Annotated in this window: 100 protein-coding genes, 2 tRNA genes and 1 pseudogene (1 of these 103 running past the window's edge); 68 read left to right on the top strand and 35 right to left on the bottom strand. The window is 69.8% G+C overall.

What is annotated here, in order from left to right; all coding sequences use genetic code 11:
- Positions 1-547, bottom strand: the 5' portion of a protein-coding gene (locus tag ACIRON_RS19235; RefSeq protein WP_402994454.1) for a DNA glycosylase AlkZ-like family protein. The gene continues 545 nt to the left of window position 1, outside the view; 547 of the gene's 1,092 nt are visible here — the first part of the coding sequence; it begins with the start codon at positions 545-547; the stop codon falls past the left edge of the window.
- 152 nt (positions 548-699) lie between these two features.
- Between ACIRON_RS19235 and ACIRON_RS19230 the strand changes: the two genes are divergently transcribed.
- The 4 genes from ACIRON_RS19230 to yjfF all read left to right on the top strand — a co-directional run bounded on the left by ACIRON_RS19230 (position 700) and on the right by yjfF (position 5,464).
- Positions 700-1,677, top strand: a complete 978-nt coding sequence (locus ACIRON_RS19230) for an ABC transporter substrate-binding protein (protein WP_402994452.1) — start codon at positions 700-702, stop codon at positions 1,675-1,677.
- 151 nt (positions 1,678-1,828) lie between these two features.
- On the top strand, positions 1,829-3,412 hold the full coding sequence (locus ACIRON_RS19225) for a sugar ABC transporter ATP-binding protein (RefSeq protein ID WP_402994450.1): 1,584 nt from the start codon (positions 1,829-1,831) through the stop codon (positions 3,410-3,412).
- On the top strand, positions 3,405-4,466 hold the full coding sequence (locus ACIRON_RS19220) for an ABC transporter permease (RefSeq protein ID WP_402994448.1): 1,062 nt from the start codon (positions 3,405-3,407) through the stop codon (positions 4,464-4,466). The genes ACIRON_RS19225 and ACIRON_RS19220 overlap by 8 nt, the downstream gene beginning before the upstream one ends.
- Positions 4,463-5,464, top strand: a complete 1,002-nt coding sequence (gene yjfF, locus ACIRON_RS19215; protein ID WP_218131459.1) for a galactofuranose ABC transporter, permease protein YjfF — start codon at positions 4,463-4,465, stop codon at positions 5,462-5,464. Before ACIRON_RS19220 ends, yjfF begins: the two co-directional genes overlap by 4 nt.
- Before the next feature lie 640 nt (positions 5,465-6,104).
- Here the strand turns inward: yjfF and ACIRON_RS19210 are convergent.
- Positions 6,105-7,910, bottom strand: coding sequence for a hypothetical protein (locus ACIRON_RS19210; RefSeq protein WP_402994445.1), 1,806 nt, complete (start codon positions 7,908-7,910; stop codon positions 6,105-6,107).
- Positions 7,911-7,947: 37 nt separating this feature from the next.
- On the opposite strand from ACIRON_RS19210, the gene nudC reads away from it, so the two are divergent.
- The gene (gene nudC, locus ACIRON_RS19205) at positions 7,948-8,859 is read left to right on the top strand and encodes an NAD(+) diphosphatase (protein ID WP_402994443.1); all 912 of its coding nucleotides are present in this window, start codon (positions 7,948-7,950) and stop codon (positions 8,857-8,859) included.
- Between the two features lie 6 nt (positions 8,860-8,865).
- Here the strand turns inward: nudC and ACIRON_RS19200 are convergent, their stop codons facing one another.
- Positions 8,866-9,111: a mycoredoxin gene (locus ACIRON_RS19200; protein WP_402994441.1), complete on the bottom strand. Its 246-nt coding sequence runs from the start codon at positions 9,109-9,111 to the stop codon at positions 8,866-8,868.
- Positions 9,112-9,203: 92 nt separating this feature from the next.
- On the opposite strand from ACIRON_RS19200, the gene ACIRON_RS19195 reads away from it, so the two are divergent.
- From ACIRON_RS19195 to ACIRON_RS19180, 4 genes are all read left to right on the top strand, one after another.
- On the top strand, positions 9,204-11,255 hold the full coding sequence (locus ACIRON_RS19195; RefSeq protein ID WP_402994439.1) for an ATP-dependent DNA helicase UvrD2: 2,052 nt from the start codon (positions 9,204-9,206) through the stop codon (positions 11,253-11,255).
- A 138-nt stretch (positions 11,256-11,393) separates the two neighbouring features.
- Positions 11,394-11,636, top strand: a complete 243-nt coding sequence (locus tag ACIRON_RS19190; protein ID WP_378873461.1) for a hypothetical protein — start codon at positions 11,394-11,396, stop codon at positions 11,634-11,636.
- Positions 11,637-11,740: 104 nt separating this feature from the next.
- Complete coding sequence (locus ACIRON_RS19185; protein WP_091051210.1) at positions 11,741-12,040, top strand: WhiB family transcriptional regulator; 300 nt, start codon at positions 11,741-11,743, stop codon at positions 12,038-12,040.
- Between the two features lie 133 nt (positions 12,041-12,173).
- Positions 12,174-12,368: a hypothetical protein gene (locus tag ACIRON_RS19180; RefSeq protein WP_091051207.1), complete on the top strand. Its 195-nt coding sequence runs from the start codon at positions 12,174-12,176 to the stop codon at positions 12,366-12,368.
- 110 nt (positions 12,369-12,478) lie between these two features.
- Here ACIRON_RS19180 and ACIRON_RS19175 read toward each other — a convergent pair whose 3' ends face one another.
- Positions 12,479-14,122 (bottom strand): GMC oxidoreductase, encoded by a 1,644-nt coding sequence (locus ACIRON_RS19175; protein WP_402994436.1) that lies wholly within the window; start codon positions 14,120-14,122, stop codon positions 12,479-12,481.
- 113 nt (positions 14,123-14,235) lie between these two features.
- Here ACIRON_RS19175 and ACIRON_RS19170 point away from each other — a divergent pair, with 113 nt between their 5' ends.
- The 3 genes from ACIRON_RS19170 to ACIRON_RS19160 all read left to right on the top strand — a co-directional run bounded on the left by ACIRON_RS19170 (position 14,236) and on the right by ACIRON_RS19160 (position 16,059).
- Positions 14,236-15,336 (top strand): dihydrodipicolinate reductase, encoded by a 1,101-nt coding sequence (locus tag ACIRON_RS19170; protein WP_402994434.1) that lies wholly within the window; start codon positions 14,236-14,238, stop codon positions 15,334-15,336.
- A complete protein-coding gene (locus tag ACIRON_RS19165) occupies positions 15,333-15,815 on the top strand; it encodes a carboxymuconolactone decarboxylase family protein (RefSeq protein WP_402994432.1) in 483 nt (160 codons plus the stop codon). Before ACIRON_RS19170 ends, ACIRON_RS19165 begins: the two co-directional genes overlap by 4 nt.
- A gap of 79 nt (positions 15,816-15,894) precedes the next feature.
- Complete coding sequence (locus ACIRON_RS19160; protein WP_176884198.1) at positions 15,895-16,059, top strand: hypothetical protein; 165 nt, start codon at positions 15,895-15,897, stop codon at positions 16,057-16,059.
- 10 nt (positions 16,060-16,069) lie between these two features.
- Here the strand turns inward: ACIRON_RS19160 and argS are convergent, their stop codons facing one another.
- The 3 genes from argS to ACIRON_RS19145 all read right to left on the bottom strand — a co-directional run bounded on the left by argS (position 16,070) and on the right by ACIRON_RS19145 (position 19,101).
- Entirely contained in the window at positions 16,070-17,743 is a 1,674-nt protein-coding gene (gene argS / locus ACIRON_RS19155) for an arginine--tRNA ligase (RefSeq protein ID WP_402994692.1), read from the bottom strand.
- A gap of 158 nt (positions 17,744-17,901) precedes the next feature.
- Entirely contained in the window at positions 17,902-18,675 is a 774-nt protein-coding gene (locus ACIRON_RS19150) for a hypothetical protein (RefSeq protein ID WP_402994429.1), read from the bottom strand.
- A 267-nt stretch (positions 18,676-18,942) separates the two neighbouring features.
- On the bottom strand, positions 18,943-19,101 hold the full coding sequence (locus tag ACIRON_RS19145) for a DUF5679 domain-containing protein (RefSeq protein WP_091051197.1): 159 nt from the start codon (positions 19,099-19,101) through the stop codon (positions 18,943-18,945).
- Positions 19,102-19,655: 554 nt separating this feature from the next.
- Between ACIRON_RS19145 and ACIRON_RS19140 the strand changes: the two genes are divergently transcribed.
- On the top strand, positions 19,656-20,681 hold the full coding sequence (locus tag ACIRON_RS19140) for a PHP domain-containing protein (protein ID WP_402994427.1): 1,026 nt from the start codon (positions 19,656-19,658) through the stop codon (positions 20,679-20,681).
- Between the two features lie 11 nt (positions 20,682-20,692).
- Positions 20,693-21,262, top strand: coding sequence for a M48 family metallopeptidase (locus tag ACIRON_RS19135; RefSeq protein WP_402994425.1), 570 nt, complete (start codon positions 20,693-20,695; stop codon positions 21,260-21,262).
- Here the strand turns inward: ACIRON_RS19135 and ACIRON_RS19130 are convergent.
- Positions 21,259-22,155, bottom strand: coding sequence for an LLM class flavin-dependent oxidoreductase (locus ACIRON_RS19130; protein ID WP_402994423.1), 897 nt, complete (start codon positions 22,153-22,155; stop codon positions 21,259-21,261). The two genes, ACIRON_RS19135 and ACIRON_RS19130, sit on opposite strands and share 4 nt — an antisense overlap.
- The gene (locus ACIRON_RS19125; protein WP_402994421.1) at positions 22,152-23,978 is read right to left on the bottom strand and encodes an FAD-binding protein; all 1,827 of its coding nucleotides are present in this window, start codon (positions 23,976-23,978) and stop codon (positions 22,152-22,154) included. The genes ACIRON_RS19130 and ACIRON_RS19125 overlap by 4 nt, the downstream gene beginning before the upstream one ends.
- A gap of 86 nt (positions 23,979-24,064) precedes the next feature.
- On the opposite strand from ACIRON_RS19125, the gene ACIRON_RS19120 reads away from it, so the two are divergent.
- Positions 24,065-24,595: a MarR family winged helix-turn-helix transcriptional regulator gene (locus ACIRON_RS19120; RefSeq protein ID WP_402994419.1), complete on the top strand. Its 531-nt coding sequence runs from the start codon at positions 24,065-24,067 to the stop codon at positions 24,593-24,595.
- Here the strand turns inward: ACIRON_RS19120 and ACIRON_RS19115 are convergent.
- Positions 24,529-25,161 (bottom strand): dihydrofolate reductase family protein, encoded by a 633-nt coding sequence (locus ACIRON_RS19115; RefSeq protein WP_402994417.1) that lies wholly within the window; start codon positions 25,159-25,161, stop codon positions 24,529-24,531. The two genes, ACIRON_RS19120 and ACIRON_RS19115, sit on opposite strands and share 67 nt — an antisense overlap.
- 74 nt (positions 25,162-25,235) lie before the next feature.
- Between ACIRON_RS19115 and ACIRON_RS19110 the strand changes: the two genes are divergently transcribed.
- Positions 25,236-26,063, top strand: coding sequence for a helix-turn-helix domain-containing protein (locus ACIRON_RS19110; RefSeq protein WP_402994415.1), 828 nt, complete (start codon positions 25,236-25,238; stop codon positions 26,061-26,063).
- Here ACIRON_RS19110 and ACIRON_RS19105 read toward each other — a convergent pair.
- Both ACIRON_RS19105 and ACIRON_RS19100 read right to left on the bottom strand, forming a co-directional pair.
- Complete coding sequence (locus tag ACIRON_RS19105; RefSeq protein WP_402994413.1) at positions 26,060-26,599, bottom strand: NUDIX hydrolase; 540 nt, start codon at positions 26,597-26,599, stop codon at positions 26,060-26,062. The two genes, ACIRON_RS19110 and ACIRON_RS19105, sit on opposite strands and share 4 nt — an antisense overlap.
- Before the next feature lie 79 nt (positions 26,600-26,678).
- Complete coding sequence (locus tag ACIRON_RS19100; RefSeq protein ID WP_402994411.1) at positions 26,679-28,013, bottom strand: zinc-dependent metalloprotease; 1,335 nt, start codon at positions 28,011-28,013, stop codon at positions 26,679-26,681.
- 56 nt (positions 28,014-28,069) lie between these two features.
- On the opposite strand from ACIRON_RS19100, the gene ACIRON_RS19095 reads away from it, so the two are divergent.
- The 7 genes from ACIRON_RS19095 to ACIRON_RS19065 all read left to right on the top strand — a co-directional run bounded on the left by ACIRON_RS19095 (position 28,070) and on the right by ACIRON_RS19065 (position 33,696).
- Positions 28,070-28,507, top strand: a complete 438-nt coding sequence (locus ACIRON_RS19095; protein WP_402994409.1) for a molybdenum cofactor biosynthesis protein MoaE — start codon at positions 28,070-28,072, stop codon at positions 28,505-28,507.
- A gap of 35 nt (positions 28,508-28,542) precedes the next feature.
- Positions 28,543-28,779 (top strand): hypothetical protein, encoded by a 237-nt coding sequence (locus ACIRON_RS19090; protein ID WP_378724551.1) that lies wholly within the window; start codon positions 28,543-28,545, stop codon positions 28,777-28,779.
- A gap of 33 nt (positions 28,780-28,812) precedes the next feature.
- The gene (locus ACIRON_RS19085) at positions 28,813-29,859 is read left to right on the top strand and encodes a PDZ domain-containing protein (protein ID WP_402994406.1); all 1,047 of its coding nucleotides are present in this window, start codon (positions 28,813-28,815) and stop codon (positions 29,857-29,859) included.
- Positions 29,856-30,446 (top strand): PPA1309 family protein, encoded by a 591-nt coding sequence (locus tag ACIRON_RS19080; protein WP_402994404.1) that lies wholly within the window; start codon positions 29,856-29,858, stop codon positions 30,444-30,446. The genes ACIRON_RS19085 and ACIRON_RS19080 overlap by 4 nt, the downstream gene beginning before the upstream one ends.
- The gene (locus ACIRON_RS19075; protein WP_402994402.1) at positions 30,443-33,340 is read left to right on the top strand and encodes a UPF0182 family protein; all 2,898 of its coding nucleotides are present in this window, start codon (positions 30,443-30,445) and stop codon (positions 33,338-33,340) included. The genes ACIRON_RS19080 and ACIRON_RS19075 overlap by 4 nt, the downstream gene beginning before the upstream one ends.
- A gap of 54 nt (positions 33,341-33,394) precedes the next feature.
- A tRNA-Met gene (locus ACIRON_RS19070) sits at positions 33,395-33,468 on the top strand.
- 154 nt (positions 33,469-33,622) lie between these two features.
- Positions 33,623-33,696, top strand: a tRNA-Met gene (locus ACIRON_RS19065).
- Positions 33,697-33,846: 150 nt separating this feature from the next.
- Here the strand turns inward: ACIRON_RS19065 and ACIRON_RS19060 are convergent.
- The 7 genes and pseudogenes from ACIRON_RS19060 to ACIRON_RS19030 form a co-directional block, all read right to left on the bottom strand.
- A complete protein-coding gene (locus tag ACIRON_RS19060) occupies positions 33,847-34,650 on the bottom strand; it encodes an MBL fold metallo-hydrolase (RefSeq protein ID WP_402994400.1) in 804 nt (267 codons plus the stop codon).
- A gap of 152 nt (positions 34,651-34,802) precedes the next feature.
- A pseudogene (locus ACIRON_RS19055) lies at positions 34,803-36,173 on the bottom strand (flavin monoamine oxidase family protein); the annotation flags it as partial.
- Positions 36,174-36,254: 81 nt separating this feature from the next.
- Entirely contained in the window at positions 36,255-37,901 is a 1,647-nt protein-coding gene (locus ACIRON_RS19050) for a long-chain fatty acid--CoA ligase (protein ID WP_402994398.1), read from the bottom strand.
- Complete coding sequence (locus ACIRON_RS19045) at positions 37,901-39,016, bottom strand: Zn-dependent alcohol dehydrogenase (protein ID WP_402994396.1); 1,116 nt, start codon at positions 39,014-39,016, stop codon at positions 37,901-37,903. Before ACIRON_RS19045 ends, ACIRON_RS19050 begins: the two co-directional genes overlap by 1 nt.
- Positions 39,013-40,380: an NAD-dependent succinate-semialdehyde dehydrogenase gene (locus ACIRON_RS19040; protein ID WP_402994394.1), complete on the bottom strand. Its 1,368-nt coding sequence runs from the start codon at positions 40,378-40,380 to the stop codon at positions 39,013-39,015. Before ACIRON_RS19040 ends, ACIRON_RS19045 begins: the two co-directional genes overlap by 4 nt.
- Before the next feature lie 64 nt (positions 40,381-40,444).
- Positions 40,445-41,803, bottom strand: a complete 1,359-nt coding sequence (locus ACIRON_RS19035; protein ID WP_402994392.1) for an NAD(P)/FAD-dependent oxidoreductase — start codon at positions 41,801-41,803, stop codon at positions 40,445-40,447.
- Positions 41,800-42,504, bottom strand: coding sequence for a hypothetical protein (locus tag ACIRON_RS19030; protein WP_402994390.1), 705 nt, complete (start codon positions 42,502-42,504; stop codon positions 41,800-41,802). Before ACIRON_RS19030 ends, ACIRON_RS19035 begins: the two co-directional genes overlap by 4 nt.
- Positions 42,505-42,752: 248 nt before the next feature.
- Between ACIRON_RS19030 and ACIRON_RS19025 the strand changes: the two genes are divergently transcribed.
- The 8 genes from ACIRON_RS19025 (at position 42,753) to ACIRON_RS18990 (ending at position 51,831) form a co-directional block, all read left to right on the top strand.
- Positions 42,753-44,282, top strand: a complete 1,530-nt coding sequence (locus tag ACIRON_RS19025) for a flavin-containing monooxygenase (RefSeq protein WP_402994388.1) — start codon at positions 42,753-42,755, stop codon at positions 44,280-44,282.
- On the top strand, positions 44,275-45,201 hold the full coding sequence (locus tag ACIRON_RS19020) for an alpha/beta fold hydrolase (protein WP_402994386.1): 927 nt from the start codon (positions 44,275-44,277) through the stop codon (positions 45,199-45,201). The genes ACIRON_RS19025 and ACIRON_RS19020 overlap by 8 nt, the downstream gene beginning before the upstream one ends.
- A complete protein-coding gene (locus ACIRON_RS19015) occupies positions 45,185-46,573 on the top strand; it encodes a flavin monoamine oxidase family protein (RefSeq protein WP_402994384.1) in 1,389 nt (462 codons plus the stop codon). The genes ACIRON_RS19020 and ACIRON_RS19015 overlap by 17 nt, the downstream gene beginning before the upstream one ends.
- A gap of 39 nt (positions 46,574-46,612) precedes the next feature.
- On the top strand, positions 46,613-47,848 hold the full coding sequence (locus ACIRON_RS19010) for a PucR family transcriptional regulator (RefSeq protein WP_402994382.1): 1,236 nt from the start codon (positions 46,613-46,615) through the stop codon (positions 47,846-47,848).
- Positions 47,849-48,003: 155 nt separating this feature from the next.
- A complete protein-coding gene (locus tag ACIRON_RS19005; protein WP_402994381.1) occupies positions 48,004-48,876 on the top strand; it encodes a phytanoyl-CoA dioxygenase family protein in 873 nt (290 codons plus the stop codon).
- Positions 48,877-48,899: 23 nt separating this feature from the next.
- The gene (locus tag ACIRON_RS19000) at positions 48,900-50,168 is read left to right on the top strand and encodes an aspartate aminotransferase family protein (protein WP_402994380.1); all 1,269 of its coding nucleotides are present in this window, start codon (positions 48,900-48,902) and stop codon (positions 50,166-50,168) included.
- Positions 50,165-51,190, top strand: coding sequence for a hypothetical protein (locus ACIRON_RS18995; RefSeq protein ID WP_402994379.1), 1,026 nt, complete (start codon positions 50,165-50,167; stop codon positions 51,188-51,190). The genes ACIRON_RS19000 and ACIRON_RS18995 overlap by 4 nt, the downstream gene beginning before the upstream one ends.
- A gap of 65 nt (positions 51,191-51,255) precedes the next feature.
- Positions 51,256-51,831 carry a TetR/AcrR family transcriptional regulator gene (locus ACIRON_RS18990; RefSeq protein ID WP_402994378.1) on the top strand — a complete coding sequence of 192 codons (576 nt, stop codon included), beginning with the start codon at positions 51,256-51,258 and terminating at the stop codon, positions 51,829-51,831.
- 53 nt (positions 51,832-51,884) lie between these two features.
- Here ACIRON_RS18990 and ACIRON_RS18985 read toward each other — a convergent pair whose 3' ends face one another.
- Positions 51,885-53,348, bottom strand: a complete 1,464-nt coding sequence (locus ACIRON_RS18985; protein ID WP_402994376.1) for an MFS transporter — start codon at positions 53,346-53,348, stop codon at positions 51,885-51,887.
- A gap of 205 nt (positions 53,349-53,553) precedes the next feature.
- Here ACIRON_RS18985 and ACIRON_RS18980 point away from each other — a divergent pair, with 205 nt between their 5' ends.
- The 12 genes from ACIRON_RS18980 to ACIRON_RS18925 all read left to right on the top strand — a co-directional run bounded on the left by ACIRON_RS18980 (position 53,554) and on the right by ACIRON_RS18925 (position 67,987).
- A complete protein-coding gene (locus ACIRON_RS18980; RefSeq protein WP_402994374.1) occupies positions 53,554-54,207 on the top strand; it encodes a hypothetical protein in 654 nt (217 codons plus the stop codon).
- Positions 54,204-56,057 carry a YhgE/Pip family protein gene (locus ACIRON_RS18975; RefSeq protein WP_402994372.1) on the top strand — a complete coding sequence of 618 codons (1,854 nt, stop codon included), beginning with the start codon at positions 54,204-54,206 and terminating at the stop codon, positions 56,055-56,057. Before ACIRON_RS18980 ends, ACIRON_RS18975 begins: the two co-directional genes overlap by 4 nt.
- Before the next feature lie 160 nt (positions 56,058-56,217).
- Positions 56,218-57,396 carry a mandelate racemase/muconate lactonizing enzyme family protein gene (locus ACIRON_RS18970; protein WP_402994370.1) on the top strand — a complete coding sequence of 393 codons (1,179 nt, stop codon included), beginning with the start codon at positions 56,218-56,220 and terminating at the stop codon, positions 57,394-57,396.
- A gap of 30 nt (positions 57,397-57,426) precedes the next feature.
- Positions 57,427-58,188 (top strand): SDR family NAD(P)-dependent oxidoreductase, encoded by a 762-nt coding sequence (locus ACIRON_RS18965; RefSeq protein ID WP_402994368.1) that lies wholly within the window; start codon positions 57,427-57,429, stop codon positions 58,186-58,188.
- Complete coding sequence (locus tag ACIRON_RS18960) at positions 58,185-59,324, top strand: aldose 1-epimerase family protein (RefSeq protein WP_402994366.1); 1,140 nt, start codon at positions 58,185-58,187, stop codon at positions 59,322-59,324. The genes ACIRON_RS18965 and ACIRON_RS18960 overlap by 4 nt, the downstream gene beginning before the upstream one ends.
- A gap of 30 nt (positions 59,325-59,354) precedes the next feature.
- The gene (locus tag ACIRON_RS18955) at positions 59,355-60,575 is read left to right on the top strand and encodes a CaiB/BaiF CoA transferase family protein (RefSeq protein WP_402994363.1); all 1,221 of its coding nucleotides are present in this window, start codon (positions 59,355-59,357) and stop codon (positions 60,573-60,575) included.
- The gene (locus ACIRON_RS18950; RefSeq protein WP_402994361.1) at positions 60,572-61,711 is read left to right on the top strand and encodes a hypothetical protein; all 1,140 of its coding nucleotides are present in this window, start codon (positions 60,572-60,574) and stop codon (positions 61,709-61,711) included. The genes ACIRON_RS18955 and ACIRON_RS18950 overlap by 4 nt, the downstream gene beginning before the upstream one ends.
- Positions 61,708-62,496 carry an enoyl-CoA hydratase/isomerase family protein gene (locus tag ACIRON_RS18945; protein WP_402994359.1) on the top strand — a complete coding sequence of 263 codons (789 nt, stop codon included), beginning with the start codon at positions 61,708-61,710 and terminating at the stop codon, positions 62,494-62,496. The genes ACIRON_RS18950 and ACIRON_RS18945 overlap by 4 nt, the downstream gene beginning before the upstream one ends.
- 14 nt (positions 62,497-62,510) lie before the next feature.
- Positions 62,511-63,710, top strand: coding sequence for a fumarylacetoacetate hydrolase family protein (locus ACIRON_RS18940; protein WP_402994357.1), 1,200 nt, complete (start codon positions 62,511-62,513; stop codon positions 63,708-63,710).
- Positions 63,707-65,209 carry an aldehyde dehydrogenase (NADP(+)) gene (locus ACIRON_RS18935; protein ID WP_402994355.1) on the top strand — a complete coding sequence of 501 codons (1,503 nt, stop codon included), beginning with the start codon at positions 63,707-63,709 and terminating at the stop codon, positions 65,207-65,209. The genes ACIRON_RS18940 and ACIRON_RS18935 overlap by 4 nt, the downstream gene beginning before the upstream one ends.
- Before the next feature lie 521 nt (positions 65,210-65,730).
- Entirely contained in the window at positions 65,731-66,900 is a 1,170-nt protein-coding gene (locus ACIRON_RS18930; RefSeq protein WP_402994353.1) for a CaiB/BaiF CoA transferase family protein, read from the top strand.
- Positions 66,901-66,976: 76 nt separating this feature from the next.
- Positions 66,977-67,987, top strand: coding sequence for a LacI family DNA-binding transcriptional regulator (locus tag ACIRON_RS18925; RefSeq protein ID WP_402994351.1), 1,011 nt, complete (start codon positions 66,977-66,979; stop codon positions 67,985-67,987).
- 4 nt (positions 67,988-67,991) lie between these two features.
- Here the strand turns inward: ACIRON_RS18925 and ACIRON_RS18920 are convergent, their stop codons facing one another.
- Positions 67,992-70,757 (bottom strand): glycosyl hydrolase family 95 catalytic domain-containing protein, encoded by a 2,766-nt coding sequence (locus tag ACIRON_RS18920; protein WP_402994349.1) that lies wholly within the window; start codon positions 70,755-70,757, stop codon positions 67,992-67,994.
- A 282-nt stretch (positions 70,758-71,039) separates the two neighbouring features.
- Here ACIRON_RS18920 and ACIRON_RS18915 point away from each other — a divergent pair, with 282 nt between their 5' ends.
- From ACIRON_RS18915 to ACIRON_RS18870, 10 genes are all read left to right on the top strand, one after another.
- Positions 71,040-72,374, top strand: a complete 1,335-nt coding sequence (locus tag ACIRON_RS18915; RefSeq protein ID WP_402994347.1) for an ABC transporter substrate-binding protein — start codon at positions 71,040-71,042, stop codon at positions 72,372-72,374.
- A gap of 104 nt (positions 72,375-72,478) precedes the next feature.
- Positions 72,479-73,450, top strand: coding sequence for a carbohydrate ABC transporter permease (locus tag ACIRON_RS18910; RefSeq protein ID WP_402994345.1), 972 nt, complete (start codon positions 72,479-72,481; stop codon positions 73,448-73,450).
- Positions 73,447-74,397, top strand: coding sequence for a carbohydrate ABC transporter permease (locus tag ACIRON_RS18905; RefSeq protein WP_402994343.1), 951 nt, complete (start codon positions 73,447-73,449; stop codon positions 74,395-74,397). The genes ACIRON_RS18910 and ACIRON_RS18905 overlap by 4 nt, the downstream gene beginning before the upstream one ends.
- Complete coding sequence (locus ACIRON_RS18900) at positions 74,397-75,497, top strand: Gfo/Idh/MocA family protein (protein ID WP_402994341.1); 1,101 nt, start codon at positions 74,397-74,399, stop codon at positions 75,495-75,497. Before ACIRON_RS18905 ends, ACIRON_RS18900 begins: the two co-directional genes overlap by 1 nt.
- Before the next feature lie 72 nt (positions 75,498-75,569).
- Entirely contained in the window at positions 75,570-76,718 is a 1,149-nt protein-coding gene (locus ACIRON_RS18895) for a CaiB/BaiF CoA transferase family protein (RefSeq protein WP_402994339.1), read from the top strand.
- Positions 76,715-77,884 carry an extracellular solute-binding protein gene (locus ACIRON_RS18890; RefSeq protein ID WP_402994337.1) on the top strand — a complete coding sequence of 390 codons (1,170 nt, stop codon included), beginning with the start codon at positions 76,715-76,717 and terminating at the stop codon, positions 77,882-77,884. Before ACIRON_RS18895 ends, ACIRON_RS18890 begins: the two co-directional genes overlap by 4 nt.
- Entirely contained in the window at positions 77,881-78,360 is a 480-nt protein-coding gene (locus ACIRON_RS18885) for a MaoC family dehydratase (RefSeq protein ID WP_402994335.1), read from the top strand. The genes ACIRON_RS18890 and ACIRON_RS18885 overlap by 4 nt, the downstream gene beginning before the upstream one ends.
- The gene (locus ACIRON_RS18880) at positions 78,357-79,670 is read left to right on the top strand and encodes an L-fuconate dehydratase (RefSeq protein WP_402994333.1); all 1,314 of its coding nucleotides are present in this window, start codon (positions 78,357-78,359) and stop codon (positions 79,668-79,670) included. Before ACIRON_RS18885 ends, ACIRON_RS18880 begins: the two co-directional genes overlap by 4 nt.
- Entirely contained in the window at positions 79,667-80,548 is an 882-nt protein-coding gene (locus tag ACIRON_RS18875; protein ID WP_402994331.1) for an amidohydrolase family protein, read from the top strand. The genes ACIRON_RS18880 and ACIRON_RS18875 overlap by 4 nt, the downstream gene beginning before the upstream one ends.
- A gap of 163 nt (positions 80,549-80,711) precedes the next feature.
- Positions 80,712-83,114 (top strand): glycosyl hydrolase family 95 catalytic domain-containing protein, encoded by a 2,403-nt coding sequence (locus ACIRON_RS18870; protein ID WP_402994329.1) that lies wholly within the window; start codon positions 80,712-80,714, stop codon positions 83,112-83,114.
- Positions 83,115-83,163: 49 nt separating this feature from the next.
- Here ACIRON_RS18870 and ACIRON_RS18865 read toward each other — a convergent pair whose 3' ends face one another.
- Genes ACIRON_RS18865 through ACIRON_RS18850 form a run of 4 tightly spaced genes read right to left on the bottom strand, consistent with a single transcriptional unit; the run spans position 83,164 to position 86,504 of the window.
- On the bottom strand, positions 83,164-84,144 hold the full coding sequence (locus tag ACIRON_RS18865; RefSeq protein WP_402994327.1) for a 2-hydroxyacid dehydrogenase: 981 nt from the start codon (positions 84,142-84,144) through the stop codon (positions 83,164-83,166).
- Positions 84,141-84,863, bottom strand: a complete 723-nt coding sequence (locus ACIRON_RS18860; RefSeq protein WP_402994325.1) for a FadR/GntR family transcriptional regulator — start codon at positions 84,861-84,863, stop codon at positions 84,141-84,143. Before ACIRON_RS18860 ends, ACIRON_RS18865 begins: the two co-directional genes overlap by 4 nt.
- Before the next feature lie 16 nt (positions 84,864-84,879).
- Positions 84,880-85,647 (bottom strand): SDR family NAD(P)-dependent oxidoreductase, encoded by a 768-nt coding sequence (locus ACIRON_RS18855; RefSeq protein ID WP_402994323.1) that lies wholly within the window; start codon positions 85,645-85,647, stop codon positions 84,880-84,882.
- Positions 85,644-86,504 carry a fumarylacetoacetate hydrolase family protein gene (locus ACIRON_RS18850; RefSeq protein ID WP_402994321.1) on the bottom strand — a complete coding sequence of 287 codons (861 nt, stop codon included), beginning with the start codon at positions 86,502-86,504 and terminating at the stop codon, positions 85,644-85,646. The genes ACIRON_RS18855 and ACIRON_RS18850 overlap by 4 nt, the downstream gene beginning before the upstream one ends.
- A 150-nt stretch (positions 86,505-86,654) precedes the next feature.
- On the opposite strand from ACIRON_RS18850, the gene ACIRON_RS18845 reads away from it, so the two are divergent.
- From ACIRON_RS18845 to ACIRON_RS18815, 7 genes are all read left to right on the top strand, one after another.
- Positions 86,655-87,605: an aldo/keto reductase gene (locus tag ACIRON_RS18845; protein WP_402994319.1), complete on the top strand. Its 951-nt coding sequence runs from the start codon at positions 86,655-86,657 to the stop codon at positions 87,603-87,605.
- Positions 87,596-88,351 (top strand): (Fe-S)-binding protein, encoded by a 756-nt coding sequence (locus tag ACIRON_RS18840; RefSeq protein ID WP_402994317.1) that lies wholly within the window; start codon positions 87,596-87,598, stop codon positions 88,349-88,351. Before ACIRON_RS18845 ends, ACIRON_RS18840 begins: the two co-directional genes overlap by 10 nt.
- Entirely contained in the window at positions 88,348-89,775 is a 1,428-nt protein-coding gene (locus ACIRON_RS18835) for a LutB/LldF family L-lactate oxidation iron-sulfur protein (protein ID WP_402994315.1), read from the top strand. Before ACIRON_RS18840 ends, ACIRON_RS18835 begins: the two co-directional genes overlap by 4 nt.
- Positions 89,772-90,377: a lactate utilization protein C gene (locus ACIRON_RS18830; RefSeq protein WP_402994313.1), complete on the top strand. Its 606-nt coding sequence runs from the start codon at positions 89,772-89,774 to the stop codon at positions 90,375-90,377. The genes ACIRON_RS18835 and ACIRON_RS18830 overlap by 4 nt, the downstream gene beginning before the upstream one ends.
- Before the next feature lie 29 nt (positions 90,378-90,406).
- Positions 90,407-90,730 (top strand): L-rhamnose mutarotase, encoded by a 324-nt coding sequence (locus tag ACIRON_RS18825; RefSeq protein WP_402994311.1) that lies wholly within the window; start codon positions 90,407-90,409, stop codon positions 90,728-90,730.
- Positions 90,723-91,595, top strand: coding sequence for an amidohydrolase family protein (locus ACIRON_RS18820; RefSeq protein ID WP_402994309.1), 873 nt, complete (start codon positions 90,723-90,725; stop codon positions 91,593-91,595). Before ACIRON_RS18825 ends, ACIRON_RS18820 begins: the two co-directional genes overlap by 8 nt.
- 97 nt (positions 91,596-91,692) lie before the next feature.
- Complete coding sequence (locus ACIRON_RS18815) at positions 91,693-94,356, top strand: right-handed parallel beta-helix repeat-containing protein (protein ID WP_402994307.1); 2,664 nt, start codon at positions 91,693-91,695, stop codon at positions 94,354-94,356.
- A gap of 4 nt (positions 94,357-94,360) precedes the next feature.
- Here the strand turns inward: ACIRON_RS18815 and ACIRON_RS18810 are convergent, their stop codons facing one another.
- Genes ACIRON_RS18810 through ACIRON_RS18800 form a run of 3 tightly spaced genes read right to left on the bottom strand, consistent with a single transcriptional unit; the run spans position 94,361 to position 97,557 of the window.
- The gene (locus tag ACIRON_RS18810; protein ID WP_402994305.1) at positions 94,361-95,110 is read right to left on the bottom strand and encodes a sugar phosphate isomerase/epimerase family protein; all 750 of its coding nucleotides are present in this window, start codon (positions 95,108-95,110) and stop codon (positions 94,361-94,363) included.
- Between the two features lie 2 nt (positions 95,111-95,112).
- A complete protein-coding gene (locus tag ACIRON_RS18805; protein WP_402994303.1) occupies positions 95,113-96,552 on the bottom strand; it encodes a hypothetical protein in 1,440 nt (479 codons plus the stop codon).
- Between the two features lie 18 nt (positions 96,553-96,570).
- The gene (locus ACIRON_RS18800; RefSeq protein WP_402994301.1) at positions 96,571-97,557 is read right to left on the bottom strand and encodes a hydroxyacid dehydrogenase; all 987 of its coding nucleotides are present in this window, start codon (positions 97,555-97,557) and stop codon (positions 96,571-96,573) included.
- Between the two features lie 216 nt (positions 97,558-97,773).
- Here ACIRON_RS18800 and ACIRON_RS18795 point away from each other — a divergent pair, with 216 nt between their 5' ends.
- Genes ACIRON_RS18795 through ACIRON_RS18785 form a run of 3 tightly spaced genes read left to right on the top strand, consistent with a single transcriptional unit; the run spans position 97,774 to position 100,919 of the window.
- Positions 97,774-99,033: an ABC transporter substrate-binding protein gene (locus tag ACIRON_RS18795; protein ID WP_402994299.1), complete on the top strand. Its 1,260-nt coding sequence runs from the start codon at positions 97,774-97,776 to the stop codon at positions 99,031-99,033.
- Between the two features lie 39 nt (positions 99,034-99,072).
- On the top strand, positions 99,073-100,050 hold the full coding sequence (locus ACIRON_RS18790; protein WP_402994297.1) for a carbohydrate ABC transporter permease: 978 nt from the start codon (positions 99,073-99,075) through the stop codon (positions 100,048-100,050).
- Complete coding sequence (locus ACIRON_RS18785; protein WP_402994295.1) at positions 100,047-100,919, top strand: carbohydrate ABC transporter permease; 873 nt, start codon at positions 100,047-100,049, stop codon at positions 100,917-100,919. Before ACIRON_RS18790 ends, ACIRON_RS18785 begins: the two co-directional genes overlap by 4 nt.
- Before the next feature lie 64 nt (positions 100,920-100,983).
- Here ACIRON_RS18785 and ACIRON_RS18780 read toward each other — a convergent pair whose 3' ends face one another.
- Entirely contained in the window at positions 100,984-101,748 is a 765-nt protein-coding gene (locus tag ACIRON_RS18780; protein WP_402994293.1) for a FadR/GntR family transcriptional regulator, read from the bottom strand.
- Positions 101,749-101,991: 243 nt separating this feature from the next.
- Here ACIRON_RS18780 and ACIRON_RS18775 point away from each other — a divergent pair, with 243 nt between their 5' ends.
- Complete coding sequence (locus tag ACIRON_RS18775) at positions 101,992-103,872, top strand: right-handed parallel beta-helix repeat-containing protein (protein WP_402994291.1); 1,881 nt, start codon at positions 101,992-101,994, stop codon at positions 103,870-103,872.
- A 47-nt stretch (positions 103,873-103,919) separates the two neighbouring features.
- On the opposite strand, the gene ACIRON_RS18770 is transcribed toward ACIRON_RS18775, so the two are convergent.
- Entirely contained in the window at positions 103,920-104,681 is a 762-nt protein-coding gene (locus ACIRON_RS18770; RefSeq protein WP_402994289.1) for a hypothetical protein, read from the bottom strand.
- 14 nt (positions 104,682-104,695) lie between these two features.
- Positions 104,696-105,022: a PepSY domain-containing protein gene (locus ACIRON_RS18765; RefSeq protein WP_402994287.1), complete on the bottom strand. Its 327-nt coding sequence runs from the start codon at positions 105,020-105,022 to the stop codon at positions 104,696-104,698.
- A 79-nt stretch (positions 105,023-105,101) separates the two neighbouring features.
- On the opposite strand from ACIRON_RS18765, the gene ACIRON_RS18760 reads away from it, so the two are divergent.
- The 3 genes from ACIRON_RS18760 to ACIRON_RS18750 all read left to right on the top strand — a co-directional run bounded on the left by ACIRON_RS18760 (position 105,102) and on the right by ACIRON_RS18750 (position 107,972).
- Positions 105,102-105,779: a response regulator transcription factor gene (locus ACIRON_RS18760; RefSeq protein ID WP_402994285.1), complete on the top strand. Its 678-nt coding sequence runs from the start codon at positions 105,102-105,104 to the stop codon at positions 105,777-105,779.
- The gene (locus tag ACIRON_RS18755; protein ID WP_402994283.1) at positions 105,776-107,125 is read left to right on the top strand and encodes an ATP-binding protein; all 1,350 of its coding nucleotides are present in this window, start codon (positions 105,776-105,778) and stop codon (positions 107,123-107,125) included. The genes ACIRON_RS18760 and ACIRON_RS18755 overlap by 4 nt, the downstream gene beginning before the upstream one ends.
- A gap of 76 nt (positions 107,126-107,201) precedes the next feature.
- Positions 107,202-107,972, top strand: coding sequence for an enoyl-CoA hydratase/isomerase family protein (locus ACIRON_RS18750; protein WP_402994279.1), 771 nt, complete (start codon positions 107,202-107,204; stop codon positions 107,970-107,972).
- Positions 107,973-107,988: 16 nt separating this feature from the next.
- Here the strand turns inward: ACIRON_RS18750 and ACIRON_RS18745 are convergent, their stop codons facing one another.
- Complete coding sequence (locus ACIRON_RS18745; RefSeq protein WP_402994277.1) at positions 107,989-108,573, bottom strand: hypothetical protein; 585 nt, start codon at positions 108,571-108,573, stop codon at positions 107,989-107,991.
- Positions 108,574-108,633: 60 nt separating this feature from the next.
- Between ACIRON_RS18745 and ACIRON_RS18740 the strand changes: the two genes are divergently transcribed.
- On the top strand, positions 108,634-109,083 hold the full coding sequence (locus tag ACIRON_RS18740) for a MarR family winged helix-turn-helix transcriptional regulator (protein WP_402994275.1): 450 nt from the start codon (positions 108,634-108,636) through the stop codon (positions 109,081-109,083).
- A 10-nt stretch (positions 109,084-109,093) separates the two neighbouring features.
- Here ACIRON_RS18740 and ACIRON_RS18735 read toward each other — a convergent pair whose 3' ends face one another.
- The 3 genes from ACIRON_RS18735 to ACIRON_RS18725 form a co-directional block, all read right to left on the bottom strand.
- Positions 109,094-111,319 (bottom strand): MBL fold metallo-hydrolase, encoded by a 2,226-nt coding sequence (locus tag ACIRON_RS18735; RefSeq protein WP_402994273.1) that lies wholly within the window; start codon positions 111,317-111,319, stop codon positions 109,094-109,096.
- A gap of 146 nt (positions 111,320-111,465) precedes the next feature.
- The gene (locus ACIRON_RS18730; RefSeq protein WP_402994271.1) at positions 111,466-112,071 is read right to left on the bottom strand and encodes a hypothetical protein; all 606 of its coding nucleotides are present in this window, start codon (positions 112,069-112,071) and stop codon (positions 111,466-111,468) included.
- Between the two features lie 77 nt (positions 112,072-112,148).
- Positions 112,149-113,423, bottom strand: a complete 1,275-nt coding sequence (locus tag ACIRON_RS18725; RefSeq protein WP_402994269.1) for a DUF222 domain-containing protein — start codon at positions 113,421-113,423, stop codon at positions 112,149-112,151.
- Positions 113,424-113,666: the final 243 nt, after the last annotated feature.

The raw sequence follows: 113,666 nt of genomic DNA, 5'->3' as shown, positions 1-113,666 counted from the left end.
GCTCGGCGATGTCCCAGGTGCGCAGCTTGCCGCGGCGGCCGGCGATGGCGACCTCGCCCATCCGGTTGAGCAGCTCGATCATCCGCAGCACGTTCTTGTCGTTGGTCCATCCGGTCGAGGCCCAGGGCACCTCGGCGGTGTCCTCGATCTCGCCGGCCACGAGCGGCCCGTCGGCTCGCAGGCGGTCCAGGATCTGCGTACGGAATCTCCTGTTGGCCTCCACCCATTCGACGGCCGTGGGGTGGATCCGGCCCGGAGCGAGGGCGAGGACCGTCTCGATCTCGTCCATGGGCACGATGAAGCTGGAGAATTCCACCAGCGAGCGCTCCTGCTCGAGGGCGAAGGTCAGATCCGAATGATCGTACGCATCCCCCAACCGCGACCACGCCACCAGATCCGCGCTCGGCGCGATCGCCCTGGTCGGGTCGATCTGCAGCAGCGTCAGCTGGTCGACGGTCTCCACCAGCGAGACGGGCCGACGCGCATCGAGGAGCTGGGCGCGGACGGCGATCCGGCGCGCCTGTTCCGGGGTCAGGGAGAGCGTCATGGTCGACACAGTATGGGGAGTTCCGGACGACCTGCTGCCGATTCGAACCGATCTTCCGATTCCGCTTGACCGCGTGAATGTTAGCGCTCACACTAGGGCGCATCGTGACGACGGTCACACTGGCCGCCGCAGTGAAAAACTGGAGGACGACAGTGAAGAAGACCCTCATCGCCCTGTGCACGCTCGCCGTCGGCGGGATGTCGCTCAGCGCGTGCGGTGGCAGCGAAGCTGCCGACGACGGCTCGATCACCATGGGCTTCGCCCAGGTCGGCGCCGAGAGCGGCTGGCGCACCGCGAACACCACATCGATCCAGGACTCGGCCGAGGAGGCCGGCATCGACCTGAAGTTCTCCGACGCGCAGCAGAAGCAGGAGAACCAGATCAAGTCGATCCGCTCCTACATCCAGCAGAAGGTGGATGTCATCGCGTTCAGCCCGGTCGTCGAGACCGGCTGGGACGCGGTGCTCCAGGAGGCCAAGCGCGCCAAGATCCCCGTCGTGCTGACCGACCGGGCCGTGGACACCGAGGACACCTCGCTCTACGTCACCTTCATCGGCTCCGACTTCGTCGAGGAGGGGGAGAAGGCAGGGCAGTGGCTGGTCGACAACGCCGACGCCTCCGATGTCGACAAGGACGGCGCGATCAACGTCGTCGAGCTCCAGGGCACCACCGGATCGGCGCCCGCGATCGACCGGAAGAAGGGGTTCGAGGACGTCATCTCCTCGGACTCCACGATCAAGATCACCGAGTCCCAGACCGGTGACTTCACCCGTGACGGCGGCAAGCAGGTCATGGAGGCCTTCTTGCAGTCCAACCCGAAGATCGACGTCGTCTACGCGCACAACGACGACATGGGCCTGGGCGCGATCGAGGCGATCAAGGCGGCCGGCAAGAAGCCCGGCACCGACATCAAGATCATCACCGTCGACGCGGTCAAGGACGGCATGACCGCGCTCGCCGCGGGCGAGATCAACTTCATCGTCGAGTGCAGCCCGCTGCTGGGGCCGCAGCTGATGGACGTCGCCGAGAAGGTCGTCGCCGGCGACGAGGTCCCCGACCGCATCGTCACCGAGGAGACCACCTTCACCCCGGAGCAGGCCGCCGAGGCGCTGCCCGACCGGAAGTACTGACGCCGTTGACCGAGGTCACTCGGTGAGGCGTCGCTTCCCTCGTGGAACTCCGTGAGGGAAGCGCGCATTCACCGAGTCACCCTTCGACAAGCTCAGGACATCGCCTCGGTGAGCATTCCGCCGCCCCCGACCCGCCAGGAGCCAGCACGACATGAGCCAGGCAGAAACGAAGCCACCCCGGCCGGTGGTGGAGATGCTCGACGTCTCCATCACGTTCGGGGCGGTCCGAGCGCTCGACGGCGTCTCGCTGCGACTCCTGCCGGGGGAGGTGCACGCGCTCATGGGGGAGAACGGGGCCGGGAAGTCGACGCTGATCAAGGCCCTGACCGGGGTCTACACGATCGACTCGGGACGGGTGGAGATCGCCGGCGTCGAGACCCGGTTCGCCACCCCGGCCGCGGCACAGCACGCCGGGATCAGCACGGTCTACCAGGAGGTCAACCTGGTCCCCAACCTCACCGTGGCCGAGAACATGCTCCTCGGCCGCGAGCCGCGCCGCCTCAACGGGATCGGCGCGATCGACCGCCGGGCGATGAACCGCCGCGCCGCCGCCTCGCTGCAGGGCCTCGGCATCGACATCGACCCCGGTTCGGAGCTCGGCAGCCACCCGATCGCCGTCCAGCAGCTCGTCGCGATCGCACGTGCCGTCGACACCGACGCCCGGGTGCTGATCCTCGACGAGCCGACCTCGAGCCTCGACGCCGACGAGGTGGCCAGGCTCTTCGAGGTGATGCGCAGGCTGCGTGACCAGGGCACCGCGATCGTCTTCGTCTCCCACTTCCTCGACCAGGTCTTCGAGATCTCCGACCGGATGACGATCCTGCGCAACGGCCGGGTGGTGGGCGAGCGGCAGGTCGCGGAGACCACCCAGCTGGAGCTGGTGCAGCTGATGATCGGCCGCGACCTCCAGGTCCTCGAACGACTCGACCATGCCGCGCACGAGGCGTCCGGGGAGGCGGCGACCGAGCAGCGCCTCCCGGTGCTGAGCGCGGTCGGGCTGGGCCGGAAGGGGAGCCTGGAGGCCACCGACCTCACCCTCTTTCCCGGGGAGGTCGTCGGCATCGCCGGCCTGCTCGGCTCGGGACGTACGGAGCTGGCCCGGCTGTTGTTCGGCGCCGACGCCCCGGACACCGGTGAACTCACGGTTCGCGGCTCGAGTCGCCGGAGGCTGCGCAGCCCCCGGCATGCGATCGACCGCAAGCTCGCCTTCTGCAGCGAGGACCGCAAGGCCGAGGGTGTCTTCGAGGAGCTCTCCGTGGCCGACAACATGCTGCTCGGCCTGCAGGCGAGCCGTGGCTGGCTGCGGCCGATCCCGACGGCCACCCGTTCGACGCTGGTCAAGGAGTTCATGACCGCTCTCGACGTACGACCGGCCGACCCGAGCCTGCCGATGCGGAGTCTGTCCGGTGGCAACCAGCAGAAGGTCCTGCTGGCGCGCTGGCTGATCACGGAGCCCGACGTACTCCTGCTCGACGAGCCCACCCGCGGCATCGACATCGGCGCCAAGACCCAGATCCAGCAGCTCGTCGCCGATCTGGCCGAGAAGGGGATGAGCGTGGTGTTCATCTCCGCCGAGCTCGAGGAGGTGCTCCGGCTGAGCCACCGGCTGGTGGTCCTCAAGGACCGCCGCAAGATCGCCGAGAGACCCAACCGTGGTGTCGACGTCAACGACGTGCTCGAGATCATCACCGGCGAACCCGGCGGTCTGGCCGAGAAGGAGCGAGCAGATGCCTGAGACCGTCGGAACCGTCAAGGCACTCGGCGCCCGCGCCATGGCCCATCGGCTCTTCTGGCCGCTGGCCGCGCTCGGTGCGCTGCTGGTGGTCAACCTGATCGCGACGCCGACGTTCTTCAACGTACGCATCCAGGACGGGCACCTCTTCGGCAGCCTGGTCGACATCGTCCGCAACGGCGCTCCGGTGCTGCTGGTCGCGATCGGGATGACGCTGGTCATCGCGACCCGCGGGATCGACCTCTCGGTGGGCGCGGTGGCGGCGATCGCGGGTGCGGTCGCCTGCGTCTACATCGTCAAGAGCCCTGCCGACGGCGCGGTGGGCACGGCCGTCGTCGCGATCACGATGGCGCTGGCCGTCTGTGTCGCGCTGGGGCTGTGGAACGGCTTCCTGGTCGCGGTGGTCGGCATCCAGCCGATCATCGCCACGCTGGTACTGATGGTCGCCGGCCGGGGGATCGCGATGCTGGTGACCGGTGGCCAGATCACCACCGTCAACAACGACGCCTTCGCCGCGCTGGCCTCCGGCCACCTGCTCACCCTCCCCGTCGCTGCCCTGATCGCGCTCGGTGTCTTCGCGGCCACCCAGATCGTCGTACGCCGCACAGCGCTCGGCCTGCTCATCGAGTCGGTCGGGATCAACCCGGAGGCGAGCCGGCTGGCCGGCGTACGCTCCCGCACGATCATCTGGACCGTCTACGTCTTCGCGGCGCTGTGCGCCGGGACCGCCGGCCTGATCATCGCCGCCAACACCCACTCGGTGAACGCCAACAGCCTCGGACTGTGGATCGAGCTGGACGCGATCCTCGCCGTCGTCATCGGAGGTACGTCGCTGGCCGGCGGTCGCTTCTCGCTGACCGGCACCCTGGTCGGGGCTCTGCTGATCGCCACGCTCACCCGGACCATCCCGAACATCGGCATCCCGGCCGAGGCCAACTATCTGTTCAAGGCGCTGGTGGTCGTGGTCGTGTGCCTGCTGCAGTCGCCGAAGGCGCGAGCGGTGCTGCAACGGCGCAGCGACCGCACACCGACCAGCCGTGAGGAGGCTGTGGCATGAGTGCTCAGGTGCCCACCATCGAGACCGGCGTCATCGCCCGGATCGCCCGTTTCAGCCCGCCGCGCCGCTACCTGCCCGTGATCGGCACGTTCGCGCTGTTCATCGGCATGTTCGGCATCGGCGGGATCCGCTACGAGGGGTTCGCCGACCCGCAGGTCTTCCTGACGCTGCTGCTCGACAATGCGTTCCTGATCGTGCTCGCGGTGGGGATGACGTTCGTGATCCTGACCGGCGGGATCGACCTCTCGGTCGGCTCCAACGTGGCCCTCTCGACGCTGATCGCGGCCCGGACGCTCGAGCTCGGCCTGCCGGTGGTCGCGGTGATCGTGGTCGTGCTCCTGTCCGGCATCCTGCTCGGCACCGCGATGGGGTTGCTGATCCACTACTTCGACATCCAGCCGTTCATCGCCACTCTGGCGGGCATGTTCCTGGCCCGCGGGCTCTGCTACCTGATCAGCGTCGACTCGATCCCGATCAAGGACGAGACCTTCTCGGCCATCGCGTTCGGCTCGATCACCCTGCCCGGCGGCTACTACCTCGGGTGGACGGCGGTCTTCGCGCTGGTGATCGTCGCGGTGGCCGCGTACGTCCTCGCCTCGACCCGCTTTGGACGCACCGTCTACGCCCTCGGCGGCAGCGAGCCGTCGGCGCTCCTGATGGGGTTGCCGGTCGCGGCGACCAAGGTCGGGGTCTACGCGATCAGCGGGCTGTGTGCCGCGCTGGGCGGGCTGCTGTTCGCGCTCTACACGCTCTCGGGCTACTCGCTGCACGCGGTCGGGATGGAGCTGGACGCGATCGCCGCGGTCGTCATCGGCGGCACGCTGCTCACCGGTGGCCGCGGTTTCGTGGTCGGGTCGTTGCTCGGGGTGCTCGTGCTCGGCACGATCCAGACCTTCATCTCCTTCGACGGGACGCTGTCCTCGTGGTGGACGCGAATCACGATCGGGGTGCTGGTGCTCGTCTTCGTTGTCGCGCAGCGGGTGCTTACTCGGAGGTAGGTCGGGGTTCCGCTTTTGTCGGCTGATGTTGTTTGTGGTTGGGGTTTGCCGCCGACCCTTTCGGGGAGGGTGTTCTCGGCGGCGTCCGGAGTAAAGGACGGCCTGCGGCCGCCGGCTTCGCCGGTCGCCTTCGGCGATCCTTGACACCGGCCGTCGCCGAGAAAGATTTGGCTGGCTATCGGGTCGGCGGCAGGGGTCTGGCGCGGAGATGTCGGTTGGGTAGGGGCTTGGGAATCGGCTGGTCGCTTCGCCGTGGGAGCTAGTGGGGCGGCTGGTGAACGAATTTTCGTTCGCCGCGTGAGTCGGTCTCCGCCGGGTGTGGGCTCTGCTGGTGGAAGGAATTTTCTTTCCGCTGGAGGAGCCTCTGCTCGGTGGGGCGAACGAACTTTCGTTCGCCCGTAGAAGCCCCCTGTGCCCGCAGCGGTTCCCCGCGACCACACCCGGGCCGCCGCCCCGATAGCCAGCCAAATCTTTTCTCGACATGGACCGGTGTCAAGGATCGCCGAAGGCGACCGGCGTCAGCCGGCGGCCGCAGGCCGTCCTTTACTCCGGGGCAGGTCGAGAAGACCCTCAGAGAGAGGGTCGGCGGCCCACCCCAACCAAAAAACACGCCCGCAAACCCCTGACAAAAGACAGAGCCCTACTCAACCACCCGAGCAACCTCAGGCAGTTCCCCAGAAGCGCGCAGCGAATCCAGCAGATCCCCCGGAAGGATCCAGACGGTCGCAAGCGGAAACGGCCGCTCGCGCAGCATCACTGCACCGGTGACGAAGGCAGGCTCACCGTTCGGGCAGGAGAAGACGATGTCGTCGCCCCACTCCCACTCGCGCTTGACGATCGTCGGGAGCATCCACCACATCAGCCAGTTGCGCTCGGAGTTCATCGCCGAGTGCCGGCGGGGGCAGTTCTCGTCGTAGGCGACGACCGCGTCGGGGTGCTCGGCGAGGATCGAGCGCAGGTCGTCGACGACCGGGGTGGCGTGGTCGAAGCGGTCGTGGAACCTGTCGGAGGCCACGTCGGCGACGGCGGATCCGGCGGTGCCCACGACCAGGACGAGCGCGGTGACGACCACGGCGCGCACTCGGTCAGCCGTCTGCGAGCTCAGCCGAGGGCTGAACCGGGAGAGAGCCGCGAGGAGCGTCCAGATCGCCAGCGGCACCAGGGCACACAGGGTCGCGATCAGCCAGAAGCGGTTGTCGTTGGTGAACGACGGAATGGGCCCCGGCTGCGGGAACTGCCCGTCCGGAAGCGCCCACCACCACGGGATCGCGCCGGGGATGTGCGCCGGGGTGGTGTAGGCCCAGGTGGGCGCGTCGGGGGCGACGACGAGGATGGTCACCAGCGAGATCCCGGCGACGATCACCCAGGTCCAGACGAGGACCGCCCGGGAGCGTACGGCCTGGATCGCCGCGCAGACCCCGGCCAGCACGAGGACCGCGAAGACGGGGTCGATGTAGCGCCCGTAGATCCAGTAGTCGAAGCGCCGCCACTCCATGGTGAACAGCGAGTACTCGTTGCCCCAGTTCAGACAGCTGAGGACGTACATCGACCCGGCCGCGATCAGCACGAACCCGGCCGGCCCCACCTGTCGCGAGCGGAGCTCCTTCCAGAACAAGGCGGTGACCACGACCAGGCCGACGACCACGACGCCGAAGCTGCCGATCATCTGCGTCCAGGCCTCGCCCGCGAAGGTGTCGACCCAGTACCGCGGGTTGGCTTGGGTGACCTTCTCGAAGAAGTCCTGCGCCTGGATGAACTTCCACGGCACCAGCTGCGCGTGGAACCAGAGCGCGGCCTTGTTGGCGGCCACAGCGAGCATGCCGGTGGCGACCAGCCCGACGAGGGCGATCTGCCACTTGCGTACAAGGAAGAAGATCAGCCACAGCGCGACCGCGGCGACGAAGACCTGCATCCGGGCGTGGGAGAAGAGTGCGAGCCCGGTGAGCAGGCTGAGCAGGAGTACGCCGCGGTAGGTCGGCTTCTCCCAGAGCCGGAACGCCGCCAGGGTCGTGAGGACGACAAGCAGCGTGACCAACCGCTCGGAGAGGATGTAGTCGGCCTGGATCGCACGGGGCGGCAGGGCCATCACGATGGCCCCGGCGACCACACCCTGCGCCGGAGTGACCCCGCTGAGCCGAACCGCGACCCGGGCCAGCGGCCAGATCGTGAGCATGCTGATCACCAGACCGACGACGATCGCCATCCGGTAGAACGTGAAGACGTTGGACGTGACCAGCCACAACGGCGCCAGCAGCACGCCCCACCCGGGGTAGTAGCCGGGGGTGTTCAGCTGTGGCGAGTCGAGTCCGAGGACGGTCCGTCCGTGGATGACGGTGCCGATCTCGTCGTACATGAACGAGAGGCTGGAGCCCCAGGCGATGTAGAGGTTGATCGCCAGAGCGACCACGACGGAGACGACAGCGGCGATGCGCCAGAACCGATCCACGCGGCGGAACCTATACCCACCTCATAGGCTCTGCCGGGTGGACTCCCCGAAGCTGCCCATCCATCTGCGAATCATCCAGAACCCCCACGACCGATCCGGCGAACTGCGCGCCGACGACAGCTGGGTCGAGAAGGCCTGGTCGGCCGAGACGACGAGGGTTCTCGTGGTCGCCGGCAACAGGGTCGAGCCGTCAGGCGAGACCGGAGTGAGGTGGCGTACGCCGGAGACCTCCCCGGAGGGGATCCGGCTGCTCCTCGGCGACTCCCCTGATGGCGCGAGCTTCGCCGTGCTCACCGGCCGTGAGGAGGCCGGAGAGACCTGGCGTGACCTGCGCGGCTTCTTCCCCGCGCTGCTCGCCGACACGACCGAGGCGAGCTTCCTGATGCACGCGATCGGCCTGGCCGAGTGGCACCGGGCGACCCGGTTCTGCTCGCGTTGCGGCGGACGTCTCGAGCCGCGCGCGGCCGGGCACGAGCTGGCCTGCGCGGAGAGGCACATGACCTTCCCCCGCACCGATCCGGCGGTGATCATGCTGGTGACGTCGGGGGAGCCCGGGAGCGATGAGGAGCGTTGCCTGCTCGGCAACCACTCACGCTGGCCCGCGCCCAACTTCTCCACCCTCGCCGGCTTCGTGGAGCCGGGGGAGTCGCTCGAGGACGCGGTCCGTCGCGAGGTCGCCGAGGAGGTCGGCGTACGCGTCGGGCAGGTCGACTACTTCGGCAACCAGCCCTGGCCGCTGCCGGCCAGCCTGATGCTCGGCTTCTTCGCGCGTGCGGCGTCGACCGACATCGCGGTCGACGGCGACGAGATCCGCGAGGCGCGCTGGTTCACCCGCGCGGAGCTCGAGGAGGTCGCGAAGAGCGGTGAGATCAAGCTGCCCAGCGGCATCTCGATCAGCCGCTCGCTGGTCGAGGAGTGGTACGGCGGGGAGCTGCCCGGCTCGTGGTGACCGGCGTCAGACCAGCTCGGCGAGCTTCGCCTTGACCTGAGCGATCGACGGGTTGGTCATCGCGGTGCCGTCGGCATAGACGAGGGTCGGGACGGTCTGGTTGCCGCCGTTGACCTGCTCGACGATCTGCGCGGCCTCGGGGACCTGCTCGATGTCGACCTCGTCGAAGGTGATGTCTTCACGTCCGAGCTGACCCTTGAGTCGCTGGCAGTATCCACACCAGGGTGTGGTGTACATCGTGAAGCTGGTCATCGGGGGTTCTCCTCATTCAGAACTGTCGGTGCGAGCCAATAGTGTTGGTCTCCAAGGCACAACGTTCCCACCCCGAGGAGTTCTTCCCGCCCATGACCCCTGAGTCCCTCCTCGCCGCCCTCGACCCTGAGCAACGCCGGGTGGCGGAGGCACTGCGGGGTCCGGTCCGGGTGCTGGCGGGTGCGGGGACCGGCAAGACCCGGGCGATCACCCACCGGATCGCGTACGGCGTCGCCACCGGTGTCTACGCGCCGCAGGAGGTCCTCGCGGTCACCTTCACCACCCGGGCCGCGGGGGAGATGCGGCAGCGACTGCGCGCGATGGGCGCCGGCGCGGTCCAGGCGCGCACCTTCCACTCCGCCGCCCTGCGTCAGCTGCGGTTCTTCTGGCCCAAGGTCTACGGCACCGAGCTGCCCAACCTGACCGAGTCGAAGATCCCGCTCATCCGCGCGGCCGCGCAGCGCCAGCGGATCAACGTCGACCAGGCCCAGGCGCGCGACCTGGCCTCGGAGATCGAGTGGTCGAAGGTCTCCAACGTCCACCCCGACGACTACCCGAAGTCGGCCGAGGCGCGGGGCCGGGAGGTCGGCGGCCTGACCCCGTCGATGGTGGGACACATCTATGCGGCCTACGAGGACGTCAAGCGCACCCAGGCGCGCATGGACATGGAGGACGTGCTGCTCCTGACCGCCGGCCTGCTGGAGCACGACGAGCGCGTCGCGGCGCAGGTCAGGCGGCAGTACAAGTGGTTCACCGTCGACGAGTTCCAAGACGTCTCGCCGCTGCAGTCGGCGCTGCTCGACCTGTGGCTGGGCGGGCGCAGCGAGCTCTGCGTCGTCGGCGACCCGGCGCAGACGATCTACACCTTCGCCGGTGCCGACGCCGCCTACCTGCGTGACTTCCCGAAGAAGCACCCCGGTGCCACCTCGGTCGAGCTGGTCCGCAACTACCGCTCCTCGCCGCAGGTCGTGAAGGCCGCCAACAAGGTCCTGGAGGGTACGCCGAGCGCCGGTGTCCAGCTCCAGGCCCAGCGTGACTCCGGGCCCGCCGTCGAGCACGTCGAGCAGCCCGACGAGGTCGCCGAGGCCGAGGGCGTCGCCGCCGAGATCCTGCGCCTGCACCAGGGCGGCAAGCCCTACAACGAGATGGCGATCCTGTTCCGGATCAACGCCCAGTCGGAGGCCTACGAGGACGCGCTCACCGCCCGCCGGATCCCGTACGTCCTGCGCGGCGCCGCCCGGTTCTTCGACCGGCCCGAGGTCCGCGAGGCGGTGACCCGGATCCGCGGCGCGGCGCGCGGCGGTCAGGGCGCCGTGATCGGTGACGAGCTGCTGGAGTCGGTCCACGGGATCCTGGCCGGGATGGGCTGGACCTCGGAGCCGCCCGAGGGCAGGGGACAGACCCGCGATCGCTGGGAGTCGTGGCAGGCGCTGATCGACCAGGCGCGCACCTTCTCCGGGGCCGGCGGTGACCTGGCCGGCCTCGTCGCCGAGCTCGACCGCCGCGCGGCCGAGCAGCACGCACCGGTGCCGTCGGGAGTGACCTTGGCGACGTTCCACGCCGCCAAGGGGCTGGAGTGGGACTCGGTGTTCCTGGTCGGCCTCCAGGACGGCACGATGCCGTTCATCCTCCGTGGCGAGGAGCCGACCCCGGCCGAGATCGAGGAGGAGCGGCGGCTGCTCTACGTCGGCCTCACCCGGGCGCGGGTCGATCTGACCCTGTCCTGGGCGCTGGCGCGTCAGCCGGGCCAGGCCGCGCGGCGCAGGCCGTCGCGGTTCCTCGACCCGCTGCGGCCGGCTCGGTCCGTGGCGCCGACCAGGCGCCCCGGGTCCGGGAAGGCGCGGATGTGCAAGGCCTGTGGCGGGCCGCTCGGCTCGGCGGCCGAGAAGCGGATGGGCCGCCACGAGGGCTGCGACGCGCCTTACGACGAGGTGCTCTACGACCGGCTGAAGCAGTGGCGCAAGGAGACGGCCGAGGAGATTCGCAAGCCGGCGTTCGTGGTCTTCACCGATGCGACCCTGGAGCAGATCGCCGAACAGAAGCCGGGCACGCTCCAGGATCTGCAGCGCATCGCCGGCATCGGCCGCAGCAAGGTGGAGACGTACGGTTCGGAAGTCCTTCGGGTGATCTCGGCCGAGGCGTAGAAGTCCTTCACGAAAATTCGTCGAAATCAACGGGTTTAATCGTTTGCGGCGGGCCTGTCCGGCCGGTTACTGTTCCTTCATCAAGTAAAGCCGCGCGCCGATGAGGCGCGCCCGACAGCCCCGAAGGAGGTGGCCCCAGTGAAGATCAACCAGATCAAGACGCCGATCAATGGCATCGCCATGTCCGCGTGCGGCCACCCCGAGCTGTCGAGCCCGCTGTTCACTCTGATCGGTCAGAGCCCGAAGTGGGCCACCCCGGCTGCTGGTGCCTTTACGGGCGCCGGTTACGGCATGCGCGTCGAGGGACTCGTGTCCCCGCAGGCGGATGCCATCAAGGTCAAGTCCCACGGGATTCGAGCCTGGAGCTGTCCGACTACGTAGAACCACGTAGTCACAGCAGCCTCCAGGCCGCGGAACCCGAAACCCGGGATCCGCGGCCTTTCTGTTTCTCAAAACCCGCGATCAGTCACAAAGGAGGTGTACATATGACCAGCATTCTCGAGCCCGAGGTCACTCTCGGCGTTCTCCACGACCGCGCCAACCGCTACGACGAGGACCAGCTGCCCTGCCGGGCCAACAACCCCGAGCTGTGGTTCGCCGAGTCTCCTGCCGACGTCGAGTTCGCCAAGGCGCTCTGCGCGACCTGCCCCGTGCAGCCGCTCTGCCTCGCCAGCGCCCTCGACCGGCGTGAGCCCTGGGGCGTCTGGGGCGGCCAGCTGCTCCTGCAGGGGAAGGTGATCCCCCGCAAGCGGCCCCGTGGCCGGCCCCGTAAGGACGCCGCCTGAGCAACCGAACACCATCAACACCAGCAGCCGTTCAACGACGAGAGGCAACAGCTATGAACACGATCGTGATGACCATGGGCGCAGGAGCCCGCTGACCACAGGGTCGGCATCCGAAGAAGAAGGACCACCAGACATGAACACCAACCGAGTACGGAGCACTCAGATGAACTTGCTTTACGAAGACCTGGCGCGCGCGCAAATGTCCGCGCGCCTGGGAGAGGCGCGTGAACTGCGGCGAGGCCATGCCCTCGTCAAGGCTGCTCGCCTGGGCCGCAAGGCCGAGCGAGCCGCCGTCCAGGCGAAGCTGGCTCTTGCCCGCGCGCTGTAAGTCCCCGATGGGACCCCAGACCTCACCCCTCTGATCGCGGGTGTGGAAGATGACCGGCCAGTCCGAGAAACCCTCGGACTGGCCGGTCCTACTTTTGTACCTCGCCTCGATCAGAGGTCGGTGGCGATGATCCTCTCGATGTTCCGCTCCGCGAGGGCGGTGATCGTGACGAACGGGTTGACGCTGGTGTTGCCGGGGATGAGCGCGCCGTCGATGACGTACAGGCCGTTGTAACCGTGCAGCCGGCCGTAGTTGTCCGTCGCCTTGTTCAGGACGGCGCCGCCGAGCGGGTGGTAGGTGAGGTGGTCGCCCCAGATCTTGTTGGTGCCGAAGAGATCGGTCCGGTAGATCGTCCCTTCGGTCTTGTTGATCTTGTCGAAGATGGTCTTCGCCATCGTGATGGAGTCCTGCTTCCACGCGGTCTGCCAGGACAGGTCGACGTTGCCGGTGCCGGAGTTGTAGGTGAAGGCTGCGCGGCGTGTGGTCTTGGTGATCGCGAGATAGAAGGACGCGAACGTCTCGAGCCCGGCCGGTAGCGGCGCGACCTCGGCGAAGGCCCCGCCGGCGTCCCAGTTGTCGATGCCCGAGCACGGGATCGTCGACTGCACGTCACCGGTCGGGTCCCACACGTGGTTGGCGCGTCCGCACATGACGTTGCCGTTGTCGCCCCATCCCTGACCGACGTCGCCGTTCAACGCGGGCAGCGCGCCGGTCGCTTTCATCTTCACCAGCAGCTTGCTCGTGCCGACGCTGCCGGCCGCGAAGAACACCTTCCCGGCGTTGACCGTCTTCGTGGCCACCACGGCGCCGGAGGTGTTGATCTGCTCGAGGACGACGTCGTAGCCACCGGCGGCAGCCGGCCGGACCGAGGTCGCCCGGTGCAGCGAGGAGATCGTGACCTTGCCGGTGGCGGCGGCCTGGGCGAGGTAGGTCTTAGGCAGCGTCTTCTTGCCGTAGTTGTTCCCGTAGAGGATCTCCTGGTCCAGGGCCGACTTGGGGACGCTGCCGTTGTCCTCGGCCACCATGTAGTTCCAGTTGTACACGTCCGGCACGAAGGTCCAGGCGAAACCCGAGCGCTGCGCGTGCTTCCGGCCCACGCGTGAGTACTGGTAGTAGGACGTACGCTCGAACCACGCAGGGTCGATCGTGCCGACCCCGAGGGCGGCGTTGGCACGCGGGTAGTAGGTGGCGTACATCTCCTCGGCGCTGACCGAGGGCAGGATGCTGGCGAAGTTCGCGCGCTTCGGGGTCACGGCCATGCCGCCGTTGACGAGCGAGCCGCCGCCGACGCCGCGTCCCTGGTAGACGGAGATCCCGGCGAAGTCCTCGGCGTCGAGGATGCCGGCGAACTTCGGGACGTCCTTGTCGATCGGGAAGCCCAGGAAGTTGCTGATCGGCGCCTTGGTCCGCGTACGCATCCAGAAGGAGCGGTAGTCGGGACTGGTGACCTTCGGATGGATCTTGCCGTCGGGCCCGGGTGCGGCGGTGGCCCAGTCCTGGCCCATCTCGACCATGTGGACGTTGATGCCGGCCTGGGCCAGACGCAGTGCCGCGACCGAGCCGCCGTACCCGGTGCCGATGACCAGCACGGGCACCTGGGCGCCGTTGCCGATCGACGACGGGGCTGCGGCCGCCCAGGTCGGGGTCCCGAATGCTCCTCCCAGCATCCCGGCCCCGGCCAGCGACCCCGCGCCGAGCATGAATCCTCGGCGTGACAGGCCTCGCGACCCGCCCTCCCGTGGTGTGTTGTTCATGATGACCTCCCTTTCCATCACTTCCATCACTGATTGCTAGAACATGTTCTAGTATCCGTGTGACGGGTGTCACTGGTTTCGGAACTTTCATGCAAACCGATCAGGGAGGTCGCATGGTCACCACATGCGTTTGGGGTACGGGCAACATCGGTCGACTCGCCATCCGGGCGGTCGACGCACATCCACGGCTGGAGCTGACGAGCGTGCTCGTCCACGATCCCGAGAAGGTCGGCCGCGACGCCGGCGACCTCGCCGAGCTCGGCGCTGACCTCGGGGTCGCCGCCACCGACGACATCGACGCGGTGCTCGCGGCACGCCCGCAGGCGATCGTGTACGCCGCGTCCGGCGACATCCGCCCGGACGAGGCACTCGCCGACATCGTGCGCGCCCTCGGGACCGGAGCCGTGGTCGTCACGCCCGCCCTCTATGCGCTCTACGACCAGCGCAACGCTCCGCCGGAGATGCGCGAGCCGTTGCTGGCCGCGATCGCCGAGGGTGGTGGGTCCCTCTTCGTCTCCGGCGTCGATCCGGGGTGGGGGAACGACGTGCTGCCGCTGCTGGTCAGCGGTCTGGGCAGCACCGTGGACGTTGTCCGGTGCCAGGAGATCTTCGACTACTCGACCTATGACCAGCCCGACTCCGTCCGCTATCTCGTTGGGATGGGGCAGCCGATGGACTACGACGCCCCGATGCTCATGGAGACCGTGCCGACCATGGTGTGGGGAGGCCAGGTCCGGTTGATCGCCCGCGGGCTCGAGGTCGAGCTCGACGAGATCCGGGAGACCGTCGAACGGCTGCCGCTGGACGAGACCGTGACCACCACCTCGATGGGCGACTTCGAGAAGGGCACCCAGGGCGCGGTGCGCTTCGAGGTCCAGGGGATCGTCGGCGGCGAGCCGCTCATCGTCGTCGAGCACGTCACCCGCATCCATCCCTCGTGCGCTCCGCACTGGCCGACGCCGCCCGACGGCGACGGCGCCCACCGGGTGATCATCGAGGGCGACCCGCGGATCGAGGTCACGGTCGAGGCGACCGACAAGTCCGGAAACCGGGCGGCGGGCGGAAACGCCACCGCGGTCGGCCGACTCGTCGGCGCGGTCGAGTGGCTCATCGATTCGGCTCCTGGCCTCTACGACGCGCTCGACGTACCGCTGCGTCCGGCGACCGGCAAGCTCGGCGCGGCCAAGACCGCCCAGGAAGGTGTGACCGCATGATCATCGACGTCCCCAAGGGCAAGGACCCGATCGCGTACGTCTGGGGCGAGATGGTCCACGGGATCGGTCCGGCCGCCGCTGGCCTCTCGCTCGCCGTCTACGAGCACACCACCCTCGGCCTCCGCGAGTTCGAGGCCGCACGGCTCCGGATCGCGCAGATCAACGGGTGCGTCTTCTGCCTCGACTGGCGCACCGAACGAGACGGCGAGAAGGTCGAGGAGTCGTTCGCCGAGGCGGTCGAGGAGTGGCGCACGACGGACGCCTTCGACGACCGCACCCGGCTCGCCGCGGAGTTCGCCGAGCGCTACGCGATCGACCACCACGGCATCGACCAGGACTTCTGGGACCGGATGTCGGCCCACTACACCGATGCCGAGATCGTCGAGCTGAGCATGTGCCTCGGATCGTGGCTGGCGTTCGGCCGTCTCAACCACGTTCTGGGCCTCGACAGTGCTTGCGTCCTGCCCTCAGGGAGGTAACACGGAACTCACATCCGGGTGATCCAGAATTTCGGTGTTGCACCCTCGGAAGCGCAGGATTTCGACCTATCGTTGAGACATGAAGACCTGCGATTTCTGCGGATGCTACGAGGCCGACCCCAACCGCCTCCTCGCATGGACCACCGCGGTCGAGCGTGGGCGTTCGAAGTCGTTCTGCGAGGCCTGCTCGCGACGTCACGTGCGCTCCATGGAAGCCAAGCTCGACTCCGACTGGTGGTCCTGAGCACCACCGCTCACATCCTCTGTGGCGCCTCGATCCCGAGGAGCCGGAGTCCCTCTGACAGCACTCGCCGGGTCGCCTCGCACAACGCGAGCCGGGTCTGCCTGACCTCACCGTCTGCCTTGAGCACCGGACAGTTCTCGTAGAACCCCGTCAGGGCGGTCGCCAGACCATAGAGGTACGCGGTCAGGTGATGCGGCTCCAAGGTGTTGGCGACCTTGGCGACCACCGAGGCGAAGCCGGTCAGCTCCAGCGCCAGCCGCTGCTCGGCCGGGTGGGAGAGCGTGTTGATGCCGTGCGTCTGCTGCGGTGCCTGCGCGAGGATGCTGCACACCCGGGCATGGGCGTACTGCAGATACGGGCCGGTCTCGCCGGTGGTGGCCGACATCCGGGCGAGGTCGAAGACGTAGTCGCGGGCGAGGTTGTTGGAGAGGTCGGCGTACTTCACCGCGGCGTTGGCCACGGCACGTACGACCTCGGGGCCGGCGTAGCTGGCCGCGGCGGCCTCCTCGGCGGCATCCAGCAGCGCGGTCAGCGATACCGTCTCGCCCGAGCGGGTCTTGAACGGCCGGCCGTCGGGGCCGAGCACGGTGCCGAAGCCGATGTGCTGGACCTCCACCGAGTCGGGCAGCCAGCCGGCGGCGCGGGCGACGGCGAAGACCATCTCGAAGTGCTGGCTCTGCCGGTGGTCGACGATGTAGACGACCCGGTCCACGGCCAGCTCGTCGACGCGGTGGCGAATCGTGGCGAGGTCGGTGGCGGCGTACCCGAACCCGCCGTCGGCCTTCCGCACGATCAGCGGCAGCGGGGCGCCGTCGCGGCCGGTGAAGCCGTCGGGGTAGACGACCTGGGCGCCGGCCGACTCGGTCAGCAGGCCCGATGCCCGAAGGTCGTCGACGACGCCGGGAAGCTGCGGGTTGTAGCGGCTCTCGCCGTCGAAGTCGTCATCGGTCAGGAGTACGCCGAGCCGGCCGTAGGTGGCCTCGAACTCAGCCATCGAGGCGTCGACGAGCGCCTGCCACAGCGCGAGGGTGGTCGGCTCGCCGGACTGGAGCGCGACCACCCGCCGCCGGGCCGAGTCGGCGAAGCCCGGATCGTCGTCGAAGCGCGCCTTGGCCCGCTGGTAGAGCGCGAGCAGCTCGGTCATGTCCAGGTCGGCGACCGCCGCCGGGTCGCTGAGACCCTCGCCGAGCAGTTCCTCGACCAGCATGCCGAACTGGGTGCCCCAGTCGCCGAGATGGTTCTGCCGCACGACGTCGTGGCCGGCGTAGGCCAGCACCCTGGCCAGGGAGTCGCCGATGACCGTGGAGCGCAGGTGGCCGACGTGCATCGGCTTGGCGACGTTGGGGGAGGAGTAGTCGACGACGACCCGACTCGGACTCTCCGGGACGGGCACGCCCAGGCGCGTGTCGGTCAGCAGGTCGCTGACGGCCGCGCCGAGAACGTCGGGGGACCAGGTGAGGTTGAGGAACCCGGCGCCGGCCAGCTCGAGGGCGCCGACATCGCCCAGGTCGACGGCATCGATGAGGCGGGCGCCGATCTCCCGCGGCGGCAGGCCGAGCGGGCCGGCCAGCCGCAGCGGGAGATTGGACTGGAGATGGCCGAACTCGGGCCGGGTGGCCGGCCGCATCTCGGGATCGATACCGGCGTAGGCGTCGCCGAAGCAGGTGACGACGGCGCTCTGCAGGGATGCGGACAAGGCAAGGGTGTGCTCGTGCACGAGAGTGGTCCTAGGAGGTGAAGAGGGCAGGCTGACGCGAGGGCGGGGTCAGAGACCCATGCCTCGTCGTCGCAGCGCGCTCTTCGTGACCATGTCCGCAAGAGTGCCGGAGGCGTCGGCGGAGGTCAAGCCGGTTCACCGGTCGCCGTCCCGGCCGAGGCGATCAGGTCCCAGGCGCAGCCGCAGTAGGGATGCCGCAGCCACGGTCGGACGGTGGGCGCGTCGTCACGGGTGAGGATCACCGACGCCGACCACGAGGCCGGGGTCCGCCCGGCGAGGTAGGTGCGGGCGTCGCGTACGGCCCAGGAGAGCGCGAGGGACTGCAGCAGCGCGTCGCTGGGCACCTCGTTGCCGACGAGCTGGCTCACGACCACGGCCCGCCGCTCGTCCTCCTCGGCGAGCGTCGCGTCGAGGCAGCGCAGGCACGCGGTGACCCCAGGAACGACCAGCGGACCCACCGTCCAGGTGTCGGGGCCGCTCTCGACCACGAGGTGCGCTCTGCCCTCGCGCACCATCTCGTCGGCTCGTTCGCGGTCCAGCGGCCCGTCGGAGAGGAGTACGACGATGTCGGGCGCGCCCGGGGTTGCCGGGGCCGGTCCGATCAGCGCCCGAGCCGCCGAGAGCAGTGCCGGCGGACCGTCGAAGCCCACCCGTGGTGGCGGCTCCCCACCGTCCGCCTCCATCAGCAGGCCGGCATTGCCCAGCTGCTGCATCGCGTGCCGCCCGGGCAGGTGGTCGGGCTCGACCGCCTGCCCGGCGGCGAGGTCGGTCAGCAGGCGGCGTACCTCCACGCCGTCCTGCACGATCGCCCGCCGTGGCGGGTCGATGCCGATCTGGAGTCGGGTCTCATCACGTCGTACGGCCACATACCCCGGCCGAATCCGGTAGCGCGTGCTCATGCCGGGAGTCTCACACCGGCCGAGATTTCCCGCACCGACAATCGACAGTGCCTGTGGATAACCTCGCCGAAAAGCACGGCAGCGGCGCCGCCGGACAATGCCGGGGGCGCCGCCGCGGGTCGTGCGCTGGTCGGTCTCGAGCGGATTGGGCAGATTGCTCCGGGAAGCGTGGATCTCGACCCGCTTCGCGGCTTCGCAAGCTCAGCCGCTGCGCTCGCTCGATCCCTTCGCGTTGCGACTCCGCTCCTTCGTCGCGGAGTCGCAGGCTCAGGCCTTACCGAGGATGCGGTTGAGGTTGGTGCTGCAGACGGGGCAGACGGCCTTGGCCATCTTGGTGCCCTTGTCGTTCACCCGGATCTCACCGGTCGCCTCGCGCTTCTCCTTGCACTTCACGCAGTAGAACTCGCCGCTCCAGGTCTCCGCCATGACGGCCTCCTTGCCTTTATGTAACTGGTCGTCGCGACGGGGTTGTCAGGGAAGCCCGTCGGAAGCTCGTCATGCCGAGCCAACTCGACCCTACGACACGCGGCGCTTTCGGCGGCAACACGGGCTCTCAAGCGAGTGTCGGCGTGTTGGCGTCATACCGGGGGATTCGGGACTTTCGAAGGGGCATCGAAGCGCTGCCGAAGGCACTTGCCAAGGTCGCTGAGCCACGTGAAAACTGGAGGGACCCCCGGTGCCTGGATCGTCCTTCGCCTTCCCCTTGCGAAGGCCGTCCGGCGGCGCCGGGGGTCCCACTGACATCGAACTTAAAGAGGATGTGGGAGCGCGTCAACGTCCCACTCCGCGTTGCTTGTGGACAACATGTGGACAACCCCGCTTTGCTTGGGGACAGCCGGTGGAAGACACGCGCTTTCCTGTGGGTAACCAAGTGACCGGCTGGAGAATATTCGGTTGAATCAGGACCTTGACCAGGGAAAAGCATTCTCCACCGCCTGTGGAGGCAAAAATAGTTGGAGGAAGATTTGGTAGGCGAGCCGTTGTCCCCCGTCGCAGCGCTGCGACGGATCGCATTCCTGCTCGAGCGCGGACGCGAGGACACCTACAAGGTGAAGGCGTTCCGCACCGCTGCGGCAGCGATCCTGCCCCTCGCCGAGGAGGACGTACGCCGTCGGGCGGCCGACGGCACCCTGACCGAGCTGAGCGGGGTCGGGGCGAGCACTGCCAAGGTCATCAGCGAGGCCGCGCGCGGCGAGGTTCCGCAGCGGCTGCTGGACACCGAGCGGGTCCACGGCGGTCCGCTGACCGCCGACGGGGCGGGGGAGAGGCTGCGGAGCAGACTCCGCGGCGACCTGCACAGCCACTCCGACTGGTCCGACGGCGGGTCACCGATCGAGGAGATGGCCTTCACCGCGATCGAGCTGGGGCATGAATACCTCGTGCTCACCGACCACAGTCCGCGCCTGACGGTCGCCAACGGCCTCAGCGCCGCCCGCCTGGAGCGCCAGCTCGGTGTCGTCGACGCGGTCAACGACCACCTCGCCGGACACGGGTTCACCCTGCTGAAGGGGATCGAGGTCGACATCCTCGATGACGGCAGCCTCGACCAGACCGACGAGATGCTCGCCAAGCTCCAGCTGCGGGTCGCCAGCGTCCACTCCAAGCTCAAGATGGAGAAGGAGCAGATGACGAAGCGGATGGTCGCGGCTGTCTCCACGACCCGGATGAACGTGCTCGGTCACTGCACCGGTCGACTGGTCACCGGCAACCGCGGCACCCGGCCCGGCAGCCAGTTCGACGCCCGCAAGGTCTTCGAGGCGTGCGCCGAGCACGAGGTCGCCGTCGAGATCAACTCCCGACCCGAGCGGAGGGACCCGCCGTCCAAGCTCCTCGAGCTCGCTCGCGACGCCGGTTGCCTCTTCTCGATCGACTCGGACGCACACGCCCCGGGGCAGCTCGACTTCCTCGTCCTGGGGTGCGAACGAGCCGAAACGGCGGGTATCGAAGAGGAACGGATCATCAACACCTGGCCACGGGACCGCCTGCTGGCCTGGGCGAACAGGTAGTTTCTTGACCTATGGACGGCCCGGAGATCGAGGTGCGACGCAGCAAGCGGCGTCGGCGTACGGTCTCCGCCTACCGTGATGGCGACCGAATCATCGTGATGATCCCGGCCGCGATGTCCCAGCGCGAGGAGGCCGAGTGGGTCGAGCAGATGGTCGCCCGCCTGGAGAAGGCCGAACGGCGTCGCAAGCCCAGCGACGATGATCTGATGCGGCGCTCGGCGGCGCTGAGCGACCAGTACTTCGGCGGCCTGGCCAAGCCCGACTCCGTACGTTGGGTCGACAACCAGAACAGTCGCTGGGGCTCGTGCACCCCGGGTGACCGCTCGATCCGGCTCAGCGACCGGCTGCGAGGCATGCCGGGCTGGGTCGTCGACTACGTGCTCGTCCACGAGCTCGCCCACCTCTTCGAGGCCAAGCACAACGAGGCCTTCTGGGCGTGGGTCGACCGCTATCCGCAGGCCGAGCGCGCCAAGGGCTACCTGGCCGGCTGGTCCGCCGCCGCCAAGCTCCCCGCCCCTCCGGGCGAGGAGGACGACGACGTCGACCAGATCGACGACCAGCTGGACGACCAGGTCGACTAGCGCTCCCTGGCTACCAGCTCGCGCACCTGCGGCGCGACTTCGGCAGCGAACCGCTCGGCCACCACCGGGTCGTCACCACCGATCAGGAACGCCGAGAACCCGTACTCCAGGACCAGCCCGGCAAGATCCTCCACCCACTGGTCCACCGGGCCGTTGAGGAGCGCCCGGCTCGTGGGCTGGAACGAGACGTTCATCAGGTTGAGCAGGCGGCGTACGTCGCCGGGCGAGCGCCCAGGTGCGACGGCTGCCTCGTCGATGCGACTGTTGAGGCCCGGCACCGCGTCCAACCCACCCTCGATGTACTCCAGCGTCGGCAGCCAGCCGTCCGCGTACGCTCCGGTGAGCTCCAGCATCTTCGGCTTGTAGGACCCGACCCAGATCGGGATGTCGTGAGCCGGCTCGGGGCCGCGCTTGGCCCCGTCGACCTGGTAGAACTCGCCGTCGAGGTGGATGCCGCCGCGGGTAGAGACGTCCCAGACCTCCCGGATGATGCCGATCGCCTCGCGTAGGGCGGTCACCCCCTGAGCGGCGGTGAGCCGCCGCCCGCCCATCGCGGCGATGCCGTCCCAGAACGCGCCCGCGCCGATGCCGAGCTCGATCCGGCCCCCGGAGAGCCGGTCGAGCGAGGCGACGGAGCGGGCGAGCATCGCGGGCGGTCGCAACGGCAGCGAGTGGACGTTGCCGGCCAGGTGGACGCGTGAGGTGCGTGCGGCGGCGTACGACATCAGGGTCCAGGTGTCGAGGAAGGCGGGCTGGTAGGGGTGGTCCTGGAAGGTCACCAGGTCCAGGCCCGCGCGGTCGGCGGTGACGGCAAGGTCGACCACCTTCTGCGGGGACTGGGCGGACGGGGTGACGAAGGTGCCGAACAGCAGGTCGTGGCCGTAGTCGGTCATCGGTTCTCCGAAGGGTCGATGTTGAAGTTGTCGCGGAAAAGGTTGGTTGGGTCGAAGCGCTGCTTGAGGTCGCGCAGGCGGGCCAGGGTCGCGGGCGGGAACGCGTCCGCGATCCGCTCGGGGGACCGGGTGGTCTCGAAGCTGAGGTAGAGCCCGTCGAGGTGCGGCCGCAGGTGGGCCCATGCTGTGTCCAGCGCCACCGGGTCCCCGCCCATCGCGGTGATCTGGAACCCGGCGGTTCGGTGCGCGAAGGCGGTCGCGTCGGGATCCACGTCGGCGATCGCGCCGCCCATGGTGCGCAGCTGGAAGAAGTACACGTCGCCGGAGCGCAGCATCAGCGCCGCGTCGCGGGCGAACTCGCTGGTCACCGCCGGGATCAGCCCCGAGCGCGCCTGCGGCTCGCCGTGTCCGTGGTGGCCGTCGGTGCCGACGTCAGGGGCCTGGCTCATCACGTCGGCGTAGCGGGCGAGGACCACCTGCTGCTGCACCAGCGCCCCGAGGGAGGCGAACGGGGTGAGTCGTTCCACGATCACCTCCGGGTCGGCTGAGTGGACCAGCCCGTAGAGCTGGATCACGGAGCCCTCCGGCCGCGGGCGGCCGGTCACCAGGAAGACGGTGGTGTCCCGCGGCGCCGCGGCCGCGACCGCCCCGAACCGGAGCAGTGCCTCCTCGATGTCGGGGACCACGAGCGTGAGCTGGGCGGAGCCCACCTCCGCGACCTCGTCCACCTCGAACTCGAAGGCGGTCGCGACGCCCATGTTGGCGCCCGCGCCGCGTACGCCCCAGAACAGGTCGGGGTTCCCCTCGTGGTCGGCGCGCACGATCGCTCCGTCGGCGAGCACCATCTCGACGGCGACCAGGTGGTCGATGGTGAGCCCGTGCTCGCGTGAGAGGAAGCCGATCCCGCCCGCGGTCGCGAGCCCGCCGACCCCGACACCGCCGTAGTCGCCCGATCCCAGCGCCCACCCGAACGGGTCCAGCGCTGCCGCCACCTGCTTCCAGGTGGCGCCCGGCCCGATGCGTACGCGGCGTCGGGACGCGTCGACGACCTCGATCTCGTTCATCCCGCCCAGGTCGATGACCAGCCCGCCGTCGTTGGTCGACCGGCCGCTGACCCCGTGGCCGCCGCTGCGGATCCCGAGCGGCAGGTGCCGGTGACGGTCGGCGAAGCCCAGCGCCTCGGCCACCTGCGCGGCGGTCGTCGGTCGCAGCACGAGGCCGGGCCGTCCGCCACGGAGATAGGTCGAGCGGACCGCCCGGTAGGCCGGGTCGCCGGGCTCGACGGCCGTCGCGGCGAGCGAGGCGGGCACCTCGTCGTAGGCGATGCCCGGGCGCCGTTTCGCCCGCACCGAGGACGTACGCCGCGGCCCGGCCGGCCGCGGACCGCCGAGCTCCATGAGCAGACGAGCCGCCCGGTCCACCTCGGCGTCGGTCGAGACCGGCACGACCACGGGGACGTGGGCCGCGGCGGCGCGCTCGAGGTCGGCGGGCGAGGGATCGGCAAGAGCGCTCGTCCAGGCACCCGGGTCGGTGATCAGGCGTGCCCCGGCCAACAGGTCGAGGCTGTCGCGGGCCCGATCGGCGACGCTCGGATAACCGGCGTCGGGGTCTCGTGGGTCGGGGGCTCCGGCCGGAGAGAGCGCGACGCCGACCGGGATGGACTTCGTGCTGCCCAGCAGCCACGTCGCGGTGGTCCAGGGGTCCAGGTCACCGGGGCCGATCACCACCAGGTCGAGACCGCCCTCCTCGGCACGCTGCGCGAGACCGGTCATCGCCTCGGGTGGCAGCGCCGGGTCGAGCGCCACGCCCAGCTCGAGAGTCATCGATCGTTCCTCCAAGAATCGTTCATCACAAGATCGTATGTGAAGCAGACGATTGGCTCAACAGAACGATTTGCTAGGATGTTCCCGTGACCACCAGAGCCGAACCGCAGACCGAGCTTCGCCCCGGGCAGACGGAGGGCACCGACGACCTCGGCTGGGGTCTGGGTGCGCTGCTGCGCGGCTACCGGCAGCGGGTCACCGAGGCGATCGGCGACTTCCCCCACGGAGCGCGCGGCTACCAGACGATGTGCGCGGTGGTCGGCGACGACCACCCCAGCCAGCTGGCGCTGGCCGGCCACCTCGGCATCGACAAGACGGTGATGACCTATCTGGTCGACGATCTCGTCGACGCCGGGCTGGTCGAGCGCCGACCCAACCCGGCAGATCGCCGCCAGCGTCAGATCGTCGCCACCGACCAGGGCACGCGGGCCGTCGCCGATCTGTGCCGCCGGGTCGACGCCGCCGAGAACGATCTGTTGGCCCGGCTCGACGACGACGAGCGTGTCGCCCTGCGCCGGCTGCTCAGCAAGGCGACCGGCCCGGCTCCCGCTCACACGGCGGAGGCCTGCGCGGTCGTCACCGGGACCGCCGAGGAGAACCACTCGCCCACGGAGTAGGTGAGCGCCACGGTCCCGAGGCTCGTCGAGGCGATGTCCTGCAGGTGCAGCGAGCTCGGCGACGGCAGGCCACCGAAGAGTCGCTTGCCGGTGCCGATCAGCAGCGGATGCACGAACAGCCTCAGCTCGTCGACCAGCCCCGCGCTCATCAGCTGACGGACGAGATCACCGCTGCCGAGCGCGACGATGGTTCCCGACCCGTCGGCCTTGAGGGCGCTGACCGCATCGAGGACCTCGCCGTCGAGCACGGTCGCGCCGCTCCAGGCCAGGTCGGCGAGCGTGCGGGTCGCGACGTACTTCGGCGTGGAGTTGAGGCTCGCCGCCATCGGATCCGTGTCGGGTCGGTTCGGCCAGAAGGCCGCCATCTTCTCGTAGGTCCGCCGCCCGAAGACGTACGCCGACGTCTGCGCGCCGACGTCTGGAGAGAGCACCTCGCCGAGAGCGGCGCCGAAGGGCACGCCCCAGCCGCCGTGCTCGAAGCCGCCGTCCCGGTCCTCGTCCGGGGAGCCCAGCCCCTGCATCACTCCGTCGACGCTCAGGAACTCCACGATCGCAAGTCTTCGCATGACCTCATCGTGTGTCCTGGACGGATCGGCTGGCTTGAACGAAATCGACCGGCCATGATCGGACCATGACGGGCGTGACCCGCGAGATCGTACGACAGCCGACCCATCCCGGCCTGCGAGGCCTGGTGGCGGGCGTCGTCGGCTTCCGGGAGCGGTCGGCCGTTCCGCTCGAGCGTCGCCAGCCCGCCGGGACGCTGCTGCCGCTGGTGCTCTCCTTCGGCGACCCTTTCGAGATCGTCGACGTCGCCGCGGGGAAGGGGGTGGGGACGTACGGGTCGTTCCTGGCCGGTTTCATGCCCGGTCCGGTCTCGACCAGGTCCGGGCGCAGCCACGCGTGCGTGCAGGTCTACCTGACGCCGCTCGGCGTCGGCCGGCTGCTCGGCGTCCCGGGCCGTGAGGTCGCCGCTCGGGTGACCGGGGTCGAGGACCTGATCCCCGAGCTCGGTACGTCCTTCTCGGAGCAGCTCGACGAGGCCGGTACGTGGCGGCGCAGGTTCGACCTGGTCCAGTCCGCCCTGCTGGCGCGAGCCGGTGAACCGGCCGATCCGATGGTGTCGTGGCTATGGGACCGGATCACGGAGTCCGGAGGCCAGGCGCACATCGGGAACCTGGTGGCCGAGACCGGATGGAGCCACCGCCACGTCACGACCTGCTTCCAGCGGGCCGTGGGGCTCACTCCGAAGGCGGCCGCCGGCGTCGTACGTTTCGAGCGGGCCGCCGCCGACCTCGGCCGGCTGCCCATCGCCGAGGTGGCGGCCCGGCACGGCTACGCGGACCAGAGCCACCTGACCCGCGAGGCCGTCAGGTATGCCGGCGAGCCACCCGCAGCGCTTGCCGCCGGCCGGCGGCCGACCGCTCACACGGCGCTCGGGACGACCCCGGCCGGCTCCCGCTTGCGCTAGAGACGCGCCTGGGCGAGCTTGATGAGCTCGATCATCTCCGGCTCGGGATCAGGGATGCCGTCGATCGGCCACCAACGTACGTCCAGCGACTCCTCGCTCACGGCCGGGACCGCACCAGCGGGAGCGATGGCCATGAAGCGTACGTCGAGATGGTGGACGTCCCCGGACGGAGCACAGAAGGGCACCGGGTGCTCGGAGAGCTGCACCAACCCGGGCAGCGGCACCAGGCCCGGCACGCCGGACTCCTCACGCAGCTCACGGGCGGCGGCCGCCCACAGGGTCGCGTCGCCCTGCTCCAGATGACCACCGAACTGGAACCAGCGCCGCGCCTTGCGGTGGTGGGTCAGCAGCACCGAGGAACCGTCGTCGGAGAGCACCAGGCACGAGGCCGTCAGGTGGTCGGGGACGCACGACTTGAACACCCCTGTCGGCTCTGCCTCGAGATGAGTGACATAGCGCTGCCGAAGCGTCTCCTGGGGAGCGGACGGAGCGTCCCACGCCCGCAGGGTCGCGAGCGCGTCAGCGTGCAGACTCACGCCGCCACCTCCGTCGCGCAAGCGCCAGGGTACGGACGCGGCGGCGTGTTGTGTTCGTGGTTCGCTCGCTGGCGCTCGCTCACTCCTCAGCGTCTCCGCCGAGCAGCTTCTTGAGCTCCGCGTCGAAGTCGATCGAGTCGACATCGGGAGCCTCGGCGCCCTCACGGAAGCCGAGCGGGTCGTCGAGGTCGGCCGAGGTGGGCAGCAGCGCCGGGGACATCCAGACGCCGTCACGGGCCTCGATGCCCTGCCGGGTGCGCAGCGATCCCCACAGCGCGGCCGCGTCGCGCAGCCGTCGTGGCCGGAGGTCGAGGCCGACCAGGGTCGCGAAGGTCTGCTCGGCCGGACCGCCGGCGGCCCGGCGGCGGCGTACGGCCTCCTGCAGCTGCGCCGCGACCGGCATCCTCTCGGCGGTGGCCAGGGCGACGACCTCGTCGACCCAGCCCTCCACGAGCGCCAGCACGATCTCGAGCCGCTCCAACGCCGCCTTCTGGGCGGGCGAGTCGGGCACCTCGAACATGCCTTCCTCGAACATGTTCTGCAGCTGGGACGGGTCCTGCATGGCGGAGAGGTCCAGGCCGCGCATCTGCTCCTCGATGCGCTGCTGCATGGCCTCCATGTTGAGCTCGACGCCGCGCGCGTAGTCGGTCACGGCCGCGACCACGTGGTCACGCAGCCACGGCACGCCGGCGAAGAGCCGCTGGTGGGCGGCCTCGCGCAGGGCCAGGAAGAGCAGCACGTCGTCGGTGCTGACCCCCAGGCCCTCGGCGAAGGGCTCGACGTTGACCGGCAGCAGCGCGGCCTGACCGGGCTCGGTCAGCGGGATGCCGATGTCGGAGACGGAGATGACCTCGCCGGCGAGATGGCCGAGGCCGGTGCCGGCCTGGTTCGCGTACAACGCGCCCATCGCCTTGCCGACGAACCCGATCATCGGGCCCATCTGGGCCTTCATGTCCTCGGGGAGCTGGCCGCTCATCGCGGCCGCGGTAGAGGCGGCGACCGGCTCGATCAGCGGCTTCCACGCATCCAGGGTGTTGACCAGCCACTCGGCCTTCGACCAGGCGGTGGCGGACTTCACGCCTGAGGGGAACGACGTGGTCTCCTCCAGCCAGTGGTCGGCCAGCTGGATCGCGTCGGCGACGGCGTCCTTCTGCCGCTGAGAAGGCGTCGGGTCGGGCGAGGACGCGGCGACCTTGCGGGCGAGGTCCATCGCGACGTCCCAGTTCAGCGGGCCGTCATAGGGCTGTAGCAGCGACTGGATCTGACCGAAGATCTGGCTCAGGTCAGGCATGCCGCCGGGGCCTCCACCGACGCCGCCGATAGGAAAACCACCGAAGAACGCCTCAAAGGGCGTGCCCTTGAAGGGGTTCTCCGGCTCCTCCGGCTCGTCGGGGCCACCTGGGGTCTGACTCATGTGTCCAGCCTACGCGGTTACGGAAGCCCGCTGTCAGCAAGCACTAGTGTGGTCCCATGGCTGAACCGAAGAATGGCGCCGTCAAGCTTCTCGACATCCGGGAGACCCCTCTCGATGTCACCGAGGTGCTCGACGCACTCGACGACGACGCTTCCGGCGGGGTGACGCTCTTCGTCGGCCGCGTACGTGACCACGACGGGGGCAAGGGCGTGACCGGCCTCGACTACCAGGCCCATCCGACCGCCCTGGCCCGCCTGGCGGATGTCGCCGAGAAGGTGGCTGCCGACCACGGCGTCGCGGGTGTGGCCGCCGTCCACCGCACCGGCCACCTCGACATCGGCGACATCGCCGTCATCGTGGCCACCGCCTCCGGCCACCGTGGCGAGGCCTTCGCCGCCTCCCGCGACCTCATCGACACCCTCAAGGCCGAGGTGCCGATCTGGAAGCACCAGGTCTTCACCGACGGCACCGACGAGTGGGTCGGCGCGCCCTGATGCGCGGCCCAGGCGCCACCAAATAGGCTGCGTACGTGGACATCCTGCTCTGGCTCGTACCCTCTGCGGTCATCACCGTGCTGGCGATGGCCTGGGTCGCGTTCCTCGGACGTGAGGGCCGCGAGCAGGACCGGGAAGAGGTCGTACGCCGTCTCGGCGTCGCGCTCGAGAAGGAGAAGACGCGCGAGCGCTCGAGAAGGTACGCAGCGCCTCAGCCGCCGCCCGACAGGTCGACCGGAGTCGCGGTCCGAGTCAACCGCGACGCCTCTTAGGGTCCACTTGGGCTCGAATGAGAAGGTGACGCTATGACACAGCGCACCCTGGCCGGTCTGGTCGCCCTGCCGCTCGTGGTTGCCCTGATCGTGATCGCCTGGGTCGTCCCGCTCCCGTTCACGATCTACAGCCCCGGGCCGACGGTCAACGTCCTGGGTGAGTTCGACGGCAAGGACATCGTCCAGGTCGAGGGTCGCCCGAGCTACCGCGACAAGGGCCAGCTGCGGATGACCACGGTCTCCGAGACCACCCGCGAGGCTCGGCTCGGACTCTGGACCCTGCTCGGCGCGTGGATGAGCGACACCGAGGCGGTCTATCCGCGCGAGGTCGCCTACCCCGACCAGGGCACCGTCGAGGACGACCGCGAGGCCGGGCAGGTGCAGATGGCCAGCGCTCAGGACGCGGCGATCGCGGCAGCGCTCACCAGGCTCGGCGAGGACGTCGACGAGGTCTCGGTCGCCGAGGTGAGCGAGGACGCGCCGGCTGCCGGCAAGCTGAAGGCCGACGACGTGATCACCAAGGTCGGCGACACGGCGGTCGACACCCCCGAAGAGGTCGTCGCCGAGGTGCAGAAGGCCGAGCCCGGGGACACGATCGAGCTGACCATCGAGCGCAAGGGCAAGACCCTCACCGAGACCATCAAGACCGGTGAGAAGGACGGCAAGGCCTTCATCGGTGTCTCGCTGGGAGCGACCTACGAGTTCCCCTACGACATCAAGATCACCCTCGATCCGGCCATCGGCGGACCGAGCGCCGGGCTGATGATGGCGCTCTCGGTCTACGACACCCTCACCGAGGGGCCGCTGACCGGCGAGAAGAAGATCGCCGGCACCGGCACCATCGACGGTGACGGCAACGTCGGCCCGATCGGTGGGATCCAGCAGAAGATCCCGGGTGCGGCCTCGGACGGAGCCGAGCTCTTCCTGGTGCCCGCCGGCAACTGCCAAGACGTCGAGGGCGCCGAGAACGGTGACATGCGCCTGACCCGCGTGGAGACTCTCGACGACGCCATCAAGGCGATCGAAACCTGGACCGAGGACCCGAATGCCAAGCTGCCGACCTGTGGGAGCACGAAGTGAACGACACCCCTGAGCCCACGCCCGAACTCAGCCGAGGTCTCGACCTGGAGACCGACCCCGCGCTGGCCGCGGCCGTCCTCGAGATCGAGTCCCACGTCGCCGGCGAGGGCTGGGACGGGCCGGCGCGGCTCTTCGCGCTGGTCGACACCGCCGCGCTGGTCCGGGCCGAGCCCGCGCTCGCCACGATGATGGGCCTGGACGCTCCCGACCAGGACGGGTCGCTGACCCCGATCGAGCAGGACCAGGTCCCGGTGACGACCCAGCTGGAGGAGGTCCTCCAGACGACCGCCTGGCCCCAGGGGGTCACCGGCTGTGCGGCGGTCGTCGAGCGCCTGGTGCTGCCGCCCGACGCCGACGGCAAGATCCCCGACGACGCCGAGGCGGCCGCGGAGTTCGCCAAGGCGCACCCCGACCGGCAAGAGGTACGCATCGTGGCCGGCGCGACACGTGCTGGCGCCACGTACTGTGCCCTGCGGTTGAAGGCGCACGACGACGACCAGTCGGTCATCGGTGGCGTCGACCTGGTCCCCGAGCTCCTCGAACTGCTGCGTGTCACTCTTGAGGAGAACCCGGAGGGTGAGGAATGAGTCTGTTCGACGACGACGACCCGGCGCAGGCGCCGGCGCGCACACAGAGCACCGGCCGCAACCGATGGCTGGCGATCTCGGCCGTCTCGGTCATCGTGCTCTTCTTCGGCATCAGTGCCTTCGCCGCGATCTACACCGACGCGCTGTGGTACGACGCGATCGACTTCAGCAGCGTCTTCGGCACGGTCTTCTGGACGCGGACGGCACTCTTCGTCATCTTCTTCGTGCTGATGGCGATCATGATCGGGCTGCCCGCGGCGCTCGCCTACCGCACCCGTCCCTACTTCCACCCGGCCGACGACATCGGTGGCCTGGACCGCTACCGCGACGCGATCGCCCCGATCCGCACCTGGCTGCTGATCGGTATCGCCGGCGTCTCCGGCATCTTCGCCGGCTTCTCGGGCGCGGGCCAGTGGCGTACGTACCTGATGTGGCGCCACGGGCGCGACTTCGACAAGACCGATGAGTTCTTCGGCAAGGACATCGGCTTCTACGTCTTCGACCTGCCGTGGTGGCACTACCTGGTCAACTTCGCGCTGACCGGGCTGATCCTCGGCACCATCGGCGCGATGATCGTGCACTACGTCTACGGCGGGATCCGGCTCACCGCGCAGCGCGACCGGTTCACCCGCTCGGCGCAGATCCAGCTCAGCGCCATGTTCGGGCTGATCCTGCTGGTCAAGGGGCTCGACTACTGGGTCGACCGCTACGACCTGGTCAACGGCTCCGGGCCGCGCCTGGACGGGATGACCTACACCGACGAGCACGCGGTGCTCCCGGCCAACCAGATCCTGCTCGCCATCGCGGTGATCTGTGGCGTGCTGTTCATCCTCAACATGTGGCGGCGCAGCTGGCAGCTGCCCTCGATCGCGATCTCGCTGTTCGCGATCTCGGTGCTGCTGATCGGGATGATCTGGCCCGCGGTCGTGCAGGGTTTCCAGGTCCGGCCGAGCGAGCAGGACAAGGAGAAGCCCTACCTGGCGGCCAACATCAAGGCCACCCAGGACGCCTACGGGATCGCCAAGGACGACCTCGAGGTGACCGAGTACACCTCGCAGGCCGAGGCCGACGGCGCCTCGCCCGAGCAGCTCGACGAGACCGCCTCCTCGTTGCCGATCGTCGACCCCGCGGTGGTCCACCGCGAGTTCGAGCAGGTCCAGCAGGGTCGCTCCTACTACTCGGTGCACGAGCCGCTGGACATCTCCACCTACGAGGTCGGCGGCAAGGAGCGGGCGGTCGTGCTCGGCGTACGCGAGCTCAACCAGGCCGGCATCTCCGACTCCGACCGCACCTGGACCAACCTGCACACGGTCTACACCCACTCCAACGGTGTGATCGCCTCCTACGCCAACATGCGCGGCGCCGACGACAAGACCGAGTCGAACCAGATGCAGTGGGCCGAGGGCGACCGCACCGGCCAGCACGACCTGACCTCCGGGCAGGGCAAGTTCCAGGACAAGGTCTACTTCGGCGAGGACTCGCCGGAGTACTCGATCGTCGGCAAGGCCGACAAGGGCGCCGCGGTCGAGCTCGACTACAACTCCGAGGACGGCGAGACCCGGACGACGTACGAAGGTGCCGGCGGCATCCCGATCGGGTCCAACTTCCGCCAGCTGATGTACGCCATCCAGTTCGGCTCCACGAACTTCCTGCTCTCCTCGCGGGTCACCGAGGACTCCGAGATCCTCTACGACCGCTCTCCGAAGGAGCGGGTGCAGAAGGTGGCGCCGTGGCTGACCCTGGACGACGACGTCTACCCGGTGGTCGTGGGCGGCCGGATCCAGTGGGTGGTCGACGGCTACACCACCACCGACCGCTACCCGCAGGCCGCGCGTGACTCGTTCGCCTCGATGACCGACGACGCCACCCAGACCTCGGCCGGGGTGCAGACGCTGCCGACCGACGAGATCAACTACATGCGCAACGCGGTGAAGGCGACCGTGGATGCCTACGACGGCACGGTCACGCTCTACGAGTGGGACGAGGCCGACCCGATCCTGCAGACGTGGGAGGCGGCCTTCCCCGGCACCGTGATGCCGAAGTCGTCGATCCCGAAGGAGCTCTTGGAGCACCTTCGCTACCCCGAGGACCTCTACAAGGTGCAGCGCTACCAGCTGGCGCGCTACCACGTCTCCGACCCGGACGTCTTCTTCTCCGGCAACGAGCGCTGGGCCGTGCCCGAGGACCCCAACGACGACAACCACCAGCAGACCCCCTACCGGATGTTCCTCGACGACGGCTCCGGCACGGCGCGCTGGTCGCTGACCTCCGCGTTCGTGCCCTACAACCGTCCCAACCTGGCGGCGATGATGTCGGTCGACTCGGACGCCACCTCGGACAACTACGGGAAGATCCGGATCACCACCGGCTTCCCCGACGACACCCAGGGTCCGGGAATGGTCTCCAACGAGTTCCGTACGGACAAGGCGATCGCCGACGAGGTGGCCTCCTTCAACCGCTCCGGCTCGGCGCCGGTGTGGGGCCAGGTCGTGACGTACCCGACGGCGAAGAACGGCATCCTGTACGTCGAGCCGATCTACGCCCGGCGAGCGACCGCCTCGACCTCGGGCTATGCCCAGCTGGCCTTCGTGCTGGTCTCCTACGACGGACGGGTCGGCTACGGAACGACGCTGAACGAGGCCCTCGAGGTCGCGCTCACCGGTGCCGAGCCGACGCCTCCGACGGCGTCCGATCCCGACGAGGAACCGGCCGAGACCACCCCGCCGGCCAACGGCTCCGGGGGTGAGGCCGGTCAGCTCCTCGAGGACGCCCGCGCCCTCTTCGCCCAGGCCGACGAGGCCGGCAAGGCCGGCGACTACGCCGAGCGGGAGCGCCTCATCGCCGAGGCCCAGGACAAGGTGGACCAGGCCGCCGATCTCATCTCGGGAGGCTGAGAGCACCTCCGATTAGGGGATCGTTTCCCCTCGCGTGTAATGTTCTTCTTGCGACGCGGGGTGGAGCAGCTCGGTAGCTCGCTGGGCTCATAACCCAGAGGTCACAGGTTCAAATCCTGTCCCCGCTACTCCAAGACGAAGGCCCGGACCGAAAGGTCCGGGCCTTCGTGATTTCGGGGTCGATCTGCATCTGCTCATCGGTAGCGCTGGCTTCGGGCTTGTCGCGACCCGGACGCCCGGATTGGGGTTCGGTTCGGTTCGCGGGTAGAGTTGTTCTTGCGACGCGGGGTGGAGCAGCTCGGTAGCTCGCTGGGCTCATAACCCAGAGGTCACAGGTTCAAATCCTGTCCCCGCTACTCCGAAACGAAGGCCCGGACCGAGAGGTCCGGGCCTTCGTGTATTTCCGGCTCCACCGGCCAGGTAGTCCCAGACGTTCGCGCCCGCTTACCGGCAAGTAATGGGCTCGTACGTCTGGGACTACCTGCTCGGGGCGGTAGGCCCGGAACTCAGGCTGGGGTGGTGCGCGCGATGGCGCGGCGGAGCAGGCTGGGGTCGTGGGCGTTGACGAGGACGAGGTCGGGGGAGGAGGCGGCCCAGAGCTCGGTGAGGCGCTCGTGGTTGGCCCGGACCTTCTTCCGGTCGTGCGCGATGAGGCGTTCCATCAGGGTCAGGGTGCGCGGGGCGTGGCCGGATCCGTCGATCTGGCCGTGGTGGTAGAAGCTGTCACCCACGTGCAGGACCCAGTGGTCACCGGCGTCGACGGCGACGGCGGCATGGCCGCGGGAGTGGCCCGGCAGGTTGATCAGCACCAGGCCCGCGGAGATCTCGGTGAGCTCCTTGGCCCCCGCGAACCCCCTCCAGGACTCGCCCTCGCCAGGTGTGTGCTCGACGATCACCGGACCATGGGCACGCTGGCTGGGCAGGTAGCGGCCTCGCTCGACGGCGCCCTGGGGGTGCAGCGCGGCGAAGTTCTCGGCTGCGGTCAGGTGCACCTGTGCCCAGGGGAAGTCGGCGAGCCCGCCGGTGTGGTCGGCGTCGAAGTGGGTGAGCACGACGTGGCGTACGTCCTGCGGGTCGAAGCCCAGCCGCGCGACCTGCTCGACGGCCGACTCCGAGACGTCGAACGCCGGTCGGATCAAGAAGCGTGCCTCGCCGAACCGCCCCTTCGGGTCGGCCGCGTCCTGCGTACCGAATCCGCTGTCGACGAGCACGAGGCCGTTCCCCGTCTCGACGAGAAGTACGTGGCAGACCAGGTCGCCGGGCGTGGCGACCGGGCGCATCGTGCCGCAGTTGAGGTGGTGGACCTTCACGTGAGTGCCTCCTTGATCTCGGCCAGGACATCTGGACTACCGCTGATGATGTCGAAGACGAGTCCCTTCGTGCCACCGACATCGCAGACCCCGACCACGGTGCCGGACCTGGCCGAGCTCAAGCAGATCTTCGAGTCCTGAACAGGCTTGGGTCATGCCAGGGCCGCGAGGATCTCGTCGGCGCTCCGGTGGCCCGAGCGGACTGCTCCCTCCATGTAGCCGCTCCATTCCGTGGCGTACTCCGCTCCGGCCCAGTGGATCCGTCCGACGGGCTCGCGCAGCAGCGGTCCGAAGTTCGTCCAGACGCCGGGACCGAAGCCGGCGCCGTAGCAGCCGCGGGTGAACTCCTCGGCGCTCCAGTCCTTCTCGACGTACGACCTCGGTGTGGCTGCCTCGCCCCCGAAGTAGCGCACGAAGCAGTCGAGGACGCCGCGGCGGCGCTCGTTGTCGGGAAGACGTTGCCAGCTGCGGGCCTCGCCGGCCTCGACGAAGCCGATCAGGATGCCGACCTCCGCGCCGGGCGGGGAGACGTCGAAGGTGACCTTGACCGGGCCGCGGTCGGATATCGCCTGACCGTTGAGTCCCCGCTCGCGCCAGAACGGCTTCGGGTACGCCGCGAAGCACTTCACGACCGTTCCGGCCGGCACGCGCTGCGTGAGCTGATCGCGGCCGGCGGGAAGGATCGGGTCGTAGTCGAGCCGCCCCGCGAGGGTCGGCGGCAGGGTGAGGAGGGCATGTCGCGCCGTGTGGGTCTCGCCGTCGCGGGTGATGGCACTGACGCTTTCGCCGCGCTGGTCGATGCGGGCCACCGGCGACCCGAACCGTACGTCCTGGTCCACGGCGAGTCGCTGTGAGACCAGCACCGATCCACCGACGACGCGGTCTTTCTGGGCGCCGCTGTCGGTGGAGGCGAGCGTCTCGAGATCGCCGTTGCTGATCGTGTAGAAGAGCGTGTGGAGCAGGGAGAGGTCGGCGGCGTCGGCCGAGTAGAGAGCCTCGGTCAGCACCCGGAAGTAGGAACGCCCGGTGGGCGTCCTCAGGTTGCGACGGATCCACGACTCGAAGGTCTGCCCGTCCAGCAGCGCGGCCTTGGGATGGGCCCAGGGACGATCGACGTCGACGCCGCGCGCGAGCCTCTCGTAGCGGGCCAGGCCCTGGGCGAGGTCGGCCAGGGCGATCGGGTTGAACTTGGGCGTCGCGCCCTTCTGCGGGCCGAGCCGGGACTGCTTGCCGCCGAGATCGACGAGCATCTCTCCGGCGTCGTTCCAGGTCGGGAAGGTCTCCAGGCCGAGCTCATCGACGAGCCGGTACATCTCGGTGTGACCCTCGCCGATCCAGGTGCCGCCGAGCTCGATCGGGTGCCCCTCGAGGATTCCGCCCTCGGTGCGACCGCCGACCCGGTCCCGTGCCTCCAGCACCACGACGGACTTCCCGGCAGCAGTGAGCCTGCGGGCCGCGCTCAGGCCGGCCAGGCCGGCTCCCACCACGACCACGTCGACATCGGGCATCGCGGGCACCTCCGTTCGCGTCGTACGGCTGAATTCACGGTACGACGTTCTCGGTGCGGCTGCGGCAGGATCGGGCCAGGCTCGAGGAGGTCATCCTCAGCGGACCTCGACGACCGTGAGCTCGCCGGCTGCGTACTGCCGACGTAGAGCCTTCTTGTCGAACTTGCCGACGCTCGTCTTGGGGACCTCGCCGAGGACTGTCCAGCGTTCGGGGAGCTGCCACTTCGCCCAGCTGCCGGTGAGGTGGGTGCGCAACGAGGCGATGTCGGTGGTCATTCCTTCCCGATAGACGACCGCGACGCAGGGCCGCTCGTCCCAGGTGTCGTCGGGGACCCCGAAGACGGCGGCCTCGGCCACATCCGGGTGCGACATGACGTCGTTCTCCATCTGCACCGAGGAGATCCACTCGCCGCCGGACTTGATGACGTCCTTGGCGCGGTCGACCAGGGTGAGGTAGCCGTCGGGGGTGATCGTGCCGATGTCTCCCGTACGCAGCCAACCGTCGTCGAAGTGATCGTCGATCGTTCCTGCGGCGGGGGAGTGGTACGCGCCGGTGATCCAGGGGCCGCGTACCTGGAGCTCGCCCACGGACTCGCCGTCATGAGGCAGGACCTCTCCGGCGTCGTCGACCAGCTGGTGCCGCACCTGGGGCGGGAACTGGCCCTGCGTCACCCGATAGCGCCAGGCCTGCTCGCCCCGGGCGGAGGCCGGCGGACGCGCCACCGCGCTCACGGCCGACGTCTCTGTCATGCCCCAGGCGTGCAGGATCCTGACACCATGCCTCTCCTCGAACGTACGCATCAGCGACGGCGGGACGGCAGAGCCGCCGACGACGGCCTCGCGCAAGTGGCTGATGTCCTGAGGGTGCTCCTCGAGCCGGGCCAGGAGGCCGGACCAGATCGTCGGGACCGCGGCCGCACGGGTGGGGCGACCGGCGGCCATGAGCGCCAGCAGCGGCTCGGCCTGCAGGAACCGGTCGGGCAGCAGCAGCGAAGCGCCGGACATCAATGCGGCGAACGGGAGGCTCCACGAGTTGACGTGGAACATCGGCACGACGGCCAGGCAGGTGTCCTCCGGGGACAGACTCATCGCTGCGGGAGTCGTCACGTAGGACGCGTGCAGGTAGAGCGAGCGGTGCGAGTAGACGACTCCCTTGGGGTCGCCGGTGGTGCCGGAGGTGTAGCACATGGCGGCCGCGGAGCGCTCGTCGATCATCGGGAAGTCGAACGAGGGCGGCTGTGCCGCGAGCAGCTCCTCGTAGTCGTGGACGGTGACGCCCGGGGGAGCGACGAGTGCGCTCGGGTCACCGCCCACGACCACGACGTGGCGCACCGTAGGCATCTCCGGGAGGAGGGGCGCGAAGCTCGGCACGAGCGAGCCGTCCACGAACACGACCCGGTCCTCGGCGTGGTTGGCGATGAAGGTCACCTGCTCGGGGAACAGCCGGATGTTGAGTGCGTGGAGCACCGCGCCCATCGCCGGGACGGCGGCGTACACCTCCAGGTGTTCGTTGTTGTTCCACATGAAGGTGGCGACCCGGTCGGAGGCGCCGACCCCCAGGCTGGTGAGCGCGCCGGCAACCCGTGCGGCGCGCTCACCGAGCTCTGCGTAGGTGCGGCTGTGGATCCCGGACCCGGTCCAGGTGGTCACCCGCGACCCGCTGTGCATGTCCGCGGCGTACCGCAGCAGGCCGCCCAACGAGAGCGGTTCGTCCGGCATCGTGCTCGAGATCGCGGCCGACATCAGTACTTGATGACCGATCGGATCCCGAGGCCCTGCTTCATCTCGTCGTACCCGTCGTTGATCTCCTCGAGGCTGATCACCCGGGTGACCAGCGAGTCGAGGTCGATGCGGTCGTGCATGTAGTGGTCGACGAGCTGAGGGAAGTCGATGGCCGGGCGGCTCGACCCGTAGTTCGAGCCGATCAGCTTCAGCTCGGAGTCCGACATCACGAACGGGTCGATCGTGATCGTCAGGCCGTCCGGGACCTGACCGGCGACGATCGCCCGGCCGCCGCGGGCCAGCGACGCGTACGCCGCCTCGATGGTGGCCGGGAGACCGATCGCCTCGATGGCCACCTCGACTCCCCGTCCGTCGGTCAGGTGCGCGATGCGTTCGGTGAGGTTCTCGTCCGCCGAGTTGATGACCTCGGTCGCGCCGAAGTGGCGCGCCTGCTCGAGCCGAGCGTCGGAGATGTCGACGGCGATGATCTGGCGGGCGCCGACCAGGCGGGCGCCCTGGATCGCGTTCAGGCCGACACCGCCGCAGCCGAAGACGAGCACCGTCTCGTCCGGGCGTACGTCGGCGGTGTTGACCGCCGCGCCGACACCGGTCGTGACAGCGCAGCCGATCAAGGACGCCTGCTCGAACGGCGCATCCTGACGAACCGGGACGGCGCCTGACTCGGGGACCATCGCGTACTCGCCGAACGTACCGGCGCCGGCGAAGCTGTAGACCTCCTCGCCGTCCGCGGCGGTGATGCGGGTCTTGCCGTCGAAGGACAGGTGGTTGGCCGAGTGCTCGGCGACCTGGTCGCAGAGGACCGGGCGGCCGCTGACGCAGTAGGTGCACCGGCGACACGACGGGGTCCAGGTGAGGATGACGTGGTCACCGACCGCGACCCCGGTCACGCCCTCGCCGACGGCTTCGACGATGCCGGAGCCCTCGTGGCCGAGGATCATCGGAGTCGGAACCTCCCACTCGCCGAGGATCGCGTGGAGATCGCTGTGGCACAGGCCGCTCGCCTTCATCCGCACGAGTACGTCGCCCGGCGGCGGGGTCGACGGGATCGAGACGGTCTCGATGGTCATCGGCGTGTTGGGCGTCCTGAAGATTGCGGCGTTGAACTCGATGGTCATGACTGCTGTCCCTTTCCCGGGGTGACGCGGATGAGCTTCTTGTTGGCGAACTCGTCGATGCCTGCGCGGCCGAGCTCCCGGCCGAAACCGGAGCGCTTGATGCCGCCGAAGGGCAGCTCGACGCCCTCGATGCCGACGCCGTTGACGAAGACCATGCCGGCCTCGATCTGGTCGGCGACCCGCATCGCCTGCTCGGCGTCGGTGGTGAACACGTAGGAGCCCAGGCCGAAGAGGGTGTCGTTCGCCAGAGCGACGGCCTCGTCCTCGGAGGCGACCCGATAGACGGTCGCCACCGGGCCGAAGAGCTCCTCGCGGGCAGCCGGGGAGGTCGGCGACACCTCGGTCAGGACGCCCGGCGGGAAGTACGCGCCCTCGCGCTCGCCCTCGCTGACCAGGGTCGCGCCGTCGGCGACGACGCGGTGGACCTGCTCCTCGAGGCGCTCGGCGGCCGCGACCGATGACAGCGGAGCAAGGCCTTCGGCCAGGGCGAGGACGCCCTTCGTGAACAGGTCGAGGAAGGGCTCGTAGAGCTCGTCCGCGACGATGAACCGCTTGCCGGCGTTGCAGGCCTGTCCGGTGTTCTCGAACCGGGCTTCGAGCGCGGCCTGGACGGTGGCGTCCAGGTCGTCGGTCGACAGCACGATGAACGGGTCGGAGCCGCCGAGCTCGAGCACGACCTTCTTCAGGTTCCGCCCCGCCGTCTCGGCGATCACCGCGCCGGCACGCTCGGAGCCGGTGAACGAGACCGCCCGCACCCGGGGGTCGGCGATCATGTCGGCGACCTGCTCGTTGGTGGCGTACACGTTGACGTACGTCCCCTCGGGGAAGCCGGCGTCGGTGAAGATCTTCTGCAGGGCCGCTGCCGATTCGGGGCACTGCGGCGCGTGCTTGAGCACGATGGTGTTGCCCAGGGCCAGGTTGGGGGCCGCGAACCTGGCGACCTGGTAGTAGGGGTAGTTCCACGGCATGACCCCGAGCAGCGCGCCGATGGGCTGGCGTCGGACGAGGGCGGACCCCTCGCCCTCGAGCAGGTCGATCGGCTCGTCGGCGAGGAACCTCTCCGCGTTGTCGGCGTAGTAGGCGTAGATCGCGGCGCTGAACTCCACCTCGCCGACCGCCTGGTCCAGCGGCTTGCCCATCTCCCGGTGGATGATCGCGGCGAGCTCGTCGACGCGCTCGTCGTGCAGGTCGGCAACGTCGCGCAGCAGCTTCGCGCGATCCGTGACGGTGGTGCTCCGCGACCATTCCCAGTGCGCTCGGACCGCCGAGTCGAGTGCTCCGTCGATGGTCTCGTCGGTCGCGGTCGGGTACTGCGCCGCGACGTCGCCCGTCGCCGGGTCGACCACTGAGTACATGTTCGTCATGAGCGTTGATCCTGTTCCGCGGGCGCGCCGAGGACGCGCCCGCTCGTCGTCGTTGCTGGGGCGTTCAGGAGATGTCGGCCGCGGCGCGACGGGCGCGGCGCTTGTGACCGTTGAACAGGTCGTTGAAGCGGTCCAGCGCCCAGATCGTGCGCAGTCCGGCCCTGCCCATCATCATGAACGGCGGGAACTTCGGCCTGTCGAGCCAGATGCACTCGAGGTCCTCGTGCATCGTTCCGTCGACGATGTGGTCGGCGATCAGGGATCCGACGTATGGCGCCTGCGCCAGGCCGTGGCCGTTGCAGCAGCAGGAGTAGTAGACGTTGTCCGCGAGCTTGCCGGCCAGGGAGATCCAGGACGACGTGATCGCGATCCAGCCGCCCCACGCCCGGGCCACCTTGACGTCGGCCAGCGACGGGAACCGGGTGTGGAACGCGTCCGCGAGCTCCTGGACCAGACCGGGGTCCGGTGCCTTGTCCCTGGGCAGGGGATAGCTGGTGCCGCGCTCGAGTCGGCGTACACCGAAGACCATCGTGTTCTGCTCGGTGACGCGGAAGTGCTCCATGATCTGGTGCTGGCTGAGCACGCCGGTGCGGCTGCTCCAGCCGAGGGCCTCGATCCGCTCGGGGTCGATCGGCTCGGTCTCCACCTCGATGATCCACGCGGGGATCGAGAGGCGCTCGGGCGTGATGTCCCACTCGCCGGAGTAGGCGTTGGTGGAGAGCACGACCTTGTTCGCGATCACGGTGCCGCCCGGCGTCGTGATGACGACCTTGCCGTCCTCCCGGCGGCGTACATCGCTCACCCTGCTCTGCTCGTAGACCCTCGCCGAGGAGGCGACGAGGGCGCCGCGCAGGCCGCGGCAGAGCTTGCCGGGATTGAGCATCCCGCCGACGCCCTCGCGCATCCCGCCGAGGAACGCACGCGGGATGCCGAGCTCTTCGGCCGTCCCGACCTGGCCGCGACCCCCGGCGGCCTTCAGGATCTTGGCGCAGGTCTTCACCCGCAGCATCTGGATCGGTGAGATCGCGCCGAAGGACAGCCCGTTGGGGACGTAGTCACAGTCGATCTCGTGGTCGCGGATCTGGCCTTCGAGGTACTCCGCGGCGTGGTCGGCCAGCAGGACCATGCCCTTCATCTGCTTGGGGTAGAAGAGCTTCAGCATCCGCAGGTCACCACCGGGCGCCCCGGAGATGTGGCCGCCGTTGCGCGAGCTGGAGCCGTAGCCGCAGAACTCCGCCTCGATCAGGGCCACGTCCTGGCCCCGCTCGGCGAGACGCAGGGCCGTCCCCATGCCGCCCACGCCACCGCCGATCACCGCGACGTCGCAGGTGACCTCGCCGGTGACCGCGGGCTGACGCTCGGTCGGAGGGTCGATCCAGCCGCTGAAGGTGTGCAGGTCGACCGTGCTCATGTCCTGACTCATGCCCGGGCCTCCATCGGCTGGGTCGCGACCCTTCCGGTCGCGACGTTGTGGCGGTGCATCGCTCGGTAGGCGAAGTAGTAGGCGGCGCCCTGGCAGCCCCAGACGGTGAGCGCGACCGTGTAGAAGATCGTGCGGTTCGCGTCGTCGAAGGGGTACGGGAAGAAGTCGTAGGTGAGCGCGACGTACGTGCCGGCCGCGGTGGCGAGACCGGTCAGGACGGCGATCCCGGTCGCTCCGGTCTTCCAGACCCTCATGGTGAAGTAGGCCAGGAACGCCGTGGTGAGCAGGTTCGTCGCGACGTAGAAGATCGCGAGACCGAGGTGCTGGGCGTCGTACTCGAGGACGTCGCTGTGCATGCGTCCGAGGACCACCGCGCCCGCGATCGCGAGCCCGGTCGCGCCGACCTCGACCCACAGCGGCGGCTTGTAGCCGTGGGTCACCGTCAGCAGGCCGATGACCAGGATGAGCGTGAAGCCGAACGAGCGCGAGAACGCGTCGAGGGCGTACGCCAGGTGGTACATCGGGCTGTTCTCGTCGCCGCCGAGCAGCGACCAGGCCAGGAAGTTCGTGGATGACACCGCCACCACCAGGTACTCGAGGGTGAGCAGGTGGTTGCCGTAGTTCCGGAGCATCTTGAACCCGAAGATCCAGCACGTGGCCATCAACCACAGATCGGCCACCAGGAAGAGCAGTTCCTTCATCGTCTTGATTCCTCTCGTGAATCGGGGAGACACGAAGCGTTTGGATCAATAGACTTGATCATCTGATCGAGTGTGTGGTGGGTCACATGACCTGTCAATGGCTCGGCCCGGGTTGGAGCAGCATCCGGCGAAAGTCGGTGCACGGTGCACCTCGGCCCGGGAAAGCAGGTGCGGCCTGTCGTTGTGACCGACGACACCGGTCGTGACAGTGGAGAGATCGGTATCGGAACAGCGAGGAGTTGGGCGGCATGACAACTGAGGTGTCGAAGGCGGTCGAGGAGTTCGACGTCGTCATCATCGGCGCGGGAATCTCCGGGATCGGAGCCGCGACCTATTTCAGCCGGGAGCTCCCCGGCCGGTCCGTCGTCGTCCTGGAGGGCCGCGACAACATCGGTGGTACGTGGGACCTGTTCCGCTACCCGGGCATCCGCTCGGACTCCGATCTGCACACGTTCGGGTACGAGTTCAAGCCGTGGCTGCACGAGAACGCCATCGCGGACGCCCACCTCATCAAGGACTATCTGCAGGAGACGGTCGTCGAGAACGACCTCACCGCACTGATCAGGCACCGCCACCGCGTCGTCAAGGCGGAGTGGTCGACCGAGGACGCCCGCTGGAGCCTGACCGTCGAGGTGACCGACGCCGAAGGCACGACCACCACGAAGGCGATCCGCACCCGCTGGGTCTTCGCCGCCACCGGCTACTACCGGTACGAGGAGGGCTACTCGCCCGAGTTCGCCGGCCATGAGGACTTCGGCGGCACCGTGGTTCACCCGCAGCACTGGCCCGAGGACCTCGACTACAGCGGCAAGAAGGTCGTCATCGTCGGCAGCGGCGCGACCGCGGTCACGATGGTGCCGGCGATGCTCGAGGGCGACGGCGCTGCGGAGCACGTGACGATGCTGCAGCGCACGCCGACGTACGTCATGTCCATGCCTCGGGTCGACGGTCTCGCGCTCACGCTCACCAAGCTGCTGGGCGAGAAGCGCGGCTATGCCGTCACTCGGTTCAAGAACATCTGGATGGAGCGCGCCGTCGTGAAGTGGCTGCGCGCCTTCCCGAAGGCCGGTCGGCGCTTCATCCGGCGCGAGAACCTCAAGCGGCTCCCCGAGGGCTTCGACGTCGACAAGCACTTCAACCCGCCGTACAACCCCTGGGACCAGCGTCTCTGCTTGGCGCCCGACGGTGACTTCTTCGACGTCATCAAGGCCGGAGACGCCTCGGTCGTCACCGACAAGATCGACCGGTTCACCGAGACCGGCATCCTGCTCGAGTCCGGCCAGGAGCTGGAGGCCGACATCATCGTCACCGCCACCGGCCTCAACATGCAGCTCTTCGGCGGCATGCCCATCGCGGTCGACGGCAAGGACGTCGACATCACCGAGTCGTTCGCCTACCGCGGGATGCTGCTGAGCGGCATTCCCAACTGGGCGATGGCGATCGGCTACACGACGTCCTCATGGACGCTCAAGGTCAGTCTGATGTGTCGCTACTTCATCGACCTCGTCAAGCACATGGACGCCCACGGCCACGAGTACGCCGTGCCGGTCGCCGAGAAGGGCATCCAGCAGCGGCCGGTCATGGACCTGCAGTCGGGCTACGCCCGGCGCGGCGCCAAGCACCTGCCGAAGCAGGGTTCGTCGGCGCCGTGGCGGATGGCGATGTCCTACCAGGAGGACGCCAAGGCCCTCCGTGGCCCGGTCCACGACGAGCACCTGACCTTCGGCAACGCGGGGTCGACGCAGGCATCCTCGGAGCGGAGGGTGGCCAATGTCTGAGACGGCTGTGGACCAGTTCGCCGACCTCGCCTCGGGGACGAGAGTCTGCTTCCGCGACAGCGGCGCCGAGACCGACCCGGTGATCCTGCTGGTGGCCGGGCTGGGGGAGGACCAGACCTTCTGGGGCGAGTCCTTCGTCGAGTCGCTGGTCTCCCGCGGCTACCGGGTGATCACGATGGACAACCGCGACGTCGGCCGATCGACCTTCGTGTCGAGCCCGCCGCCGGCGATCTGGCGCCAGGTCCTCGCCCGTCCGCGCAAGGACGCCTACTCCCTGGCCGACATGGCCCAGGACTGCGTCGGCGTCCTCGACCACCTGGGCATCGACCGGGCGCACCTGGTCGGACGGTCCATGGGCGGCATGATCGCCCAGACGATCGCCGCCACCGAACCCGGGCGCGTCCTGTCGCTGACCTCCATCTACTCGACCACCGGCTCGACCAAGGTCGGACAGCCCGCGAGGTCGACGATCCGGCTCCTCGTCGTCTCCCCTGATGCGAAGACCCGCACCGACGCGGTGCGCGCCCACCTGCGGATCACCCAACACATCGCCGGGACCGCGTACCCCATCGACGATGCCGCCGAGGCTGCCATCGCCGCCCGGGGATGGGACCGCAGCGCGGGTGACCAGGCCGCGGGCGTGGCCCGCCAGATCGAGGCTATCCAGCGCTCCGGCGACCGCACCGCCCAGCTGCGTACGATCACGGCGCCCACGCTCGTCATCCATGGTGACCGCGACCTGATGGTCGCCCCGAGCGGCGGCGTCGCCACCGCGGACGCGATCCCCTCGGCGCAGCACGTCGTGATCCCCGGGATGGGACACCACCTCCCCGAGGACCTTGTCGAACCGATCACCCGATACATCTCAGGTCATGCCGACCGAGTGAGCGCAGGAGGAAACCATGTCGAGATCTCGTGACACAGGCAACGAGACCATGTCCGTCGACGTCGTCATCGTCGGTGCCGGCTTCGCCGGGCTGAGTGCCGCACGTCGCCTGGCGAGCACGGGTGCCTCTGTCCTGGTCCTGGAAGGTCGCGACCGGGTCGGTGGCCGGGTGTTCTCGGGCGAGGTGGCCGGAGTCCGGGTCGACCTCGGGGGAACCTGGGTGTCCAAGCGTCACACCGCGATCCGCGAGCTCGCCGAGCAGGTCGGATGTACGACGGTCCGTCAGTTCGCCGAGGGCCGCAACACGTTGTGGTTCGGTGGCAAGCGGCGCACCTACAAGGGCACCATCCCCAAGCTCTCACCTGTCGCGCTGGTGAACATGGCTCGTGTGCAGATGGCCCTGGACAAGCTGGCGGCGACCATCGACGTCGATGCCCCGTGGGAGTCCCCGCGAGCCGCCGAGCTCGATGCGATCTCGTTCGAGGAATGGCTCGATCGCAAGCGCGCCCGGGCCAGCACTCGCGCCATGATGACCGTCGTGACCAAGGTGGAGTTCGGGTGCCAGCCCAGCGACGTCTCGCTGCTGCACGTGCTGCGCACCATCCGTGCCTTCGGCGGAATCGACCACATGCTCGACGCGGAGAACGGAATGCAGGACGAGCGGTACGTCCAGACCACGCAGGAGATCGCCATCCGGCTCGCCGAGCGGCTCGGCGACCGTGTCGTCACCGACGCCCCCGTCCGCCGCATCGCCCAGGACGACCACGGCGTCACGGTCTTCACGGACACGGCACGGATCGAGGCCGAGTACGCGATCGTCACGACGGCCACTGAGCACCGGGCCGACATCGAGTTCGAGCCTGCGCTGCCGGAGCGAGCGCTTGGACTTGCCGGGTCCTGGGGCCTGGGCAGGTTGAGCAAGGCGTTCGTCGCCTACGAGAAGCCGTTCTGGCGGGCCGCGGGACTCTCGGGTGAGGGAGTGACCGACACCGGCACGGTGTTCATCACTTTCGATGTCTCACCGGACCCTGCGGGCCCAGGCGTCATGATGGTGTTCTGCGACCCGCGCGTGTTCGACGCCCATGCTCCGGAGGTTCGACGCGATCTGGTCGTGCGACAGCTGAGCGACCTGTACGGCCCGGAGGCGGCCAGTCCGATCGACTACATCGACCACCGCTGGAACATCGACGCGTTCGCCTCAGGGGGTCCGAACCCCGTCGTGGCCCCGCATGCATCGACGAGATACGGCAGCGCCCTGACCGAGCCCCATGGGCGGATCCACTGGGCGGGTACCGAGACGGCCGGAGACTGGACCGGGTCCATGAACGGCGCCGTCCTCACCGGACAGCGCGCGGCCGAGCAGGTCGCCGAGCGGCTCCGGGCTGAGGCAGGAGCCCTCGCCTAGGTGTCGCCGGGCGCGCCGGAACGGGGCAGACTGCTGATCATGGAGCAGCTGTGGTCACCGCCGACCCCTGAGGTCGCCGAGGTGATCCGCGCTGTGTGCCAGCGGCTCGTGGCCGATGCGGACAGCTTGACGGACGCGCTCACCGGGCCGGCGCTCACTGCCCAGAACGACCCTGCGCTCGCCTCGGACGCCTCGCTGGTCACGGAGGACCGGCAGGCCAACCGCGCCGATCTCGTGCAGTGGCTCACCTCGAACATCCAACGACCGGGGTGTCGGGTGGACCCCTACTTCGGGTCCCGGACGAGTGCCTACTTCCGCGACCTCGCCTCCCGGGGCATCGCGCCGGACTTCGTGGCCGGGTGGAGGGCGGGGCTGGCCGTCTCCTGGCGCCGGTGGCTCGAGGAGTGCCTGGCGCAGTGTGACGACCCGGCTGTCCTCGTGGGGGTTCTGGACATCGTGGCGCAGTCGATGGCCCAGTACGCCCTCGACTGGTTCGCCGCGCTGCGCGAGGCCAGTGGGTCGAACGCGGTCACCGACGCGGATGCGGAGGCCGTCGCGACGATCCAGCTGATCGCCGGCGGCGCCCCCGTGCCCGACGACTTCGCGGAGATGCGCCTGAACTATCGCCTGGCGCGCTGGCACCAGGCGCTCGTGCTGTGGACCGATGACCCACACCACGTCGACGCCCTGGAGGAGGCGGTCGCGGCCGTACGTTCGACCGCGCCGGGACGTACGTCGCTGGTGGCGCGGGCCAGCACGACGTCTCGCTGGGTCTGGCTGTCGGCTCCTGCCGCCCCGGACCTGCATCCTGTCGAGAAGATCCTGGGGAGGGCCGACCTGGTCCAGACGGCCGTCGGGAGGCCCGGGGACGGGCTCGAAGGGTTCAGGTCCAGCCACCAGGACGCCCTGGCGGCGCAGGCCATGATCGTCCGGCTCGGCTCCGACCGGCGCCTCACCGAGTACGCCGCGGTCGAGCTCATCGACACCCTGACCAAGGACCGGGCCAGTGCGCAGCGGTTCGTCACCAAGACCCTCGGCCCGTTGGCGGGGGCGGAGGACGTGCTGCGGCAGACGCTCCTCACCTACGTCCAGTGCGGCTTCAACACGACCCGGGCGGCCGCCAGTCTCTACGCCCACCGGAACACCGTCGAGCGCCGGGTCTCGCGCGCCAACGAGCTGTCCGTGGTGAAGGTGGAGGACAACCCCACCCATGTGGCCGCGGCTCTCCTGGTGCTCGAGGTCGCGCCCGACCTCGCGGTGATCGCGCCCTCCTAGGGCCCTGCGCCGCCCGGATCCCCGGCCCGGCTACGTCCACCGAGACCGCGGTGCCGTGGGCTCGCCGGGGCTCTGTCGACGGCGAAAAGAGGTGTTCCGCGTCACATGATCAAATGATACAGTCATTTGAACAAGTCCGATCCAAGGAGCCAGTCATGACCGTTACGCCCGATGTCCAGTCGCTGCAGTCCGTGCCGCGCGATGCCTCCGTGGAGGAGATCCTCGCGATCGTGGCGCGCGACGGCGGTGTGATCCTCAAGAACTTCCTGACCCAGGACCAGATCGACCGGTTCAACGCCGACGTCGAGCCGGCCATGGAGGCGCTCCGGCCGGGGTCGACCCACGAGAACGAGATCGTCCAGGCGTTCCACGGCAACAACACCAAGCGGCTCACCAACCTGGTCACGCTGAGCCCGACCTTCCGGGACGAGATCATCGACAAGGACCTGGTGCACGACCTGTGCGACGCGACCTTCCTGGAGGAGTCGGGCACCTACTGGATGACCACCGCCCAGGTGATCGAGATCGGCCCCGGGAACGACGCCCAGATGCTCCACCGCGACCTGGAGAACTGGTTCCCGTTCATCGGGATGGGCAAGGCCGGGCCTGAGGTCGCGCTCAACTTCCTCATCGCCTTCACCGACTTCACCGAGGAGAACGGCGCCACCCGCGTCATCCCGGGCAGCAACCACTGGGACGACTACGAGGACCGCGGCACCCCCGAGGCCACCGTCCCCGCGGAGATGGAGGCAGGCGACGCTCTCTTCTTCAGCGGCAAGACGGTTCACGGCGGCGGCGCGAACAGGTCCGGCAACGAGTTCCGCCGCGCCGTCGCCTTCGCTCTGAACCCGGGGTTCCTCACGGGTGAGGAGGCCTACCCGTTCCTCGTGGACCTGGAGGTCGCGAAGTCGCTCTCGCCGCGCGTGCAGCGCCTCCTCGGCTTCCGTTCGCAGTACCCGATCGGTTCCCCGGGCCTGTGGCAGGTGGACTACGCGGACCTCGGCGACCACCTCGGCCTCGACGGCTGACGACGCGGATCGAGGACATCGACGTGGCACTGGAGAGTTCGCGTACCGCCTTCGACCGGGCCCGGCGCAGCGTGGGCGGGGGAGTCGGATCGGGTCTGCGGGCCGCGATGCGACCCCATCCGCTCTTCGTCCGCGAGGCTCGCGGTGCACACGTCTGGGACCTGGACGGGGACCGGTACGTCGACTTCGTCATGGCCTGGGGGCCGATCGTCCTCGGTCATGGCGACCCCCGGATCGTCGAGGCCGTGCGCGACGTGGCCGGGCGGATGCAGGTGGTCGGCACCGGTCACGAGCTGGAGTACCTCGCCGCGGAGGCCGTGCTCGACGCCGTCCCGCACGGCGAACGACTGCTGTGGAGCAACACCGGCACCGAAGCGGTCCAGGTGGCGCTGCGCCTGGCTCGGGCGGCCACCGGCCGGCGCAGGGTCCTCAAGTTCGCCCGGAGCTACCACGGCTGGCACGACTCGGTGTACGCCGGGCTCGAGGAGGCCGACGCCGACCGGCCGGCCGCGCCGGCGAGCAGGGGGCAGAGTCCCGCCGGGCTCGAGGACCTGATCGTCGCGCGGTTCAACGACGTCGCCATGGCCGAGCGCCTGATGGGCGAGGCCGTGGAGCGAGACATCGCCGCGGTCCTGGTGGACCCGATCCTGAGCAACGGCGGGGTCGAGGCGCCAGGGCCGGAGTTCCTGCCCACGCTGCGCTCGCTCTGCGACCGGCACGGTGTCGTGCTGATCTTCGACGAGGTCATCGCCGGCTTCCGGATCGCGCGCGGCGGTGCTGCCGAGAGGTACGGCGTCCGCCCCGACCTGTCCGTGTTCGGCAAGGCGATGGCCGGCGGGTTCACCCAGAGCGCCGTCGTCGGCCGGGCCGACCTGGTCGACCAGGTCACGGACGGTGTCGTCCATGCCGGCACGTTCAACTCCAACCCGATCGCCCTGGCGGCGGTCGAGGCCACGATGCGGGCGCTGGCCGATCCGGCGGTCTACGAGCGCCTCGAGTCCGTGTCGTCGGACTTCGAGCGCATCGTCGGTGCGGTCCTCGGTGCCGCGCCCGGTGGTGGCAGCCTCAACCGCGTCGGCTCGCTCCTCCAGTACGTCCCGGACGGCGGCGACACCGGGCTCCATGGGACCGGTGGCCAGTGGGGCGAGATCCTGGACGGGATGCTGCGGCAGGGGTTCCTGTTCATGCCCTCCGGCAAGGTCTTCCTCTCCGCGGCCCACGGCACCGCCGACATCGAGGCGACCGCCGAGGCGCTCGACAAGGTCCTTCGTCAGGCTGGTGTGAACGCATGACGGCGCCGACCAGGGTCGCGGTCGTCGGGCTCGGAGCGACCGGCCTGGCGATCGCCGAAGCCCTCGCCCCGCGTACCGACTGCGAGCTCGTGGGTGCGGTGGACATCCGCCCCGAGCTGGCCGGCGTCGGTCTCGACTCGCTCGTGCCCGGAGCGCCGGCGGTGCCGATCGTCTCCGGGTTCGAGGCACTGCCCGCGGCAGATGTTGCCGTGGTGGCGACGTCGTCGTGGATCGAGGGCATCGAGCCGGTTCTGGTCGCGTTGCTCTCGCGCGGCACGAACGTGGTCTCCATCTGTGAGGAGCTGCGCGACCCGGAGCTCCGTCATCCGGAGACCGTGGCCCGGCTCGACGCCGTGGCCCGGGAGAACGACGTATCCGTGCTCGGCACGGGGTGCAACCCGGGGATGCTCATGGACACGCTTCCGCTGGTGCTGAGCGGCCTGACCACCGGGGTGGAGAGGATCTCGGTGCGGCGTACGGCCGACATGAGCCGTTATGGAGCCATCCTGCAGAAGTTCGGTCTCGGCCTGGCTCCCGCGGAGTTCGATGCCCGGCGCGAGGCGGGGCAGGTGATGGGGCACGTCGGCTTCGACCAGAGCATCGCGGCGCTGGCGCGCGGCCTGGAGTGGACACTGGACAGGATCGAGGTCGACCCCGTCGAGCGGGATCTCCTGGCGATGGCCGACAGGTCGGGAGACCACGTGAGTGTCCCGGCCGGCACCGTCGCCGGCGTGGTCCATCGTGCACGCGGAGTGCTGGCGGGGGAGGTGGTCGTGGAGCTCGTGACCCGCTTCGGCATCTTCGAGGCCGATGACGAGATCGCCCGCGGGGACTCCCTCACCATCGTGGGGCGTGAGCAGACCATCGAGGTCAACGCGCCGGGCGGCTACGAGAGCTTCCTCTCCACGGTGGCGATGGCGGCGAATGCGGTCTCGGCCGTGGTCGCGGTGGAGCCCGGCTTCCGTACGCTCCTCGACCTTCCCGTCTCGGCGCTGGCCAGCAAGGGCTCGCGGATGGGCTGAGCCGTGTCCGGGGTTGCTAGGGTTTGACTTGTTCAAACGACTAAGTCGAATCACCCGGAGGCGTCGTGGCCCACATTCCCACCGAAGTGCGACGGCAGCAGTTCATCGAGGCTGCCATCGTCGTCATCGCCCGTGTCGGAGTGGACGGTGCGACGACCCGGCGGATCGCCGAAGAGGCTCATGCGCCCCTGGCCACGCTCCACTACTGCTTCCAGACCAAGGAGAACCTGCTCTGGGCGATCTTCGAGCAGCTCGAGGAGACGGTGCGGGCGGACCTCGAGGCCAAGGTTCTCGACGCGAAGACCGCGGCTGACATCTCCGCCGAGCTGCTGAACGAGACCATTCGCCGGGCGGCGTCGCAGCCCGCCGCCAACCGTGCCCAGCTCGAGATCTGGCTCTGGGCCGAGCGCAACGACCAGGCGCTGGCCCGCCGTCAGTACGACGTCTACCTCGACGCCTGGAAGGGCTTCCTGAGGGCGGCCGAGCCCCCGCTTCCCGAGGATCGGGTCGAGACGGTGGCCCGGGTCGTCCTCGGGCTTGTCGACGGGTTGAACATGCAGCTGATCACGCACGGGGACGAGGAGCTGGTGCTCCGCGAGGCCGCCACGGCCACCGCCATGCTGGCGGCGTATCTCGACTGAGGTCCGTGCCCGGTCCGTCTCGGCGCCTGGCCGAGACGGACCGGGCTACGTCCTCAGCCGATCGCGAGCTCGGTACGCCGGCGCGCCCGGGCGCGCGAGAGCAGCACGGTGACGGGGATGAGGGCGGAGAGGACGGCGGCGGTCCAGTACCCCGGTGCGTAGAGATTCTCGGTGGCGACCTCCATCGTCGTGCCGGGGATCTCGACGACGCTCACGCTGAGCACACCGGCCACGATGGCGGTGCCGAAGGCGAAGCCGATCGCCATGCAGGTGCCGGCCATCCCGGAGGCCATGCCGGCCTTCGCCTCGGGAGCGGCCATCTGGACGAGGGTGAAGCCCGCGGCGTAGCCGATCGCGCAGCCGAGGCCGATGACGCCCGCGCCCACGAGGTAGTGCCACTGCCGATCGTGGGCCAGGGCCAGCCAGGCGAAGCCGGCCACGCAGACGAGGGCGCCCGTGATCAGGACGTTGCCGCCGCTGCCACGAGAGACCGGTCCGTCGGCCAGGACGCTGCCGACCAGGAACGTCGCGGCGAACGGAAGCATCAGGATGCCGGTCTGGAGCGCGGAGAGCCCGAGGCCGTACGCCTCGGGGACGGGCAGCGCCTCGGGCGGCACCTGGGTGTAGGTGCTCATCAGGAGCAGGAACGCGGCGTTCACGGCGGCGAAGAGACCGATGCACAGCGATGCGGTGACGACGAAGCGGGACTTGAGGACGGTCGCGTCGAACACGGCTTTGGTGGAGCGGCGCTCCACGCGTACCCAGGCGATGCCGGCGACGACACCGATGCCCAGCGGGATGAGCGCCGCGCCGCCCCAGACGAGCCCCTGGGTCATCGACAGCAGGATGGCCGCGACCCAGCCGATCAGCCACACCGTGCCGAGGATGCCGATGTGGCCCGAGGCCTCGGCCGGAGGGGTGTGCGGGATGGCCGCGAACGAGATGACCGTCGTCGCGGCCGCTGCGACGGTGAGGGTGACGAAGAAGCCCTGGATGGACAGGTTCTCGACCGTCAGGCCACCGCCGATCATGCCGACGACGATGCCGATCCCGGTCGCGATGACCAGGACGGCGACGCCGATGGCGAGACCGCTCTCGCCGAGGTTGCGGCGTAGGAAGCCGAGCGGCAGGAGCTGGGCCGCGCCACCGACTCCCATGACGGCGCAGCCGACCACGAGCGTCAGGTAGGTGTCCCCGATGGCGGGGATGAGGGCGCCGCAGGTCAGGAAGGCCGAAGCGACCACGGCCGCGTTGCGGTCACCGTGGATGTCGGCGACGCGGGGGAGCAGGACGAAGCCTGCTCCGCCGCCCAGGGTGAGCGCGGTGTAGAGCCAGGTGGTCTCGGCGACCGTGTCGAGCCCGTACTGCGCCTGGATGACCGGCAGCAGGGGCGGAAGCACGAAGACGACCGCGTTGGTCAGGACGACCAGGATGGCGCCGATGGCGATGAGCGCCCGCTTGTTGGCGTGGGGGCGCGATGGGGGCGCGAGCTGAGGCGCTCGTTGGGGCTGTGTCATGTCGAATCCGTTCTCATTTGGGCTGGGCCGAGGGGGCGCTGTCCCGAGATGGTTCGAACCTGATCATCTGACTGTGTCGCATGATCATAAGTAGATGTGACCTGCGTCGCAAGGGTTGGTTTGCTGGGGTCTGCTCGCTGCAGACGCGGTTTCCGGTCGCCGTGCCTGCCGGTCGAAGTCCGGAACTGGTGACAGGGTTTGGCTCATGAGCGAAGACGGGGTCGAAGAGGAGGGCGCGCGGCTGCGAGCCCTCGGCGTACGTGTTCGGCAGGGGGCTCGGGACCTGCTTCCGACCACCTCGTTGACGCTGCGCGGTGGAGAGGTTGCGGTGGCTGTGGGGCCGCCGGGAGGCGGGCACACGTCGTTGGCGCTGGCCCTCGCCGGGCGGCTCCGGCTGGATGCGGGCAGGGTCGAGCTGGACGGTGACGCGTCGCCTCGGGCTCTGCAGGCCGCGGTGGCGCTCGTCGATGTGCCAGGGGTCTCCGAACCCGACGAGATGGTGCCGTTCCGCACGATCCTCGGCGAGGAGCTCGCCATGGCGAAGCACAGGCCGAGCGCTGCGGCCATCGACCGCTGGCTGGGGGAGTACGACCTCGGGACCGGCATCACCACGGAGGCGGTCCCGCCGGGACCCCGCCTGGAGATCCTCGCGCGGATGGCGCTGCTGCGGCCGGGCACCCGCCACCTCGTCCTCACCTACCCCGAGCGCCTCGGCCTGCCGGTCGCACGGTGGCTGGACATCGCCGAGGACCTCGCCGGTTCCGAGAGCCGGCCCGGTGTCCTGGTCACCGCGAGCCCTGCGGTCGCGATGCCTGCCGGCGTGCGTACGTTCACCATCGGTCCGACGGAGGAAGCATGAACTCGCTGCGTATCGCCCTGACCGAGCTGCGCCGGATCACGGCCGGACGGCTGGCGAAGCTCGTCATCGTGGCGCTCGTCCTCGTCCCCACGCTCTACGCCGGGCTCTACCTCTACGCCAACCACGATCCGTACGCTCACTTCGATGAGCTCCCGGCGGCTCTCATCGTGGAGGACACCGGGGCCACGACGACCGACGGCACGAAGATCGACGCCGGGCGCGATGTCGCCGACAAGCTCCTGAAGTCGGGCGACTTCGACTGGTCGGAGGTCTCCGCGGCCACGGCGGAGGAGGACATCCGGCAGGGCGACTACTACTTCGCCCTGCGGATCCCGGAGGGGTTCTCGCGGACGCTGACCGGCGCGGAGCGGCTCGACCCGAAGCAGGCGCAGATCCAGGTCATCACCAACGACGCCAACTCCTACCTGTCGACCACGATCGCGACCAACGTCACCGACAAGGTCCGCGACGCCATCGCCAGCGAGGTCTCCGAGCAGGCCGCGGCCAACTTCCTGCTCGGCATCTCCGATCTCCGCTCGGGTCTGGTGAAGGCCGCCGACGGCGCCGCGAAGCTGGAGAAGGGTGCGGGCACGCTGCGCGACGGCGCCGGGAAGCTGGCCACCGGGGCCGGCGACCTCGAGGACGGCCTCAACACCATCGAGAGCAAGGTCGCCGACCTGCCCGCCCAGACGCGCGAGCTCGCCACCGGCGCCCGCAAGGTCGCCGATGGGAACGACCAGATCGCCGCCACCGGGCAGCGTGCGGCGACCGCCGTCGACGACGCCGTGACCGCCTATGACTCGACCCGCGACGACCTCGACGCCCGGCTCGAGGCCGAGGGGCTCGACCAGCAGCAGCGAGCCGACATCCTCGCCATCTACGACCGCGGCTCCGCCCCGCTCGACCGCGTCGACCAGCGCGTCGGCGACGTCTCCGACCAGCTGAACCAGCTCGCCACCGGCGCGGACCAGGTCGCCGACGGCAACGAGAAGCTGGCCTCTGCGATGCCCGATCTGGTCGCCGGGATCTCCACGGCCGCCGACGGCGCCGGCGAGCTCAGCACCGGCGCGACCAAGCTGCGCGATGGTGCCGCCGAGCTCGCCACCGGCGCCGGCGACCTGAAGAAGGGGTTGAAGGACGGCGTCGCGCAGGCGCCGGCCACCGACGAGGAGCTGCGTGACCAGATCGCCTCGACGATCGCCGACCCGGTCGCCATCGACTCGGTCTCCGAGGCGAAGGCATCCTCCTACGGTGCCGGGCTGGCACCGTTCTTCCTCGCCCTGGGCGCGTGGATCGGCGGGTACGTCCTGTTCCTGCTCGTCCGCCCGATCTCGACCCGCGCGCTGGCCGCCAACCAGACGCCGCTCCGGATCGCCCTGGGTGGCTGGATCACGCCGGCGCTGATCGGTGTCGCGCAGATGGTCGTCGTGCTCGTGGTCGTCGGTCTCGCCGTCGAGATCACCCCGGTGAACTGGCTGGGGACGTTGGGATTCCTGCTGCTGATCTCTGCGACCTTCATCGCGATCGTGCACATGCTCAACGCGCTCCTCGGGGCGCCGGGCCAGTTCCTCGGCCTGGTCCTGATGGTCGTCCAGCTCGTCACCGCCGGCGGCACCTTCCCCTGGCAGACGATCCCCGGGCCTCTGCACCCGCTCCACCACGTACTGCCGATGAGCTACGCCGTCGACGGGCTGCGCCAGCTGATGTACGGCGGTCTCTCGGGGCGCGTCGTCGCGGACGCCCTCGTCCTGGCCGCCTTCCTCGTCGGGGCGCTGCTGCTGACCAGCCACGGCGCCCGCCGGCAGCGGGTCTGGACGCCCAAACGGGTGAGGCCCGAGATCGTCCTCTGAGGCGCGCCGTGGCTCGGCGGCAGACAACCGACGGTTGACAACAGACAAATGATGTCTGATGATTTCGACAGGTGGTCACCACGAAGGTGGTGGCGACCTCCGGAAGCAGACCATCGACGGCGTCACCGCCGCGGCCGAGGGCTAAGGGGCCGACGAAACCATGCGCATCACGGGCTATCGCACGCTGACGACGGTGCACGACTGGGGACGTCCCATCGGCGACGTCAACGGCGCCGTCGGGTCGGGCAAGACGGCGGTCCCGATCGTCGTGCTCACCACCGACTCCGGACTGGAAGGCATCGGCCTGGGCCACCATCAGGGGCTCGACGTCGTCTTCCCGGCCCTGGAGGGCGAGGACCCGCGCGCCGTGCAGGCGCTCTACGACCGGATGCTGTCGTGGGTCTTCAAGTCCGGGCACGGAGGCGCGGTGTTCGGGGCGATCGGCGCACTCGACATGGCGCTGTGGGACCTCAAGGCCAAGGCCGCCGGCCAGCCGTTGTGGCGTCTGCTCGGCGGGCGCGACCGGATCGTGCCGGCGTACGCCTCCGGTCTGGACGGGCCGCTGACCGACGACGAGCTGGCCGAGCTCCAGACCCGGTTCGCCGACCACGGCTTCACCGCCGTCAAGATCAAGGGCGGCCTGGACGTCGAAGCCGACCTGCGGCGCCTCCACCTGGTGAGCGACGTCTTCCATGACCGGACGGGCGCCGCGCCCGCGCTGATGCTCGACGCCAACGAGTCCTGGTCACGCAAGGAGGCGGTACGTCACATCGGCCGCCTCGAGGAGTCGGTCGACCTCGCCTGGGTCGAGGAGCCAGTGCGCCGGTGGGACGTCGACGGCCTGACCCGTGTCTCCCAGTCGGTGCGTGCGGCCGTCGCGACCGGCGAGAACCTCACCGGACTCGAGCAGTTCCGGCCGCTGCTGCAGGCCAACGCGGTCGACATCGTGCAGACCGGCAGCGTCTGGGGGATCACCCACTTCCTGCGCGTGGCCGCCCTCGCGCTCGCCTTCGACCTGCCGATGAGCCCGGTGGGCTACAACGCCAACCCCGTCGCCCACGCGGCCACGGTCGTTCCCAACCACCTCTCGCTGGAGGTGCAGGACCTGCATCTGCCCTTCGGCATCGCGTCCGACCAGGAGATCGAGGACGGGCACCTGGTGCTCGGCGACCTGCCCGGTCTCGGCCTGGTCGTCGACGAGGCCGCGATCGAGCGCATGAACGAGGCCGCCGACTGGGGTCGCCACGGCGGCCCCCACGTACGCCCGGAGAGGGCCGGTCGCAGGCTCGTGCGCAAGCCGTCCCTCCACCCGCGCTCCCCGGGTGCCTCCCCACGTTGACCCGCTCGACCCCACGAAAGGACCAGTCAGATGACGTCCCGGACCATGCAGACCCGCGGTTGCGCCGTGGTGACCGGAGCGGGTGGCTCGCTCGGCCGCGCCAGCGCCGTACGCCTCGGGCAGGAGGGCTTCTCGCTCGCCCTGCTCGACCTGGCAGGTGATGCGCTGACCACCACGGCCGCCGAGGTCGAGGCGACCGGAGCCCGGCAGGTCACCCTGCCGACCGACGTCCGCGACGCTTCCGCCGTCGTCGCTGCCCTCGAGCAGGCCGAGCGCGAGCTGGGGCCGCTGGAGGTGCTGCTCAACAACGCCGCGATCTATCCGGCCACGCCGTTCCTCGACATCGCGGTCACCGAGTACGACGACGTGGTGGCGGTCAACCAGCGGGCCTACTTCGTGGCCGCCCAGGCGGCGGCCCGGCTGATGGCGCCGCGGGGGAACGGCTCGATCGTCAACGTCGGCTCGATCACCTTCAGCGGTGGCTGGGACAAGCTCGCCAGCTATGTCTCGACCAAGGGAGCGGCGGTGGCGCTGACCCGTGCGCTCGCGCGCGAGCTCGGTCCGCACGGCATCCGGGTGAACGCGGTCGCCCCGGGTGCCTTCCCGACCAAGGCCGAGGAGATCCACGAGGATCCCGAGGCCTATACGGCCCACGTGCTGGACCACCAGGCCTTCAAGCGGCGTGGTCGCCCCGACGAGCTGGCGGCTGTCGTCGCCTTCCTGGTCGGGCCGGACGCGTCCTTCATGACCGGGCAGACCCTGAACGTCGACGGCGGATGGAACATGCAATGAGCGATCTCGACAGCGGCCTGGACATCTTCGGGCACCGACTCACCCCGCGCGCGCTGCGCGAGCGCACCGGCGACACCGAGTCCGTCGCCGGAGTGCGGCAGGTCGTCCTCGACAACGGCTCCGAGCGCGGCGTCCGTGCGGTGCAGCTGCGCACCTCGGCCGGGCTGGAGCTCGAGGTGCTGGTCGACCGCGCGCTCGACCTCGGCGCGGCCCGGCTCCGGGGCGTTCCCTTCGGGTGGCGAAGCGGCAACGGCTTCCGCCATCCTGGCCTGCACGAGCACCACGACGAGGGCGGTCTGTCCTGGCTGCGTGCCCTCGACGGGCTGCTCGTCTCCGGCGGCCTCGACCACACGCTCTTCGGTGGTGACGTGGATGCTTCGGCGTACAACTATCCGCCCAAGCAGACGGTCAACCACGGCCTGCACGGCCGGCTCACCGCGATCCCTGGCCGGTTGCTCGAGGCCGGCGAGGTGTGGGACGGCGACCGGTGTGTGCTGCGGGTGCGGGGAGAGGTCGTCCAGGCGACGTCCTTCGGTGAGCGCCTGCGCCTGACCCGCACGATCGAGGTCGACTTCGACGGTCTCGACATCCGTCTCCACGACGTCGTCGACAACCTCGGCTTCGACCCGACGCCGCACATGTTCCTCTACCACCTCAACTTCGGCTGGCCGCTGGTCGATGCGGGCACCGAGTTCGTCGCGGCGATCAGCGAGACGCCGTGGCGCTCCGACTCGGTCGCCGAGCAGGGCGTCTCCTACCGCACCCTTCCCGAGCCGCAGCCGCGGTTCGTCGAGCAGGTCCACGAGCACACGCTGGTCGCCGAGGGCGACGGGCGCCACCGGGTCGCGCTGGTCCGCGGCGACGAAGCTCTCGGGGTGGAGGTTTCGTGGGACTCCGCCACGATGCCGCACTTCTTCGAGTGGCAGAACCTCCGCAGCGGTCAGTACGCCATCGGGCTGGAGCCGTCGACGCATGCGGTCGCCGGCGACGCCGCCGCCCGTGAGGACGGGTCGATGACCTGGCTCGAGCACGGCGACTCGCGCAGCTACTCCACCACGATCCGCGTGCTCGACGGCGCGGATGCCGTCCGGGCGTCCCGGGCCGCGATCCGCGCGCTCGGCGACCAGCCCGACTGATCCGCCACCCACCGACGCAAGGAAGAACCGATGACCTCCACACCCCGCATCCTCGAGGGCTACCGCGTCCTCGACTGCTCGATCGCCATGGCCGGCCCGTTCGCCGCGCAGCGGCTGGGCGACCTCGGCGCCGACGTCGTCAAGGTCGAGCCGGTCACCGGCGAGTGGCAGCGCCACGCCGCGGCCGGTGGCGCGCAGGGCAACCGGATCAACGTCTCGTTCCTCTCGCTCAACCGCAACAAGCGCTCGCTGGCCGTTGATCTCAAGAACGTTGCCGGCAAGAACGTTCTGTTGCGGATGGTTGAGAGCGCAGATGTTTTTCTACAGAACTATCGGCCTGGCGTGGCCGAGCGCCTCGGCGTCGACTACGCGACCCTCTCGGCGATCAACCCGCGCCTCGTCTACGTCTCGATGTCCGGCTACGGCGAGGACGGCCCCGACGTCGACCAGCCCGGGCAGGACCTGCTGCTGCAGGCCCGCAGCGGCGCGATGCTCTCGACCGGTCGCCACGGCGAGCCGCCGCAGCCGGCGGGGCAGTACCTCGTCGACGCCGTCACCGCGTCCACCGCGTTCGAGGCGGTCCTGGCAGCGCTGCTCCACCGCGAGCGTACGGGCGAGGGACAGCTGGTGAAGGTGAACATGCTGGACGCGATCACCACCTTGCAGATGCAGGAGCTGTCGGTGTTCGTGGCCGGCAAGGTGCCTCAGCAGCGCAGCGCGGAGCCGCACGCGCACGTCTACATCCGGGCGCCCTACGGCACGTTCAAGACGGCCGACGGCTTCCTCGCCCTCGCCATGCCCGACCTGCCGACACTGGGCAAGGTCATCGACGAGCCCGCGTTCGCCGAGATGAGCTCGGAGGTGCACGGCTGGACCCATCGGGACGAGGTCCACCGCCGCACCGCGGACAGGCTGGTGCTGCGTACGACGGCCGAATGGCTCGACGCCCTCGGCGCGGCCGGCATCTGGTGCGGCCCGGTCCAGGACTACGCGGCCCTGGTCGAGGATCCGCAGATCAAGCACAACGGAACCTTCGTAGAGTACGACCACCCCACCGAGGGCCGGGTCACGACCCCCGGGTTCCCGTACGCCTTCTCCCGCACGCCCGCCGCGATCGACCGGGGCGCTCCACTGGTCGGGGAGCACACCGGCGAGCTGCTCGCGGAGGCCGGCTTCACCGACGAGGAGATCGCGGCACTGGCCGCCGACGGCGTGGTCGCCGAGACCAGCCCCGACCAGCCGGTCGCATGAGCCGGCCGACCTTCCGAGGCCTGACCTGGGACCACCCGCGCGGCCGGGACGCTCTGGTCGCGGCGGCCGAGGCGAGCGACCTGGACCTGACCTGGGACGTCCACCCGCTCAGCGGCTTCGAGTCCACCCCGATCGAGGAGATCGCCGCCCGCTACGACCTCGTCGTCCTCGACCACCCGCACCTCGGCGACGCCCTCGCACATGGCTGCCTGCAGCCGTTCGACGACCTCGTGGGCCACGAACAGGTTGCGGCGTGGGCGGATGCGGCCGCCGGTCCCAGTCTGGCGTCGTACGTCATGGACGGGCTGCTGTGGGCGGTGCCCCTCGACGCCGCGACGCAGGTCGCCGCCACCCGCGCCGACCTGGTGGACAGGGCGCCGCGACTGTGGTCGGACGTAGCCACGCTGTCCCGCCGGGCACCCGTCGCGCTGTCGCTCGCGGGGCCGCACGCCCTGCTGACGTTCTCCTCGATCTGCGTCGCGCTGGGGGAGGAGCCCGGAGGCGCGCGGCGTTTCGTCTCCGGCGAGGTCGGACGCCAGGCACTCGAGCTGATGGCCGACCTGGCTTCGCGGGCGCCGCGCCACACCCTGGATCTCGACCCGATCGGACTGCTCGCCGAGATGACCGAGGGCGACACGATCGCCCACGTGCCGCTCGTCTACGGCTACGTCACCTATGCCGACACCACGCTCGCACGTCGGGTGCGCTTCACCGACGCGCCCATGCTGGCCCCCGGCACGCGTCCCGGCTCCACCCTCGGCGGGACCGGCCTGGCCCTCACCGCACGGTGCCAGGCCACGCCTGAGCTGCTCGACCACGTACGCCATCTCATGTCGGGGCCGGTGCAGCAGGGCTTCATCCCGGCGCACGCAGGCCAGCCGTCGGCACGCTCCGCGTGGACCTCGCCGGCGGTGAACGAGCCGGTCGGCGACTTCTACCGCGGCACCCTGGCGACGGTCGAGCAAGCGTGGGTCCGGCCTCGTCATCCGGGATACGTGAGGTTCCAGACCGAGGCCGCCGAGGTCGTACGCGAGGCCCTGGCCGGCTCGATCAGCATCGCGGCCGCGCTCGGTCGGATCGACGATCGCCACCTGGCCGCCCTCGGCCGCACGAATCCGGAAGGAGCTGCCCGATGACCGCACCCGAGTCGACCTGCCCGGAGGTGCTGTTCGAGCAGCGCGGCCACATCGGCGTGATCACCCTCAACCGGCCCGCCAAGCTCAACGCCGTCACCCAGGAGATGTCCGACGCGCTCGTCGCGCTGGCGCGCTGGTGCAACGAGGCCGACGAGGTGCGGGTCGTGGTGCTCACCGGCGCCGGGGACCGCGCCTTCTGCGCGGGCTCGGACATCGCCGAGCTCGACAAGTACGCCACCCCGTGGGCCTTCCGCAACCGGGAGGACTACTGCGACTCGCTCAAGGTGCTGCGCAAGCCGGTCATCGCCGCGATCAACGGGTACGCCCTCGGCGGAGGCCTGGAGACCGCGCTGATCTGCGACATCCGGCTGGCGTCGACCACCGCGAAGCTCGCCGCCGCCGAGGTGAAGCTCGGCTGGATCGGCGGCGGTGGGATGTCCGCGCTGCTCGACCGCTCGATCGGACCCAGCAACGCCGCGATCATGCTGATGACCGGCGACCCGATCGACGCGCGGCAGGCGCTCGCCTGGGGTCTGGTCAGCGAGCTGCACGAGCCCGCGGCGCTTCTCCCGCGAGCCCTCGAACTCGCCGAGGCGATCGCGAGCCGGGCCCCGATCGCGGTCGAGACCGCCAAGGCCAACCTCGCCGCCGCCGCCAACATGCCTCTGGAGCAGGCGGTCACCTACGAGCGCGACATCCAGACCGTCTGCTTCGCGACCGCCGACGCCGCCGAGGGCCGCGCCGCGTTCGCCGAGAAGCGGGCACCCCGATTCGTACGAGCCTGACCGGAGGACCACCGATGACCGCCACCACCGACTGGGGGCCCGATCTGGCCGCCACCCTGCCCGCCGCCCGACCCGCCGATGGCGCCGTCCCCACGCTCGTGGGGCGCGTCTGGGACCCGGCGGCAGGTGGCCCGAGCGTCGTCGTCGTGCGGGACGGCGCTGCGTACGACGTGAGCGGGAGGTACGCGACGGTGCGCGACCTCTGCGAGCAGATCGACCCCGCCGCCGCGGTGGCCGACGTGCCCGGCGAACCGCTGGCCACGGTGGCCGATCTGCTCGCCAACACACCGCCGGAGGGCCGCGACGCCACCCGCCCCTGGCTGCTCGCGCCGGTCGACCTGCAGGCGGTCAAGGCCGCCGGGGTGACCTTCGTGGTCTCGATGCTGGAGCGGCTCATCGAGGAGCGTGCTGGGGGTGAGGCCGACGCCGCGGCCACCGTGCGGGCCGAGATCACCGCGGCGATCGGCGGTGGGCTCGACGAGCTGGTCCCCGGTTCGCCGGAGGCGCTGCGGCTCAAGGAGGTGCTGCGCGAGCGCGGCATGTGGAGCCAGTACCTCGAGGTCGGTATCGGGCCCGACGCGGAGATCTTCACCAAGGCCCAGCCGCTGTCCGCGGTCGGCACCGCGACCGAGGTCGGGGTGCTGGCCGCGTCGCGCTGGAACAACCCCGAGCCGGAGGTGGCTCTGGTCGTCGCCTCCGACGGCCGGATCGTCGGGGCCACCTTGGGCAACGACGTCAACCTGCGCGACGTCGAGGGCCGCTCGGCGCTTCTGCTGCCCAAGGCCAAGGACAACAACGCCGCCTGTGCCGTCGGCCCGTTCGTACGCCTCTTCGACGACGGCTTCACCCTCGACCACGTGCGCGCCATGACGGTCTCGCTCGAGGTGCGCGGCGAGGACGGCTTCGAGATGCTGGGCACCTCCTCGATGCGCGCGATCAGCCGCGATCCTGCGGATCTGGTCGGCCAGCTGATCGGCCCGCACCATCAGTACCCCGACGGGGCTGTGCTGCTCCTCGGCACCATGTTCGCGCCCTCCGATGACCGGGACGAGCCCGGCATGGGGTTCACCCACCACTCGGGCGACGTCGTCCGGATCTCCGCACCCGAGCTCGGCACCCTCGTCAACCGCGTCCGGGCGAGCGAGGAGTGCGCGCCGTGGGACTTCGGCGTCGCCGACCTGATGCGCAACCTCGCCGGAAGGAACCTGCTGTGACCGTCCTGTACTCCCACAACCCCGCCACAGGCGAGGAGATCCCGACCGAGCTGCAAGCCACCACCACCGAGGAGGTCGACCGGATCGTCAGGGAGGCGGAGGCCGCCTTGACGGCCCTGGCAGCGCTGGGTCGTGGGGGCCGCGCCCGCCTGCTCGAGGCGATGGCCGACCGGCTCGATGGGGGTCGCGACGGGCTCGTCGAGACCGCGATGTCGGAGACCGGGCTGGCCCGGCCCCGGCTGGAGGGCGAGGTCGGCCGCACCATCTTCCAGCTGCGTCTCTTCGCCGAGGCCGTCCGTGAGGGCAGCTTCCTCGAGGCCGCGATCGACCACGCAGGTCAGACGCCGCTGGGCCCTGCCCCCGACGTACGCCGGATGCTCGTGCCTCTCGGCCCGGTCGCCGTGTTCGGGGCCAGCAACTTCCCGCTCGCCTTCTCGGTGCCGGGTGGCGACACCGCCTCCGCGGTCGCGGCCGGGTGCCCGGTCGTGGTCAAGGCGCACGAGTCGCACCCGCTGACCTCCCAGCTCGCCTTCGACGCACTGCGTGCCACGGTCGAGGACCTCGGGCTGCCGCCCGGGACGATCGGTCTGGTCCACGGTCGCGAGGCCGGCGCCTCCCTCGTCGTGCACCCGCTCGTCAAGGCGGTCGGCTTCACGGGCTCGCCCGCCGGTGGACGGGCGCTGCTCGACCTGGTCAACGCCCGCCCCGAGCCGATCCCGTTCTACGGCGAGCTCGGCAGCCTCAACCCGCTCGTGGTCACTCTCGGTGCCGCCGCGGCTCGCGGGGCGGCCATCGCCCAGGGCCTCGCCGCCTCGATCACCGGGTCGGGCGGGCAGCTGTGCACCAAGCCGGGACTGGTGTTCGTGCCGGCCGGGGAGGCCGGCGACCGGCTCGTCGAGGAGCTGGCCGCGATCCTGGCCGAGTCGATCGCACAGCCGTTGCTCAACATCGGCATCGCGAGCTCCTACCGCGAGATCCTCGGCCGCCTCGCGTCGACGCCCGGCGTCGCCTCCGCCGTGACCGCGCAGGAGCAGAGCGAGCCCGCATGGGCCGCCGCGGGCCTTCTGGTGACCGGCCCGGCGGAGCTTCCGGAGATCCTCGAGGAGTGCTTCGGCCCCGCCGCCGTCGTCGTGAGGTACGCCGACGAGGCCGACCTCGTCGCGGCGCTCAAGCAGGTGCCCGGATCCCTCACCGCGTCCCTCCACTCCGAGCCCGACGAGTCCGCGCTGACCCGACGAATCGTCGCGGCGGTCACCCCGCTCGCCGGACGCCTCGTCTTCAACGGCTTCCCCACCGGCGTACGCGTCTCCTGGGCGCAGCACCACGGCGGCCCGTGGCCGTCCACCAACACCCTGCACACCTCGGTCGGCGTCACCGCCATGCGCCGGTTCCTGCGCCCGCTGGTGTGGCAGGACGCGCCGGAGCACCTGCTTCCCGAGGAGCTGCGCGACGGCCACACCGGCACTCCGCGTCGCATCGACGGCACCCTGCACGCCTGACCCACCCGAGGCGTCACCCGCGTCGGCCGAGAGGTCGCCCGCGTCGGCCGAGGGGTCACCCGCGTCGCCCGAGACGGCAGCGCTGTGCCAACTCGGTCGACGTACGTGACGCCTCGGCGCTGCTTGCTCGTCACCTCGTCCGAGAGGTCACCCGCGTCGCCCGAGAAGTCACCCGCGTCGCCCGAGAAGTCACTCGCGTCGCCCGAGAAGGCAGTGCCGTGTCAGCTCGGCCTACGTGCGTGACGCCTCGGCCGACTTACGTGACGCCTCGACTGACGTACGTGACGCCTCGGCGTTGCTTGCCTGGTCACCTCGGCCGAGAGGTCAGCCGCGCAGGCCGAGTCGGCAGCGCTGTGCCAACTCGACCTGCGTGCCTGACGTCTCGCCCGACGTACGTGACGTCTCGGCCGGCGTGCCTGACGTCTCGCGCGACGTAGGTGACGTCTCGACATGGGTTGCTCTCCACGTCGGCTGAGACGTAGGCTTTGCGCAAACGATTGATCGCGCGAGGGGGAGTGGCGATGCAACCGGAGGATCTGCCTCTCGCCGGGACCGTGGTCCTGGACTTCAGCCAGTTCTTGGCGGGCCCCGTCGCGGCGTTGAGGCTGGCGGATCTGGGCGCGCGGGTGATCAAGGTCGAGCGGCCCCGCACCGGCGAGATCGGCCGGACGCTCGCGTTCGCGGGTCGCTCGGCGGCCGGGGACACGCTCTCGTTCCATGCCATGAACCGCAACAAGGAGGCGGTGGTCGCCGACCTCAAGGACCCGGACGACCTGGATCGGGTGAAGGACCTCGTCGCTCGCGCCGACGTACTCATCGAGAACTTCCGGCCCGGGGTCATGGAACGCATCGGCCTCGACTACGCGAGCGTGCGCGAGCTCAACCCGGCGCTGGTCTACGCGAGCGCCTCGGGCTACGGCGACACCGGGCCCTGGGCGAGACGGCCCGGCCAGGACCTCCTGGCCCAGGCGGTGTCAGGGGCGACGTGGCTCGCCGGCGCGGACCGGCCGATGACGATCGGCCTCTCCCTGGCGGACCACCTGATGAGCTGCCACCTCGCCGAAGGCGTGACCGCACTGCTCGTACGCCGCGCCCGCACCGGCCGCGGTGGGCTGGTGGAGACCAGCCTGCTCGAGGGCATGCTCGACCTGCAGGCCACGCTGCTGATCCGCCCCGAGAGCGACGACGAACCTCGCCCCTCGTCGACATCCGCCCCGGCACCCAGCGGGATCTTCGCCACGAAGGACGGCTACGTCGCGCTCGCCGGAGCACCCCTCGACGAGCTCGCGACCGCCTTGGGCGACGCGGACCTGGCCGCAGGAGCCGAGGACCGGCCCGACCGGGTGAGCGACCGGATCGCCGCCGCCCTGGCCCGCGACACCACAGCCTCCTGGATGGACGCGCAGACCGACCACGAGGGTGCCTGGATCGCACCGGTGCTCACCCTCGAGGAGCTGCTCGCCTCCCCGGAGTTCGCCGCGCTCGAGATGACCCAGGAGGTCGAGCGCTCGGCCCCGGATCCGGGCGGCACGCCTGTGACCCTGACGACCACCCGGAGCCCCATCCGCGTCGACGGCGAGATCCTCCGCCATCGCCGGGGCGCGCCCCGGCTCGGCGAGCACGGCATCCTGCGCGACGGCGCCGACCCGCTCGGAGCCGATCCGCTCGGGGGTGACGCGCATGGCCGATGACGGCCGACCGGCTCCTGCCACGCCGGAGCAGTCGAGTCCCAAGACGCCGCTGCCGGGCAGAGCTAGGCTGCGGCCCATGGCCACCCTCGGCGATGTCGCAGCCCTTGCCGGCGTCTCGATCTCCGCTGTCTCGCGGGTGCTCAGCGACGCGCCGTCGGCGCGGGTGAGCGAGGCGACCCGCAAGCGGATCGTGGAAGCGGCCAAGGATCTCCAGTACCGCCCCAACTTCGCCGGTCGCGCGCTCAAGTCGGCGCGAACGCAGGTGGTCGGCCTGGTGGTGCCCGACCTGACCAACGCCCTGTTCACCGAGCTCATGCACGGAGCCGAGGACGAGGCCGCCGAGAAGGGCTACACCCTGCTGCTCGGCCGCGCCGATGACGTACGTCCCGGGGGCGAGATGATCGCCCGGCTCATCGGTGAGGGGCGCGTGGACGGCATGGTCATCCAGGTGGGCGACGGTGTCGCGCCGGCGGGGATGGGGGAGCTGTTGGCCTCGGGCGCTCCGATCGTGCTGATCAACTCGACCTACCCGGGACACGTCGGCTCGGTAGCCCTCGACGACCGCACCGGTGCCCGGATCGCCACCCAGCACCTCATCGACCTCGGTCACGAGCGGATCGCCTTCGCCAACGGCCTGCCCCGCTCGTTCACGGCGAAAAGGCGCCGGGTCGGCTACAAGGAGGCCCTCGCAGGGGCCGGCCTCCCGGTCCGACAGGACTACGAGACCCGTGTCGGCTACACCGCCGACAACGGGCGCACCGCGCTACGAAGGCTGATGGAGCGGCACCCGAGGCCGACCGCGATCGTGGTCGCCAACGTCAACGCCGCGGTCGGCCTGCTGGCCGCGGCGCGCGCTGACGGGATCCGGGTCCCCGAGGACCTGTCCGTGGCCACCGTGCACGACTCCTGGACCGCGGAGAACACCTGGCCACCGCTGACCGCGGTCAAGATGCAGTTCTACGACATGGGACGCGCGGCGGTACGCAGCGTGGTCCGCCGCATCGAGACCGGGGAGATGGCCGACGAGATGATCGCCGACCCCGCCCCCGAGCTCGTCGTGCGGGAGTCCACCGCACCGCCGCGCTGACCGGTCAGGGCTCCCGTACGAACGTGACGTAGCTGGATCCGCCCTGTCCGGAGACTCCCGAGTTGCCGCCGAGCGTGAGCGTGCCGGCCGGCACCTCCTTCCGGAAGAGCACCATCTGCCGGTCGGTGGTGCCCAGCGTCGACGACGTACGGGTCCAACCGCCGTCGGTGAGCCATCGCGGCCACCACACGCCCTCGCCACGGTCGTCGAATGCGACCCACACCGTGGTGGGTTCGGCGATCTCCAGGGTGAGGTACTGCTCGGAGACGACCTTGGAGTCGTCGTTGGCGCCCCTCACCATGATCGTCCCGGCGAGCTCGTCAGGCAGGTCGTCGACGACGTACGCGCGATCCGCGTAGATCGGCGCGCCCTCCTGCGCGCGCAGCATGGCCCGCAGCTTGCTCGGGGCGAGCACGCGCACGGCGTCGCTGACCACCTGGGGCGTGCTCGTCGCGACACCGTACGTCCTGGAGCCCAGCTCCAGCGGGGCCTGCGCCGCCGAGCCACCGAGCGCGACGAAGCGATAGCTCGCTCCGGCCGGCGTGATCCGGTAGGACGCCCCCTCGGTGGTGGCGAAGCGGAGGACGTCGCCCGAGCCGTGCTCGACGAGCCGGCCGCGAGCGTCCCGCACCTCGACCCGCTGACCGGGCCACGGGTTGGCCACCGTGAGCCGGTCACGGCTCCCGGCCTCGATCCCGACGAGGGTGGGCTCGCCGTCCCGCACCTCGACGGAGACCCGGTGCCCGCCCGGGACCTGGACGGTGCCGGTGACGCTCCACCCCTCCGGGATCGACGGGGCGACCCGCACCGTCCCGTGGTCGTCCTGCACGAGGGCGTCCTGGACCGTGGAGGCCACGACGGCGTTCCAGGTGTCGTAGAAGCCGCCGCCGCGCAGCGGGTCGTGGTTCTTGCTGTGTGCGGCGAAGCCGTTGTCGAACACCTGGAAGTCGCTCGTGCCCTGCTCGAGCAGGTCGACCATGTCGTCGGCACGGTGCAGCCAGGCGGCCTGTTGGGCGTCCGAGGCCCACTCCCGGGTCTGGTCGAACACGCGCGTGGTGAAGGTGTCGTGAGCGATCTGGTCCTCCGCGCCGACCACTCGCCACGGCCAGATCGCCTCGAGGTCGGGGTTCTGGGTGTTGTGGTCCTCCTCGTCGGTCGCGGACCAGGCGATCACGTCCTTGCCGTCGCGGACCGTCGTCGGCAGCTCGGGGAGCCGGGGGATCGCCGCCTCGATCTGCTCGGCGAGGCGCACGTCTCCGTGCTCCTTGGTGACCTCGGCCAGGAACGGGAAGATGGTGCGCATGCCGGCCACGTCAGGTGTCGGGTCGGTCGTGTCCCACTGCGTCTCCAGCGCGTTGACGTGGTGCAGGTGCAGCCGCCCGTCGTCGCCCTCCTCCAGAACCGAGAGGTAGAACTCGGCGACGCCCTCGAGCAGCGGATAGGCACGGCGCAGGAGGTCCCGGTCGCCGGTGTAGTCGGACTGGAGACGTACGTTCTCGACCAGCTCGGCCCCGGTCGAGAGGATGCGGTTGAGCCACGAGGGCTCCATCGAGCTCACGCATGCTTCGGCGGTGCCGTCGTACACCAGGAACTCGGGGACGCAGATCCCGTCGGCCTCCGGCCAGTTCTTCCGGGTCCACGCCTTCATCTCCTCGACCCTGTCGAGGTAGAGGTCGAAGTACGGGTCGTTCTGGTCGGCGGTGCCGGCGCCCAGATTCGCCCACACCGGCTGCCGCAGGTTGAAGTGCCACCACGCGTCCGAGGACCAGTGGATGTCGTCGCGGTACGAGGACCAGAGGCTGGTCACCCCGCCGTGGCTGGCCGGCACGGCGCCGCCGCTGGAGGCCTTCGCGACGTAGAGCTGCATGGCCCGGAGCGCCTCGAAGTAGCGGGCGGATCCGTCGGCGCTGTCCAGGCGCATGGGCGCCGCGCCCTCCCAGTAGCGGTGCCACTCGTCGAGGTGGTTCCGCTGCGGCTTCGACGGAAGCCGGGTGGCAGCGGCCGCCGAGCGGGCCACGTCCTCCCCGGCCCACGACGGGACGCCGAGCACGATGCGGAACCTCCCGTCGGCACCCGGGCGGAACTTCAGCCGTACGCCGAGATCGTCGACGACCTCGGCCCGCACGTCGCGTGCCTGGGCGGTCAGCGCGGCCAGCTGCCCGGTGGAGCGGCCGTTCGACTCGTCGGTGAAGGTCTCCGCGACGACAGCCGTGTCACCGTGGGCCCACACGGTCGGCGTACGGCCCTGCCACAGGCCGAGCTCGGCGGTCTGCTGCTTGTCGGGGTCGGCACCTTCCACCTCGACGACGAGCTGGTCGGCGTCGGCGCGTACGTAGCTGCGCACCGTCATGCCGTTGCCGCGTTGGGTGAGCGTCGCGTCGTGCAACGAGAGGCGACCGCGGTAGTCCTCGGCGGAGGAGAGGTCGTAGAGGCCCGGCAGCACCAGCTGGCCGGCCGACTTCAGCTCCGGAAAGGTGTCCCCACGGTTCAGCTGGGCGGTCCAGCCGTTGGCCGCCCAGACGCCGGCGCCGAGCTCGCCGTTGGCGAGTGGCACGGCCTGGTCGGCACGCCATGGTGCCGTGGCGAGGACGAGGTCGGAGCGCGACAGCAGGTCGGCGGTGTCGACCCGGAGGGCGTCGTGGAGCCAGGCCGAGGTGGTTCGCGACGCCGCGGCCGTCCTGTCGGCCGCAGTCGCTGGGGATGCGGCGAACAGGGCCGCCAGCATCGTGAGAAGTGTGGTCAGGGTGAGCAGGGAACGAGTGGGGTGCATGCGTCTTCTTCCCGAGCCGGCTCCCGGTCGGGGAGCGTGTCGGCCACTGAGTGAGATCAATCGTTTGAGTTGCTCAATCGTTTGAGTGACATCGGTCACTTTGGCGCGCCCGGCGGTTGTCCGTCAAGGCCGACGGGCGATCATGGAAGGCGCTTTCCGTGGTCTGGCGAGAAGAACGAATCAAACGATTGACCATCTGGAGGATCCGGTCTAACGTTTGAGCAAACGTGTTGTGCGTCACAGTGCATCCGCTCGGGACACATCGTCGAAGGAGCCATGTCCATGAAGCGAAACCCACTCGGTTCACGTCACCGGGCCGCCCTGGTGGCCGCCGTGACCCTGCTGACCGCCACAGCGCTGGCCGCCTGTGGCTCCGGCGGGGGGAGCGATGCCGCAGGCGAGAAGACCGACTCCGGTGGCGCGATCACCGTCTGGGTCGACCCGCCGCGCGTGCCCGCGGCGAACGCCTTCAAAGAGGCCTACCCCGACATCGACATCAAGATCAACCAGATCGACGGGACCGTCGGCGGCAAGTCTCTCCAGCAGCAGTTCGCCCAGTTCAACGAGGCCGGGAAGGGCTGGCCGGACGCCATCTTCTTCCCCTCGAACGACGACATCGCCTGGGCCTCCGGTGCGCAGATCGACTACACGCTCGACCTGAGCGACCAGCTGCCCGACGTGCTCGACGGCTACGAGGGATCGATCAACGCCGCCTGCGAGATCGACGGCCAGGTCCGGTGCCTGCGCAACGACGCGGCACCCGACGTGTTCTGGTACAACAAGGCCTTCTTCGACGCCAACGGCTACGAGGTGCCGAAGACCTGGGAGGAGTACGGCGACCTGGCCGTCAAGATCGCCGCGGAGCACCCGGGCAAGATCAGCGGCTTCACCGGCGACGCGTACGCCCCCGACCGCTACCTGTGGGGGTCGGGCTGCCCGACCAACGACCGACAGTCCGAGACCGTGGTCCACATCGACACCTCGGACGCGAAGTGCACCCGGGCGGTGGACCTGATCGACACGATGCTGGGCGGCAAGGCTCTCTCGACCGTCGGCATCTTCGACCCGGACGCGGCCAAGGTCGGCAAGGACCTGGTCATGAGCCCCGGTGCCGCATGGTGGGGGGACTACCTCTTCAACCAGACCTGGAAGATCCCGGCCGGTGAGATGACCGCCGTGGAGCCTCTCGCGTGGGACGGTGAGAGCGAGCCCTCCACCGGCAACGAGGGCGGGGGCCTCTGGGGCGTCTCGAACCACATCACGGGCAAGCAGCTCGAGAACACGCTGACCTTCGCCGAGTTCGTCGCCACCGACCCGAGGTGGCAGGTCGAGCTCTCCACCGGTCTGCCGGCGTACGGTCCCGTGCAGGACGCGTGGGCGGAGAAGCAGGCCAAGGCGAACTACTTCGCCGACAACGAGGCCACGTTCGAGGCGATGAAGAAGGCCAACGACCACGTCGTCGACGGCCACGCCTACATGCTCTACAACACCGGAGCGGTGTGGACCGAGACCATGGCCGCCGCTCTTGCCTCGGGAGGCGACGTCGACCAGGCCTGGACGTCCTTCGGGGAGGAGCTGGTCAGCCAGGCGAAGGCGATGGGCTACACGGTCGAATAGCCGGCCGCGCACGAGTCCCTTCGGCCCGGAGCGTCCGGGCCGAAGGGATGCCATCCCAGTCAGATCGGGGCCTCACGGTGGCCCGGACACATCGGAGGAGCAACATGTCGACCGCCTTGATGGAGGACATCGCCACCTCGCCGCCTGAACCGGGCGCGCGGCGTCGTCCCCGACGACGCGTGGCGCGGCCCAGCGAGACGCGTGGCGCCTGGGTGCTGATGGCGCCGTACCTCGTCCTGCTGATGATCGCGGGCATCATCCCGGTCGCGTACGCGGTGAAGACATCGCTGGAGAAGGCGCCGACGCCGCTGGACCCCACCGGGGGTTTCGGGGGCGTGGACAGCTTCAGGACGGTCATCACCGACTACCGGTTCGTCGACACGTTCGTCAACATCTTCGCGACCCTGGTGGTCTGGCTTCCGATCATGACCATCGGCATCGTCGGGCTGGCTCTGCTGGTCCACGCCAGTCCCGGATGGTTCGGGTCGTCGATGCGGTTCATCTACTACATCCCCGGGGCTCTGGCGGGCGTCGCCAACCTGGTGCTCTGGGTCTACCTGCTCAACCCGAGCCAGTCCCCGATCGAGGGGTTCTGGCAGGCGCTGGGCATCGACACCATCAAGCAGGCGGTCGCCGGGCCCGGGAACCTGCCGTTCATCCTGGCCGTGATGATGTTCTTCCAGGGCGTCGGTCAGTGGGTCATCGTGGTCAACGGCGGCCTCAACGGGATCTCGGAGGAGACGCTCGAGGCAGCGCGGCTCGACGGCGCCAACGAATGGCGGCTGGCCTGGCACGTGAAGCTGCCGATCATCCGGCCGTGGATCGGGTACGCGGTGCTGATGAACCTCGCCTACGGGTTCCAGCTGTTCCTCGAGCCACAGCTGCTCGACCAGGTCGCCAGCAACGCACTGGACGATCATTGGACGCCCACCCAGCTGGGGTACGCCTTCGCCTTCAGCAACTACAACTTCCCCGCAGCCGCCGCGATGTCGCTGATCCTGCTCGTGATCACGCTGGGGATCGGCCTGCTGGTCGTCTTCCGGACCGGCCTGTTCGGCGAGGAGGAGCACCGATGAGCCAGACCACCGTGGCCGGGCGCCGCGCGCCCGGGGCGAAGCGAGGCATGTTCGACTGGAGCGTCGGCAAGACCGCGCGCGTCGTCACCATGCTGTTCGTCGCCTGCATGTTCATCCTGCCGATCACCGGCTTCATCGCGATGGCGTTCCGGTCCAACGAGGGTGTCGCAGCCGGGGCGGGCGGACCGTTCGGCTTCGGCGACATGTCGTGGGACAACGCCCAGTACAGCTGGTCGCAGGTCAACGGGTTCGGACCCGGCGGCGGTGGGCTGTACACCCGCTGGCTGTTGAACACGCTCGCCGTGGCCGGCGGGGGCGCCCTGCTGGCTGTCATCGCCGCGCTGCCGGCGGGATACGCGCTGGCCCGGCTCCGGTTCCGCGCCCGCCGGGCCGTCCTCCTGATCACCCTGATCACGATGGTGATGCCGAACACCGTGCTGGTCATCCCGATCTTCCTCGAAGTGAATGCCATCGGCGCGGTCGGCGAGCTCTGGCCGGTGGGGCTGATCATGGGCTTCTTCCCGTTCGGGGTCTACCTGGCCTACATCCACTTCATGACCACGATGCCCCAGGAGCTCGTCGAGGCAGCCCGGATCGACGGTCTCGGCGAGGTGTCGATCTTCTGGCGGGTCGCGCTCCCGATCTCCCGCCAGGCCGCGGTGCTGGTCGGCTTCTTCGCCTTCGTCGCCAACTGGATCAACTTCTTCCTGCCGCTGGCGCTGCTCTCCTCCAACCAGAACAACCAGACCCTCCCCGTCGGGCTGCAGCAGCTGATCGGCGCCAGCCCGTTGTTCAACCCGACCGTCGCCGCAGGGCTGGACGTGAAGCTCTACATGCCGCAGCTGGCCCTGGCGACCTTCATCTCGATGCTGCCGCTGCTGATCGTCTTCCTCGGCGCGCAGAAGTTCCTGATGCGTGGCGAGACGATGGGTGCGGTGAAGGGCTGATGGCCCCGCACCCGCCACCGGAGCTCGACCCGCACCCCGGCTACTCGGCCGAGATGCCGGCGACGCCGCGTCCGATCGTGCTCGTGGGCGCCGGCGGGATCGTCCGGGACGCTCACCTGCCGGCGTACGCGAAGGCGGGGTTCGAGGTCGCCAGCATCACCGACCTCGTCCCCGAGCGGGCGCGCGAGCTCGCCGGACGCTACGACATCGGCGCCGTGCACGAGAGCGTCGCGGACGCGGTCCGGTCGGCACCGGCCGACGCGGTCTACGACGTCGCCCTTCCGCCCGAGGCACACGTCGAGGTTCTCGAGCAGCTGCCCGACGGGGCAGCCGTCCTGCTGCAGAAGCCCTTGGGGAACCACCTGGCCGAAGGGGTCCGCACCCGTGAGGTGTGCCGGCGCAAGGGCCTGGTGGCGGCGGTCAACACCCAGCTCCGGTTCGCGCCGTACGTCGTCGCTGCTCGCGAGCTCATCGCCGCCGGCACGATCGGGGAGCTCTACGACATGGAGGTCCGGGTCTCGGTGCGGACCCCGTGGGAGATGTTCCCCTACGTACTCGACCTGGACCGGCTCGAGATCAACATGCACAGCGTCCACTACCTGGATCTGGTGCGCTCCTTCCTGGGAGACCCGACCGGCGTGCACGCCGTCACCGTGCGCCACCCCGAGAAGTCGCACGCCAACAGCCGCTCCGACATCGCGCTGAGCTACGCAGAGCGACCGATCAGGGTCGTCGTCTCCACCAACCACGACCACCACTACGGACCCCGGCACGAGGAGTCCTTCGTCAAGTGGGAGGGCACCCGCGGCGCCATCCGGGCACAGCTCGGCCTGCTGCTGGACTACCCGCGCGGTGGCGAGGACTCCCTCGAGCTGGTCACCGACGATCGGCTCGAGGATGGCTGGCGGCCGGTGCCGTTCGAGGGGTCCTGGTTCCCCGACGCCTTCATCGGCTCCATGGCCGTGGTCCAGCGCTTTCTCGAGGGGTCGATCCCGTCGCTGCCCACCGGGGTCGAGGACGTCTTCCGCACCATGGCGGTCGTCGAGGCGGCGTACACGGACGCAGCCCGCGGTGGAACGCCGCCGCCCTATGACCAGTAGCCACCCGTCCCCGCCTGGTTCGCCCTGGTTCGCCGTGGTCCGCTCTGGTCCGCTCTGTCGAAAGGAACCCCGATGACACTCAACCGCGCCTCCGAGCTGCCCCTGGAGGGCGTCACGGTCCTGGACTTCAGCCAGTTCCTGGCCGGCCCCGTGGCGGCGCTGAGGCTCGCTGACCTCGGCGCCCGGGTCATCAAGATCGAGCGACCCGCTGGGGGAGATGCGGGCCGGAGCCTGGCCTTCGCCGGGCGGACGGTGAACGGCGACAGCCTCTCCTTCCACGCGATGAACCGGAACAAGGAGAGCGTGACGGCCGATCTGAAGGATCCCGCCGACCTCGAGCGCGTACGCGGACTGGTCGCGGGAGCCGACGTGATCGTCCAGAACTTCCGCCCCGGGGTGATGGAGCGGATCGGACTCGACTACGAGTCCGTCCGGGCGCTCAACCCGAGCATCGTCTACGGCAGCGTGACCGGGTACGGCGGCGTCGGCCCGTTCCAGGACCGCCCCGGCCAGGACCTGCTCGCCCAGGCGATCGCCGGTCTGCCCTGGCTCAACGGGTCGGCGGACGATCCGCCGGTCCCCGTCGGGCTGGCGGTGGCCGACCACCTCGCCAGCTGTCACCTGGCCCAGGGCATCACCGCCCTGCTGGTCCGACGGTTCCGGACCGGGAAGGGCGGGCTGACCGAGACGAGCCTGATGGAGTCGCTGCTGGACCTGGAGTTCGAGCTGCTGACGACGAGGCTCAACGACCCGACGGTCGAGGTACGCCGCAAGGGGCCGCGCTCGGCCCACGCCTTCCTCTCCGCTCCCTACGGCATCTACCCGACGAGCGACGGCTACCTCGCGATCGCGATGAACCCCGTGCCCGTCATCGGGCGGCTGCTCGGGCTCCCCGAGCTGGAGGCGATGACCGACCCGCAGACGTGGTGGGACCGGCAGTCGGAGGTCGAGGAGGCGATCGGCGAGCGTCTTCGGGGCGACACCCGGGACGCCTGGCTGGCCGTCCTGGATGCCGAGGACGTGTGGTGCGCCCCGGTGCTCACCCTCTCCGAGCTCGTGGAGCACAAGGGCTTCGAGGCCATCGCGATGACCCAGCAGGTCCGTCGCGACGGCCTCACCCTGACGACCACCCGCAGCCCGATCCGCATCGACGGCGAGCGGCTGACCAATCCGCGCCCGGCTCCGCGCCTGGGCGAGCACGACCTGGAGGGGGACCGATGACCGTCCTGCACGGCATGACCTGGGAGCACCCGCGCGGCTACGACTGCCAGGTCGCGGCAGCCCGGGAGTACGCACGCCGGACCGGGATCGAGGTGCGCTGGGAGTACCGCTCCCTGCAGGCGTTCGCCGACGCGCCGCTGGGTGAGCTGGCCGAGCGCTTCGACCTGCTGGTCATCGACCACCCCCATGTGCCCCTGGCGGCGACGGAAGGGGCCCTGGCACCTCTGGACGGCGCCGGGTACGACGACCAGCTGGCCGCCCTGGCCGCCGATGCGGTGGGCAGCAGCCATGCCTCGTACCGCTTCCAAGGGCATCAGTACGGCCTGGCCACCGACGCCGCAGCACAGGTGGCCGCCTACCGTCCGGACCGTCTGCCGGCACCGCCCACGACGTGGGAGGAGGTGCTCGACCTGGCCGCCGAGGGCAGGGTGCTCTGGCCGGCCAAGCCGATCGACGCCTACTCGACCCTGTGCACCCTGGCGGCCAACCGGGGGACGCCGGTCAACGCCGAGCCCGGAAGCTTCCTGCCCGAGGAGGCCGCGCTGGGCGTGCTCGACCTCATGCACCGGCTCTGCGACCGGATTCCCTCGTGGTGCCTGACTGCGAACCCGATCGAGGTCGCCGAGGCGCTGGCCGGTGACACGGCCGAGCCGTGGGCGTACGCGCCGTTGATGTACGGCTACACCAACTACTCCCGGGTCGGCTTCCGGCTGCACCGCCTCAGGTACGTCGACATGCCCTCCGGTCCCCGAGGAGTGGCCGGCTCGCAGCTCGGGGGCGCCGGCGTGGCCGTCTCGGCCCGGTCGAGAGATCTCGACGCCGCCCGCGCGTACGCACTGTGGGTGGCCTCGCCGGAGGTTCAGTCGGGCATCTACTACGACGCCGGTGGCCAGCCCGGCTACGCCTCGTCGTGGGACGACGACCGGCTCAACGAGGACTCCTGGGACTTCTTCCGTGGCACCCGGGCGACCCTCGAGGGCGCTTGGGTGCGGCCGCGTACCGCCGGTTACATGGAGTTCCAGGACACCGTCTCGCCGTGGGTGACCGAGGCGCTGGCCGGCCGGATGACCGACGCCGAGCTGGTCCGCCGGGCCGGTGAGCTCGCCGAGCGCCTGCTCGTCGTGGAAGCCGACGCCTACGGCGTCGAGGAAGGAGCATCCCGGTGAATGTCGAGGAACGCTGGTTCGAGGACTACGTGGTCGGGGAGTCCAGGACCACCCTGGGACGTACGATCACCGAGGCCGACATCGTCCTGCACGCCGGCCAGACGGGCGACTTCTTCCCGCATCACATGGATGCGGAGTGGATGGCCACCCAGCCGGCGGGACAGCGGATCGCGCACGGGACGCTGATCCTCTCCGTGGCTGTCGGGATGACCGCCACCGACATCAACCCACGGTCGATGTCCTACGGCTACGACCGGATCCGGTTCATCGGCCCGGTGTTCATCGGCGACACCATCACCGTCACCGCCGAGATCACCGAGACGACGGAGCACCGGAAGAAGCCGGACGAGTTCGGCTACGTCCACGAGCTCGTCACCGTGACCAATCAGCGTGCCGAGACGGTGCTGGTGCTGACCCACCTCTACCTCGTCAACAAGCGCAACGGCCACCCATCCGCACAGGAGGATCCCTCGTGACCCGTATCACCGCCGTCGATGTCACCGATGTCCGCTTCCCGACCTCTGTGTCGATGGACGGATCCGACGCCATGAACAAGGACGGTGACTACTCGGCCACGTACGTCGTGGTGAGCACCGACGACCCGGAGCTGTCCGGCTTCGGCTTCACCTTCACCATCGGGCGCGGCAACGACATCTGCACCCTGGCGGCTCAGCGCCGCGGTGAGCCGCTGGTCGGGCGCGATGTCGGCGACGTGGTGGGTGACCTGGGCGGGGTCTACCGAGATCTCGCCTCGGACTCCCAGCTGCGCTGGCTGGGCCCGGACAAGGGGGTCGAGCACCTGGCTCTCGCCGCCGTGATGAACGCGGTCTGGGACCTGGCTGCCCGGGAGGCGGGCAAGCCGCTGTGGCGGCTGCTGGCCGAGATGAGTCCCGAGGAGCTGGTCGACGTCGCCGACCTGAGCTATCTGAGCGACGCCCTCACCCGGGAGGAGGCCCTGGAGATCCTCCGCGCCGGCGTCCCCCTCCGTGAGGAGCGGATCCGGCACCTGGAGGAGACCGGCTACCCCTGCTACACCACCTCTGCCGGCTGGCTGGGCTACTCGGACGACAAGCTGCGCAGGCTGGCCACCGAGGCGGTCGAGTCCGGCTATCGGCACATCAAGCTGAAGGTCGGTGCGAACCTCGAGGACGACATCCGGCGCTGCGAGATCGCGCGGGAGGTGATCGGCTGGGACGCGAAGCTGATGATCGACGCCAACCAGGTCTGGGACGTGCCACAGGCCATCGAGTGGGTCAAGGCGCTGGCGCGGTTCGAGCCGTGGTGGATCGAGGAGCCGACCAGCCCCGACGACATCCTCGGCCATGCCGCCGTACGCAAGGCGGTGGCCCCGATCGGGGTGGCCACCGGTGAGCACGGCATGAACCGGGTGCTGTTCAAGCAGATGTTCCAGGCGGAGGCCATCGACTTCTGCCAGCTCGACTCCGCGCGGCTGGCGAGCATCAACGAGATCCTCGCGGTCTATCTGATGGCCCAGAAGTACGGCGTGCCGGTCTGTCCCCACGCCGGCGGCGTGGGTCTGTGCGAACTCGTCCAGCACCTGTCCGTCTTCGACTACGTCGCCGTCTCGGGCACGCTCGAGGACCGGGTCACCGAGTACGTCGACCATCTCCACGAGCACTTCACGGACCCGTGCATCGTCGAGGACGGCGCCTACCGGCTGCCGGCCTTGCCGGGCTACAGCGCGCAGATGCATCCCGAGTCGGTGGCGACGTACGCCTATCCGAACGGCAGCTACTGGGCTTCCCGCGAGGAGGCCCTCGGGTGATCATCGACAGTCACCAGCACGTCTGGGACCTCACCCGCTCGCCCTATCCCTGGCTCGGTCCCGACGTGCCCGAGTACAACCGCACGTTCACCTTCGAGGAGGTCCGGCCGCAGCTGCGGGCGCAGGGAGTGGACGCGACCGTGCTGGTCCAGTCCGACGACCACGACGGTGACACCGACCTGATGATCGAGGTCGCCGACCGGCATCCCGAGGTCGTGGGGATCGTCGTCTACGTGCCGCTGGACCGGCCGGACGTGGCCGCCGAGCGGCTGGAGTCGCTGCGGGGGGACGATCGGGTGGTCGGCGTACGCAACCTGATCCACAACATCCCCGACCCCGACTGGATCCTGCGTCCGGACGTCGCCGAGGGGCTCGGGCTGCTGGAACGGCTCGGGCTCACCTACGACCACGTCTCGGTGCTGCCACGCCACCTCGAGCACGTCGCGACGCTCTCCGAACGCCACCCCGATCTGCGGATCGTGGTCGACCACCTCTCCAAGCCACCGATCGGGGAGGACGAGCGCGAGCCGTGGTGGAGCCTCATCGAGCGGGCGGCGTCGAACCCGCACGTGTTCGGCAAGATCTCCGGGCTCTATCCGGGGGCCGCCCCGGACACCTGGACCGTGGCCGACCTCCGGCCCTTCGTCGACCGGGCCGTCGAGGTGTTCGGCCCGAGCCGGCTGATGTACGGCGGCGACTGGCCGATCTCCACCGCCGCGAGAGGCTACGAGCGAGTCTTCGCCGGGCTCCGGGGCGCCTTGGCCGGTCTGTCGAGCCAGGAGCGCGAGGAGATCTACGCCGGCAGCGCACGCCGCTTCTACGGCCTCGACGAGCAACGGCTCGCCGCCGCGGAGGCGTCGGCTCGAGAAGCTCTCTGACCCATCAGAGATCAGATCATTTGCTTCGTCCTGATTGATCAGCAAGGCCGATATCGGTCAAATCAGCCCTGAATCTCGGCAACCATCGACATGACGTGTGATGTCTATTACATTGAAACAACCGATGTTTGCCCCAACCGGGGCGTGAGTCAGGAGGAAGCTGATGGTGGACTTCACGAGACGACGGGTGCTGCAGGCCGCCTCGGCGGTGGCCGGCGGCGCGCTGGTGCAGCCGGTCGTGACCCAGGCGGCCGCGGCCGCCGACGAGCCGGAGACCAACCCGCTCGAGCTGTGGTACCGCCAGCCGGCCGCGGAGTGGCTCCAGGCGCTGGCGATCGGCAACGGCCGGATGGGCGCGATGGTCTTCGGTGGGGTGGCCAGCGAGAAGCTGATGCTGAACGAGGACTCGGTCTGGGCCGGTCATCCGCACAGCTATGACCCGCCTGGTGGAGCCGAGGCGCTCCCCGAGATCCGCAGGATGATCTTCGAGGACAACTGGGTGGGTGCCCAGCGTCTGGCCGACAAGGAGTTCATGGGGCGTCCCAGCGAGCAGGCCTTCTACCAGCCGGTCGGTGACCTGCTGCTCGAGTTCCTCGGCCTCGACGGCGAGCCCACGACCTACCGCCGCTCGCTCGACCTGCGGACCGCGACCGCGATCTCGGAGTTCGAGGTCGGCGGCGTGCGCTACCGCCGCGAGTCGTTCGTCAGCCACCCGGACCAGGTGATGGTCGTCCGCCTCACCGCCGACCAGGCCGAGAAGGTCTCGTTCAACGCCACCTTCCAATCGCCGCAGCAGAGCGACGTGCAGCCCCACGATGCGCGGACGCTCGCTCTGGAGGGCATCAGCGGGGCCACGGAGGGGATGGAGGGCGCGGTCCGTTTCATCAGCCTCGTCCGCGCCGAGACCGACGGCGGGACGGTCCAGTGCGCCGACACCCAGCTGCGCGTGCGCAACGCCACCTCGGTGACGCTGCTGGTCACGATGGCGACCAGCTACCGCAACTACGCCGACGTCAACGCGGACCACGTACGCCGCGCGGAGAAGCCCCTCGAGGCGGCCACCGGGCGCGGCTACGGCCAGCTGCGTTCGGCGCACGTGCGGGACTATCAGAAGCTCTTCGGCCGGGTCGACATCGACCTCGGCACCTCCGCGGCGATCGAGAAGCCGACCGACGAACGGGTGGCGGCGTTCCGTGCCGGCGGCGACCCGCAGCTGGCGGCGCTGTGGTACCAGTTCGGGCGCTACCTGCTGATCTCGTCCTCCCGGACCCCGGGCCAGCCGGCCAACCTGCAGGGCCTGTGGAGCTACAAGATGGAGCCCGAGTGGCAGTCGAAGTACACCCTCAACATCAACGCCCAGATGAACTACTGGCCCGCCGGCCCGGCCAACCTCGCCGAGTGCTGGGACCCGATGTTCACGATGACCGAGGAGCTCGCCGAGGTCGGGCGGAACACCGCCAAGCAGATGTGGGGCTCGGACAAGGGCTGGGTCGCCCACCACAACACCGACGGGTGGCGGGGCACCGCACCGGTCGACTTCGCCTACTACGGGGTCTGGCCGATGGGCGGCGCCTGGCTCTCGCTGCTGTTCTGGGAGCGCTATGAGTACACCGGCGACAAGGCGAACCTCGCCGAGCACTTCCCGACGCTGCGGGGCGCGGTCGAGTTCTTCCTCGAGACGATGGTGCGCGACGACCAGTCCGGCTACATGGTCACCTGCCCGTCGCACTCACCCGAGATCAAGCACCACGAGCAGGACGACGAAGGGGTCAGCATCTGCGCGGGTCCGACGATGGACTGCCAGATCCTGCGCGATCTGTTCACCGCGTTCGAGAAGGCGGCCGCCGCGCTCGGCAAGCACGACCCGCTCGTCGCCCGGGCCGTGGCGATGCGCGACCAGCTGCCGCCCAACCAGATCGGCTACCTGGGCCAGCTGCAGGAGTGGCTGATCGACTGGGAGGAGGCTGCCCTGGAGCGCAGCCGCCACGTCTCCCACCTGTGGGGTGTCTTCCCCTCCGACCAGATCAGCCCGTTGCGTACGCCGGAGCTGGCCGACGCCGCCCGCAAGGCGCTCGAGCTGCGCGGCCCGGCGATCACCACCGGGTGGTCGCTGGCGTGGAAGATGAACATCCGCGCGCGCCTGCTCGAGGCCGAGAACGCCTACCTCCACGTCCAGCACATGCTGCACCCCTCCCGGACGGCGCCCAACCTCTTCGACCTGCACCCGCCGTTCCAGATCGACGGGAACTTCGGAGCCGTCTCCGGGATCACGGAGATGATCATGCAGAGCCACTCCGGTGAGCTCTTCCTGCTCGCCGCGCTCCCGGAGGCCTGGCCGCAGGGGAAGGTCCGCGGCCTGCGCGCCCGCGGTGGCTTCGAGGTCGACCTGAAGTGGGCTGACGGCAAGGTCGAGGTGGCCCGGATCCGGTCGCTGCTCGGCAACCGGCTCCGGCTGCGTACGCAGGACCCGGTCAAGGTGGCGGGGACGAACGTCTCGCGGCCGGAGGAGAACGTCGTCGAGTTCGGCACCCGGCGCGGCAGCACCTACACCGTGGTCCCGAAGTAGGGACCATCTCAGGCCGGCCGCGAGTTGTTCGCGGCCGGCCTGAGGCTGTCTACGGGTGGACCGGGGTCGGCGCGGGCTCGCCGGCGAGCACGGCGCGGGCGTTGTCGATCGCGAGCATCGCCATCCGGTCGCGGGTGGCGCGGCCGGCGCTGCCGATGTGCGGCAGCAGGACGACGTTGGGGAGCCCCAGCAGGTCGGGATGCACGGCCGGCTCGTTCTCGAAGACGTCGAGTCCCGCTGCGCCGATCGTGCCGTCGGCCAACGCCGCAGCCAGAGCGGCCTCGTCGACGATGGGACCGCGAGCGGTGTTGATGAGGACCGAGCCCGGTCCCATCTGCCGGAGCTCCTCGGCGCCGATGAGATGCCGGGTCTCGGGGGTCAGCGGACAGTGCAGCGACACGACGTCCGAGGCGGCCAGCAGCTCGGGCAGCGGCAGGGTCTCGATGCCCAGGCGTGCCGCCTCCTCGCCTGCGGAGCGGGACGGGGTCGCTACGATGCGCATGTCGAAGGCACGGGCGCGCCGCGCCGTCGCCAGCCCGATCCGGCCCAGGCCCACGATGCCCAAGGTCGCGCCGCTGCTGACGTCGAGACCCACGAAGAGGTCCGGCCGCCAGGACCACGGCTCGCCGCTGCGTACGAACGCGTCGGCCTCCACCACGCGACGGGAGGTGGCGAGCAGCAGCGCGAAGGCGAGGTCGGCGGTCGCCTCGTCGAGCACCCCCGGGGTGTTGGTCACGGTGATGCCGCGAGCCGCACAGGCGGCGACGTCGACGTTGTCGTGACCGACCGCCATGTTGGCCACGACGCGCAGCGACGGGCCGGCCGCGTCGAGCAGCTCGGCATCGATCCGGTCGGTCAGCAGGCAGACGAGCGCGGCGGCCCCGCGTACGTCCGAGAGCAGCTCCGCGCGGCTCTGCCCGGAAGGGTCTGCGGCGCAGGTCACCGGCCCCGGCAGCGCCTCCAGCGCCTGGCGGGCGCGGTCGGAGGGTCGAAAGCTGACGTGCAGCCGGCCCTGGTTCGGCTCGTTCACTCCTGCTCCTTCGCCTGGTCCTTCGCCGGGTCATTCTCCTGGTCCTCCGCGAGGCTGCGGCGGATCCAGTTCTCGATGCCCGCGACGTGGGCCAGGGACAGTGCGGCGGCGATGCTCGGCTGCCGGTCCGCGATGGCCAGGGCGATGCCGCGGTGCTCGCGCTGCGTCTGATCGAAGGAGTCCTGCTGGGTCACGCCGCGCCAGATCCGGGCCCGCTGGGTGCGGTTGGCGACGCCGTCGATGAACGAGCACAGCACGGTGTTGCCCGACGCGCGGGCGATGCGGTGGTGGAACTCCAGGTCGTTGGCCACGACCTCCTCCAGCGCCGTCTCAGGAGTGACGGCGTCGACCAGCGCGAGCAGGTCGGCGGTCTCCTCCGGGGGCATCTGCAGGGCCGCCTTCTCGGCGGCCAGCGGCTCCAGTGCCCGGCGTACCTCGAAGAGGTCCAGGACGCTGGAGTCCTGGTGGAAGTCGATGACGAAGCCCATCGTCTCCAGCAGGATCTCCGGCGTCAGGCTGGTGACGTACGTCCCGTCGCCCTGGCGCACGTCGAGGATGCGCATCATCGAGAGCGCGCGCACCGCCTCGCGCAGGGAGCTGCGGGAGATGCCGAGCTGTGTGGACAGGTCGGCCTCGCGCGGGAGACGGTCGCCCGGCTTCAGCCGGCCGTCGAGGATCATCTCCTTGATCTTCTCGATCGCCTCGTCGGTCAGCGCCATCGGGATCCTGGTCCTCTCACTCGGTCGGTCGCAACCGTAACGTTGCCATGCCGCCGTCGACCGCAAGGGCCACTCCGGCAGTCGACCCCGACGAGGGGCTGGCCAGGTACGCGACCGCGAGGGCGACCTCGTCCGCGCTGACCAGCCGGCCGTGCGGCTGTCGCGCGTCCAGGGCGGCACGCTCGGCCTCGGGGTCGTCGGCCGAGTCGAGCAGACGCTGCACCCAGGGGGTCGCGGCGGTCCCGGGGTTCACGCAGTTCACCCGGATGCCCTCCCGGAGGTGGTCGGCGGCCATGGCCTGGGTCAGGGACTGGACCGCACCCTTGCTCGCGGAGTAGAGGGCACGCTGCTGGATGCCCGTCGTGGCGGCCACCGAGGCGACGTTCACGATCGTGGCGGCCGGGGAGTGCCGAAGGTGCGGGAGCGCGGCGCGCGAGACCCGGACGGCACCGAGGACGTTGACGTCGAAGACCGCGTGCCACTGCTCGTCGGGGTTGTCCTCGACGGTGCCCTGGGCGCCGATGCCTGCGTTGTTGACCACGATGTCGAGCCGGCCGAAGTCGGCGACCGCCTGCTCCACCGCGGCCCGGATGCTCGCGTCGTCGGTGACGTCGGCGCGGATGCCGAGAGCCTTGGGGTTGATGCCCTCGGGGTCGAGGTCGAGGGCCGCGACCTGGGCGCCGCGCTCGAGCAGGACCTCGACGACGGCGGCACCGATGCCGGACGCGCCACCGGTGACGAGGGCGACGAGCCCGTCGAGCTCGCGCGTTGCCTGGGCGCTCATGCCTGGCTCCCGAACGCGACGTACTCCTGGCGCTGGCGGCCCAGTCCGTCGATCTCGATCTCGACGACGTCGCCGGGCTGGATGTAGGGGAAGCGGCCGGAGAGCGCGACGCCCTCGGGGGTGCCGGTCATGATCAGGTCGCCGGGGTCGAGGACCATGAACTGGCTGAGGTGGTGGATCACCGTCGCGACGTCGAAGATCTGGTCGGCGGTGACGGAGTCCTGTCGCGGCTCGCCGTTGACGAAGGAGCGCAGGCCCAGCTTCTGGTGCTCCACCTCGTCGGGGGTCACGACCCAGGGGCCGACGGGGCTGAAGCCGGGGGCGATCTTGCCCTTGCTCCACTGGCCACCGGAGACCTCGAGCTGGAACTCGCGCTCGGAGAGGTCGTTGGCGACCACGAAGCCCGCGACGTGCTCCAGGCTCTGGTCGGGGGAGTCGAGGTAGGACGCGCGCTTGCCGATCACGACGCCGAGCTCCACCTCCCAGTCGGTCTTGGTGCTGTTGCGCGGGATGGTGACGGCGTCGTTCGGCCCGGCGATCGTGTTGGGGGTCTTGAAGAAGATGATCGGCACCGTGGGCGGTTCCGAGCCGGACTCGGCGGCGTGGGCGGCGTAGTTCATGCCGATGCAGACGATGGCGCCGGGCTTGCCGATCGGGGCGCCCACGCGGAGCGTGTCGGCCCCCTCGAGGAGAGGGAGATCGCCCGCGGCGAGCGCGGCGGCGGCTCGTGCCGGCCCGTCGGAGGCCCAGAAGGCCGCGTCGATGTCGGTCGTGAGGTCGGCCAGGCTGCGCACCTCGTCCTCGAGCACGAGAACTGGCGTTTCCTTCCCGACGGGTCCCAGGCGGGCGAACTTCATGCGGTGGCCTCCAGCGGTGAGTAATCTGATCTATCGGTGAACCTGAGCCGCGAAACGCGGCGACCAATGCATATTGACAGCCCAAACATCAGATGTCTAGCCTCGGCTTGGCGGTCGGACGACCGCGGGGGCAGAGCGTGAGGAGGACGGATGGAGATCCCGTTGTTCGGACTCGGCTGTGCGCCGATGGGCAACCTGTTCCGGCCGCGTACGGACGAGGACTGCTGGGCCACGCTCGATGCGGCCTGGCAGGCAGGGGTGCGTCACTTCGACACCGCGCCCCACTACGGGCTGGGCCTGTCGGAGGAGCGGATCGGGCGGTTCCTGGCGACGCGGCCACGCTCGGAGTTCGTCGTCTCGACCAAGGTCGGCCGGCTGGTGCGGCCCAACCCGTCCTGGGACGGGCAGTCCCAGGACGACATGGGCTTCGCCGTCCCGGCCAGCTCGCACCGGGTCCTCGACTACTCCGCCGACGGCGTACGCCGCAGCCTGGAGGAGTCGCTGACCCGGCTCGGTCTGGACCGCGTCGACATCCTCTACGTGCACGACCCCGAGCTGTCCGGTGACCCGGCTGCCGTCGAGACCGCGCTCGCCGGCCTGGCGAAGCTCCGTGAGGAGGGCCTGGTCGACGCGATCGGGACCGGCTCCCTGTCGGTCCCGGCGCTCACCGCGACGGTCGAGACCGGCCTCGCCGACGTGGTCATGGTCGCCAACCGCTACACGCTCCTGGACCAGTCCGTCGCCGACGGCCTGCTCGAGGCGTGCGACCGGCACGGCACCAAGATCGTCGCGGCGGCCGTGTTCTCCAGCGGCCTGCTCGCCACCACCCCTCGCCGGGGCGCGATGTACAACTACGGCGAGGTCCCCGACGACATCCTCGAGCGGGCCGTACGCATCGCCGAGGTCTGCACCGCCCATGGCGTCGAGCTCGCCACTGCAGCCCTGCACTACCCGTTGCAGGACCCACGGGTCGTCTCGATCGTCGCCGGCGCCGGCCGGCCCGAGCAGGTGAAGCAGAACCTCGATCGGCTGGCCGTCTCGGTCCCCGAGGCGCTGTGGACCGACCTGGCAGACCAGGGGCTGGTGCCGTCGTGCGCGTAGCCCTCATGGTCACCTGCATCAACGATGCCCTGTTCCCCGACACCGGGCGCAACGTGGTCCGGCTCCTGCGCCGCCTCGGCGTCGAGGTGGACTTTCCTCAGGCCCAGACCTGCTGCGGTCAACCGATGGTCAACACCGGCTACCTCGACGAGGCCGTGCCGGTGCTGCGCTCCTTCGTCCGTGCTTTTGAGGGCTACGACGCCGTCGTGACGCCGTCGGGCTCGTGCGCCGGATCGGCCCGGCACCAGCACGACCTGGTGGCGCGCCGCAGCGGCGACGAGGGCCTGCGGACGGCGTCTCGCGAGACGTCCCAGCGGGTCTACGAGCTCAGCGAGTTCCTCGTGGACGTACTCGGTGTCGAGGACGTGGGTGCCTACTTCCCGCACCGGGTGACCTACCACCCGACCTGCCACTCGCTGCGGATGCTCGCGGTCGGCGACCGGCCGCTGCGGCTGCTCCGGCACGTCCGCGGGATCGACCTGACGGACCTGCCCGGCGCGAACGAGTGCTGCGGTTTCGGCGGCACCTTCGCGATGAAGAACTCCGACACCTCGGTGGCCATGGGCTCCGACAAGGCCCGGCATGTACGCGAGACCGGCGCCGAGGTGCTGGTGGCCGGTGACCGGTCCTGCCTGACCCACGTCGGGGGCCTGCTCTCGCGGCAGCGTGCCGGCGTACGCGTCATGCACCTGGCCGACGTGCTCGCCCAGACCGAGCCTGCGCCCGCACGGGTGGTCGCCTCGTGACCGGCACGTTCGTCGGGATGCCGGTGTTCCCGAAGGCCGCGCGCGAGGCGGTCGGCGACTCCCAGCTGCGCCGCAACCTCGCCCATGCCACCGGCACCATCCGCGCCAAGCGCGCCGCCGTCGTCGGCGAGGTCGAGGAGTGGGAGGAGCTGCGCCTGGCGGGTGCGGCCATCAAGGAGAACGTGCTGCTGCACCTCGACGAGCACCTGGTACGTCTCGAGGAGTCGCTCACGAAGGCCGGCGCGACCGTCCACTGGGCGAGCGACGCAGGAGAGGCGTGCCGCATCGTCGGCGACATCGCCGCCGCGCACGACGCCACCGAGGTGGTGAAGGTGAAGTCGATGGCGACCCAGGAGATCGGTCTCAACGAGGCGCTGGCCGCCCGCGGGATCGACGCCTGGGAGACCGACCTCGCCGAGCTCATCGTGCAGCTCGGCGACGACCTGCCCTCCCACATCCTGGTCCCCGCCATCCACCGCAACCGCGCCGAGATCCGCGAGATCTTCGCCTCCGCGATGGGTGAGGTCGGGCGTCCCGCTCCTGACGACCTGACCGACGAGCCCGCGCGGCTCGCGGAGGCCGCGCGCCTGCACCTGCGCGAGAAGTTCCTGCGCGCCAAGGTCGGTGTCTCGGGCGCCAACTTCGCGGTCGCTGAGACCGGGTCCCTCGTGGTGGTCGAGTCGGAGGGCAACGGCCGGATGTGCCTGACCTTGCCCGAGGTGCTGGTCTCGGTGGTCGGCATCGAGAAGATCCTGCCGACCTGGGACGACCTCGACGTCTTCCTCCAGCTCCTGCCGCGCTCGGCGACCGGGGAGCGGATGAACCCCTACACCTCGGTGTGGTCAGGCGTCACCCCGGACGACGGTCCGCAGGAGGTGCACGTGGTGCTGCTCGACAACGGTCGCACCCGCGCGCTGGCCGACGAGGTCGGCCGGCAGGCGCTGCGCTGCATCCGCTGCTCGGCCTGCCTCAACGTGTGCCCGGTCTACGAGCGCACCGGCGGTCATGCGTACGGCTCGGTCTACCCGGGCCCGATCGGCGCCATCCTCAACCCGCTGCTGAAGGGGGTCGGGCACGACGAGCAGACCGACTCCCTGCCGTATGCCTCGACGCTGTGCGGCGCCTGCTTCGAGGCCTGCCCCGTGCGGATCGACATCCCCTCGGTGCTCGTGGAGCTGCGCTCGCAGGTCGTCGACGCCCACCGAGGCGGCGTACCCAAGCCCGAGGCGGTGGCGATGAAGGCCGCCGGGGCGACGCTGGCGTCCGGGCGCCGGCTCGGCCTCGCCGAGCGCCTCGTCGGCGCCGGCCTCGGCCTTGCCCGCCGCGCCGGGGCACGCCCCTGGACGCAGGCCCGCGACCTGCCGGACGCGCCCGCCGAGTCCTTCCGCGCCTGGTGGCGCCGCACCGGAGGAGATGAGCGATGAGCACCCGTGAGGAGATCCTGGGCCGAGTCCGCCAGGCGATCGGCGACACGCCCCGCCCGACTGCTGAGGTGCCCCGCGGCTACCGGGGTGTGGGCGAAGGCCTCGACCGGTCCGCCGTGCTGGCCCGGTTCGTCGAGAGGGTCGAGGACTACCGTGCCACGGTCACCCGGTGCCGCGCGACAGAGGTCGCCGAGGTGCTGGCTCGGGCGGTCACCGGCCGGAGCGTCGTCGTACCCCCGGGCCTGCCGTGGCCGGTCCCCGGGTCCGTCGACGACACCGGGCAGTCGGCCGCCGAGCTCGACGCGATCGACGCGGTCGTCTCCACGGCCGCGCTCGGCATCGCCGAGACCGGCACGGTCGTGCTCGACCACGGCCCCGGCCAGGGGCGTCGCGCGCTCACCCTCGTCCCGGACCTGCACGTGTGCGTACTCGGAGCCGCCCAGGTCGTGGCCGGCGTCCCACAGGCGGTCACCCGGCTCGACCCGGCGAGCCCGCAGACCTGGATCAGCGGCCCGTCGGCGACCAGCGACATCGAGCTCGACCGCGTCGAGGGCGTCCACGGCCCGCGCACCCTGCACGTCGTCCTCGTCGACGACCTCTGACCACATCACATCCTGAGAGGACCCCCCACATGACCCGCTATGGCTCCGTGGTCCGGCTGCGCCCCGAGAAGGAGGCGGAGTACGTCGAGCTGCACGCCGCCGTGTGGCCCGAGGTGCTCGAGCGCCTGACCGCCAGCAACATCCGCAACTACTCCATCTTCCTGCGCGACGGCTGGCTCTTCAGCTACTTCGAGCACGTCGGGGAGGACTACGAGGCGGACATGGCCGCGATCGCCGCCCACGACGTGACCCAGCGGTGGTGGGAGGTCACCGCCCCGTGCCAGGAGCGGCTGCCCACCGCCTCCGAGGACGAGCAGTGGTCCACGATGACCGAGGTCTTCCATCTTGACTGAGCCTTCGCCCGAGCCTTCGAACGGGCTCCGGCGCATCGATGCCCACCACCACCTGTGGGACCTCGAGGTACGCGACCAGGACTGGACGCGCGATCTCCCGGCCATCCGGCGCTCGTTCTCCTTCGATGAACTCCGGCCCCATCTGGCCGACCACCGGATCACCGGGACCGTCCTCGTCCAGACCGTCGCGGTCGCTGAGGAGACCCCCGAGCTGCTCGCGCTGGCGGCGGTCACCCCCGAGATCCTCGGGGTGGTCGGCTGGGTCGACCTCACCGCAGCGGACGTCGCCGATCGGCTCGCCGGACTGCGCGAGGGTCCCGGAGGAGACCTCCTCGTCGGCATCCGGCACCTGGTGCAGTCCGAGCCCGATCCCGAGTGGCTGCTCCGTGACGACGTGCTGCGGGGGCTCACCGCGGTCGCTGATGCCGGCCTGGTCTACGACCTGCTGGTGCGCCAGCCCCAGCTGCCGGCCGCCGTCGGCGCGGTCGAGCAGGTCCCCGACGGGCGTTGGGTGCTCGATCATGTCGGCAAGCCCGTGATCGACCCTGCCGCCTTCGACGAGTGGGCGGGACACGTCGCCGCGCTCGCCCGCCACGACTCCGTGGCGTGCAAGCTGTCCGGGCTGGTCACCGAGCTCGCCCCGGAGCAGCCGATCGAGGCGGTGCTTCCCTGGGCCGCGCACGTCATCGATGTCTTCGGTGCCGAGCGCACGATGATCGGTTCGGACTGGCCGGTCTGCCTGCTGCGCTCGTCCTACGACGAGGTGGTCGACCTGGCCGACACGGTGCTCGCCGGGCTCGACGACACCGGCCGCGCCGATGTCTGGGGTGGCACGGCCGCTCGCGTCTACGGCCTCGACCCCTGATCGGCGTCGCGCGCCCCGGAAACATTGGAAAACGCTTGCCCGAACCTCGTCTGTGATGTTAGACACATGTCATACGTCATATCTCAAGGAGACGGACATGCAGACTCGCACGACACGCCGCACCCGCGCGGCGGTGGCCGTGGTCCTGGCGGCACTCGGTTCGACGGTCCTCGTCGCCGGTACGCAGCCCGCCACCGCGGCCGGTAGGACCCTCACGATCCACGTCGCCCCCGACGGCGACGACGCCGACCCGGGCACGAAGAGCCAGCCGCTGCGGACGGTGGAAGCGGCCCGCGACGCGCTGGCCGGACGTACCTCCGCGAAGAACCGGGGCACGGTGATCGTGCACGGTGGCGAGTACGTCCTCGACGACGCCATCGACCTGACCGGTCCCGAGCACTCCTGGGTCACCTACCGCGCCGCGGCGGGGGAGAAGGTCCGCCTCACGGGCGCGCACGCGCTGGGTGCCCAGGGCTGGCGGCCGCTCGCGGACCTGTCCGCCGACGAGCTCGCCCAGCCGCGGTTCTCCTCGAACACCCGGCTCGACTCGCCGGCCCTGCGCGAGGGCGTGTGGGTCTATGACCTCGGTGCCGAGAACATCGACCCCGGCACCCTCTACAAGAACGGGTTCAACTGGCTGCCGCAGCCCTTCGCGCCCGAGCTCGTCGTCGACGGCGGGACCCAGACGCTGGCGCAGTACCCGAACCCGAACGACTGCACGGGGGCCGACAGCAGCTGCTACCTCTACGGCGACGGCGGCAAGTGGAAGGTCCCGGCGACCAACGATCTGATCCAGTGGACGCTGCGCGACCGGTTCGGGATGGAGCCGGACTGGGCGATCAGCGGGACGACCCCGCGCGCGCAGTTCGAGGACAAGAAGCAGCAGCTCGCGAACCCCGCGGACCGTGACACCTGGTCCCAGGACGAGATGCGGACGATGACGCCTCCCCTCTACGAGGTCGGTGGCCGGCTGCTCGAGGGCGACCGCTACCAGGGCTGGGCCCCGCAGGGGGTCCCGGAGATCGTCGACCACGGCACCCGCGGCTTCGGTGCCTACTCGAACATCCCGGTCCAGGCCGACCCGCAGGAGCTCACCGACGTCGACAACACGACGTACGAGACCGAGGCGTGGCTCTCGGGCTACCTCGGCAACAACTACGCCAACGACATGGTGCGGCTGGTCTCCTGGAGCGGCACCACGATGTACGCCAAGTACCCCTCGATGTACTGGCCCCGCAACGACTACACCAAGGTCAAGGCGCTCAACATCCTCTCCGAGATGGACACCGAGGGTGAGTACTACATCGACCGTCACGCGGGCAACGACGTCGTCTACTACAAGCCGGCGGGTGGGTCGATGGAGGGCAAGAGCGCCACGCTGCGCGCCTTCGACGACAACATCTTCCGGCTCGAGGGCACCACGGGCGTGACGCTGAAGGGCCTGTCGATGTCGGACTCGCTGATCAGCGCGGTCCAGCTCCTCGATGCCGAGAAGACGCTGATCGACGGTGTCGACATCTCCAACGTCAGCATGGACGCGATCCGCATCGGCGAGACCACCGAGTCCATCACCGCGCTGCCCGACTACGAGACCGTACGCGGCGGCCACGACAACCTCGTGCAGAACTCCTACCTCCACGATCTCGGCGGCGGCGGAGTCCTGCTCGGCGGCGGTGACCGCAAGACGCTCGAGCGCGGCGACAACGTGGCTCGTAACAACGAGATCGCGCGCTTCTCGCGGCTGGCGACCTACACGCCTGCCGGCTACCTCTACGGCGTCGGGAACAGCTTCGAGAACAACTACGTCCACGACGCGCCCCACATGGCGGTGCAGATCATGGGCAACGACATGAAGGTCAACAACAACTTCTTCTACGACCTGGTGAAGAACGCGGGCGACCAGGGCGTCGTCTACACCGGGCGTGACTACACCTATCTGGGCAACGAGGTCGCGTACAACTTCTTCGACACCATCGGTGGCTCCAACGACGCGTTCTACATGGACGACGGCGTCTCGGGGATGCGGTTCCACCACAACGTCGTGAAGAACGCGCACTCCGGGGTGTTCTTCCAGTCGGGCCACAGCAACAAGGCGACGGACAACGTGTTCATCGACGTCGACCAGACCGGCCACGACCAGCTCTACCACCGCAACGGGGAGACCGGTCTTCCCGTGCCCAACGGCTGGGTGGTGCAGAGCCGCTACAACTCGTTCCTCGACGTACGTCCTGGGGAGAAGTACTCGGCCACCGCGGAGGACGTCGCCCGCTGGCACCGTCACTACACCGACGGCAGGGCCCGCTACTCCGACGGAGCGCCGATCGTGTTCCCGGAGATCAAGGACTGGTACGTCCCGCGCGTCACCGCGACCGGAGAGGACTGCAAGAAGGCCGACTATGCGGCCGCCGCGACCAACGGCTGCGACCGGGCCACCGTGTGGGAGAACCCGAACTCGCTCTACGCGCCGGCCCGCAATGCGATCGACCGCTCGGTCATCATCGGCGGCGGCGAGTACCGCGCCGGGGAGAACTCGTTCGCCGACCCGGCCGCGACCTATCGCCTCTCCACGTGGAGCGACGCGATCAACACCAACCTCAGCAAGCCCGCCTCGCTCGAGGCCGCCGGGCTCGACCTCGACACGCTGAGCTTCAGCTACACCGGCGAGGTCGCGCAGACCTTCGGCCGGAAGTGGGTGGCGAACTGGAACCGGTTGGTCACCCGGGAGGGCATCGGACTCCCGGGCGGCCCGGCCGCCGGCTGAGCCCTCAGGTCGCCTGCGCGATCCACTCGCGCAGGCGACCTGCCTCGCTCGGCAGCAGCGACAGGTCGTCCTCGGGCAGGAACTCCAGCAGTACGTCCGTCGCCCGCCCGGTCGCTGCCAGCATCTCCAGGGCCGGCACCCACAGATCGGCCCGGGCCTCCAGCCGCAGGCGCTCGTGACGTGGCCACCACGAGAACGCGTGCACCGCCCGGACGTGCGGGAGCAGCCGGGCCAGCCCGGCCAGGGCCACGTCTGCCGGCTCGCCCACCCGGGGCTGCCAGTAGGTGCCGACGTTCGGTCGGTCCACCTCGGCGAGGAGGTCGAGGGTGGACTCGACGGTGTCCGCCAGCGTCAGGTCGTGGTGCTCGAAGGCGAGCTCGAGCCCGTGGCCGGCGGCCTCGTCGGCCAGCCCCTGTACGCGGCGTACGACCTCGGCGCGCTCGGCGGGGGAGGCCTCGGCCGAGCCGGTGGTGCCGGCCCAGATGCGTAGGCGGGTGCACCCCAATGCCTGGGCCGCGCCGATCAGTGCGGCCCCGTCGTCGTCCGGCGTGGCCCGCCAGTAGGTGCCGTAGGAGGCTACGGCCAGCCCGGCGGCGGCGGTCGCCGCGGCCAGGCCGCGCAGGTCGGCTGCCGGTGGGGCGTGCACGTCCGCGCCCCACTCGATGCAGGCCAGACCGGCCTTCGCGGCAGCCTCCAGCACCCCGTCCGTCGGGAGATGACGTGCCGTGACCGAGCACAACCCGGGACGCAGCATGCTCAGAGCCCGCCGTGGTAGGTCGTGCCCAGCGTCGAGACGTCCGTGGGGCGTTCGGAGGTGTCCACGCGACGCATGCCGTCGTTGGTCTCCAGGAAGAGCGGCGCCTCGGGGTAGCGCAGCTCGTCGTCGAGCGGCTCCTTGTCGGTCCAGGCGAAGAAGTCGCGCCCGAAGACCGCCCGGTCCTTGCGGCCGTAGAGGTGGAGGTCGCCGGCGGTCAGCGGGCTGCGGACGCACCAGTGCACGCCGTGCTCGGCCCACACGGCCCGGTTGGTCATCAGCACCGACTGACGCTCGTCGGGCGTCAGCACCGTGGTCCAGAAGTCCGGGTCCGGGTCCTCGACGTCGTCGGCGAGGAACACCAGGTCGTGGGCGTGCCACGCGGTGCTCGGGGCGACGTCGGCCTCGGTGCCCCAGTGGGTCGCCGAGGCGAAGTAGCCGGCCGGCGCCTGATAGTGCGCGTACGTCGCCCGGCAACGCGCCATGAACTCCTCGAGCTCGGCGTCGGGGCGCACCCGGCACACCTCACGGATCCCGTGCAGCGTCAGACCCATGCCGGCGATCAGCATGGGGGTGTCGCTCTTCAGGGTGGTGCTGGGTGCGACGTACCAGTAGCGGTGGAAGCGGGTCTGGCCGTCGGCGTCGGTCCACGCCGAGCGGGCGACGTGGCGGCACAGCCGGACCGCCTCGTCGAGGTAGCGCTGCTCACCCAGGCGCAGGTGGCCGAGCAGCAGCGGCATGATCATCAGGCCGTAGTACTCCGCGGGCTCGAGGATCCCGCCGGCGACCCGATCCTCTGCCTGACGCCAGGTGCCCGAGGAGTCGGCGTCCGGGACTCCGGGCTCGTGGTGGCGGGCGATGAGGAGGTCGAGGTCCTCGGCGATCTCGGCCAGGCCGCTGTCGTCGCCGGTCACCTCGGAGAGCAGCAGCTTGACCCACACCCGTGCGTACTCCTGGTTGCAGGTGCCGTCCTCGGCCGGGCGGCCGCCGCCGAAGGAGTGCAGGGCGACCAGGTTGCGGCGCACCACCTCGACGATGCGGTCGACCTCGGCGTCATCGAGCAGGTGCCGGGCGTGCTTGAGCCCGAGGAGCAGGCCGATGCTGCCGGTGGCGTTGTGGATCAGTCCGGTCGTGGCCGACTCGCCGACCTGGAAGCCGACGTGCTTGTACTGGTCGTCGTCCTGCAGGGCGCTGCTCTGGAAGCGCATCATCCGGCGCCACACCTCGGCGGCCCGGTCATCGGGCCGCGCGGCGAGGAGCTGTGCGACGGCGCCGAGAGCCGGCGCGGAGAAGGCGGCGTGGCCGCTGGTCCAGTCGAGGAAGGTCGCGGGGTTCGTGCCCCACACGCTGTGGTTGTGGAAGCCGTTGATCGCCCCTTCGTCGGTGACCCAGGTCAGGAACCAGCGGGTGAGGTGGGCGAGGTCGGGAGCAGGTTTCGTCATGGGGGTCTCCGATGGTGGTCAGGCGCTGGTGGCCAGGGTGGCGGGGTCGACCGGGCGCAGCGGCGGCCGGCCGTCGATCAGGGCACGCACCTCGTCCACCGCGGCGCGGCCCAGGCGGCGCAGCTCGCTGCCCTGGGAGCCGGCGACGTGCGGGGTCAGGGTGACGTTGGGCAGGCTCCACATCGGGTCGTCGGCGGGGAGCGGCTCGGGTTCGGTCACATCCAGGATCGCTCGCAGCCGGCCCGAGACCAGCTCGGCGCGGAGCGCGTCGTGGTCGACGACGCCGCCCCGGGCCGTGTTGATCAGGGTGGTGCCGTTGCCCATCAACGCGAGCAGGCGGGCGTCGACCAGGTGCCGGGTCTGCGGCAGCAGCGGCGCGTGCAGCGAGACGACACGGGAGCGTGCGAAGAGATCGTCGAGGCCGACGAGCTCCGCACCCATCTCGGCGGCTCGGGCCGCGTCGATCGTCGGGTCGCTGACCAGAACGGAGAGGTCGAAGGGGGCGAGCAGCTCGATCAGCGCCCGGCCGGTGGCCGAGGCGCCCAGGAGGCCGACCGTCGTGCCGTACGCGCCATCGATGGTGTCGTCGACGGTGAGGTCGGGCGCCGCCCGATCGGCAAGGAACCGCTCGGTCAGCGGCAGGACCGACTTCGTCGCCCACAGCACCGCGGCCAGGGCGTACTCGGCGACCGGGCGGGCGTTGGGCTCCACGCCGCAGGTGACCCGGAGGTCACGCTCCCAGGCTTCGGGGGAGAGGAAGTACTTCACCGAGCCGGCGGCGTGGACGACGGCGCGCAGCCGTGGCATCCGGACGAGCGTCGAGGCGTCGATGGTCGGCGTGCCCCAGGCGGTGATGAGCACCTCCACCTCGGCGGCATCCGGGTCGTCGTAGGACGTCAGCACCTGGTCGGCATCGATCTCCACGAGTCCGCCCAGCTCGGCCAGGAGGGGTGCATCGAAGAACCGATGCTGGAGATGGGGAGTCATCGCGAAGGCGGCGCGCACGAGGCGGATCCTCTCGGGTCGTCGAGGCTGTCGGAGCCGTTTCGGAAACGGCCGGATCTGGGCTTGCCCATTTAAACATAAGATGTGTTATCTTCGTCACGTTGGCGCCCGGGATAGCGCTTTCCTCACTCCGGTGGTCGGCAGTCCGAATCGCCAGAGTCCACGCGAACAACCTCCGTCGGATGAAGATCGACGGACGACGAAACGGAGATTCCTGTGGAGACACGACGCTTGTGGAGGGCGGGTGCTGTCGCAGCGGTTCTGCTTCCCCTGATCGCGACCGCTGCCTGTGGAGGCAACGGCGCTGCCAGTGACGACAGCAAGGAGGTGCGGGTGCTGGTCAACCTGACCGACAACCTCACCAAGGACTTCTGGAACGATCTGGTGAAGCCCTTCGAGGACGAGACCGGCATCGACGTCAAGATCGAGGGCCCGACCGGCACCAACGTGAGCGAGACCTTCAGCTCTCAGCTCGCGGCCGGCACCGCTCCCGACGTGGTGCAGTCCATCTTCCCGGACGACCAGATCGCCCCGGAGGTGCTCGACCTCTCCGAGGAGAGCTGGGTCGAGGACACGCCGATGGTCGACACGTACGCCATCGACGGCAAGCGACTGGTCGCCGGTGTCGGCTCCCAGGCGCAGTCGCTCGTCTACTACAACAAGACGGCCTTCGAGAAGGCCGGCATCAAGGCCACGCCGCAGACCTGGGACGAGTTCAACGCCGCTCTCGGCCAGCTCGCCGACGCCGGCTACACCCCGCTGCAGACCGCGGGCCAGTGGCAGACCGGCCTCCAGCTCCAGCAGCTGTGGCACCCCACGCTCAACACCGAGCAGCCCGAGTGGCAGTCGGCCGTCGCCGACGAGAAGCTGACCCTCGGTGACGCCTTCGAGCCGATGTTCGAGCACTACGCCACCTGGCTGGGCGACGGCTACATCAAGAAGACCGATGTCGGCCTCGACCCGACCACCGCCGACGCCAACTTCATGGAGGGCAAGGTCGGCATGTACCCGCTCGGGAGCTGGCTCGTCGCGAGCCTGGACAACGCCGGCGAGCTTCCCTTCGAGGTGGGCGTCTTCTCCCCTCCGGTGGACGAGGGCATGGCCTACCCCGGCCCGCAGGGCGCCACCATGGCCAGCCCCTACATGGTCTACGCCGGTAGCGAGCACTCCGACGAGGCGCTGCAGCTCGTCGAGTACCTCGTGACCGACGAGGCCGCGATCGAGAGCCAGCTGACCGCCGACGGCGTGTTCCGTGCCGGTGCCGCCGTCGAGCAGTCCCCGGTCGCGACCGAGATCCAGGCGATCATCGACGAGGCACCCGAGCTGGTGGCCGTGGGTGAAGGTGCGGGCGACATCCGCCTGCCCGTCGTCGGCCTCAACGACAAGTTCACCGAGATCGTGCAGAGCCTCTACACCGGAACCAGCCCCGAGGACGCCGCGAAGGCGCTCGACGACTGGGCCGAACAGAATGGGTGACCCCTCGGGGCCACGACGAGGAGAACGATGATGGCTCTCATGAGCGCCAGCAAGACCGACAGCCCTCCCGCGGCAGCTGACCTGCCGCGGGAGGGAGGGGCACCGCGTCGCCGGGTGATCGGCAGGTCCCCGGGTTCCCGTCCGCGCACCTCGCGGTGGGTGGAGGCCTCGATGGTGCTGCCCGCGTTGGTGGTCTTCGTCGGCCTCCTCGTCGTGCCCGTCGGGTACGCCGTCTACTACAGCTTCACCGACTACAACGGCTTCCCGACCCAGACCCCGGAGATCGTCGGCTTCGACAACTACGTCCGGATCTTCGAGTCCGCCGACGTACGAGGGTCCATGGTCGTGACCGCGATCGTCGCGGTCGCGGGCTCGATGGTGGTCAACGCCGCGGCCCTGGGCCTGGCGCTCCTGCTGTGGCGCACCACCCGCTTCACCGCGTTCGCCCGGGTGGTCATGTTCTACCCCCACGTGCTCAGCCTGATCGTCGTCGGTTTCCTCTGGTCGGCGATCCTGGGCCCGCAGGGAGCGGTCAACTCGGTGCTGGAGAACCTGGGCCGCAGCCCGCTCCCGTTCCTCAGCGACGAGACCTGGGCGCTCGCCACCCTGATCCTCGTCATCGCCTGGGCGCAGTTCGGCGTCCAGCTGCTCATCTACCTCGCCGGGCTCCAGGCCGTGCCCGCCGAGCTCTTGGAGGCCTCCCGCATGGACGGTGCCAACCGCTGGCAGACCTTCCGCCACGTCACCTGGCCGGCCCTCGCGCCCTCGGTGACGGTGGCCTTGATCACCTCGATGATCTCGCTGCTCAAGACCTACGACGTCGTCGTCTCGCTGACCGGCGGCGGACCGGCAGGCTCCACGAAGACCTTCGCCTACCAGATCCTCGCCGTGGAGTTCCCCAAGCGGCAGGTCGGGCTGGCCTCGGCCGAGGCAGTGGTCCTCATCCTGGTGGCGGCGTTCCTCGCGTTCGGAGTGCTCGCGCTGCGACGCCGTCACGACCAGGGGGCGCAGGCATGAGCGCGCTGCAGGCCCTGACCGGTCGGCGGAGCTCGACCGGCGAGCGGCGTACGCCGTTCTGGTACGCCACAGTCACGGCACTCTGCGTGGTGATGCTGGTGCCGATGTACCTCCTGGTCGTCAATGCGTTCAAGGACCAGCGCGACATCATCAGCCGGCCGTTCTCGCTCTCGCCCGGTCAGTTCACGCTCGAGCATCTCGCCGCAGCCTGGAACAACCCGGACTTCGACATCGCGTTCGGCTACGCCGTGACGATCGCGCTGGTCATCTGCGTGAACCTGGTCTCGATAGGCGTCTGTGCGCCGGCGGCGTACGTCATCGCGCGCTCCCCGCGCCCAGTGTTCGGAGCGGCGCTGCTGTTCTTCATCTCGGGCATGTTCATCCCGACCCAGGTGATCCTGGTGCCGGTGATCTTCGTGCTCCGGACGATCGGGCTGATGTCGACGTTCCCTGGGCTGGTGCTCTTCATGGCCTCGGCGACGGTGCCGTTCACGATCTTCGTCTTCACCGGGTTCATCCGGATGCTGCCCTCCTCGCTCGACGAGGCGGCGGCGATCGACGGCGCCGGTCCCTACCGGACGTTGTGGACGATCATCCTGCCGTTGATGAAGCCGATCCTGGCGACCGTGTTCATCCTGAACACCCTGAGCGTGTGGAACGACTTCGCCAGTCCGCAGCTCATCCTGGGTCCCGGCTCGGGCCTCTACACGGTCACCACGGGTGTCTACGCGTCCGTGGGGGAGTACTCCGCCGACTACACCCAGGTGTTCCCGACGCTCCTGCTCGCCGTGCTCCCCATCCTGGTGATCTTCGTACTCACCCAGCGCTGGGTGATGAGCGGAATGGCCGCCGGGGCGGTCAAGGGCTGACCTGTGCTCGATGGCGTGGGTGCGACACCGCCCCACGCCATCGAGCGTCGTTCTGCGACCGGATTCAGTCCTTGCGGTCGCCGGCGCCGGACAGCGGCAGCCGGCGGCGGCGCCACGCCTCGAGGATGTGGTCGTTCATCGCGTCCTGGGCGCGGACGGCGTCGCCCTCGGAGATCGCGGCCAGCACGGCCTCGTGCTCGCGCAGGGTCACCGCGAACGCGTCGGGCGTGTCGACGCCGTGGTAGCGCGAGCTCTCCAGTGCCCGGTCCATGAGCGTGCGGGCGATGTTGCTGGCGAGCCTGTTGCGGGAGATCTCCATGACCGTCTCGTGGAAGGCCACGTCGGCGGCGCGGAAGACCTCCTCGTCGGCGGTGCTCTCCCGCATCCGCTGAATCGCCTGGTCGAGCTCGGCGACCTGCTCCTCCGACCGTCGTTGGGCGGCCTCTGCCGCCATCACGGACTCGAGCTGGGCTCGGACGACACTGAGCTCGTCGAGGATGCCCAGCGTCTCGTCGTGCTTGATCAGGGCGGTGAGGACCACGCGGTCCATCGTGTTCCACGCGGTCATGGGGCGCACCTCGGTGCCGCGCCCACGCGCGATCGTGACCAGGCCCTTCTCCTCGATGCGCTTCACGGACTCGCGCACGACGGTGCGACTCACGCCGAACTGTTCGCTGAGCGGTCCTTCGGGCGGCAGTGCGTCGCCCGGCGCCAGGCGCCCGGAGACGATCGCGTCCACGAGCTCGTCGACGACCACCACGCCGAGCATCGGCTGCCGGTCACGCGGCTGAGAGAGGACCGTGGTGGTCCGTGAGAGCGGTTGCGGCATACCCGGAAGTGTAGGACATCGTACGTCGCCGAAGCGGCGACATGGCCGTGCTGCGTCGACGTTCGAGGCATCTCATCATCCAACAAAGGCTTGACACGTCATATGTATGACATCACCCTAGTAGGGTGGCGCATGTCACACGGAGCTCGTCTCGGAGGCCGCACGGCCACCCCTGGGTGGTCCTTCTGTCTCTCGCCGGGCGCTCCGCCCCCATAGAGAAGGGAACGGACCATGCAGCAACCAATGACGCGCCGCTTGGGCGCGTTGGCCGCGGCGGCCGTCGTCGCGGTCACCGGTTTCGCGGTCACCGCAGGAACCGCCGACGCGGCGGGAGGAAAGTGCAAGGCTCTCTGGGTCTCGCCGGACGGCAGCGACAAGGCGGCCGGGTCGGAGAGCGCGCCGTTCGCGACCCTGGAGCGTGCTCGCGACCAGATCCGCGACAAGAAGCTCAATGCCCGAATGGGTTGCGATGTCACGGTCAACGTCCGGGCGGGCGAGTACCAGGTGGACTCCACCCTCGAGCTCGATGACCGCGACAGCGGCAGCAACGGCCACGACGTCGTCTACCGGTCGGTGGACGGGCCGGGCAAGGCGGTGCTGACCGGTGCGAAGGAGCTGACCGGGTGGGAGCCGTTCCGCGACGGGATCTACAAGACCAAGGTCGAGCCGGGCCAGCGGTTCTACACGCTGTTCGAGGACGGCGCACGCGCCGAGGTCGCCCGCTACCCCAACCGCGGGTCGGTGGACTCCCACGGGCCGTACCTCTTCTCCAAGCTCGGTGAGCCCGAGAAGGAGGCCGTACGGCAGTGGCTCTACTGGGAGGACGGTGACTGGGACCCGGCATGGGACGACACCCCGACGAGCAACCCCCTGGCCAACGCCCAGCTGACCGTGTGGTCCGGCGGCTCCTGGAGCTGGTTCACCGACATCGTGCCGATCGGCGGGGCCGACTACCGCAAGGGCTTCACCACGCTGAAGTACTGGACGCGCTACGCGCTGGTCAACAGCGGCGGCGGCTCGCGCTACTTCATCCAGAACGCGCTGCCGTTCCTCGACCAGGCGGGCGAGTACTACTTCGACTACGCCAACAACGAGGTCTACTACAAGCCGAAGGGCGACATCAGCAAGGTGCGGATCATGGCGCCGACGGTGAAGAAGCTGATCGACGTCAAGGGTGCGACGCCGGAGCGCCGGGCGCAGAACATCACCTTCGACGGCATCGGGCTGCAGCACAGCGACTTCACCGACTGGTACCGCTCGGGGTGGATCTCGGCGGGCGACTCGGGTGACGCGCACAAGTATCCCGAGTACGACCGGCAGATCGAGATGCCGCGCAACCGGTTCGGTGCGATCACGCTGGAGAACACCAAGGACATCACGCTCACCAACCTGCACGTCTCCGACACCGGGTTCATGGGTGTCTACGCCCTGTTCGCCAACGAGGGCCTGAAGGTCACCAACAGCTGGTTCGAGAACATCGGCGCGGACGCCATCAAGATCGAGGGTGGCTGGCCCGGTGAGGGCGACCTGAGCCACGGGCACACGATCTCCAACGTGTTCATCGACCACATCGGCGAGCTGGTGCCCGGCGACGCGTCCGGGGTCGAGCTGATGGACACCGGCAACAACCTGGTCGAGAACATCTTCGTCAACCACTCCGCGCGGTACGGCATCAGCCTGGAGTCGCGTCCGGAGGTCGTCGACGGCGAGCAGTACACCGACAACAACACCTTCCGCTACATCGAGATCCAGAACGCCGGCCTGGACTCCGGTGACATGGGCGCGTTCTACACCTACGGCGTGGCCAACCAGGAGCCGCACCCGATCAAGAACACGGTCGAGCAGATGGTGATCGGCGACGTGCTGACCGACCCGGTCGGCGAGATGCCCGACTCCGGTACGCGCGGCATCCACATGGACGCCGGTGGCTGTGGGTTCTCCTTCGCCAACATCGAGGTCGGTGAGACCACCGACCAGTCCTACCAGTCCTACCAGTGCAACGAGGTCACCAACGGCAACTGGAACGACGGGTTCGACGCCTCGAAGATGGAGTACGACAAGATCGGCATCACCTCGGAGTTCCCCTACGACGTGAGCGCGCAGATCGCGGCGGCCCGTTCCTGACGGCAGCCCCACCATCGCAGGCCCGGCGCATCGCGCCGGGCCTGCGGTCAGTACGCCTCGCCCAGCGGCGCTTCTCCGGCACGACGCGCCTCCGCGGGGGAGACGTGCGTGACCGCGAGGAGCTCCTCGCGACCGCCGGCCTCCTTGTCGATCGTGAGCACCAGCCCGACGCCTCGCGCGTAGAGCTTGTGCTCCAGCACGTCGGGTTCGAGCGGGGTCGTGTCGGCGGTCTTCACGAGGTCGTCGTACTCGCCGGCGGGCACGCTCGCCCGGCGGCCGAGCGCGAGGACCTCGCCGTGGTCCTCGGCCTCGCCCTCGAGGAACTCCTGCCGGTAGGTCATCCCGACCTCCGGGGAGGCGGGCATGATCACGCCCGCCTGCGCGCCGTCGACGCCGGCCTCGAAGGACCCCTCCTGGGTGGTGAGCTCGCCGTCCTCGAACTCCGCGGTGTCCTCGCCGAGGTACCAGACCGTGCCATCGGCGTCCTGGGCGTACCAGTCGAGGGTGTCCTCGATGATGTCGCCGTCGCGGGTGACGGTGTCGCGTACGACGCGAGCGGTGACGCCGTCGGCGATCTCGCGGGTCACCGAGGTGGCGGTGACGACGACGTCGACGGTCTCGCCCTCCTCGGTGGTCTCGCGGTCGGTCCAGCGGGTTCCCGGCTCGAGCGGGAACCACGGGTTCGTGATGTCGGCGGTGAACTCGGCGGGATCGAGGTCGACCGGGTCGTCCGCCTGCGGGAGCCCCTCGGTGCCACAGCCGGCGACCACCACGAGGCAGCAGACGAGGAGGCGGCGGAGGCGAGCCATCGTACGACCTCGGGTCAGTCGTCGGAGCCGGAGCCGTCGTCGCCTTCGGCGCCGACGACCTGGAAGTTCTCGTCGACCTGGACGTCGACCTGGCTGCCGTCGTCGAGGGTCACCTCGACCTCGTACTTGCTCTCCTCGTCGTCGACCTCGGTCGCGGTGACGGTGCCGCCGCCGGTCTCGGCCAGGGCGGCCTGCTCGGCCTGATCGAGCTCGGCGGCGGGGATGGGCTGTTCGTGGGTGTCGTCGTCGCCGGACAGGGCACGTGCCGCACCGACAGTTCCGGCGGTGACCACGGCCGCGGCCGCGATGACGACGGCGATGCGCTTGCGGGTGGGTTTCATGGGATCGACGCTACGGCCGCTGGATGAGGGGCGGATGAGTCTCTCATCCGGCGCTCATCCGCGGACCTAGCATGAGCGTGTGCGGGTGCTGCTGGTCGAGGACGAGGAGAAGCTCGCCGCGCTCGTCGCCCGTGGGCTCACCGAGCGTGGCGGCGTGGTCGACTCCGTCGCGACCGGCACGCAGGCGCTCGCCTCGGCACGCGGTGGCGAGTACGACGTCATGCTCCTGGACGTCATGCTGCCCGACATCGACGGTTTCGAGGTCTGTCGTCGGTTGCGGGCCGCGCGGGTGTGGATCCCGATCCTGATGCTGACGGCGCGCACCGCGGTGGCCGACCGCATCGCCGGCCTGGACAGCGGCGCCGACGACTACCTGGCCAAGCCGTTCGCGTTCCAGGAGCTGCTGGCCCGGATGCGGGCTCTCGCCCGGCGCGGTCCGGTGCCGCGGCCGGTGCTGCTGGAGGTCGGCGGCCTGCACATGGACCCGGCCGAGCGGCGGGTCTGGCGTGGGGAGACCGAGGTGTCGCTGTCGACCCGGGAGCTCACCCTCCTAGAGGCGCTCATGCGCCGACGCGACCAGGTCCTCACCCGGGAGCAGCTGCTCGCTCTGGCCTGGGGCGACCACCACGATGTCACCTCCAACGTCGTCGACGTCTACGTGCGCTACCTGCGCGCGAAGATCGACAGGCCCTTCGGGGTGAGCACCCTGCAGACCGTACGCGGCGTGGGCTACCGGCTCGTCGCGGAGCCGTCGTGAGGGGCTGGTCGCCGGCACGGTGGCCGCTGCGGGTCCGGGTCGCGCTCGCCTTCCTGGCGGCGACCGCCGTCGCGATCACCGGCCTGGGCGTCCTGGTCCAGGTGCGGGTCAGCGACGCGCTGGACGACCGGCTGCGCGACTCGGTCGCAGCCGAGGCGGATCGGCTCGAGGCGGAGCACGGCCGCGACCGGTGGGAGGCCGTCGCCGGCCTCGGCGGCGAGGTCCATGCCCAGGTGATCGGCCCGCGGGGTGACGTACGGGCTTCGTCGCGGCTCGTCGCGGAACCGCTGCTGGATGCCGCCGCGCTGCGGTCCGGCCGGTCGGGCTGGGTCGAGCGGACGGCGACGGTCCTCGACGACGATGCGGCAGCGGCGGGACGACGGGACCCGGAGCGGGAGCGTCTCCTCCTGCTGGTCCGGCCGGTCGGAGACGACTACCTGGTCGTCGGCACCTCACGGCAGGATGCCGACGAGGCCCTCACCACGCTGCGCAACCAGCTGCTGATCGCCGGCCCGCTCGCACTGGCCGTCGCGGGCGGGCTCGGCTACCTGGTCGCCGGCGCGGCGCTGTGGCCGATCGAGCGGATGCGAGCCCGCGCGGCGACGATCTCGGCGCGCAGCGCCGGCGAACGGCTCCCGGTTCCGGCGGCCGACGACGAGCTGCGCCGGCTCGCACTCACCCTCAACGCCATGATCGAGCGGCTCGACGAGGGTCTGCAGCGGGAGCGCCGGTTCGTCGCCGATGCCAGCCACGACCTGCGTACGCCGCTCGCGCTGATGCTCACCGAGATCGAGCTCGCGCTGGCTCGGCCGAGGACGCCCGAGGAGCTGAGGGTCGCGCTGAGCTCGGTCGAGGAGGAGGTGCGGCGCCTGATCGCGCTGGCCGAGGACCTTCTCGAGCGCGCCGGCTCCGGGGGTCCGTCCTTGCCGATCGAGTCGCGCCCGGTCGACCTGGTGGACCTGGCCGCGCGGGTCGTGGAGCGGTTCCGAGCGGCCGCCGGGGGCCGTGGCCTCGCGCTGGCGGCGCCACGACCCGTCGAGATCCACGGCGACGCCATCCGGCTCGACCGGGCCCTGTCGAACCTCATCGACAACGCGATCCGGCACGGCGCCGGTGACATCGAGGTCGCGGTCCGCGCCACGTCCGGCGGCGCCGTCGTCACGGTCACCGACGAGGGCGACGGCCTCCCGCAGGACTTCTGGCCGCGGTCCGGACCCTCCGGCCTCGGCCTTTGGATCGTCCGCGAGATCGCGCGGGCGCACGGCGGCTCGATCGACGTCGAGCACATCGGCGACCGCACCCATGTACATCTGGTGCTCGCGTCGCCGACCGTGGTTGCCCCTTAGTCCAGAGGCCGACCCGCTCGACTACGGTGGCCGCACGTCGTCCGACGTACTCCTGCCCGAAGGGACCAGCGAAGCCATGAACGTGAACGAGCCAGGTGTCGCACTGAGCATCGACGGTGCGGTGGCGACCGTGCTGCTGGACCGTCCTGACGTACGCAATGCGCAGCATCCGGCGATGTGGGCGGCGATCGCGGAGTTCCTCGAGTCGCTCCCGGACGACGTGCGGGTCGTCGTGGTGCGCGGTGCCGGGGGCGCGTTCTCGGCCGGGCTGGACCTGTCGCTGGTCGACCCGGGTCAGACCGAGGTGGAGGGCAGCCTGGTCGCGACGCTGGCGCGGAGCGACCAGGAGGTCATCGACCTGATCGGGGAGTATCAGCGGCCGTTCGTGGCGCTGACCGACCCGAGGTTCATCTCGATCGCCGTCGTCGACGGGTACGCGATCGGTGCGGGCTTCCAGATGGCGCTCGCGTGCGACCTGCGGATCATGACCGAGGACGCCTGGGTCTGCATGAAGGAGCCGGCGCTGGGGCTGGTCCCCGACCTGGCCGGCACGAAGCCGCTGGTCGAGGCCGTGGGCTACTCGCGAGCCCTCGAGATCTGCGCCACCGCCCGCAAGGTCGGCGCCGCGGAGGCCGAGCGGATCGGCCTCGCGCAGAGCGTCGTGCCGGCGGCTGAGCTCGACACCACGCTCGCCGATCTGGTCGCAGCGCTCCTCGCCCACGATGCGACCGCGGTGCGGCGTACTCATGAGCTTCTCGCGGCTGCGCAGGCCAGGAGTCTTGACGAGCAGCGGCTGGCCGAGCGGACCGCCCAGGTGGGTCGGCTCCGCGCCGTGCTGCGGGGCTAGCCCTCGGCCGGACCGGTTACGAGACCGGCTGTCCGTGGTCCACGAACTCGATGTCGACGGCCAGCTGACGCAGCCGGGTGCCGAACCAGGCGGCCGCCAGGCAGATGACGAGGTACATCGAGATCGCCTGCGTGGCGTAGTTGGGGTAGTGGAGCACCCAGATCACGTGGTCGTCGGTCGAGGCCGGGTCGGCCCAGATGTAGGGCATCATCCAGGCGATGAAACCCCCGGTCAGCTGCGACGCGACGAAGATCAGCAGCGCCTCGCCGGCCCGGCCCCACCACTGACGGGGAAGCTCGCGACGGAGCGCGGGGCCGACCTTGCGCACCAGGCCCGGCCGCCATCCGGCGCCGGGTGCGACCCGGGCCGAGAGGCGGGGCGCCACCGCGATCAGCAGGAACGAGAGGACCAGGAATCCCGCGATGCCGAACGAGGTGATCCCGGAGACCAGGGCGACCCGGCTGCGCATGAGTCCCGGGGTCAGCAGCAGCGCGGCGAGCGGAGCACCCACGAGCAGGGCGGCGACGTAGCACCGGAGCAGGGCGCCGGCGAAGGTCAGGGATTCCGTGGTCGCCCGGGGTGGCGACAGCTCGATCTTCATGGCCGGAGACTAGCCTGTTATTTCACTATGGTGAAACAAATTAGGTGAGGACGTGAACGCATGTCCGAGGACGGTGACCGGCTCGGCTCGGAGCTGAGTCTTCACGTGGTGATGTTCCACGAGGCCATCGCCCGCCGGCTGGGTGTCGGCAACAGCGAGCACAAGATGCTCGACCTCGTGGCCCGCCACCCCGAGGGCATCACCCCCGGGGAGCTTTCCGCCGCCACCGGGCTGAGCAACGCGGCGGTCACCAAGATCGTCGACAAGCTGGTCGCCGCGGAATACGTACGCCGCGAGCGCAGCTCCCGCGATCGCCGGTCGTTCCGGATCCACACCACACCGCACTTCCGGCAGACCTCGCGTCCGACGGCGGCCGGGCTCGCCCAGCGGATCGAGCAGATGAACCAGCGCTTCGATCAGGACGAGCTCGCCGCCATCGGACGCTGGGTCAGCGGTGTGATCGAGGCGTTACGCCTCGAGACCGAACGGCTGGAGTCGGAGGAGCGCTGAGGCGTCGCCGTCAGTCGGCCTCGAGAACGGGGGAGCCGTCGGTCGGGATGACGATGGCGCTGGCCGGGGTCAGGTCGACCCGGTAGGTCCCGCCCGCGCTGACGGTGGCGAGCACGGCCTCCGCCTCGGCGCGGCTCCCGAAACGCTGCGTACGCAGGATCTCGGTGACCTCGGGGCGGATGGACTCGACGGGGCCGACGCCGGGGAGGAAGCCTCCGTAGGAGTCGAGGACGTCGAGCTCGAACTGGACGTACCAGCCGTCGGGGTCGTGGACGAAGCTGTCGATCTTGATGTTGATGCCGTCGGCCAGGAGCGGGATCCGCGGGTTGCGGTTGAGCGCGCGGTCGTAGCCGTGCTGCACCTGGCCGCCGTCGACCAGCCGGACGCGTACGTCCTGGGCGCCGTTCTCGCGGCCTGGCTTGAACGGGCCGTAGGTCTCGATGCTCTGGTAGCCGGGCTGGGTGTCGGCGATGGCGTTGGTGGCGGTGGCGTACCTCTTCTCGAGGTAGTTCACCCATTCGCCCGGGACCATCGCGTCGAGCATGGTGAGTTGGCGGTCGCGGTTGGCCGGGTCGTTGTTGTAGGCCTTGAGGGCCTGGTAGATCTCGACCAGCGGGAACTGGTTGGCGTGCTGGCCGGTGACGTAGTCGGGCGCGACGCGCTGCTGGAGCCAGGCGAGGTTGTAGGGGAAGCCCAGCCGCTGCCAGCCGTTGGTCGGCGAGACGATCTTCGGGCTCCAGCCGTAGCCGCCCATGTAGCCGAACGTCAGCCGCTTGCCGTCGCGAGGGTTCTTCACCTCGAACACGAAGGATGCCGACCCGGGGGTGTGGCCGGGCGACCACAACGGCATCAGCCGTGCGTTGCCGAAGTCCATCCACTCGTCGTAGACGAGGAAGTCGCTGCGCTCGCGGATCAGGGTCTCGCTCGCCGGCAGCGCCGGCGGGAGGTTCCAGGTGTTGCCCACGGCATCCTGGCCGAGACCCACGATGTCCTCACGCGGGGAGTGCAGCCGCACGGTGCCGCCGGCGTTCTCGATCATGGTGACCAGCTCGACCGTGGTGCCGTAGTGGTCGCCGTGGCCGTGGGCCATGATGATGTCGTCGATGTCGCGCGGGTCGAAGCCCATCGCCTCGATGTTCTTCCAGTACTGGTAGCCGCTGTTGGGCCAGCCGGTGTCGAGCAGCACCAGCCGGTCGTCGCGGCGGCTCCGGGTGCCCATGTCGGTGTTGAACAGGTAGCAGGACACCTCGTTGTCGCCGACGAAGTAGAAGGTGTCGGGCACGATCTCGAAGGGCTCGGTGCTGCGGGTGTAGGGCGCGGCGGCGACCCCGGTCGCGACGATGTCCACGTAGCGCTGCCCCGAGACCGGGTCGACGCCCTTGTCGGTGAGCAGGTCGCTCTGCGTGGGTACGTCCCACACCGGCTTGCCGTCGGAGACGTCCTGCGGCGCGAAGTAGAAGATCTGGCGCACCCGGGCGTCGTCGGCGTCTCGGAAGTCACGGTCGAAGACGACGAACGCGGCCTGCCGGTTCGTTGTGCTGTAGGCGTAGTCGCGCGTGACCGGCACCGCGGCGAACGTCGAGGACTGCGAGGCGGCCCAGCTCGACGTGTCCACCCGGTAGACCTCGACATCGGGCGCGACCCGGTAGGTCTCCTCGTAGCGCCTGCACGGCCGGGGAAGCGGGCGACCGCCGATGTCCTCGGTGACCTGCCGCCCGTCGCCGATCGTGATGGTCCGGGCGCTCTTGGCGTAGACCCAGCCGGCGGCGACCATCGCCCCCGGGCTGCCGTCACGCGGAGCGAGCTCCGGGCCGTACCTCTGCGTCGCGAAGACCGGCCTCGCCGACTTGGTCAGCACCGTGTGGAAGGGCTGGGTCTGGTCGTCGTCCACGACCACCTCGCCGCGCTTGACCACGAAGTCGACGAGAGTGCCTTGGGTGATGCCGGCCGCGATCTGCTCGGCGGCGCTCGGGCGTACGCGCTGGGTCACCGCCAGCCGGCTCCCACCCTCGGCCAGCACCGGCACCTCGACGACTGCCTGGGTGCCCTGGTCGACGACCTTGGGCTCGCCGATGACGAATCCGACCACCACCCCGTTGCGCGTGAGCCTCCGCTCGGGGACAGAGGCGGCCTGTGCTGCCTGCTGGATCCCCGGCCCGCTCGCGGCCAGCGCGCCGCCGCCGGCCACGCTCGCGCCGACCTTGAAGAGTGAACGCCGATCGAACTCCATGCCCATGCGATTGCCCTCTCCGCGATGGGTCTCCCTGGAGGGAGGCCGCTGGATCCGCAGCCTAGGAACGGCGCGGAACAGGCGTCCAAGCCCGTTTCGGACTGACGTGATGCCAGCCGGGTATGACGACGGTCACACGATGGAGAGGCGTTCTAGGACCATCGTGGCCAGTCCTCGGGTGTGTCGACCGTCGGCTGATCGACCACCCACTGGCGGAAGCGGTCGATCTCGGCTTGGTAGGCAAGCGGTGGGTAGCTGCTCCAGTCCTTGACTCCCGGCCAGAGCAGCTCGACCTCGATGTCGTTGTCGCGCGCCGTGATCGAATGAGCTCCCGGTTTGTCCCTTCGGGAGCCGACCACCATTCCGTTGACAACGTGATCGCAGGTGAAGGTCTCGAACCCATCGCGGCCAGAAGCGGCCGCGCCCGGCGTGAGGTACGTCGACATGAGGAACTTCAGCCAAGGCACCATGTGGTTCGCCTTGTCCCCGCCGTCGTAGCTCAGACAGCAGCCCTGCGGGCAGGCCGACCAGTTCGACCATCCGCGAGGCGCCGTTCTCTGGAGTGCCAATGCAGCGGCATTGTCGTTGTCGAGTGCCCGCAACCCGGTCTCGCGGCGGTCGACGAAGACCGAGCCGGAGATCCGGTTGACGAGCTCGCGTTCGTCCTCGTTGAGCTCAGGCAGGATCTGCAGGTATCCGACGAAGTCTGTTTGGTATCCCATGGGCGCCACGATCCCCGCCGCGCCTGAGCCGAGCAAGGAGCGACCTCGAGGCTGTGGACAACTCGGATTGAAGCCGGGTTGTGGATGGAAAGTGGCCCGCGTCATGGTCGGACTCAGGGGCGGCGGGTGAACCGGATGGTGCCGTCCGGCAATCGCTCATGGAGGTACGCCGGGGCGTGGGCCAGGCGGTGATGGTGGAGACAGAGCAGTGCGCCGTCTTTGAGGTCGGTCTTCCCTCCCGCGGCCCAGGGGTCGAGGTGGTGGGCGTCGCACCACTCCGGGGGCATGTCACAGCCCTCGGCCTGGCAGCACTTGGCCTGCAGCCGCAGTGCCTTGCGTTGGATCGGCTGGAAGAACCGACTGGCCCGGCCGGCGTCGAGGACCTCGCTGTCGCCGCCGAGCACCCAGGGGATGATGGTGGCGTTGCATGCCATTCGTCGGGCCTCGGCCGCGGTGATGGTGGTGCCGTTGGTCTCGTCGTAGCCCAGGGTCGCGGTGCCGAGGTCCTTGCGGAGGTCTTCGAGGGAGATCACCACGTTGACCACGGTCGCATCCCCGCCGTGGCGGGGCAGGGCGGCGGGGTCGAGGGTCTCCAAGAGCCGCGAGAACCCTTGTCCCATCAGCCTCTCCCACGGCGGCAGTCCCGCGCCCTTGGCGACGAGCTGTTGTTTGCGGGGTTGGGCGTAGGCCTCGACCAGTCGTTTGAACCGCATCCCGATCGAGGTCGGCAGGACCCCGTCGAACCCGACGGTGCCGTCGTGGTTGTCCCACACCCGCAGTGCGGTCCTCTGGTGGGCCCGTTCCTCTTCGGCGAGCAGGGCCTGGGCTTCGGCGTCTTCGAACCGGGCCGGGTCGATCTCGGCCAGGATCTTCCGTCCGACGATCGCCAGCTCGTTCGCGGTCAGCCTAGTGGCGTAGTCCACGAGCAGTTTCTCGGCCAAGACCAGGTCCTCGGCGCTGGCGACCGGGTCGGCCTCGATCTTGTCGAGCGCTTTGGTGATCACCCGGGCCTTGTCCGGGGAGACGACACCGGCAGCGAGACCGTCGGCGACGAGCTCGTACTTGGCGATCTTGGTGGCGAGTTTGATCTGCGACCGGGCCACGGCTTTGTCGACGAGCAGTTCGGCGCGCATCCAGGCCGAGGCGTCCTTGTCCCCGGTCTCCTCGGCGATATCACCGGACGAGGCCAGCACCCGCAACCGCAGGGCGGCCTGCTGGGCCTGGATCGTCTCCAGACGGGCCAGCAGGTCCTTCTTCGTCGCGGTCCTCCAATAGGCAGGATCACTCACCAACAAGTCTTGAAGGGAGGACTCGATAGCGGCGAGAGCGGTGTCGATCGCATCACCAGGGTGGCTGCCCCAGTGGTCGACGTCGCGGTCCAGACTCATCGTGATCCCCTCCCCTCAGAGGTGTGTCGTGATGGGTCTGATTCTACGCCGTCGAAGGGATACCTAGCCACCTATAGGTGCAGGTCAAAGCCCATTTTCGCGGTGAGCGAACGAGGTCGCTTCTGTGGATGGTAAGTGGCCCGAAGGGCCACCCCTCCACCCCCACGAGCCCCACCAATCCCAGCAAGAACCCCTCCGCGCCCCACCCGGGTCGCCGCCCCCATAGCCAGCCAAATCTTTTAT

It is taken from the genome of Nocardioides sp. NPDC101246 (genome assembly GCF_044767415.1).
GTDB lineage: Bacteria > Actinomycetota > Actinomycetes > Propionibacteriales > Nocardioidaceae > Nocardioides.
The sequence above is the reverse complement of the archived record's forward strand: the minus strand, read 5'-3'. Positions and strand labels throughout refer to the sequence as shown.

Coding starts and splice junctions, on each gene's coding strand:
- ACIRON_RS19225 (WP_402994450.1), top strand. CDS start 1,829: ATGAGCCAGGCAGAAACGAAGCCACCCCGGCCGGTGGTGGAGATGCTC.
- ACIRON_RS19220 (WP_402994448.1), top strand. CDS start 3,405: ATGCCTGAGACCGTCGGAACCGTCAAGGCACTCGGCGCCCGCGCCATG.
- yjfF (WP_218131459.1), top strand. CDS start 4,463: ATGAGTGCTCAGGTGCCCACCATCGAGACCGGCGTCATCGCCCGGATC.
- ACIRON_RS19200 (WP_402994441.1), bottom strand. CDS start 9,111: ATGACCAGCTTCACGATGTACACCACACCCTGGTGTGGATACTGCCAG.
- ACIRON_RS19195 (WP_402994439.1), top strand. CDS start 9,204: ATGACCCCTGAGTCCCTCCTCGCCGCCCTCGACCCTGAGCAACGCCGG.
- ACIRON_RS19185 (WP_091051210.1), top strand. CDS start 11,741: ATGACCAGCATTCTCGAGCCCGAGGTCACTCTCGGCGTTCTCCACGAC.
- ACIRON_RS19180 (WP_091051207.1), top strand. CDS start 12,174: ATGAACACCAACCGAGTACGGAGCACTCAGATGAACTTGCTTTACGAA.
- ACIRON_RS19175 (WP_402994436.1), bottom strand. CDS start 14,122: ATGAACAACACACCACGGGAGGGCGGGTCGCGAGGCCTGTCACGCCGA.
- ACIRON_RS19170 (WP_402994434.1), top strand. CDS start 14,236: ATGGTCACCACATGCGTTTGGGGTACGGGCAACATCGGTCGACTCGCC.
- ACIRON_RS19165 (WP_402994432.1), top strand. CDS start 15,333: ATGATCATCGACGTCCCCAAGGGCAAGGACCCGATCGCGTACGTCTGG.
- ACIRON_RS19160 (WP_176884198.1), top strand. CDS start 15,895: ATGAAGACCTGCGATTTCTGCGGATGCTACGAGGCCGACCCCAACCGC.
- ACIRON_RS19150 (WP_402994429.1), bottom strand. CDS start 18,675: ATGAGCACGCGCTACCGGATTCGGCCGGGGTATGTGGCCGTACGACGT.
- ACIRON_RS19145 (WP_091051197.1), bottom strand. CDS start 19,101: ATGGCGGAGACCTGGAGCGGCGAGTTCTACTGCGTGAAGTGCAAGGAG.
- ACIRON_RS19135 (WP_402994425.1), top strand. CDS start 20,693: ATGGACGGCCCGGAGATCGAGGTGCGACGCAGCAAGCGGCGTCGGCGT.
- ACIRON_RS19130 (WP_402994423.1), bottom strand. CDS start 22,155: ATGACCGACTACGGCCACGACCTGCTGTTCGGCACCTTCGTCACCCCG.
- ACIRON_RS19125 (WP_402994421.1), bottom strand. CDS start 23,978: ATGACTCTCGAGCTGGGCGTGGCGCTCGACCCGGCGCTGCCACCCGAG.
- ACIRON_RS19115 (WP_402994417.1), bottom strand. CDS start 25,161: ATGCGAAGACTTGCGATCGTGGAGTTCCTGAGCGTCGACGGAGTGATG.
- ACIRON_RS19100 (WP_402994411.1), bottom strand. CDS start 28,013: ATGAGTCAGACCCCAGGTGGCCCCGACGAGCCGGAGGAGCCGGAGAAC.
- ACIRON_RS19095 (WP_402994409.1), top strand. CDS start 28,070: ATGGCTGAACCGAAGAATGGCGCCGTCAAGCTTCTCGACATCCGGGAG.
- ACIRON_RS19085 (WP_402994406.1), top strand. CDS start 28,813: ATGACACAGCGCACCCTGGCCGGTCTGGTCGCCCTGCCGCTCGTGGTT.
- ACIRON_RS19075 (WP_402994402.1), top strand. CDS start 30,443: ATGAGTCTGTTCGACGACGACGACCCGGCGCAGGCGCCGGCGCGCACA.
- ACIRON_RS19050 (WP_402994398.1), bottom strand. CDS start 37,901: ATGTCGGCCGCGATCTCGAGCACGATGCCGGACGAACCGCTCTCGTTG.
- ACIRON_RS19045 (WP_402994396.1), bottom strand. CDS start 39,016: ATGACCATCGAGTTCAACGCCGCAATCTTCAGGACGCCCAACACGCCG.
- ACIRON_RS19040 (WP_402994394.1), bottom strand. CDS start 40,380: ATGACGAACATGTACTCAGTGGTCGACCCGGCGACGGGCGACGTCGCG.
- ACIRON_RS19035 (WP_402994392.1), bottom strand. CDS start 41,803: ATGAGTCAGGACATGAGCACGGTCGACCTGCACACCTTCAGCGGCTGG.
- ACIRON_RS19030 (WP_402994390.1), bottom strand. CDS start 42,504: ATGAAGGAACTGCTCTTCCTGGTGGCCGATCTGTGGTTGATGGCCACG.
- ACIRON_RS19025 (WP_402994388.1), top strand. CDS start 42,753: ATGACAACTGAGGTGTCGAAGGCGGTCGAGGAGTTCGACGTCGTCATC.
- ACIRON_RS19020 (WP_402994386.1), top strand. CDS start 44,275: ATGTCTGAGACGGCTGTGGACCAGTTCGCCGACCTCGCCTCGGGGACG.
- ACIRON_RS19015 (WP_402994384.1), top strand. CDS start 45,185: ATGTCGAGATCTCGTGACACAGGCAACGAGACCATGTCCGTCGACGTC.
- ACIRON_RS19010 (WP_402994382.1), top strand. CDS start 46,613: ATGGAGCAGCTGTGGTCACCGCCGACCCCTGAGGTCGCCGAGGTGATC.
- ACIRON_RS19005 (WP_402994381.1), top strand. CDS start 48,004: ATGACCGTTACGCCCGATGTCCAGTCGCTGCAGTCCGTGCCGCGCGAT.
- ACIRON_RS18995 (WP_402994379.1), top strand. CDS start 50,165: ATGACGGCGCCGACCAGGGTCGCGGTCGTCGGGCTCGGAGCGACCGGC.
- ACIRON_RS18985 (WP_402994376.1), bottom strand. CDS start 53,348: ATGACACAGCCCCAACGAGCGCCTCAGCTCGCGCCCCCATCGCGCCCC.
- ACIRON_RS18980 (WP_402994374.1), top strand. CDS start 53,554: ATGAGCGAAGACGGGGTCGAAGAGGAGGGCGCGCGGCTGCGAGCCCTC.
- ACIRON_RS18975 (WP_402994372.1), top strand. CDS start 54,204: ATGAACTCGCTGCGTATCGCCCTGACCGAGCTGCGCCGGATCACGGCC.
- ACIRON_RS18970 (WP_402994370.1), top strand. CDS start 56,218: ATGCGCATCACGGGCTATCGCACGCTGACGACGGTGCACGACTGGGGA.
- ACIRON_RS18965 (WP_402994368.1), top strand. CDS start 57,427: ATGACGTCCCGGACCATGCAGACCCGCGGTTGCGCCGTGGTGACCGGA.
- ACIRON_RS18960 (WP_402994366.1), top strand. CDS start 58,185: ATGAGCGATCTCGACAGCGGCCTGGACATCTTCGGGCACCGACTCACC.
- ACIRON_RS18955 (WP_402994363.1), top strand. CDS start 59,355: ATGACCTCCACACCCCGCATCCTCGAGGGCTACCGCGTCCTCGACTGC.
- ACIRON_RS18950 (WP_402994361.1), top strand. CDS start 60,572: ATGAGCCGGCCGACCTTCCGAGGCCTGACCTGGGACCACCCGCGCGGC.
- ACIRON_RS18945 (WP_402994359.1), top strand. CDS start 61,708: ATGACCGCACCCGAGTCGACCTGCCCGGAGGTGCTGTTCGAGCAGCGC.
- ACIRON_RS18940 (WP_402994357.1), top strand. CDS start 62,511: ATGACCGCCACCACCGACTGGGGGCCCGATCTGGCCGCCACCCTGCCC.
- ACIRON_RS18930 (WP_402994353.1), top strand. CDS start 65,731: ATGCAACCGGAGGATCTGCCTCTCGCCGGGACCGTGGTCCTGGACTTC.
- ACIRON_RS18925 (WP_402994351.1), top strand. CDS start 66,977: ATGGCCACCCTCGGCGATGTCGCAGCCCTTGCCGGCGTCTCGATCTCC.
- ACIRON_RS18920 (WP_402994349.1), bottom strand. CDS start 70,757: ATGCACCCCACTCGTTCCCTGCTCACCCTGACCACACTTCTCACGATG.
- ACIRON_RS18915 (WP_402994347.1), top strand. CDS start 71,040: ATGAAGCGAAACCCACTCGGTTCACGTCACCGGGCCGCCCTGGTGGCC.
- ACIRON_RS18910 (WP_402994345.1), top strand. CDS start 72,479: ATGTCGACCGCCTTGATGGAGGACATCGCCACCTCGCCGCCTGAACCG.
- ACIRON_RS18905 (WP_402994343.1), top strand. CDS start 73,447: ATGAGCCAGACCACCGTGGCCGGGCGCCGCGCGCCCGGGGCGAAGCGA.
- ACIRON_RS18900 (WP_402994341.1), top strand. CDS start 74,397: ATGGCCCCGCACCCGCCACCGGAGCTCGACCCGCACCCCGGCTACTCG.
- ACIRON_RS18895 (WP_402994339.1), top strand. CDS start 75,570: ATGACACTCAACCGCGCCTCCGAGCTGCCCCTGGAGGGCGTCACGGTC.
- ACIRON_RS18890 (WP_402994337.1), top strand. CDS start 76,715: ATGACCGTCCTGCACGGCATGACCTGGGAGCACCCGCGCGGCTACGAC.
- ACIRON_RS18870 (WP_402994329.1), top strand. CDS start 80,712: ATGGTGGACTTCACGAGACGACGGGTGCTGCAGGCCGCCTCGGCGGTG.
- ACIRON_RS18860 (WP_402994325.1), bottom strand. CDS start 84,863: ATGGCGCTGACCGACGAGGCGATCGAGAAGATCAAGGAGATGATCCTC.
- ACIRON_RS18855 (WP_402994323.1), bottom strand. CDS start 85,647: ATGAGCGCCCAGGCAACGCGCGAGCTCGACGGGCTCGTCGCCCTCGTC.
- ACIRON_RS18850 (WP_402994321.1), bottom strand. CDS start 86,504: ATGAAGTTCGCCCGCCTGGGACCCGTCGGGAAGGAAACGCCAGTTCTC.
- ACIRON_RS18845 (WP_402994319.1), top strand. CDS start 86,655: ATGGAGATCCCGTTGTTCGGACTCGGCTGTGCGCCGATGGGCAACCTG.
- ACIRON_RS18830 (WP_402994313.1), top strand. CDS start 89,772: ATGAGCACCCGTGAGGAGATCCTGGGCCGAGTCCGCCAGGCGATCGGC.
- ACIRON_RS18825 (WP_402994311.1), top strand. CDS start 90,407: ATGACCCGCTATGGCTCCGTGGTCCGGCTGCGCCCCGAGAAGGAGGCG.
- ACIRON_RS18815 (WP_402994307.1), top strand. CDS start 91,693: ATGCAGACTCGCACGACACGCCGCACCCGCGCGGCGGTGGCCGTGGTC.
- ACIRON_RS18810 (WP_402994305.1), bottom strand. CDS start 95,110: ATGCTGCGTCCCGGGTTGTGCTCGGTCACGGCACGTCATCTCCCGACG.
- ACIRON_RS18805 (WP_402994303.1), bottom strand. CDS start 96,552: ATGACGAAACCTGCTCCCGACCTCGCCCACCTCACCCGCTGGTTCCTG.
- ACIRON_RS18790 (WP_402994297.1), top strand. CDS start 99,073: ATGAGCGCCAGCAAGACCGACAGCCCTCCCGCGGCAGCTGACCTGCCG.
- ACIRON_RS18785 (WP_402994295.1), top strand. CDS start 100,047: ATGAGCGCGCTGCAGGCCCTGACCGGTCGGCGGAGCTCGACCGGCGAG.
- ACIRON_RS18780 (WP_402994293.1), bottom strand. CDS start 101,748: ATGCCGCAACCGCTCTCACGGACCACCACGGTCCTCTCTCAGCCGCGT.
- ACIRON_RS18775 (WP_402994291.1), top strand. CDS start 101,992: ATGACGCGCCGCTTGGGCGCGTTGGCCGCGGCGGCCGTCGTCGCGGTC.
- ACIRON_RS18770 (WP_402994289.1), bottom strand. CDS start 104,681: ATGGCTCGCCTCCGCCGCCTCCTCGTCTGCTGCCTCGTGGTGGTCGCC.
- ACIRON_RS18765 (WP_402994287.1), bottom strand. CDS start 105,022: ATGAAACCCACCCGCAAGCGCATCGCCGTCGTCATCGCGGCCGCGGCC.
- ACIRON_RS18750 (WP_402994279.1), top strand. CDS start 107,202: ATGAACGTGAACGAGCCAGGTGTCGCACTGAGCATCGACGGTGCGGTG.
- ACIRON_RS18745 (WP_402994277.1), bottom strand. CDS start 108,573: ATGAAGATCGAGCTGTCGCCACCCCGGGCGACCACGGAATCCCTGACC.
- ACIRON_RS18740 (WP_402994275.1), top strand. CDS start 108,634: ATGTCCGAGGACGGTGACCGGCTCGGCTCGGAGCTGAGTCTTCACGTG.
- ACIRON_RS18735 (WP_402994273.1), bottom strand. CDS start 111,319: ATGGGCATGGAGTTCGATCGGCGTTCACTCTTCAAGGTCGGCGCGAGC.
- ACIRON_RS18725 (WP_402994269.1), bottom strand. CDS start 113,423: ATGAGTCTGGACCGCGACGTCGACCACTGGGGCAGCCACCCTGGTGAT.